106 protein-coding genes and 3 pseudogenes (1 of these 109 cut by a window edge) are annotated in these 112219 nt (G+C 59.6%); 41 read left to right on the plus strand and 68 right to left on the minus strand.

Going from position 1 to position 112219, the window contains the following annotated elements:
• Positions 1 to 98: 98 nt before the first annotated feature.
• Together D8U71_RS04530 and paoC are read right to left on the minus strand one after the other, a co-directional pair.
• Complete coding sequence (locus tag D8U71_RS04530; protein ID WP_125927081.1) at positions 99 to 431, minus strand: hypothetical protein; 333 nt, start codon at positions 429 to 431, stop codon at positions 99 to 101.
• Positions 432 to 456: 25 nt separating this feature from the next.
• On the minus strand, positions 457 to 2667 hold the full coding sequence (gene paoC, locus D8U71_RS04535; RefSeq protein WP_130887236.1) for an aldehyde oxidoreductase molybdenum-binding subunit PaoC: 2211 nt from the start codon (positions 2665 to 2667) through the stop codon (positions 457 to 459).
• A 266-nt stretch (positions 2668 to 2933) separates the two neighbouring features.
• Here paoC and D8U71_RS04540 point away from each other — a divergent pair, with 266 nt between their 5' ends.
• On the plus strand, positions 2934 to 5060 hold the full coding sequence (locus D8U71_RS04540; RefSeq protein ID WP_130887237.1) for a TonB-dependent siderophore receptor: 2127 nt from the start codon (positions 2934 to 2936) through the stop codon (positions 5058 to 5060).
• Positions 5061 to 5295: 235 nt separating this feature from the next.
• Positions 5296 to 6702, plus strand: coding sequence for a GABA permease (gene gabP / locus D8U71_RS04545; RefSeq protein ID WP_130887238.1), 1407 nt, complete (start codon positions 5296 to 5298; stop codon positions 6700 to 6702).
• Here the strand turns inward: gabP and D8U71_RS04550 are convergent.
• Entirely contained in the window at positions 6699 to 6911 is a 213-nt protein-coding gene (locus tag D8U71_RS04550) for a hypothetical protein (protein ID WP_130887239.1), read from the minus strand. The genes gabP and D8U71_RS04550 overlap by 4 nt on opposite strands.
• An 18-nt stretch (positions 6912 to 6929) precedes the next feature.
• Positions 6930 to 8981: a pyridoxamine 5'-phosphate oxidase family protein gene (locus D8U71_RS04555; RefSeq protein WP_130887240.1), complete on the minus strand. Its 2052-nt coding sequence runs from the start codon at positions 8979 to 8981 to the stop codon at positions 6930 to 6932.
• Between the two features lie 285 nt (positions 8982 to 9266).
• On the opposite strand from D8U71_RS04555, the gene D8U71_RS04560 reads away from it, so the two are divergent.
• A complete protein-coding gene (locus D8U71_RS04560; protein WP_024013009.1) occupies positions 9267 to 9896 on the plus strand; it encodes a glutathione S-transferase in 630 nt (209 codons plus the stop codon).
• 20 nt (positions 9897 to 9916) lie between these two features.
• On the opposite strand, the pseudogene D8U71_RS28790 reads toward D8U71_RS04560, so the two are convergent.
• Positions 9917 to 10006: pseudogene (locus D8U71_RS28790) on the minus strand (metal ABC transporter ATP-binding protein); the annotation flags it as partial.
• 43 nt (positions 10007 to 10049) lie between these two features.
• On the opposite strand from D8U71_RS28790, the gene D8U71_RS04570 reads away from it, so the two are divergent.
• The gene (locus D8U71_RS04570; RefSeq protein WP_016774781.1) at positions 10050 to 10970 is read left to right on the plus strand and encodes a LysR family transcriptional regulator; all 921 of its coding nucleotides are present in this window, start codon (positions 10050 to 10052) and stop codon (positions 10968 to 10970) included.
• Between the two features lie 27 nt (positions 10971 to 10997).
• On the opposite strand, the gene D8U71_RS04575 is transcribed toward D8U71_RS04570, so the two are convergent.
• Complete coding sequence (locus tag D8U71_RS04575) at positions 10998 to 11774, minus strand: alpha/beta hydrolase (protein ID WP_125927074.1); 777 nt, start codon at positions 11772 to 11774, stop codon at positions 10998 to 11000.
• 155 nt (positions 11775 to 11929) lie between these two features.
• Positions 11930 to 12835, minus strand: a complete 906-nt coding sequence (locus D8U71_RS04580; RefSeq protein WP_130887241.1) for an AraC family transcriptional regulator — start codon at positions 12833 to 12835, stop codon at positions 11930 to 11932.
• A 125-nt stretch (positions 12836 to 12960) separates the two neighbouring features.
• Here D8U71_RS04580 and rclC point away from each other — a divergent pair, with 125 nt between their 5' ends.
• Together rclC and D8U71_RS04590 are read left to right on the plus strand one after the other, a co-directional pair.
• Positions 12961 to 13536: a reactive chlorine resistance membrane protein RclC gene (gene rclC / locus D8U71_RS04585; protein ID WP_130887242.1), complete on the plus strand. Its 576-nt coding sequence runs from the start codon at positions 12961 to 12963 to the stop codon at positions 13534 to 13536.
• 30 nt (positions 13537 to 13566) lie between these two features.
• The gene (locus tag D8U71_RS04590; protein ID WP_130887243.1) at positions 13567 to 13794 is read left to right on the plus strand and encodes a DUF2790 domain-containing protein; all 228 of its coding nucleotides are present in this window, start codon (positions 13567 to 13569) and stop codon (positions 13792 to 13794) included.
• A 1-nt stretch (position 13795) separates the two neighbouring features.
• Here D8U71_RS04590 and D8U71_RS04595 read toward each other — a convergent pair whose 3' ends face one another.
• Together D8U71_RS04595 and D8U71_RS04600 are read right to left on the minus strand one after the other, a co-directional pair.
• Positions 13796 to 15037: an MFS transporter gene (locus tag D8U71_RS04595; protein ID WP_130887244.1), complete on the minus strand. Its 1242-nt coding sequence runs from the start codon at positions 15035 to 15037 to the stop codon at positions 13796 to 13798.
• 118 nt (positions 15038 to 15155) lie between these two features.
• Positions 15156 to 16289, minus strand: a complete 1134-nt coding sequence (locus D8U71_RS04600; RefSeq protein WP_130887245.1) for a lactonase family protein — start codon at positions 16287 to 16289, stop codon at positions 15156 to 15158.
• A gap of 265 nt (positions 16290 to 16554) precedes the next feature.
• On the opposite strand from D8U71_RS04600, the gene D8U71_RS04605 reads away from it, so the two are divergent.
• The gene (locus tag D8U71_RS04605; protein ID WP_024013001.1) at positions 16555 to 17856 is read left to right on the plus strand and encodes an Nramp family divalent metal transporter; all 1302 of its coding nucleotides are present in this window, start codon (positions 16555 to 16557) and stop codon (positions 17854 to 17856) included.
• Between the two features lie 42 nt (positions 17857 to 17898).
• Here D8U71_RS04605 and D8U71_RS04610 read toward each other — a convergent pair whose 3' ends face one another.
• The 5 genes from D8U71_RS04610 to folE all read right to left on the minus strand — a co-directional run bounded on the left by D8U71_RS04610 (position 17899) and on the right by folE (position 21001).
• Positions 17899 to 18702, minus strand: a complete 804-nt coding sequence (locus tag D8U71_RS04610; protein WP_016774775.1) for a DUF1206 domain-containing protein — start codon at positions 18700 to 18702, stop codon at positions 17899 to 17901.
• Between the two features lie 126 nt (positions 18703 to 18828).
• Positions 18829 to 19134 carry a DUF6482 family protein gene (locus D8U71_RS04615; RefSeq protein WP_016774774.1) on the minus strand — a complete coding sequence of 102 codons (306 nt, stop codon included), beginning with the start codon at positions 19132 to 19134 and terminating at the stop codon, positions 18829 to 18831.
• Positions 19135 to 19148: 14 nt separating this feature from the next.
• The gene (locus D8U71_RS04620; RefSeq protein WP_130887246.1) at positions 19149 to 19859 is read right to left on the minus strand and encodes an SDR family oxidoreductase; all 711 of its coding nucleotides are present in this window, start codon (positions 19857 to 19859) and stop codon (positions 19149 to 19151) included.
• On the minus strand, positions 19856 to 20398 hold the full coding sequence (locus D8U71_RS04625; RefSeq protein WP_076562880.1) for a DUF3833 domain-containing protein: 543 nt from the start codon (positions 20396 to 20398) through the stop codon (positions 19856 to 19858). The genes D8U71_RS04620 and D8U71_RS04625 overlap by 4 nt, the downstream gene beginning before the upstream one ends.
• A 45-nt stretch (positions 20399 to 20443) precedes the next feature.
• Positions 20444 to 21001 carry a GTP cyclohydrolase I FolE gene (gene folE, locus D8U71_RS04630; RefSeq protein ID WP_016774771.1) on the minus strand — a complete coding sequence of 186 codons (558 nt, stop codon included), beginning with the start codon at positions 20999 to 21001 and terminating at the stop codon, positions 20444 to 20446.
• A 354-nt stretch (positions 21002 to 21355) separates the two neighbouring features.
• Here folE and D8U71_RS04635 point away from each other — a divergent pair, with 354 nt between their 5' ends.
• Positions 21356 to 21667, plus strand: a complete 312-nt coding sequence (locus D8U71_RS04635; RefSeq protein WP_024012997.1) for a hypothetical protein — start codon at positions 21356 to 21358, stop codon at positions 21665 to 21667.
• Positions 21668 to 21872: 205 nt separating this feature from the next.
• On the opposite strand, the gene D8U71_RS04640 is transcribed toward D8U71_RS04635, so the two are convergent.
• On the minus strand, positions 21873 to 22796 hold the full coding sequence (locus D8U71_RS04640; RefSeq protein ID WP_130887247.1) for a LysR family transcriptional regulator: 924 nt from the start codon (positions 22794 to 22796) through the stop codon (positions 21873 to 21875).
• A gap of 89 nt (positions 22797 to 22885) precedes the next feature.
• Here D8U71_RS04640 and D8U71_RS04645 point away from each other — a divergent pair, with 89 nt between their 5' ends.
• The 3 genes from D8U71_RS04645 to D8U71_RS04655 all read left to right on the plus strand — a co-directional run bounded on the left by D8U71_RS04645 (position 22886) and on the right by D8U71_RS04655 (position 25730).
• The gene (locus D8U71_RS04645; protein ID WP_130887248.1) at positions 22886 to 23704 is read left to right on the plus strand and encodes an NAD(P)H-dependent oxidoreductase; all 819 of its coding nucleotides are present in this window, start codon (positions 22886 to 22888) and stop codon (positions 23702 to 23704) included.
• Positions 23701 to 23991, plus strand: coding sequence for a hypothetical protein (locus tag D8U71_RS04650; RefSeq protein WP_130887249.1), 291 nt, complete (start codon positions 23701 to 23703; stop codon positions 23989 to 23991). Before D8U71_RS04645 ends, D8U71_RS04650 begins: the two co-directional genes overlap by 4 nt.
• A 284-nt stretch (positions 23992 to 24275) precedes the next feature.
• On the plus strand, positions 24276 to 25730 hold the full coding sequence (locus tag D8U71_RS04655) for a TrkH family potassium uptake protein (RefSeq protein ID WP_130887250.1): 1455 nt from the start codon (positions 24276 to 24278) through the stop codon (positions 25728 to 25730).
• A gap of 59 nt (positions 25731 to 25789) precedes the next feature.
• Here the strand turns inward: D8U71_RS04655 and D8U71_RS04660 are convergent, their stop codons facing one another.
• The 7 genes from D8U71_RS04660 to D8U71_RS04690 all read right to left on the minus strand — a co-directional run bounded on the left by D8U71_RS04660 (position 25790) and on the right by D8U71_RS04690 (position 33530).
• On the minus strand, positions 25790 to 26275 hold the full coding sequence (locus D8U71_RS04660) for a DUF6130 family protein (RefSeq protein ID WP_125927064.1): 486 nt from the start codon (positions 26273 to 26275) through the stop codon (positions 25790 to 25792).
• Positions 26276 to 26397: 122 nt separating this feature from the next.
• A complete protein-coding gene (locus D8U71_RS04665; protein WP_125927063.1) occupies positions 26398 to 28788 on the minus strand; it encodes a TonB-dependent siderophore receptor in 2391 nt (796 codons plus the stop codon).
• 121 nt (positions 28789 to 28909) lie between these two features.
• Positions 28910 to 29890 (minus strand): FecR domain-containing protein, encoded by a 981-nt coding sequence (locus tag D8U71_RS04670; protein WP_130887251.1) that lies wholly within the window; start codon positions 29888 to 29890, stop codon positions 28910 to 28912.
• Positions 29877 to 30395, minus strand: a complete 519-nt coding sequence (locus D8U71_RS04675; RefSeq protein ID WP_051600722.1) for a sigma-70 family RNA polymerase sigma factor — start codon at positions 30393 to 30395, stop codon at positions 29877 to 29879. The genes D8U71_RS04670 and D8U71_RS04675 overlap by 14 nt, the downstream gene beginning before the upstream one ends.
• Positions 30396 to 30580: 185 nt before the next feature.
• Complete coding sequence (locus D8U71_RS04680; protein WP_122706226.1) at positions 30581 to 31474, minus strand: LysR family transcriptional regulator; 894 nt, start codon at positions 31472 to 31474, stop codon at positions 30581 to 30583.
• 95 nt (positions 31475 to 31569) lie between these two features.
• On the minus strand, positions 31570 to 32310 hold the full coding sequence (locus D8U71_RS04685; protein ID WP_125927060.1) for an SDR family oxidoreductase: 741 nt from the start codon (positions 32308 to 32310) through the stop codon (positions 31570 to 31572).
• Between the two features lie 323 nt (positions 32311 to 32633).
• Positions 32634 to 33530 carry a LysR family transcriptional regulator gene (locus D8U71_RS04690; protein WP_016774759.1) on the minus strand — a complete coding sequence of 299 codons (897 nt, stop codon included), beginning with the start codon at positions 33528 to 33530 and terminating at the stop codon, positions 32634 to 32636.
• 503 nt (positions 33531 to 34033) lie between these two features.
• On the opposite strand from D8U71_RS04690, the gene D8U71_RS04695 reads away from it, so the two are divergent.
• The 5 genes from D8U71_RS04695 to D8U71_RS04715 all read left to right on the plus strand — a co-directional run bounded on the left by D8U71_RS04695 (position 34034) and on the right by D8U71_RS04715 (position 40776).
• Positions 34034 to 34684 carry a hydrolase gene (locus D8U71_RS04695; protein ID WP_071172471.1) on the plus strand — a complete coding sequence of 217 codons (651 nt, stop codon included), beginning with the start codon at positions 34034 to 34036 and terminating at the stop codon, positions 34682 to 34684.
• 380 nt (positions 34685 to 35064) lie between these two features.
• Positions 35065 to 36777, plus strand: a complete 1713-nt coding sequence (locus D8U71_RS04700) for a sigma-54-dependent Fis family transcriptional regulator (RefSeq protein ID WP_071172470.1) — start codon at positions 35065 to 35067, stop codon at positions 36775 to 36777.
• Positions 36778 to 37075: 298 nt separating this feature from the next.
• Positions 37076 to 37654 (plus strand): nuclear transport factor 2 family protein, encoded by a 579-nt coding sequence (locus D8U71_RS04705; RefSeq protein ID WP_016774755.1) that lies wholly within the window; start codon positions 37076 to 37078, stop codon positions 37652 to 37654.
• Between the two features lie 233 nt (positions 37655 to 37887).
• Positions 37888 to 38580, plus strand: a complete 693-nt coding sequence (locus D8U71_RS04710) for a hydrolase (RefSeq protein ID WP_071172469.1) — start codon at positions 37888 to 37890, stop codon at positions 38578 to 38580.
• Positions 38581 to 38880: 300 nt separating this feature from the next.
• Positions 38881 to 40776, plus strand: coding sequence for an amidohydrolase (locus tag D8U71_RS04715; RefSeq protein ID WP_241664198.1), 1896 nt, complete (start codon positions 38881 to 38883; stop codon positions 40774 to 40776).
• Between the two features lie 46 nt (positions 40777 to 40822).
• Here D8U71_RS04715 and D8U71_RS28545 read toward each other — a convergent pair.
• Both D8U71_RS28545 and D8U71_RS04720 read right to left on the minus strand, forming a co-directional pair.
• A pseudogene (locus D8U71_RS28545) lies at positions 40823 to 40963 on the minus strand (cysteine hydrolase); the annotation flags it as partial.
• 45 nt (positions 40964 to 41008) lie between these two features.
• Positions 41009 to 42010, minus strand: a complete 1002-nt coding sequence (locus D8U71_RS04720) for a zinc-dependent alcohol dehydrogenase family protein (protein WP_130887253.1) — start codon at positions 42008 to 42010, stop codon at positions 41009 to 41011.
• 108 nt (positions 42011 to 42118) lie between these two features.
• Between D8U71_RS04720 and D8U71_RS04725 the strand changes: the two genes are divergently transcribed.
• A complete protein-coding gene (locus D8U71_RS04725; RefSeq protein ID WP_130887254.1) occupies positions 42119 to 43000 on the plus strand; it encodes a LysR family transcriptional regulator in 882 nt (293 codons plus the stop codon).
• A 154-nt stretch (positions 43001 to 43154) separates the two neighbouring features.
• Here the strand turns inward: D8U71_RS04725 and D8U71_RS04730 are convergent, their stop codons facing one another.
• The 5 genes from D8U71_RS04730 to D8U71_RS04750 form a co-directional block, all read right to left on the minus strand.
• Positions 43155 to 44585, minus strand: a complete 1431-nt coding sequence (locus tag D8U71_RS04730; protein ID WP_130887255.1) for an amidohydrolase family protein — start codon at positions 44583 to 44585, stop codon at positions 43155 to 43157.
• A 40-nt stretch (positions 44586 to 44625) separates the two neighbouring features.
• Positions 44626 to 45429, minus strand: coding sequence for an ABC transporter permease (locus D8U71_RS04735; protein WP_130887256.1), 804 nt, complete (start codon positions 45427 to 45429; stop codon positions 44626 to 44628).
• A gap of 22 nt (positions 45430 to 45451) precedes the next feature.
• Complete coding sequence (locus tag D8U71_RS04740; protein ID WP_125927054.1) at positions 45452 to 46294, minus strand: ABC transporter ATP-binding protein; 843 nt, start codon at positions 46292 to 46294, stop codon at positions 45452 to 45454.
• A gap of 60 nt (positions 46295 to 46354) precedes the next feature.
• Entirely contained in the window at positions 46355 to 47380 is a 1026-nt protein-coding gene (locus D8U71_RS04745; RefSeq protein ID WP_016774747.1) for an aromatic ring-hydroxylating dioxygenase subunit alpha, read from the minus strand.
• Positions 47381 to 47455: 75 nt separating this feature from the next.
• On the minus strand, positions 47456 to 48478 hold the full coding sequence (locus tag D8U71_RS04750) for an ABC transporter substrate-binding protein (protein ID WP_024012978.1): 1023 nt from the start codon (positions 48476 to 48478) through the stop codon (positions 47456 to 47458).
• Positions 48479 to 49144: 666 nt separating this feature from the next.
• Between D8U71_RS04750 and D8U71_RS04755 the strand changes: the two genes are divergently transcribed.
• On the plus strand, positions 49145 to 49966 hold the full coding sequence (locus tag D8U71_RS04755; RefSeq protein ID WP_130887257.1) for an outer membrane protein OmpK: 822 nt from the start codon (positions 49145 to 49147) through the stop codon (positions 49964 to 49966).
• A 78-nt stretch (positions 49967 to 50044) separates the two neighbouring features.
• Here D8U71_RS04755 and D8U71_RS04760 read toward each other — a convergent pair whose 3' ends face one another.
• The 10 genes from D8U71_RS04760 to D8U71_RS04805 form a co-directional block, all read right to left on the minus strand.
• Positions 50045 to 50674, minus strand: a complete 630-nt coding sequence (locus tag D8U71_RS04760) for an isochorismatase family cysteine hydrolase (RefSeq protein ID WP_130887258.1) — start codon at positions 50672 to 50674, stop codon at positions 50045 to 50047.
• A gap of 84 nt (positions 50675 to 50758) precedes the next feature.
• Positions 50759 to 51787, minus strand: coding sequence for a D-cysteine desulfhydrase family protein (locus tag D8U71_RS04765; RefSeq protein WP_130887259.1), 1029 nt, complete (start codon positions 51785 to 51787; stop codon positions 50759 to 50761).
• A 98-nt stretch (positions 51788 to 51885) separates the two neighbouring features.
• On the minus strand, positions 51886 to 52542 hold the full coding sequence (locus D8U71_RS04770; protein ID WP_130887260.1) for a DsbA family oxidoreductase: 657 nt from the start codon (positions 52540 to 52542) through the stop codon (positions 51886 to 51888).
• The gene (locus tag D8U71_RS04775) at positions 52539 to 52754 is read right to left on the minus strand and encodes a 4-oxalocrotonate tautomerase family protein (RefSeq protein WP_016774741.1); all 216 of its coding nucleotides are present in this window, start codon (positions 52752 to 52754) and stop codon (positions 52539 to 52541) included. Before D8U71_RS04775 ends, D8U71_RS04770 begins: the two co-directional genes overlap by 4 nt.
• Before the next feature lie 204 nt (positions 52755 to 52958).
• On the minus strand, positions 52959 to 53441 hold the full coding sequence (locus D8U71_RS04780; protein WP_130887261.1) for a hypothetical protein: 483 nt from the start codon (positions 53439 to 53441) through the stop codon (positions 52959 to 52961).
• 252 nt (positions 53442 to 53693) lie between these two features.
• The gene (locus tag D8U71_RS04785) at positions 53694 to 54485 is read right to left on the minus strand and encodes a putative DNA-binding domain-containing protein (RefSeq protein ID WP_130887262.1); all 792 of its coding nucleotides are present in this window, start codon (positions 54483 to 54485) and stop codon (positions 53694 to 53696) included.
• Positions 54478 to 55362, minus strand: a complete 885-nt coding sequence (locus D8U71_RS04790) for a DUF692 domain-containing protein (protein WP_130887263.1) — start codon at positions 55360 to 55362, stop codon at positions 54478 to 54480. Before D8U71_RS04790 ends, D8U71_RS04785 begins: the two co-directional genes overlap by 8 nt.
• 113 nt (positions 55363 to 55475) lie before the next feature.
• Entirely contained in the window at positions 55476 to 55895 is a 420-nt protein-coding gene (locus tag D8U71_RS04795) for an organic hydroperoxide resistance protein (RefSeq protein ID WP_130887264.1), read from the minus strand.
• 59 nt (positions 55896 to 55954) lie between these two features.
• Positions 55955 to 56470 (minus strand): DoxX family protein, encoded by a 516-nt coding sequence (locus D8U71_RS04800; protein ID WP_125927045.1) that lies wholly within the window; start codon positions 56468 to 56470, stop codon positions 55955 to 55957.
• Between the two features lie 374 nt (positions 56471 to 56844).
• The gene (locus D8U71_RS04805; RefSeq protein ID WP_125927044.1) at positions 56845 to 57906 is read right to left on the minus strand and encodes an SDR family oxidoreductase; all 1062 of its coding nucleotides are present in this window, start codon (positions 57904 to 57906) and stop codon (positions 56845 to 56847) included.
• Between the two features lie 104 nt (positions 57907 to 58010).
• On the opposite strand from D8U71_RS04805, the gene D8U71_RS04810 reads away from it, so the two are divergent.
• Complete coding sequence (locus tag D8U71_RS04810) at positions 58011 to 58655, plus strand: dTMP kinase (RefSeq protein WP_130887265.1); 645 nt, start codon at positions 58011 to 58013, stop codon at positions 58653 to 58655.
• A gap of 142 nt (positions 58656 to 58797) precedes the next feature.
• Here the strand turns inward: D8U71_RS04810 and D8U71_RS04815 are convergent, their stop codons facing one another.
• The 9 genes and pseudogenes from D8U71_RS04815 to D8U71_RS04855 form a co-directional block, all read right to left on the minus strand.
• A complete protein-coding gene (locus tag D8U71_RS04815) occupies positions 58798 to 59265 on the minus strand; it encodes a metallophosphoesterase family protein (RefSeq protein WP_122507357.1) in 468 nt (155 codons plus the stop codon).
• A gap of 78 nt (positions 59266 to 59343) precedes the next feature.
• A complete protein-coding gene (locus tag D8U71_RS04820) occupies positions 59344 to 59643 on the minus strand; it encodes a MafI family immunity protein (RefSeq protein ID WP_125927042.1) in 300 nt (99 codons plus the stop codon).
• A 118-nt stretch (positions 59644 to 59761) separates the two neighbouring features.
• Positions 59762 to 60241, minus strand: coding sequence for a hypothetical protein (locus D8U71_RS04825; protein ID WP_125927041.1), 480 nt, complete (start codon positions 60239 to 60241; stop codon positions 59762 to 59764).
• A gap of 19 nt (positions 60242 to 60260) precedes the next feature.
• Positions 60261 to 60547 (minus strand): annotated as a pseudogene (locus D8U71_RS04830) (DNA polymerase V subunit UmuC); the annotation flags it as partial.
• A 284-nt stretch (positions 60548 to 60831) separates the two neighbouring features.
• The gene (locus D8U71_RS04835; protein WP_130887266.1) at positions 60832 to 61011 is read right to left on the minus strand and encodes a hypothetical protein; all 180 of its coding nucleotides are present in this window, start codon (positions 61009 to 61011) and stop codon (positions 60832 to 60834) included.
• A gap of 254 nt (positions 61012 to 61265) precedes the next feature.
• Positions 61266 to 63668 (minus strand): TonB-dependent receptor, encoded by a 2403-nt coding sequence (locus D8U71_RS04840; RefSeq protein WP_130887267.1) that lies wholly within the window; start codon positions 63666 to 63668, stop codon positions 61266 to 61268.
• Between the two features lie 67 nt (positions 63669 to 63735).
• A complete protein-coding gene (locus D8U71_RS04845) occupies positions 63736 to 64686 on the minus strand; it encodes a FecR domain-containing protein (protein WP_123442483.1) in 951 nt (316 codons plus the stop codon).
• The gene (locus D8U71_RS04850) at positions 64686 to 65195 is read right to left on the minus strand and encodes a sigma-70 family RNA polymerase sigma factor (protein WP_123442484.1); all 510 of its coding nucleotides are present in this window, start codon (positions 65193 to 65195) and stop codon (positions 64686 to 64688) included. The genes D8U71_RS04845 and D8U71_RS04850 overlap by 1 nt, the downstream gene beginning before the upstream one ends.
• A gap of 81 nt (positions 65196 to 65276) precedes the next feature.
• On the minus strand, positions 65277 to 66173 hold the full coding sequence (locus tag D8U71_RS04855; RefSeq protein WP_130887268.1) for a helix-turn-helix domain-containing protein: 897 nt from the start codon (positions 66171 to 66173) through the stop codon (positions 65277 to 65279).
• Positions 66174 to 66335: 162 nt separating this feature from the next.
• Between D8U71_RS04855 and D8U71_RS04860 the strand changes: the two genes are divergently transcribed.
• The 5 genes from D8U71_RS04860 (at position 66336) to D8U71_RS04880 (ending at position 72738) form a co-directional block, all read left to right on the plus strand.
• Complete coding sequence (locus tag D8U71_RS04860; protein ID WP_016774729.1) at positions 66336 to 67694, plus strand: glutamine synthetase family protein; 1359 nt, start codon at positions 66336 to 66338, stop codon at positions 67692 to 67694.
• A gap of 187 nt (positions 67695 to 67881) precedes the next feature.
• On the plus strand, positions 67882 to 68970 hold the full coding sequence (locus tag D8U71_RS04865; RefSeq protein ID WP_130887269.1) for a polyamine ABC transporter substrate-binding protein: 1089 nt from the start codon (positions 67882 to 67884) through the stop codon (positions 68968 to 68970).
• Positions 68967 to 70268: an FAD-binding oxidoreductase gene (locus D8U71_RS04870; protein WP_130887270.1), complete on the plus strand. Its 1302-nt coding sequence runs from the start codon at positions 68967 to 68969 to the stop codon at positions 70266 to 70268. The genes D8U71_RS04865 and D8U71_RS04870 overlap by 4 nt, the downstream gene beginning before the upstream one ends.
• A 245-nt stretch (positions 70269 to 70513) precedes the next feature.
• Positions 70514 to 72169 carry an MlaD family protein gene (locus D8U71_RS04875; protein ID WP_123442487.1) on the plus strand — a complete coding sequence of 552 codons (1656 nt, stop codon included), beginning with the start codon at positions 70514 to 70516 and terminating at the stop codon, positions 72167 to 72169.
• 17 nt (positions 72170 to 72186) lie between these two features.
• Positions 72187 to 72738 carry a PqiC family protein gene (locus D8U71_RS04880; RefSeq protein WP_024012957.1) on the plus strand — a complete coding sequence of 184 codons (552 nt, stop codon included), beginning with the start codon at positions 72187 to 72189 and terminating at the stop codon, positions 72736 to 72738.
• A gap of 5 nt (positions 72739 to 72743) precedes the next feature.
• Here D8U71_RS04880 and D8U71_RS04885 read toward each other — a convergent pair whose 3' ends face one another.
• Positions 72744 to 73682: a tyrosine-type recombinase/integrase gene (locus D8U71_RS04885; protein WP_186569674.1), complete on the minus strand. Its 939-nt coding sequence runs from the start codon at positions 73680 to 73682 to the stop codon at positions 72744 to 72746.
• A 243-nt stretch (positions 73683 to 73925) separates the two neighbouring features.
• Between D8U71_RS04885 and D8U71_RS04890 the strand changes: the two genes are divergently transcribed.
• From D8U71_RS04890 to D8U71_RS04910, 5 genes are all read left to right on the plus strand, one after another.
• Entirely contained in the window at positions 73926 to 75305 is a 1380-nt protein-coding gene (locus tag D8U71_RS04890; RefSeq protein WP_130887271.1) for a UDP-glucose/GDP-mannose dehydrogenase family protein, read from the plus strand.
• A 242-nt stretch (positions 75306 to 75547) separates the two neighbouring features.
• A complete protein-coding gene (locus tag D8U71_RS04895) occupies positions 75548 to 76726 on the plus strand; it encodes an MFS transporter (RefSeq protein ID WP_130887272.1) in 1179 nt (392 codons plus the stop codon).
• Positions 76727 to 76882: 156 nt separating this feature from the next.
• Positions 76883 to 77569 carry an HPP family protein gene (locus tag D8U71_RS04900; RefSeq protein ID WP_024012953.1) on the plus strand — a complete coding sequence of 229 codons (687 nt, stop codon included), beginning with the start codon at positions 76883 to 76885 and terminating at the stop codon, positions 77567 to 77569.
• 141 nt (positions 77570 to 77710) lie between these two features.
• The gene (locus D8U71_RS04905; RefSeq protein WP_130887273.1) at positions 77711 to 78817 is read left to right on the plus strand and encodes an enoyl-CoA hydratase/isomerase family protein; all 1107 of its coding nucleotides are present in this window, start codon (positions 77711 to 77713) and stop codon (positions 78815 to 78817) included.
• Positions 78818 to 78820: 3 nt separating this feature from the next.
• Entirely contained in the window at positions 78821 to 79972 is a 1152-nt protein-coding gene (locus D8U71_RS04910) for an acyl-CoA dehydrogenase family protein (RefSeq protein WP_123442493.1), read from the plus strand.
• Between the two features lie 172 nt (positions 79973 to 80144).
• On the opposite strand, the gene D8U71_RS04915 is transcribed toward D8U71_RS04910, so the two are convergent.
• The 6 genes from D8U71_RS04915 to D8U71_RS04940 form a co-directional block, all read right to left on the minus strand.
• Positions 80145 to 80918: an enoyl-CoA hydratase gene (locus D8U71_RS04915; RefSeq protein WP_130887274.1), complete on the minus strand. Its 774-nt coding sequence runs from the start codon at positions 80916 to 80918 to the stop codon at positions 80145 to 80147.
• Positions 80919 to 80933: 15 nt separating this feature from the next.
• Positions 80934 to 82061, minus strand: coding sequence for an acyl-CoA dehydrogenase (locus D8U71_RS04920; protein ID WP_130887275.1), 1128 nt, complete (start codon positions 82059 to 82061; stop codon positions 80934 to 80936).
• 142 nt (positions 82062 to 82203) lie between these two features.
• Entirely contained in the window at positions 82204 to 83397 is a 1194-nt protein-coding gene (locus D8U71_RS04925) for an acetyl-CoA C-acyltransferase (protein ID WP_130887276.1), read from the minus strand.
• A gap of 11 nt (positions 83398 to 83408) precedes the next feature.
• The gene (locus D8U71_RS04930) at positions 83409 to 84170 is read right to left on the minus strand and encodes an SDR family NAD(P)-dependent oxidoreductase (protein WP_041480381.1); all 762 of its coding nucleotides are present in this window, start codon (positions 84168 to 84170) and stop codon (positions 83409 to 83411) included.
• A gap of 18 nt (positions 84171 to 84188) precedes the next feature.
• Positions 84189 to 85853, minus strand: a complete 1665-nt coding sequence (locus D8U71_RS04935; RefSeq protein WP_130887277.1) for an AMP-binding protein — start codon at positions 85851 to 85853, stop codon at positions 84189 to 84191.
• 183 nt (positions 85854 to 86036) lie between these two features.
• Positions 86037 to 87053 carry an AraC family transcriptional regulator gene (locus tag D8U71_RS04940; RefSeq protein WP_024012945.1) on the minus strand — a complete coding sequence of 339 codons (1017 nt, stop codon included), beginning with the start codon at positions 87051 to 87053 and terminating at the stop codon, positions 86037 to 86039.
• A 259-nt stretch (positions 87054 to 87312) separates the two neighbouring features.
• On the opposite strand from D8U71_RS04940, the gene efeU reads away from it, so the two are divergent.
• The 4 genes from efeU to efeO (D8U71_RS04960) are packed head-to-tail and all read left to right on the plus strand — an operon-like array spanning position 87313 to position 91512.
• Entirely contained in the window at positions 87313 to 88152 is an 840-nt protein-coding gene (gene efeU / locus D8U71_RS04945; RefSeq protein WP_130887278.1) for an iron uptake transporter permease EfeU, read from the plus strand.
• Between the two features lie 8 nt (positions 88153 to 88160).
• Positions 88161 to 89345 (plus strand): iron uptake system protein EfeO, encoded by a 1185-nt coding sequence (gene efeO, locus D8U71_RS04950; RefSeq protein ID WP_130887279.1) that lies wholly within the window; start codon positions 88161 to 88163, stop codon positions 89343 to 89345.
• A 17-nt stretch (positions 89346 to 89362) separates the two neighbouring features.
• Positions 89363 to 90661, plus strand: a complete 1299-nt coding sequence (gene efeB / locus D8U71_RS04955; RefSeq protein ID WP_130887280.1) for an iron uptake transporter deferrochelatase/peroxidase subunit — start codon at positions 89363 to 89365, stop codon at positions 90659 to 90661.
• Positions 90662 to 90687: 26 nt separating this feature from the next.
• The gene (gene efeO / locus D8U71_RS04960) at positions 90688 to 91512 is read left to right on the plus strand and encodes an iron uptake system protein EfeO (RefSeq protein ID WP_110600624.1); all 825 of its coding nucleotides are present in this window, start codon (positions 90688 to 90690) and stop codon (positions 91510 to 91512) included.
• Between the two features lie 120 nt (positions 91513 to 91632).
• Here efeO (D8U71_RS04960) and pssA read toward each other — a convergent pair whose 3' ends face one another.
• Positions 91633 to 92976: a CDP-diacylglycerol--serine O-phosphatidyltransferase gene (gene pssA / locus D8U71_RS04965; protein WP_130887281.1), complete on the minus strand. Its 1344-nt coding sequence runs from the start codon at positions 92974 to 92976 to the stop codon at positions 91633 to 91635.
• Between the two features lie 215 nt (positions 92977 to 93191).
• On the opposite strand from pssA, the gene D8U71_RS04975 reads away from it, so the two are divergent.
• Positions 93192 to 93755 carry a TetR family transcriptional regulator gene (locus tag D8U71_RS04975; protein WP_130887283.1) on the plus strand — a complete coding sequence of 188 codons (564 nt, stop codon included), beginning with the start codon at positions 93192 to 93194 and terminating at the stop codon, positions 93753 to 93755.
• Positions 93756 to 93809: 54 nt separating this feature from the next.
• Entirely contained in the window at positions 93810 to 94289 is a 480-nt protein-coding gene (locus D8U71_RS04980) for a nuclear transport factor 2 family protein (protein WP_016774707.1), read from the plus strand.
• 151 nt (positions 94290 to 94440) lie between these two features.
• Here the strand turns inward: D8U71_RS04980 and D8U71_RS04985 are convergent, their stop codons facing one another.
• Positions 94441 to 94644, minus strand: a complete 204-nt coding sequence (locus D8U71_RS04985) for a hypothetical protein (protein ID WP_125926840.1) — start codon at positions 94642 to 94644, stop codon at positions 94441 to 94443.
• Positions 94645 to 94897: 253 nt separating this feature from the next.
• Here D8U71_RS04985 and D8U71_RS04990 point away from each other — a divergent pair, with 253 nt between their 5' ends.
• Positions 94898 to 95677 carry a TSUP family transporter gene (locus D8U71_RS04990; RefSeq protein WP_130887284.1) on the plus strand — a complete coding sequence of 260 codons (780 nt, stop codon included), beginning with the start codon at positions 94898 to 94900 and terminating at the stop codon, positions 95675 to 95677.
• Here the strand turns inward: D8U71_RS04990 and nudC are convergent.
• From nudC to D8U71_RS05010, 4 genes are all read right to left on the minus strand, one after another.
• Positions 95645 to 96475 (minus strand): NAD(+) diphosphatase, encoded by an 831-nt coding sequence (nudC, locus tag D8U71_RS04995; RefSeq protein ID WP_130887285.1) that lies wholly within the window; start codon positions 96473 to 96475, stop codon positions 95645 to 95647. The two genes, D8U71_RS04990 and nudC, sit on opposite strands and share 33 nt — an antisense overlap.
• A 7-nt stretch (positions 96476 to 96482) precedes the next feature.
• Positions 96483 to 97295: a crotonase/enoyl-CoA hydratase family protein gene (locus D8U71_RS05000; RefSeq protein ID WP_130887286.1), complete on the minus strand. Its 813-nt coding sequence runs from the start codon at positions 97293 to 97295 to the stop codon at positions 96483 to 96485.
• 186 nt (positions 97296 to 97481) lie between these two features.
• Positions 97482 to 98627: a PQQ-dependent sugar dehydrogenase gene (locus D8U71_RS05005; protein ID WP_130887287.1), complete on the minus strand. Its 1146-nt coding sequence runs from the start codon at positions 98625 to 98627 to the stop codon at positions 97482 to 97484.
• A gap of 52 nt (positions 98628 to 98679) precedes the next feature.
• The gene (locus tag D8U71_RS05010) at positions 98680 to 99000 is read right to left on the minus strand and encodes a hypothetical protein (protein ID WP_016774702.1); all 321 of its coding nucleotides are present in this window, start codon (positions 98998 to 99000) and stop codon (positions 98680 to 98682) included.
• Between the two features lie 189 nt (positions 99001 to 99189).
• On the opposite strand from D8U71_RS05010, the gene D8U71_RS05015 reads away from it, so the two are divergent.
• The gene (locus tag D8U71_RS05015) at positions 99190 to 100056 is read left to right on the plus strand and encodes a Ku protein (RefSeq protein WP_122612738.1); all 867 of its coding nucleotides are present in this window, start codon (positions 99190 to 99192) and stop codon (positions 100054 to 100056) included.
• A 132-nt stretch (positions 100057 to 100188) separates the two neighbouring features.
• Here D8U71_RS05015 and lpxO read toward each other — a convergent pair whose 3' ends face one another.
• Entirely contained in the window at positions 100189 to 101088 is a 900-nt protein-coding gene (gene lpxO, locus D8U71_RS05020) for a lipid A hydroxylase LpxO (protein ID WP_130887288.1), read from the minus strand.
• A 309-nt stretch (positions 101089 to 101397) separates the two neighbouring features.
• Here lpxO and D8U71_RS05025 point away from each other — a divergent pair, with 309 nt between their 5' ends.
• The gene (locus D8U71_RS05025; RefSeq protein WP_024012933.1) at positions 101398 to 101832 is read left to right on the plus strand and encodes a hypothetical protein; all 435 of its coding nucleotides are present in this window, start codon (positions 101398 to 101400) and stop codon (positions 101830 to 101832) included.
• Positions 101833 to 101865: 33 nt separating this feature from the next.
• On the opposite strand, the gene D8U71_RS05030 is transcribed toward D8U71_RS05025, so the two are convergent.
• From D8U71_RS05030 to D8U71_RS05045, 4 genes are all read right to left on the minus strand, one after another.
• Positions 101866 to 102810: a class I SAM-dependent methyltransferase gene (locus D8U71_RS05030; protein WP_125926845.1), complete on the minus strand. Its 945-nt coding sequence runs from the start codon at positions 102808 to 102810 to the stop codon at positions 101866 to 101868.
• Positions 102811 to 102824: 14 nt separating this feature from the next.
• Positions 102825 to 104192, minus strand: coding sequence for an iron-containing redox enzyme family protein (locus tag D8U71_RS05035; RefSeq protein ID WP_130887289.1), 1368 nt, complete (start codon positions 104190 to 104192; stop codon positions 102825 to 102827).
• Positions 104193 to 104302: 110 nt separating this feature from the next.
• Positions 104303 to 105232 (minus strand): ZIP family metal transporter, encoded by a 930-nt coding sequence (locus D8U71_RS05040; RefSeq protein WP_110600651.1) that lies wholly within the window; start codon positions 105230 to 105232, stop codon positions 104303 to 104305.
• 15 nt (positions 105233 to 105247) lie between these two features.
• Complete coding sequence (locus D8U71_RS05045; RefSeq protein WP_130887290.1) at positions 105248 to 106474, minus strand: zinc-dependent alcohol dehydrogenase; 1227 nt, start codon at positions 106472 to 106474, stop codon at positions 105248 to 105250.
• A gap of 376 nt (positions 106475 to 106850) precedes the next feature.
• Here D8U71_RS05045 and D8U71_RS05050 point away from each other — a divergent pair, with 376 nt between their 5' ends.
• Positions 106851 to 108437 carry an ABC-F family ATPase gene (locus D8U71_RS05050; protein ID WP_016774693.1) on the plus strand — a complete coding sequence of 529 codons (1587 nt, stop codon included), beginning with the start codon at positions 106851 to 106853 and terminating at the stop codon, positions 108435 to 108437.
• 333 nt (positions 108438 to 108770) lie between these two features.
• Positions 108771 to 109958 carry an MFS transporter gene (locus D8U71_RS05060; RefSeq protein ID WP_130887292.1) on the plus strand — a complete coding sequence of 396 codons (1188 nt, stop codon included), beginning with the start codon at positions 108771 to 108773 and terminating at the stop codon, positions 109956 to 109958.
• Positions 109959 to 109997: 39 nt separating this feature from the next.
• On the opposite strand, the gene D8U71_RS05065 is transcribed toward D8U71_RS05060, so the two are convergent.
• Both D8U71_RS05065 and D8U71_RS05070 read right to left on the minus strand, forming a co-directional pair.
• Complete coding sequence (locus D8U71_RS05065) at positions 109998 to 111035, minus strand: dienelactone hydrolase (RefSeq protein ID WP_130887293.1); 1038 nt, start codon at positions 111033 to 111035, stop codon at positions 109998 to 110000.
• Positions 111036 to 111202: 167 nt separating this feature from the next.
• The gene (locus D8U71_RS05070; RefSeq protein ID WP_016774691.1) at positions 111203 to 111814 is read right to left on the minus strand and encodes an FMN-dependent NADH-azoreductase; all 612 of its coding nucleotides are present in this window, start codon (positions 111812 to 111814) and stop codon (positions 111203 to 111205) included.
• 126 nt (positions 111815 to 111940) lie between these two features.
• Here D8U71_RS05070 and D8U71_RS05075 point away from each other — a divergent pair, with 126 nt between their 5' ends.
• On the plus strand, positions 111941 to 112219 hold the 5' portion of the coding sequence (locus D8U71_RS05075; RefSeq protein WP_130887294.1) for a LysR substrate-binding domain-containing protein. It continues 630 nt past the right edge of the window; the window shows 279 of its 909 coding nt (coding positions 1-279); the start codon lies at positions 111941 to 111943; its stop codon lies beyond the right edge, outside the window.

The raw sequence follows: 112219 nt of genomic DNA on the forward strand, positions 1-112219 counted from the left end.
CAATCGAAAGGGGCAGTTATCGCTTGAGGATAATCATAGAATCTCCCACAGGGGACCGGCGTTGCTTGTTTGATTGGGGTTCTACAGGCCATCAGTACTCAGGCAGGTCCGCCGTTCTTGTCTGGCAGTTGGGCAAACCACTGCGCATACGGTGTATTGCTCACTTTGAATCGGTTGTAATCCGGGCTGCCGTCATCCCACCACACCGGCCCGCGTTCACCCAGCGCGACTTTGGCCTCGTTGACGCGAGCTCTCGCTGACTTCAACGCCTGTGCATCGTCGCCACGCTTCGCCTCTTTGACCGCACGCCGCGCTGACATGAGTTCGGCTACAAATGCCTCACGCTCGGCGGCTGGCAGCGCTGGATTGCTGCAACGCCAGAGTTGCTGCTTGACCACAAAATAGCGGCCATCGGGGGTGGTGGGGTACATGGGCGATATCCTGCGTGATCCAGTCTCAGACCGGGTAGGACAACTCGCCGATGAGTTTATCCAGCGTAATCGGATAATCGCGCACCCGCACGCCGCAAGCGTTATAGATCGCATTGGCGATCGCCGCCGCGGCGCCGCTGATACCCAACTCGCCAACGCCTTTGGCCTTCAACGGGGTGGCATACGGGTCGACTTCATCGAGAAAGATGACTTCCTGATGGGGAATGTCGGCGTGCACCGGCACCTCGTATCCGGCCAGATCGTGATTGACGAAAAAGCCGATTCGATGATCCACCGCCAGCTCTTCCATCAATGCCGCGCCGGCGCCCATGGTCATGCCGCCGATGATCTGGCTGCGCGCAGTTTTCGGGTTGAGGATGCGCCCGGCGGCGCACACGGCCAGTTGCCGACGCAGGCGAATTTCGCCGGTCGCCGCATTGACCGCGACCTCGGCGAAATGCGCGCCAAAGGTCTGCTGGGCGAAGCGCTGGGCAAGGTCACCGTATTCCATGCGGTCCTCGCCCGTCAGCTCGCCATTGGCTGCGGCCTGAGCCAAGCCAACCTGCTGCGAGCCTGCGCGAATCTGTGCATCGACAAACTCGGCTTGCTGCGGGTCAATCCCGACGGCGCGAGCGGCGGCCTCACGCAGTTTCACGCACGCGGCATACACGCCGGCAGTGGAGGAGGCGGCGCCCCACTGGCCGCCGGAGCCCGACGATGCCGGAAGCCGCGAATCGCCCAAGTGCACCACGACACGGTCCAGCGGCACGCCCATCATTTCGGCGGCGGTCTGGGCGATGATGGTGTAACTGCCGGTGCCGATGTCGGTCATGTCGGTTTCCACGGTGATGACGCCTTGACGATCGAGACGCACCCGCGCCGCCGAAGCGGTCGTCGGTGCGCCGCGAATCGCCGAGGCTAGCCCGATGCCGATCAGCCAACCGCCCTCACGGCGCTGAGCGGGTTGAGGGTTGCGCTGACGCCAGCCGAAGCGTTCGGCCCCAGTGTTCAGGCATTCCACCAACTGCCGTTTGGAGAACGGCCGCGCCGGTTGCTCCGGATCGACCTGCGAATCGTTGAGGATGCGCAGTTGCAGCGGATCCATTTGCAGCTTTTCCGCCAGTTCATCCATGGCGATTTCCAGCGCCATCATCCCCGGTGCCTCGCCCGGCGCGCGCATCGCCGAACCCTCGGCCAGATCGAGCACGGCGAGATTCAAACGGGTCATGCGATTGGCACCGGCGTAAAGCAATCGGGTTGACGCGGTAGCCGCTTCGGCGCGTCCGCCGCGCAGATTGCCCGACCAGCTCTCGTGGCCGATCGCCGTGATCACGCCGTCACGGTTGGCACCGATGCGCAGGCGCTGAAGCGTCGCCGGACGATGGGTCAGGTTGTTGAACATCAGCGGCCGCGGCAGCGCGACTTTCACCGCCCGCCCGGCATGTCGAGCGGCCAGGGGTGCCAACACTGCGTCGCAAAGAATCGTGCCCTTACCGCCGAAGCCACCGCCGATATACGGCGAGATCAGGCGCACATCTTCCTTGGCGATGCCGAGGGTTTTCGCCAGATCGCGCACGCCCCAGTTGATCTGTTGGATCGATGTCCACAAGGTCAATTGCTTGCCACTCCAGCGGGCAATGGTTGCGTGCGGTTCCATCATCGCGTGGGCCTGGTCAGGCGTGCTGTAGTGCTGATCGATTTGCACGGGCGCAGCGTTGAAGGCGCCTTCGAAGTCACCGACGCGGGTCTGCGGCGGCGGGCCGAAGCCGGCCGGTGGCGGTGGGGTTGCGGAGTCTTTCGCAGCCGCCAGATCGAATGAACCTGGCTCGGCCACGTAGCGGATGTCGAGCAAGCCGGCGGCCGCGCGCGCCTGTTCAAAAGTGTCTGCGACGACAATCGCCACGGCCTGGTGATAGTGATCGACCTGCGGCCCGGCCAAGGCCCTGGCTACGTAAAACTCGCCTTTGGCCAATGCCCCGGCGTTTTCGTAAGTGACGATGGCGATTACCCCGGACGCCTCCCGCGCTTGCGTCGAATCGATCGAGGCAATGCGCCCTTTGCCGATCCCGGCGCCGACGATATAGCCATAGGCGGCGTCCGGCGCCGCTGCGTTTTGCTCGTAGGCGTAGGGGGCGGTGCCGGTGGTTTTCAGCTTGCCGTCGATGCGGTCGGCAGGTTGGCCGATGACGTTCAGCTGGTCGATCGGATTGGAGCCGGCCGGGGTGTCGAATTTCATCTGCGAACTCCTTTCAGACAGGCTGGCGGCGCCCACGTAGCGCGGCGCAGCCATCGATTGACGTCGGATCTCTACGAGCCTAGGCCATCGACGCGCTGCTGATAATGCGCGGTTTCAGGATGGAGTGATGAATCCCGCTCACCAATCCTGACCAACATGACAAATAAGAATAAGTTTCAATTACTAATGCGACCGTATACCATGCGCCGCGTTTTCATTGGCGGTTTTGCCCTTCGTTCTGGCCTATTCGTAAAGGTTTTCACCTCATGCGTCGAACTCTGCTTTCCATTTGTGTGCTGCAGGCGTTGTCTTCTTCCTCGTGGGCTGAGTCAGCCGAACCGACTTCTTCAACGCTTGAGCTGGAAGCCACCGATGTGGTCGGCACAGCGGATTACGAACGGGCAGACGGCCCGGTGCAGGGCTATCGCGCGACCCGTTCGGCCAGCGCCACGCGCACCGACACTTCGATTCATGAAACCCCGCAGTCGATCAGTGTGGTGACCAAGGATGCCGTCGAAGACCTCGGCGCGACGCGTTTGCAGGATGCGCTGGATTACGCCGGTGGCGTCGGTCGGGCGAACAATTTCGGCGGGCAGGGCATGACCACCTTCACCGTGCGCGGTTTTACCACCGGTGAGTTCTACCGCAACGGTTTCCCGATCAACCGTGGCTACCCGAACATGCCTGACGCCAATACCATCGAGCGTCTGGAAGTGCTGCGCGGCCCGGCGACCATGCTCTATGGCCGTGGCGATCCCGGCGGCACCTTCAACGTGGTGTCGAAACAGCCGTTGCCCGAGCGCACCGTTACGTTAGGCAGCCAATTGAACGACCAAGGCATAAAGCGCGGCACCCTCGACGCTTCCGGGCCGCTCGACGAAGAAGGGCGTCTGGCCTATCGCTTGAATGTGGTGGGCGAGGGCGGTGACACTTTCCGCGATCATGTCGAGACCGAGCGCTACGGCATCACGCCGGTGCTGACCTGGCAGGCCACCGACGCGACCAAGCTGATTTTCGAAGGCGATTTCATGCGCAACAACGCGCCGCTCGATCGCGGCGTGACGCGCTACCCGGCGCAGATCGGCACTGCCTCGCGCGATACCTTCTTTGGCGAGAAGGACGTCGGCAAGCTGCACAACGACAACAACATGGCGCAGTTGCGTTTCGAGCACATGCTCAACGACGACTGGACCCTGGGCGGCGGTTTCCAGTGGCTTGACGGCTCGCTCAAGGGCAATGCGATCGAGGCCAACGGCATTGCCGCTGACGGCCGCACGCTGGGGCGCAACTTCAACTACCGCAAGCTGGAATGGACCGACAAGGACACCCAGCTCAACCTCACCGGGCATTTCGACACTGGCGGTCTGCAGCACACCTTGCTCACCGGCATCGAGTATGAAGATTACGATTACAAGTCGATCATCCAGCGCTCCAGCGGCGCGGTCAGTGCCTACCCGATCGACATCTTCAATCCGGTTTACGGCCAGCCACGCCCGGCGCTGACCCGCACACCGACTCACGACAAAGAGAACCTCAAGACCTACGCGGCATTCGTGCAGGATCAGGTCGCCCTGACCGACAAACTGAAAGTGCTGGCCGGCGCACGTTTCGAGCGCTTCGAGCACGATTACGAAACCTACGTGCCCGGCGGCAAGAGCTGGCAGGCCAGCGACAACGCCGTCACCCCGCGTATCGGCGTCACCTACGATTTGACCGATACCCTGGCGGTCTACGCCAACACCGCGCGCTCGTTCAAGCCCAACACCGGCGCCAGTCGCGAAGGCGGCGGTTTCGCCCCGGAGAAAGGCAAGTCCTACGAGATGGGCGTGAAGTGGGAAGCGCTGGATCAGCAGTTGAGCGTCGACGCGGCGATCTACCAGATCGAAAAACGCAACGTGCTGACCACCGACCCGGTGGATTCGACCTTCAGCGTCGCCGCCGGTGAAGTGCGCAGCCGTGGTTTCGACGTCAACGTCAGCGGCAATCTCACCCCGGAGTGGCGAGTGGTCGGCGGTTACGCTTACGTCGACGCCGAGGTGACCAAGGACAACACGCTGCGCTCCGGCACGCGCCTGCTGAACATCCCGAAGAACAGCTTCAGCCTGCTCAATATGTACGAATTCCAGGACGGCACGCTCAAAGGCCTTGGCCTTGGCACCGGCCTGAAATACGTCGACGAGCGCGCCGGGCAGACCGCCAACACCGCGTTTTCCATGGGCAGTTACACCGTGGTCGACCTGCTGAGCTTCTACAAGGTCAACGACAAGGTGCGCCTCAATCTCGATGTGAAAAACATCTTCGATCGCGACTACGAAGAAGGCGCCTTCGGCAACGTTTACGCCTACCCGGGCGCGCCGCGAACCGTGCAGGTGGGGATTTCCTACACGCTGTAAGTCACCGCAGCGGTTGCCGCCGGCCCATGCTGGCCTGAGAGTGGCATGTCGAAATCAGACATCGGCATGCCGCACTCAGGCTAGTTGCGCGGCGGTCGGGCCACGTAAGGTGAAGCATCATTTCGTCGGCAAAGCGTCTGCGTCGCAGCTTTCGCCTGATGCCGACACCGGAAATGATGATCGCCTGACGCTCAGTCAGTGGCCCAAACGTCGATCATGAGAACAATAAGAACCCATGACTAGCCTGAACCCCAAGGACTCCAACGGTCAGTTGGCGCAAGGTTTCAAACCGCGTCACGTCACCATGCTTTCCATTGCCGGCATCATCGGCGCAGGACTTTTCGTTGGCTCAGGCCACGCCATCGCCGCCGCAGGACCTGCGGTGCTGCTCGCTTATCTGTTCTCCGGTCTGCTGGTCGTGCTGGTGATGCGCATGCTCGGTGAAATGGCCGTGGCGCACCCCGACACCGGCTCGTTTTCCACCTACGCCGATCAAGCCATTGGCCGCTGGGCCGGGTTCACCATCGGCTGGCTCTACTGGTGGTTCTGGGTGCTGGTAATTCCCATCGAAGCACTGGCCGCCGGGCACGTGCTCAATCAGTGGTTTCCCCAGGTCGATGCGTGGTTGTTCGCCTTGCTGTCGATCGTGCTGCTGGTGATTACCAACCTGTTCAGCGTGTCGAAATACGGCGAGTTCGAATTCTGGTTCGCCATGGCCAAGGTCATCGCAATCATCGGTTTCATCGGCCTGGGCTTTGCGGTGCTGATGGGCTGGATTCCCGAGCGTGAAGCCAGTGGCTTGAGCACGCTGATGGCCGAGCACGGCGGCTTTGCTCCGAACGGTATGTCGGCGGTGGTCGGCGCGTTCATCACCATCATGTTCAGTTTTATCGGCACCGAAGCGGTGACCATCGCCGCTGCGGAGTCGAACAACCCGGCGCAGAACATCGCCAAGGCCACGCGCTCGGTGATCTGGCGTATCGGCATTTTTTATTTGCTGTCGATCTTCGTGGTGATTTCCGTGGTGCCTTGGAATGACCCGCAGCTCGCCTCGGTCGGTTCCTACCAGCGCGCACTGGAACTGATGAACATTCCTAACGCCAAATTCCTCGTCGACGTGGTCGTATTGATCGCGGTGGCCAGTTGCATGAACTCGTCGATCTACATTTCCTCGCGCATGCTCTATTCGCTGGGCCGACGCGGCGATGCGCCGCCGGCATTGAAGATGACTTCGGCGGCCGGCGTGCCACGCGCGGCGGTCATTGCCAGCACGGTGATCGGCGCAGGCGTGACGTTACTCAGCTATTTCATGCCGGCCGGGCTGTTCCAGTTCCTGCTCGCCAGCTCCGGCGCAATTGCCTTGCTGGTGTATCTGGTGATCGCCATTTCGCAGTTGCGCATGCGCCGCCGACTGGAACGGGAGAAAGTCGAAATGACCTTGCGCATGTGGCTGTTTCCCTGGCTCACCTGGCTGGTCATCGCCTTTATCTGCGCGGCGTTGGCAGTGATGATGATCACCCCTGAACATCGCCTTGAAGTGACTTCGACCATTGGCTTGGCGCTCCTGATTTCCTTCGTCGGATTGATCACCAGCCGCCAGCACGGGCCGGCGGCCAGAGTGGCGGCGGTGGGCAAAGCCTAAGCAAACAACGCTTTGAGCCCACGGGAAAACCAGCCGTTCGGGCTCGAAGGCAGATGCTCACGTTGATTGAATGAGCCCGTCAACGCGCAGGTTTCACTGGCGAGCGAGCCCATCAATTGCGGCAGCAAAAAGCTGCGTTCGCATTCACTGGCGGACAGTCCGGTGTTCTCTTGCGGCCAAACGACGCTGGTTTCGGCAAACGGCTTCATGGCGCACCTCCTCAACAATCAAACGTCCAGCACCAGGGTTTCGCTGCCCTGCGCCGGGGCGGCGCAGCAGATCAGCACTTCGTCGTCCGCCAGGCGCATGGCCGGCGGGGTGAGGTAATGCACCTGGCCGCTGGTAAGGCGGGTTTTGCAGGTGCCGCACGAGCCGCCGCGACAGCTGAACTCCGGGTTCAAGCCACGCGCCTCGGCCAGTTCCAGCAAGGTGCCGCTGCCCGGTTCCCAGCGTGCTTCCTTGCCGGACGTGGCGAACAACACCTTGACCGGTTCTTCCGCGACCGGCACTTGCGGCGGCGCCGGGGTGCTGATTTCGACATCGCGGATCAGCGTCGACGGGCCGAAGGTTTCGGCGTGGATGCGATCATCGGGAATGCGCATTTTGCGCAAGCCGTCGTACAGCGCCTGAGTGAAGCTGCCCGGGCCGCACAGGTAGAAATCGTAGTCATCCAGCGGCAGCAGGCTCTTCAGCAGGGCGACGTCGATGCGCCCGGCATGATCGTAACCCTGCGCTGTTGCGTCCAGCGGCGGCTGGCTGACCACGCGCAGCACCTTGACCTTGTCACCGGCGCGCGCAGCCAAGGCGTCGATTTCTTCGCGAAAGGCCAGATCCTCGACGGTGCGACTGCTTTGCACCACCCAGGTCGGGCGCATGCGGCTGATGCGTTTGCCCTGATAGACCACCTCGCGCAGCATCGACAGCAGCGGCGTTACCCCAACCCCTGCGGCCAACAGCACCAGTGGCCGGCGTTCGGTGGCGTCGACGGTGAAATCGCCTTGCGGCGCGCGGGCTTCGATCAAATCCAGTGCCTGGACCCGATCATGCAGATGCGAGGATACCGAGCCATCGCGTTTGACGCTGATGCGCAGGAACTCGTCCGACGGCGCGCTGGACACGCTGTAGGTGCGGATCGACGCGGCATCCTGACCGTCGAGCAAGACCTTGATCGGCAAGTGCTGGCCCGGTTCAAAGCGCGGCAGGCCGAAGCCATCGTTGGCTTGCAGGTAAAAGGAGCGGATCTGCGGACTCTCATCGACCACCCGCGTGACGTGCAGCGCGCGCCATTGATTGCGCAGCGCCTCGGCCTGCAGACGCTCGCGGGTCTGTTCCCAGCTGCCGGTCATTTGCGAGTTGGGCGAATCGCCTTCCGGCTGCTCGGCCCAGCGCAGTGGCAGCGCGGCCTGACGGTAAACGATGCGCTGCGGCTTGAAGCGCCACAGGCGCTCGGCGCCCTGGAACGCGGCGATTTGCGGATCGTCGAGCAGCACTTCTGCGCTGCCGGTCATCTGCAACAGATCGCCGCTTTCGAAATCGATAAAGGTCAGCCCGGCGCGCGGGTTGAGCAGGATGTTGCCCAAGGTGTTGAAGAACAGATTGCCGGAGAAATCCGGGATGGTCAGGGTGCCGTCCTCGTCCATGTGCACGAAGCCGGATTTTCCACCGCGATGGGACACGTCGACTTGGCGCTCGCCGTCGCGCACCACGTAAGTGGCCACGTAGAACGAGTCGGCGGCGGTGATCATGTCGCGCACCAAGGGTTCGCTGATCGGCAAGTCGAGCGCGTTGTCGGTGGTCTCGTCGACGAAGGCGTAATGGCGCAGGTTGATATAGCGCGGGCAGTTGCCGTAAGCCTGGGTCACGCCGATCTCAAGAATGTTGTCATCGCGGCGGCTGATATTGCCGTTCATGCGATTGCGCCGACGGGTGTGCAGCTCGATGCCGAGCATGCCGATCGCATCGCCGGGTTGCAGGCCTTGATTGGCCGGGTCATTGGGCTGCGCGTCGAGTTTGATGTTCAGAACCTGTGGTGACGGCGAATCCATGAACCCCGGTTGACCGGTGCGCAGCGTCGCCCACGGATCGCCCTGGCTGTCGACAGCGCCGAGTACGACGAAGGGCAGTTGCGCATAGAACTCGCGGTGCTGGTCCGGCATCCAGTCGCGGGCCAGTTGCCGCTGACCGACACCGACCATCATCTCCACCGCGCCGACGGCACGTTGCAGGGTCAGCTCACCTTCATGCCAGGGCGAGGGCTGCGGTTTCGACGCTGTGTCCATTTCGATTCTCCTCGGGTGCAAACGGGCCGGTGAGCCGCCAGGGGCTGAAGCTCAAGTGGGCTCATGTTCGCCCTCGGCCGGTTGCGAGGGAATGGCCAGAAACTGCAATCCACTGTTTCACTCGGTGAAATGATCCCTGCGCGTGCCTAAGGAGGCGGGTGATTATTTCACTGGCTGAAATGCTCGATTGTATTTGCTGAGGATTCCGCGATTTGCGGCAGGGGAGCAGGATGAGCTCCATCGACACGATCAGCGGGTCGACCTCAAATAATCCAGGAGCACGTCATGTCTCAGTCAGCCGTCAAACTGTACCGCCATCCGTTGTCCGGCCACTCGCATCGCGTCGAGTTGATGTTGTCCCTGCTGGATGTGCCGACCGAACTGGTGTTCGTCGACCTGATGAAGGGCGCCCACAAAACCCCTGAATTCCTCGCCCTCAACCGTTTCGGCCAGGTGCCGGTGATTGATGACAACGGCACGGTGCTCGCGGATTCCAACGGCATTCTGGTTTATCTGGCGAGCAAATACGGCAACGGCCAGTGGCTGCCGAGCGATCCGGTCGAGCAAGCCAAGGTGCAACGCTGGTTATCGGTGGCCGCCGGGCAGATCAGCTCCGGCCCGGCCACGGCACGCTTGATCACGGTGTTCGGCGCCGGTTACGACGCGGCTGATGCGATCAAGCGTTCCCACGCTTTATTGCAGGTGATGGAAGACGAGTTGGCCAACAGCGCATTCCTTGCCGGCGATAAGGCAACCGTTGCCGATGTGGCCGCCTACACTTACGTCGCCCACGCACCGGAAGGCAATGTCTCGCTGGAGGATTACCCGAATGTGCGGGCGTGGCTGGCGCGGGTCGAGGCGCTGCCGAAATTCGTCGGCATGCAGCGTACAGCGGTGGGCCTGCAAACAGCTTGATTCACAACGATGCACATATCCTGTGGGAGCGAGCCTGCTCGCGAAAGCGGTGTGTCATTCAACGGTGATGTTGACTGACAGAATGCCTTCGCGAGCAGGCTCGCTCCCACATGATTTCACTGTGTTTTCGAAGTTTTTTACAGGATCCCGTCTATGGATCGTTTTCAGGAAATGCGCATGTTCCTGGCCGTGGCCGAGGAGGGTGGCTTTGCGGCGGCGGCCCGGCGTTTGAACACCTCGCCCCCCAGCGTCACCCGCGCCATTGCCGCGCTGGAGCAACGCATCGGCACGCGCCTGTTGTCGCGCACCACGCGCAGCCTGCACCTGACCGAAGCCGGGCATCGTTATCTGGACGATTGCCGAAGAATTCTGTGCGACGTCGACGAAGCCGAAGAGGCGGCCGCCGGCAGTTATCGGGTGCCGTGCGGGCACTTGAGCGTGACCGCGTCGGTGTTGTTTGGCGAGCTGTTCATCGCGCCGTTGCTGGCGCAATACGTCGATGCGTTTCCTTCAGTGCATCTGAAGGCGTTGCTGGTCGATCGCGTGGTGAACATGGCGGAAGAGGGTATCGATGTCGCCGTACGCATCGGCCATCTGCACGAAAACAATCAGCATGCAATCAAGGTCGGCGAGGTCCGCCAAGTGATTTGCGGCACGCCGGATTACTTCGCCCGCTATGGCCGACCGCAACATCCGAACGAGCTGAGCCGCGCCAATATCGTCATGTCGTCCGCCAGTCATTTGCTCAGCGATTGGCAATTCGCCCATGCCGATGGCCCGTTGAGCTTTCGCTTCGAACCGCGTCTGGTGGTCACCGCGAATCAGGCGGCGATCAACATCGCCAGTTCCGGTTGGGGCATTACCCGGGTGCTGTCTTATCAAGTCGCCAGCCAGGTTGCGGCCGGTGAACTGGAATTGGTGTTGCAGGCCTTTGAGCCGCCGGCGTTACCGGTGCAACTGGTCTATCTGAAACATCCGCGCGTACCGGCGAAGGTGCGCACGTTTGTGGATTTTCTCAGCGAGCGGCTGCAACACCACCCAGCGTTGAAAGCCGTGAACAGGGTTCACGGCTAAGGCTTCAAGGTTCAACTCAGCGCTGGATCAGTTTGCGGCCGCAGCGGTTTCGATCAGGCTGGCAACGGCTTTCGGGTTGGACACCATCACCACGTGCGAAGCGCCTTTGACCACGACGGTCTGCTTGGAGTGCGCGCGCTCGGCCATGAACGCCAGGGCTTGCGCCGGGATGTTCTTGTCCTGGTCACCGTAGACGAAGTACGACGGCACGGTTTTCCATGCGGGCTCGGTGGCGGCTTCGTTGAGCGCGGCGACGGTCACCGGGCGCTGGGTCGCGGCCATCAACTTCGCATCTGCCGGGGAAACATCGGCTGCGAACTGCTCATGGAATTTGTCCTGCTGGATGTACAAATCCTTGCCACCATCGGCCAGCTCAACCGGGGCCGACAGGGTCGGGCCAAGAGTGCTGCCAGGGAAGCGGCCGGACAATTCGGCTGCGGTTTCACCCTTTTCCGGAGCGAACGCAGCGACGTACACCAGCGCTTTGACATTGGCATTGCCGTAAGCGGCTTCGCTGATCACCGGGCCACCGTAAGAGTGGCCGACCAGCACCACCGGGGTTTTCACGCTGGCCAGCACATCCGCCACCGATTGCGCATCACCCTTGACCGAGCGCAGCGGGTTGGCGGCGGCGATCACCGGGTAGCCATCCTTCTCGAGAATCTTGACCACGCCGTTCCAGCTGCTCGAATCGGCGAATGCGCCGTGTACCAGCACCACGGTAGGTTTGACCGGCGCGGCGAACGCAGCGGTGGCGCCGAACATGGCGGCGGTAAGGGCGAGGGTTGCGAAGACTTTGTTCATGGTGATGTCCTGTCGATTGGTTAAGGTGGGAATGGAAGCGACAGTGGTATTTAGCGCGCTAAATGTGTCAGTTGTGTGTGCGCACGGCCGAACTTCGCATGCGTATGTATCTGTGTCGGTGAAAGCTACACGCTGATACAAAGCGATCCATTCAATCAGATCGCGCGGCGGACTTTGCCCGGGGCCTCGCCGTAGATTTCCTTGAATTTCTTGCTGAAGGCAGCCTGCGACTGATAGCCGACCTGTACGGCAATGTCGTTCAGGCCCAGATGCGAATGGCTCAGCAGACTGAACGCCAGCTCCATGCGCAACTGGGTCAGCAGCACCCACGGCGACACGCCAGCGACCCGGGCGAAGGTGCGCATGAACGTTGCACGGGACATGTTCGCGGTGTCGGCCATGGCTTCGATAGTCCATTCGTGCGCCGGGTCGGCCAGTATCGCCTGACAGGTTCGGCCGAGGCGCTGGTCGCCTAGCAGCGCCAGGGTGCTCTTGTCCTGCTCCGCACGGGCCAGATGCGCACGCAGAATCAAGGTGAACAAGGCTTGGGACAGTGAATCGAGGAGAAAGCGTGCACCCGGCTGTTCGCTGTCGGCTTCGCTGCGCAACAGCGCAATCAGGGCGGTCAGCGGCGCATCCATCGGCAAGCCATCGTTGGCAATCAACAGGTTATCGGGGAGGGCGGCGAACAGCATCGACGCGCGGTTGTAGTGAAAGCCACCGCAGAGCATGTCCAGATCGGCGCTCGCGCCGCCCAGCCGATAGATCGGCAACACCCCGCCGGGAATCAGCGTTGGCGACATCGGCGCTACGTTTTTGCCGGCACTGTGCAGCACATGTGGCGTCCCCCGTGGCAACAGCAGAATATCGCCGGCGCGCATCGCCAGGCGTTGTCCGCTGGCCAGTTCCACCCGGCATTCACCTTTGAGCACGACGTGGTAGGGCGCCTTGCCCAAGGCTTCCTGTTGATGATCGCGCGCCCAATCGCCTTGAAACTGGCAACGCAGATCGAGGCTGCCGCGCACGTTGGCCAGGCTGATGAGCTTATCGAGCGAGTTCATTGGCACCCATCACGAAGGAATCCGCAAAGTTGAGACGATTGAGCAAGACGTTGAGCATGACCGACAAAAGCGCGATTCGGTAGCACCGCAGACTGACTCCACTTTCATTGATCTGGAGACGTCGCATGTTCACCTCAATCAACGCCGGACTACAACAGCTCGGCAAACTCGATCGCCTCGGTATCCCGCTGATGCGCGTGGCCATCGCCATCGTCTTCCTGTGGATCGGCGCGCTGAAATTCGTCCCGTACGAAGCCGACAGCATCACGCCCTTCGTCGCCAACAGCCCGGTGATGTCGTTCTTCTACGAACACCCGCAGGACTACAAGGCGCACCTGACCCATGAGGGCGAGCTGAACGCCGACAGGCGCGCCTGGCAGACCGCGAACAACACCTACGGCTTTTCCACCGGGCTTGGCGTGGTGGAAATCCTCATCGGTCTGCTGGTTCTGTCCAACCCGCTTTCCCGCCGCACCGGCCTGCTCGGTGGCGCGCTGGCGTTCGCTACGCCGCTGGTGACCCTGAGCTTTCTGATCACCACGCCGGAAGCCTGGGTCGCTGCGCTGGGCGATGGTCAGCATGGCTTTCCCTATCTGTCCGGCGCCGGACGCCTGGTGCTCAAGGACGTCCTGATGCTCGCCGGAGCGCTGCCGGTCATGGCCGATTCCGCGCGCCAATTGCTGACTGAACGTCAGGCCTGAATTCCTCATCATTTATAGAGAGATCACACGATGAAAACGTTTATTGCTTTGACCCTGGCCATCCTCGCCGGCAACGTCTTCGCCGCCACCGAACCTGCACAAACCAGCGTGCCACTGGACATCGCCAAAACCATCAGCATCACCGACACCAGCGCCGCCTGCGGAATTGTTCCGGTGGAGGTCGTCTATGAAGACAGCCACGGCCAGCGGCATGTCGCCACGTACAACGTGCTCGGCAATGGCTGCGGTGGCGATTAGCTCAGGTTTGGCCCATAACTGCAGCGGACTCGATTTTCTCAGTCCGCTGCAGCGGTTCCGGAACAGCGATCAACAGCAGCAGGAATGCTGCCGCTGCAACTCCGGCGAGAGTCAGGAATGCCGCGCTGTAACCGGCGGCCTCGACGACAAATCCGGCCAGCCCATTGCTCAGCGCCGCGCCCAGACCAAACGCTGTGGTCAGCGCGCCGAGGCTGACATTGAAATGCCCGGAGCCGAGGGTCAGATCCTTGACCATCACCGGGAACAGCGCGCCGAACAAACCAGCGCCGACGCCGTCGAGCAACTGCACCGCGACCAGCCAGTACGGATCATCCGAGAAGGTGTAGAGCAACCCGCGCAGCGGCAGGATCAGAAAACCCGCCAGCAATAACGGTTTGCGCCCCCAGACATCCGCTTTCGCACCGGCCAGCAGCGCCATCGGCACCATGACCAGTTGCGCGGCGACGATACACGCCGACGTCAGCGGTGTGGCCATGTGCAAATTGGCTTGGGCGAGTTTCTGGCTCACCAGCGGCAGCATCGCCGCGTTGGCCAAGTGGAACAGCGCGCAGCACAGGGCAAACATCAGCAACGGGCGATTGCTCAGCAGTACCTTGAATCCGGACGGCTGATGGCTTTGATCGCCAGGCTGCAAACCGCGCGCGACGTCGTGATCTATCGCTTCTGCCGAAACGAACAGCACGGCAATCACGCTGGCCAGCGCCATGACCGCCATCAGATAAAACACCGCCACCGGACCGAACAGATAGGCAAACAAACCGGCCAATAACGCCGCGCACGCGTTGCCGGCATGGTTGAACGTCTCGTTGCGACCGGTACGCCGGGTGAATGCTCGTGGGCCGGTGATGCCCAGGGTGATCGCGGAAATCGCCGGGGCGAAAATTGACGCTGCCGCCGCGCTCAAGGCTTGAGTCAATGCCACCAGACTGAATGACGAAATGAACGGCAGGAGCAGACAACTCACCGTGACCAACAGCGCGGCGACGATTACCAGCGCACGTTTCGCCCGGCTGCTGTCAACCAGCGCACCAGCGGGCGTCTGCGTGATCAGTGCGGCGATACCGGCAATGGTCATGACCACGCCGATACTGGCCGGGTCCCAGTGGTGCACGGCGAGCAAGTAGATGGCGAGGTACGGCCCGAGGCCGTCGCGGACATCGGCGAGGAAGAAATTCAGACTGTCCAGCGAGCGGTTGTTGCGGCGATCGAGATGGCTGATCACGTTGGGCAGTCTCTTGAAAGTGAGGTCTGCGAAAATGTATCAACCTCGGCAAACCTAATGACCGAAGCGGCGGGGGATTAGTTGCAGAACGGCGGAGCAGTTGCTGCTCCGCAGATATTCATGCGTCAGGCGTTTGCAGTACTTCGATCCATAACGCGCCTTTGCCGGAGGCCGCTTCACCGACACGCTTCAGCGCGCCATCCTTGCTCACCGCGTACGTACCGACCTTGGTGCTTTTCTCGCCCGTCACCAGCAGCCAGCGGCCATCGGGAGAGAAGGCGATGTTGCGTGGTTGTTGTTCCTGCACTGAGTAGTTATCGAGGAACTTCAGTCCTCCGGTTGCCGGATCCACGGTAAATGCCGAAACGCTGCTGCTGGTGCGCTCACTCATCAGCAGCAGTTTTCCATCCGGCGACATGCGCAGGTCAGCGGCCCAGATACGCGGGGTCGGGTCGTCTTTCAGGTCGTTGTTGCGCGCATCCCGAACTGCGCCGTGAGCCAGTTGCAAACGTTCGGGAATGCCATTGGCTTCAGCAATTCGGGTCAACGCGCCGCTGGTGTCGTCGATCGAAAACGCCGTCACGGTGCCGCTCATTTCACCGACCACGTAAAGGAATTTGCCGTTCGGCGAGAACGCCAGGTGCCGGGGGCCGGTTTTCTCCGGAACGCTGACCGAGCCGTTGCCGATCGGGCTGAGCTCGCCAGTCTTGGCGTCCAGGCGATATTGCAGCACCTTGTCGGTGCCCAGGTTGCCAGCGTAGGCAAAGCGATTGCTCGGCTCGGTGCGAATAGAATGGGCATGCAGGCCGGTCTTGTAGCGAACGATATCGGCGGAAGGTTGCTGATCCTCGCCGATCTTCTGAACGCTGAGGGTGTCGGCGCCGTAGGACGCGGCGAGCAGGTAGCGACCTTTTCGATCGGTCGACAGGTAGGCCATGCTCTCTGCCAGGGGCGCTTGGGTAAACTTTGTCAGGTGCCCGCTTTTGGAGTCGATCTGATAGCCCAGCACCTGGAAGGGCTTGACCCGCAACGCTGCAAACAGCACTTTGCCGTCCGGGGTGAGCGCCATCGGATTGACTTGGTCGCCGGCCTGGATCTGCTCAACGAGGGTCAGTGCGCCGTTGCTCTGATCAAGGCGATATTGCGAGATCAGACCGTCGCCGGGGCTTGAGATGTAAGCGTAGGTAGCGGCGTTGGCCGTCACGCTCAACGTGGAGGCGAGCGCAGCGATCAAGAGGGATCTTTTCATCATTTTCAGCCTTATTGTTGTTGTGATCAGTCATCCTATGAGTGATTGGCTGGGCCATCAATGGCTATTTCGTAGGCCTGTAACGTCGCTACGCTTATTTGACGTGCTTGTTCTAGATGATTTTGATCAGCGGAAATGATCGGAGAGGGTGGTCGTGATTGAGGTTTGACACATTTCTACATACTCTCCCGTTAGCGTTGTTGTACGACATCCTACCTAATGTGCGCAGTGCAACAACTCTCACAAAAACAATAACGGAGATACCCCTATGACGAGCATGGCTCCACTCGATCATCAGGCCGCTGCAAAACCGCAAAACCTGTTCCTGCGTACGCTGAAACTGCTCGGCCCCGGCATTATCGCCGTGCTGTCGTGGCTCGGTGCGGGCGATCTCATCACGTCTTCAGTGGCCGGTGCGAACTACGGCTACGCGATGATGTGGGTGCTGGCGGTCTCGCTGTTGCTTAGATACCTGATCGTCAACATCATTGCCCGGTTCCAGCTGTGCAATAACCAGGGCATGACCATTCTGCAGGGCTACGCCCAGCTCAACCCGGTGTTTGCCTGGTTCATGCTGGTTTATGCCCTGTTGATGGGGCACTTGATGAACGCCTACATGATCAAGGGGGCAGGGGAGTCGCTGGCGATGCTGTTCAAGATCGATCAGCCATTGCTGTGCTCGGTGGCGGTGGTGCTGGCGGTCTGGATGCTGGTCGGGCGCAACATCTACACGATGATCGAAGGCGTGATGAAGCTGCTGCTGGCGATCATGACCCTGGCGTTCATCGCATTGGCGGTGATGTCCGGCCCGGATGTCAGCGGCATCATCAAAGGCACCATCGGTTTCAGCATTCCGCCGGACGAAGGCGTGCATGGCGCGTTGCTGGTGGCGGTTTCAGTGATCGGCGCGGTTGCCGGCTCGATCGCCAACTTCGTGCACCCCTATGTCATGCGCCAGAAAGGCTGGACCGGGCCGCAGCACAAGCGCATTCAACGTAACGATCTGCTGTTTGCGGTGTTTGTCGGGATCATCATCAACCTGGCGATCTGGATCGTCGGTGCGGAAATCCTGCGGCCCAATGGCATCGAGGTGAAAACCTTGGGCGATCTGGGCAAGGCACTGGAAATCTTCTTCGGCCCGATCGGCTGGTATGTGTTCTTCATCGGCGTGTTCGCGACCTTGTTTGCCAGTATTTCAGGCAAGACCACGGCGTTTCCGATGCTGATCACCGATGCCTTCCAGCATGTTCGTCCTGAGCGTCGCGAGAAGTACGGTAAAGAGTTCCATCACGACCCGATGCACAAGTGGTTCATGCTGTTCATTCTGGTCACGCCGCTGATCTGGTCGATGCCGGGCATGCCGGATTTCGTCACCCTGACCATTGGTGTCAGCGCATTGAACATCATTGGTTTGCCGGTGATTTCCCTGGGCTTGCTGATCATGTCCAACCAGAAATCGCTGCTGGACAAGCAGTACCGCAACAACCTGTTTGAAAACATCGCGCTGATGTTTGCTACAGGTCTGGCGCTATGGGTAGCGTTCCAGTTGGGCGTTGATCTGTTTACTTGATGGGAAGCAGTCGAGGGGGCAAACGCCCCCTCGAATCGCCGCTTACAACGGCACATCCATTTCGATCCGGCGCCAGGCCGCTTCGGAAAAGCTGTACACCGAAAACGCGATCAGCCCCAACGCCATCAGCATCAACAGCACGCCGCCTGCCGGCAGATTCTGCAAAGCATCCAGCGCTTCCTTCATGCCGGGTGGATTGGTCGCTTGGTAAACCGAGCCGCTGACCGCCATCAACACTGCAATCTCGATAAACACCACGCCTCGGGCAATCAGGCCAAAGCGCGACACCGGGCGCACGTAGCGCATCACTTCGTCATCCGCTTCGAAGTATTTCTCGAACGTGGCCTTCCAGCCTTTGATGATGTGGGCGATACCGACGCCCAGCGGGATCAGCGCGATCAGGTAGATCAGCAGGTTCGAGTGTTCGAATGACAGCAGCTGCGCGAGCAGATCCTTGGTCTTGCCATCGCCGGAACCGCCCGAACTCCTGAGGCCACTCACCAACAGACCCAAGGCAAAGAAGGCCAGCGCCGCGTTGACCAGCCCGCCGGCGAGCAGACCTGCGCGAATGACCAGGCCTTTGAACTCGCTGCCGTGGTGGTCGACATCGCGGATCGCTTGCAGCGCACGCCAGGCGGCGAAGGCCAGCAGGCCGGCGACCACAACACCGATCAGCACGTAGCCGAAGGGCTGGCTGAGCAATGCTTCAAGGCTTTTGTGACTGTCTTTCGGTTTGGTGGAGTCGTGCGCCGCCAGCAGCGCGAAGATGCCGATGATCAGATACAGAACGCCGCGCGCGGCGTATCCGCCTCGGGCAAGCAGGACAAGTGTGTGTTGAGTGGACATGGGATTTACTTCCAGGGAATCGATGTGAAGCAGACCCGTGGACGGGGCAGGGGTTCGATAAATGCGTCGCCGGTGGGCGACGCGCGCTTTATCAGCCTGCCATTCAGCGCTCGCCTCGCTTCAGCGTCATAACGGCGTGGTCAGCGAAAATGGAATGCGCAGCTCTTCGACCGGCCCTGAATCCCGGCCGCACATTTCGTCGTGCACGCATTGCTGCACCAGCACGCAGGGAAACGCCGGCACGGTTTGCAGCAAGTCGCGCAGGTGGGTGATCGAACGCAGGTGCATTGGTTTGGCCGCATCATCGAGCAAGGTGAACTGGCCTTGATCCACGCGAATCCTCGCCAGATAAAAACCACCTTCGAGTGACAGCAGCTCCAGTTCGCGAACTTCACTGTTGGCCGCACGTTCGGTGAGGGTTTGCAGATTCATGCTTCACTCCTTGCCTACCAGGGCAGGCGTTCTCCATCGTAGGCGAAGAAATGGCCGCTATCGGCCGGCGTCAGCGTGTCAATCAGACTCAGTAATTGCGCAGCGGCAATGTCTGCCGGGCGGGCGCTCGAGGCTCCGCGAAAAGGTTGCGACAACGGCGAGACCACCGTGCCCGGGTGCAGACTGAGCAAGCGACTCTGCGGTCGCGTGCGCGAGAGTTCGATAGCGGCGGTCTTGATCAACATGTTCAGCGCAGCCTTGGAGGCGCGATAGGCGTACCAGCCACCCAGACGGTTGTCGCCGATGCTGCCGACTTTCGCCGACAGCATCGCCATCGCGCTTTGAGGCGCAAGCAATGGCAGAAAGTCGCGCAGCAGCAATGCCGGCCCCAGCGTGTTGACCTGGAACACGGCCTGCAGCGACTCGGCGTCGATCGCGCTGTAGCTTTTTTCCGGCTTGATCCGGTCACGATGGAGGAGGCCGGCCGCGTGAATGATCAGGTGATAGGGCGCTTCGCCTGCCAGTTCGGCGGCGGCGCTGGCGATCGTTTCGGGCTGCTCGAGGTCGAGCTTCGGCACAGTTTTGCGTCCCAGCGCACGGACGCTGGCGCAGCGTGGATCCTGGTTCAAATGTTGGCAGAACGCCGTGCCGAGGGCGCCACTGGCACCGATCACCAAGGCGCGATAACCGTCGCCGAACGAGGCGAGGGTCAACCCGCTGCTCATGGGTTCGCTCCAGCGTTCTGGCGCCGGAAGAACACCGTCACCTGACCGACTTCGAAACCCCACTTGGACATACGGGTGCGGTTGATCAACGTGTCTTCGTCGACCAGGTACATCCAGTCGTCCATGCTCATCTCGTAGGTCGAGTCGTCAACCGGCAGGTTCAGGCGATAACGCCAGTGGAAGGTGTTGCCTGCGATCTGGCCCTGCGCAACCCCGACCACATCGTGCGCGCGACCGCTCCACTGACCATTGCCGCCAGGAGTGAGGGTCCAGACTCGGCGTTCACGGGTGCCGTCGCTGTAACGGAAGCGCTCGTCGAGGATCAGGTTTTCACCTTCACGACGGCTGGCGATATCTACCTCGAAACGCTTGACCACTTCGCCGTTGCGCTTCTGGAACATGCCCCAGGCTTTGACGGGCTGGCTGAAAAACTGCTCCAGATTCAAAGCCGGTTGCTGATCCGCATAACGAGCAACATCGACACTGCCGCAGCTTGCAATGCTGAGCGCCAGTCCTAACAGCAGCAGAAATCGGGTCATCTTCCTACTCCTTGTGCTTGTACAGTTAACAGGCTGTGTATAGGCCTAGCGCCGGCCGATGAGCTGGAGAAATTCCTGCCGCGTCGTCGAGCTGTCGCGAAAGGCACCGAGCATGACCGAGGAGGTCATGATCGAATTCTGCTTCTCGACGCCGCGCATCATCATGCACATGTGCCTGGCTTCAATAACCACCGCGACACCGGCAGCATCGGTGATCTGCTGGATCGCCTGAGCAATCTGCCGAGTGAGGTTTTCCTGGATCTGCAGACGCCGCGCGAACATGTCGACCACCCGCGCGACCTTCGACAGCCCCAGCACCCGGCCCGTGGGGATGTACGCCACATGTGCCTTGCCGATAAACGGCAGCATATGGTGCTCACACAGCGAATAGAGCTCGATGTCGCTGACGATCACCATCTCATCGCTCTGCGACTCGAACAGCGCACCGTTGGTGACGTCTTCCAGGCTCATCGCGTAACCGTTGCACAGGTATTGCATCGCCTTGGCGGCGCGCTGGGGCGTATCCAGCAACCCCTCGCGTTCCGGGTTTTCACCGACGCCAACGAGGATTTCACGGTAATGGCTGGCTAATAGTGGGCTCATTCGGGTTACTCGTGGCGGTGCGGGTTAGGGACACAGTCGGGTGAAAAGGTTGTACGCATACAGGTTGGCTGTATAGGTTTTATTGAAGATAGGCTGAAAAGGATCAACTGACAACGCATCGGTGGTTTTTTTGTGCGGGTTTGGGATTGCAGGCAGGAAAAAGCTGGGGCCAGGTTTGGTGAGTAGTTTGCTTGGGCCAGATGTATGAGCGTCTCAGCTGATAGCTGCCAGTGGCGAATGGCAGCTATCGACCAAAAGCGGACGCCCAACGCACTTTTTTCAACCCAAAGCGGTCATCATCATGTTCAAGTATTATTGTGCCGATGCTCGGACTGTTCAGAGGTAGGTTGATGCATGGCCAGAAGCGTTAGGCTTCAACAGAAACTTCATTCAAAGTATCTCGTTGAGGTAGCAGGAGAGGTGGTGCTTGATGACTGCCTTGTTGAAAAGCTATGGGCGCTCAACAGAGGTGACAGGTTTGAGTTGAATTCACACTCCTTCGGTTTTGGACCTGTTCAAAAATACCGCTTGGAATACGTGATAACGAGAGGCCCCATTCCTGGGCATTGGCTCTACAAAGAATTTGACCCAAAGGAACTGACATTATTTTTTACGGCAAAAGACTTTGCCGGCATTTGCCATGGCTGGACCTTGTTTGACGAGTGACCATTCACGGTTCGCTGCGTGGGAGGCAGCTTCCGGCCAAAAACAGTCATTCAGGTATGCCGATAAAACCATAATCGGCCATACGTAGATGGATGTAGATTTATTGCCTCAACGAGCTTGCAAGAGCGAGCCAACCAGCGAGCCTTTGACCTATCGAGTACTCGACACGCTAGCTTGTCTGGACGGGTTTCGAGGTTGTCAGAGTTCATGGGTTGCCATAATCGGATGCACGAGAATCGGCCACGCGAGTGATGAACTCACGTACCCATTTGAAGCCGGCATGCCCATCCGACCGCTCATGCCAGAACAAGCCAATCGCAAAACCTTCCACCGGCAAGGGAGGGGCTACGCACAGCAGTTGCTCGCTGCGACCGTCTACAAGACGACTTGGAACCAGGGCCACACAATCCGACTGCGCGACCAACTCCGGTACGGGAAGGAATGACGACGCTGAATGAACGACGTTACGCCGCAGCCCGCGCGCTACCAAGGCGTGATCCACCGAGGTAGAGAAGCCTCCGCCGCGCAGTGACACCACGACATGTTCCAGCTGCGCGAACTCATCCACGGTCAGGTCCGCGCGCAGGCTTGGATGCCCACGACGCCCGATCAGCACGTAACTCTCATCATAGAGGTGTTGCGAGTGCAGTGCGGGCGGAACCCCGTTCATGTTTATCACGGCCAGATCCACCTCGCCGCGGGTCATCTGCAGCTCCAGCTGTGGTACGTCCAGGATGCGCAGTGCGATGCGAACACCCGGCGCTTCGCGTCGCATGGCGACAACGAGATGTTTGATCAAAACCGCCTGCACGTAATCCGTGCAGGCGATTGATACCGTCAGGCTCGCCGTCGCGGGCTCGAAATTCAGATGAGTAGTGACGGTCGCCCTTACCTGGTCAAGTGCCTGGCGAAGCGGCACGAGCAGCTCCAAGGCTTTGACGGTGGGCGTCATTCCACGCTGCGCGGGGATCAGAAGAGGGTCGTTGAAGACGTCGCGCAGACGGCTCAACTGAGCGCTGACTGCTGGCTGGCTCAAATGCAGACGGGCGGCAGCCCGGGTCACGTTCTGCTCAATGAGAAGGGCCTCCAACGTCACAAGCAGATTTAGATCAAGGCGTCTGGTATCCATCGATCTTATGTTAGCAGCAAAATTTTGCGATTTCACAGATGGCCCGAGCCCCGCGACACTCCTTCGAAATCACAGCGGAGCCGTCCTTCATGTCGAAAAAAGTACTGATCATCTATGCCCATCCCGAGCCTTCGTCGCTAACGCGGCAACTGGTGGATGTGTCTGTTGAATGCTTGACTGCGCAAGGACACGATGTCCTGCAATCCGATCTATACGCCATGGGCTGGAAAGCGATATTTGACGAGAACGACTTTCCTCAGCGGGCCAACCCTCAGCGGCTGTCGTTCGGAGCAGAGTCCGCCCACGCCTATCGTCATCGCCGCCAAAGCCCTGACGTGGCGGCGGAGCAAGACAAGGTTCTAGCGGCAGACGTTGTCATCTTCCAATTTCCGCTCTGGTGGTACGGCATGCCGGCCATCATGAAGGGATGGATAGATCGCGTCTGGGCAGCCGGACTCGCCCACGGCTACAAGGACGCTGGCAACGCCTACCGCTATGGTGACGGCGCCTTCAAGGGCAAGCGGGCCATGTTGTCAGTCGCTGTCGGCGGCCCCGCAGAAGACTACTCGCCGCGCGGCATCAACGGACCACTCGAGCAATTGCTGTTTCCGATCACGCACGGCTCGCTCTACTTTCCTGGGTTCGATGTGCTGCCGACGTTCGCCATATACGGCACTGGCAACTTGACCGCCGCAGATGCCGTCGCAGCCAAAGAGGCTTGGCGCACCCGACTCGAGGATTTGTTCACAGATGCGCCAATACCCTTCCGGCCCCAAAACGGTGGGGACTACACTCCCCGCAATGAGCTTAAACCGCATGTGGCCGTGGGCCAGAGCGGCATAATGGCGCACGTCGCTTATGGTGAAACAATCCAGCGCAAGCAGCTGAAAACGGAGGAGGTGACATGAAAACCTTCGTGATTCTGACTCGCCGTGCTGATGGAGCGGCAGAAGACTTCAAGCGGCTGGCGAAACCGGAGGTAGTGCACGTTTGGCAAGGCTTCGCTGACGGTATCGTGCGCGCAGTTCATGGGCTGGCCGCTGGTCCCGGTGCCGCGTTTGAACTGGAGTCCGCCACCTTCGAAGAGGCGCGTGATTACATCGAGGCGTTGCCTTACGTCAAAGGGAATCTGCTACACGTGCAGTACTGCGCGCTCAAGCCCTTCTCTGATTACGAGAAACTCGTTTCCTCCTGATGAGCGATCAGCGCAGATCAACTTCCGTTTGCACGGCGCTGCATGCTGCAGCCAGATTTAACGCGCAGCATGCAGCGTCAGGCCGGGACTCGTTTGATGCGAAGAGGGCCGGCACTGGCGGCTTCTGCCGTTTCCGGCCTGTTGCGAAGGCCTGTAATTGACTCATAGCCACGCTTTGACTCCCGCAGCCTGACTGATTGCAGGTCAAAATTTTACGGAGAATTTACGCAGTCTTTATTGAGGGCATCCGATACTGCGCGGCGCTAATTTGGAACGGTATCGTGATGTCCCTCGCAGCAATTCGGCTTATCGGCTTCATTTTGGGTATTTTTTTGATCACCCTGGCGGTAAGCATGGCTATACCCATGATGACGCTGGTGGTCTATGAGCATAGCGACGATCTGTCGGCCTTTCTCTGGTCGAGTCTGATTACCTTCATCTGTGGTCTGCTGTTGATCATGCGAGGGCGTCCGGAGACTGGCAATCTTCGGCCCAGGGACATGTACCTGTTGACTACCGCTAGCTGGGTTGTTGTGTGCGCCTTCGCAGCGTTACCCATGGTTTTCATCAGCGATATCAGCTACACCGATGCGTTCTTTGAAACGATGTCGGGCATCACAACCACTGGCTCGACGGTACTCACCGGTCTGGATAGCGCCTCTCCCGGCTTGTTGATCTGGCGTTCCATGCTGCACTGGCTAGGCGGCATCGGTTTTATCGGCATGGCTGTCGCGATTCTTCCGCTCTTGCGAGTCGGCGGCATGCGTCTTTTCCAGACAGAGTCCTCGGACTGGTCGGAGAAAGTGACACCACGTTCTCATGTTGCAGCCAAGTACATCCTTTTGCTCTATCTGGGCCTGACGGGTGTCGGCACTTTGGCGCTCTGGCTCGCAGGAATGACCCCATTCGAAGCGATCAACCACGCAATGTCGTTGATCTCCACCGGCGGGTTCTCGACGTCGGACTCCTCCCTCGGGCACTGGGAGCAGCCAGCAATTCACTGGGTGGCGGTAGTCATCATGATCCTGGGCAGCCTGCCATTCACCTTGTACGTCGCAACCTGTCGGGGCAATCGGCGTGCGCTGATCAGGGACCACCAGGTACGCGGGTTTATTGGATTCCTGCTCGTCACATCGTTGGCAGTAGGTACCTGGCTGTATTTTCACAGCGACTACGGATGGTGGGACGCGTTTCGTATCGTGGCGGTCAATGTGACCTCGGTCGTCACGACCACCGGAATTGCGGTTGGCGACTACACCTTGTGGGGCAGCTTCGCTGTGTTGCTGTTTTTCTATCTGACCTTCGTCGGTGGCTGCTCCGGCTCAACGGCAGGCGGGCTGAAAATCTTCCGTTTTCAGGTGGCTGCCGCGCTTCTGGTCAGCAGCTTGAAGCAGTTGATTCACCCTCGGGCCGTGATTCAGAAAAAATACAACGGCCATCCCATCAACGAGGAAATCGTCCGCTCGCTGCTGACCTTCTCGTTTTTTTTCACCATCACGATTGCCGCCATTGCTTTGGGCCTGGCGCTGATCGGGCTTGATTGGATTACCGCCCTGAGCGGTGCCGCTACGGCGGTGTGTAACGTCGGCCCCGGCCTGGGCACAATCATCGGGCCGGCAGGTAATTTCTCGTCACTGCCAGATGCGGCCAAATGGCTACTCACCGTTGGCATGCTGCTAGGCCGGTTGGAAATCCTGACGGTGTTGGTGCTCGTGACCCCGGTTTTCTGGAGATATTGAGCCAGTCAATCGCTGGCAGAGACGCCGATCATTGCCTGTTTCGGCGAATAGCACAGCAGTCATGGTTTTACCGCGTGATGATCGTCAGTACGGGGAGCGTCCATCGGTTTCTTCTCCGGTACTGTAAAACTCACTGTCGTACTGGTGATGATCTGGTGCGTCGGGTCGGCCACTTCCAAGAGAACCTTGTGAGGACCGGGCGTTAGCCCGACCAGGATAATCGGGTCTTCACTGGTGTGCGCCCACGTACCTTTCCAGTCATCGACGGTCACGTGAAGGTGACCTAAGCGTGGTGATACCTGCGCAGCCACCTTGCCAAAAACCGGCATGATCCTGGCGTGCTCTGTTCGAAACTGGATGATGACCACTCCACGGGCGAGCGGCTCGGCAAGCGGCGGGTAGGCAATGAGTCTCGGCGCACTCTCGGATGCCAAGGGCAGTATCGCCGGTGGAGAATCGCTGTCTGCTGCCCCTTGTCCAAGTACGGATGTGCAAAAGCAGACACCCAAAGCCAGGGCCAATAGACTTCCGGGAGCGAGGGACATGATCTGTTTCTCCGCGTGATTTCATTCAAGCGTAGATCAAGCTGGGTATTGCCCGTAGTTAACGGTGCTCGCGGTAACGCGGGCACCGTTTTCTTTATGGGGAAAAATGCTTACCCGTCTGCTTACCAGTTGTAGCTCAGCTTGGCGGTAATCTCGCGGCCCGGGTTGTAGAAGTTCGCGGTGCCGGAGCCGACCACGTGCTGCTCGTCCAGCAGGTTGCTGACGTTCACGGCCAGGTCGGTGCCCTTGGCGATCTTGTAGTTGAAGGCAGCGTCGAACAGGGTAGTGCCATCGCTTTTGCCGGAGTTGGCTGCATCGAAGTAATAAGCGCCGACGTAGCGCGCACCCAGGCCCACGCTGACATCGGTGGCGGGTACGTCGTAGTAACTCCACAGCGAAGCGGAGTGCTTGGGTGCCGTGGCGAACTCGTTGCCCTTCAGGGAACTGCCGTCATACAACGAACCGCGCAGTACCTCGGACTCCATATAGGAATAGCCACCGATCAGGCTCAGGTTTTGCGTCACCTGCGCCTTGGCCTCCAGGTCGAGGCCGCGTGCACGTGATTCGCCCACCGTCTGTTGCTCGATGATGCCGCTCGGCAGCACCACGGCGATGGTGACGTTTTCCTGGGTCAAGTCATACACCGCGGCGGAGAACAATGCGTCCATCCCCATCGGCGCATACTTCACGCCCACTTCGTACTGCCTGCCTGTCTGCGGTGTCACGCCAACCTGCGGCGGCGAGACGGATTCGACCATGCTCACGTAGGTGGACACCTCATCGTTGACGATATAGGTCAACGCACCTCGGTAGGAGGTTTCGGAGAAGGTGTCTTTCTCAGTGGATTGCAAGCCTTTGCTGGTCAGGTCCATCGAGTCGTTGCGCACGCCTCCGGTGACGATGAAACGCTCGTAGAACGACAGGTTCTGCTGAAGGAAGACGGCCTTGGTGGTCGCGTCTCGCTTGTTGACGGCATACGGCGCGATTGAGCGTGGAACGCCAGTAAACACAGGGTTGGCAATGTCGATCGGGGTCGTCAGGGCGTAGACCGAGCTTTCCTTGGTGGTCGAATCGAGGTACTCCACGCCCACCAGGCTGCTGCTGTCGATGTTCTCGAAGCGGGCATCGTATTGCAGCATCAGATTGCCGTTGAACTGGTCGGCTTCAGTGTCGGTGCCAAACAGGTATCGATCAACGGTGGTACCGACACGTGCGGCGCTGTCGCTGAGGTACACGTAGCCGAAATCATCGGTCAACTTGCTGTAACGCAGATTGCTGCGCAGCACGAAACCGTTGTCGAAATCATGGGTGACGTTACCGCTGAGGCTGGTGCGCTCGACATCGTGGAAGTTGTAGCTGGGCTCGCCATAGAACTTGCTGCGGTCGTATTCCCGATCCAGTGGATAGCCGCCGCTGTTGGGCGAACTCTCGGTTTTCAGGTAGTCCAGAATCATCGTGGCCGACGTGTAATCCGTCGGTGCCCAGGTGAGGCCACCCATAAACAACTGGTTGTCGTCCTGCGAATGATCGTACTCGCGATCGCTGTTCTGGCCTTTGGCAGTAAAGCGGCCGGCCAGGGTTTTTTCGTCGTTCAGCGCATCGCCGACATCGATGCCTGTCTCGACATGGTCAAACGAACCGTAGGTCACATAGCCTTGGCCAAACTTCTCGAAGCGCGGCTGTTTGGTCACGAAATTTACCGAACCGCCCGGGTCCGCAGGGCCAAACAGGGTGGAGTTGGCGCCACGCAGAATCTCGATGCGCTCATAGGCGAATGGGTCTTCGCGTACGCCGCGCATCGAGCTGAGGGTCAAGCCGTCACGGTAGGTGGTGGCCTGGAAGCCGCGGATCTGGAAATAGTCGTTGCGATCATCCGTACCATAAAAGTCACTGACCACGCCCGGCGTATATTGCAGCGCTTCTTCCGTGGTGCTGACGCTGCGTTGCTGCATTTCCTTGTTGGTCACCACCGACACCGATGCCGGTGTATTGAGAATGCTGGTGGCCACCTTGCCGCCCACCCAGAGCTCCTTGGCAACCACCGAGTTGGCGTCGTCGTCGGCACTGACCCGAACCTTGGCATTGATGATGAGCGGGGCGAGGCGGTAGTCCTCGACGGCCGTTGCGTCGAGTTCCAGCGGGCCGGCGGTTTTTGCTTGAGGGGTCAGCAGGTAAGCATTTGGGCCTTGCTGTTCGATCTGCAATTCGCTGCCCTGGAGCAGGGATGACAGCGCTGCCGACGTTTCGAGCGAGCCATTCACGCCAGCCGTGGTGCGGTTCGCCACACTCGAGGCGTCGAAGGAAAGACTGATGCCAGCCTCGCGCGCAAAGCGGTCAAGCGCCGGCGCCAGTGGCCCGGGGGCGATATTCCACTGTTTGACTTGAGTGCTGTGATCAGCGCCCGAGGTTTGCGCCAGCGATGGCAATGCGTAGCTGCTCACGATCAAACCCAAAATCGCACCGTGCATGGCACGACTTAATGGATGGCGCTGTGAAACCGGGGACGAACTCATTTTCTCGCTCCAAGAAAGGACATCGGCAGACTGGCCTGTATTCCGGCCTTCCTTACAGGTCGAACGAGAATGAGAAACCACCTCATTATTTTTCAGGTAGCGAAAAAATATTCGGGTGGAGTCAGGTGGCAGCGGTTACGGTGACCCAGTAACGGGTTCGGTAATCAATGTGCAGGCGCAGTGACTGCGCGATCAATGCCAGGACCCGATCGTTGTCGGCGAGCTGGAAGGTGCCGGAAACGCGACGATCAGCGACCTCTTCGGCGCAGCGCAGGACTCCTGGGCGATAACGCGACAACTCTGCGATGAAGTCACCAAGGCGCATATGGTTCGCACTGATCACTCCGTCACCCCAACCCCATGGATCAAGGCCGTTGTCCCTGAACGTTCGGGCGTCACTTGATGTGAACAGCAGTTGGTTTCCTGCCAGGACGTTGCGGCTCGCAGACGCTTGACTGGAACCGGGGAACACCGTGACTGATCCTTTTTGGGCCGCGACCAGAGTACCGTCGTCACGCTCGCGGACCAGAAAGCGCGAGCTGTGGGCTCGCATGATCCCGTCGCGTGATTGCACCCAGAGTGGTCGCGCTTTCGGCGAGTGTTGATCCGCGCCGACATTCACGATGATTTCACCACGGCGCAGGATGATCAGGCGCCGCTGGGGGTCGAAATCGCTGTCGACGGCGCTATCGCTATTGAGCTGAATAAGGCTGCCATCATCGAGTTCGAAACGTCGTTGCTCGCCGGTGCTGCTGCGTTGTTGTGCCAGCATGGAGGGCAGGGGGGTGTAGTCGCGGCCGAGCCAGGCTGCCGTGCCGACCGTCGCCAATACGCCCAGTAGCTTCAGGCTTTCCCGCCGGCGCATTCCATGTTGGGCGCCCTTAAGGGTTTGTCGAGCCAGTTGAGCTGGCACGCCTTCGAATTCATTTCCCAGCGTTTCCACACGCTGCCACGCCAACACATGCTCCGGGCGCTGCTGCAGCCAGTGCTCAAACGTGCGCTGTGTCTGTTCATCGGCTTGATTGAAGCGAAGGCGCACCAGCCATTGGATTGCCTGGTCGACAATGGCCGGATCCAGCGCCTCGGGCTCAGGCCTCGACATAACGCAAGCGATAGCAATGTTGCAGGGCCGTGGCCAGATCGCGCTCCACCGTCGCGCGGGAAACACCGAGCTTTTCGGCGATTTGCGCGCAGGTCAGACCGTCGAGTCGGGCAAATAAAAACGCCTGTCGAACTCTTGGTTTAAGCGAGTCGAGCAGACGGTCTATGCGCTCCAGCGCATCGAGAATCATCAGCCGGCTTTCTTCCGATGGAACCTCGTGTTGCGGCAGCAAGGTGATGCTTTCCAGGTAGGCACGTTCCAGTTCGCGACGACGATACTGATCAATCATCAGACCGCGGGCGATGCTGCTCAAATAGGCGCGGGGTTCGCGCAGGGCGCCGGACTGATGGCGGTGCTTGAGCACTCGCACAAAGGTGTCCTGCGCCAGATCTGCGGCGTTGTCGCGACAGCCGATGCGCCGAATCAGCCAGCCCTGTAACCACGAGAAGTGGGTGCGATAGAGCAGCCCTGGATCTGCAGTACCTAGTGTTTCGTCGCTACGCATCGGCATCCCGGGACATACATGATTGATAATGAATCGCATTCTACTCAGGCGATTGATCTTAGGCAAACATGCGCAGCTCAGCGCCTGCATGCAGGCGAATGGCATGGTTGTGCAGGAACTACGAGTGGAAGATGCGTCCGGCAATTGGATAGATTGAACGCTCGCCGTCCCGAGTGGCTTGCCTTCTAAAGGGAGAGGACGTTGCCCGGGCTCACATCTGCGAACCAATCGACCAGCATGTCCGTCAGCACCCGTATCTTTCGCGCAGGGTGCTGGCTTTGGGGGCGAACAATGTAAATACCCGCCGGAACAGGGGGATATCTGTGCATGACGGACACCAATGCGCCAGATTTGATGTGCTCGTCGATGACGCTGTCAGAAAGGTACCCTAGACCCAGACCTGCAACGGCTGCCGCGGCGAGCGCGACAGGATTGTCAGCCTTGAAGCGCCCTTGGGGATTAACCATGATGGACTTTTGGCCATCCATAAACCGCCAGGTTTCCGCACCTTGCATAAGAGATTCATGCGCAAGAATCTCGTGGGGAGCCTCTGGCGCTCCATGTGTACTCACATAGCCTGGGCTTGCCACGAGTTTGCCGTGAATGCTGCCCACACGCTTTGCGATGAAATTGGAGCTCTGTAAATGGCCGACCCGAATAGCACAATCGAAGCCCTCGCCAATCAGATCGACGATACGATCGCTGTAACTTGCATGAATGTGCAGGAGAGGGTGGCGTCGCCCCATTTCAGCAAGCACGGGGGCAATATGTGTCGGGCCGTACGAGATCGGTGCTGCGATCCGGAAGCGGCCTCGAAGGTCTCCATCTGGAACAATGGCGTCCCTGGCCGCGTCAAACTCAGCGACGATCCGCGCCGCATACTCTCGCAAGGCGGCTCCCGCTTCGGTGACAGCAGCACCACGGGTTGTCCTGGCCAATAGCTGCACACCCAGTTGGGTTTCCAGCTTCAGAAGCCTGCGGCTTATTATCGATTTCGCAACACCCAGTCGCCGGGCCGCCGACGAAACACCACCCGCGTCGGCTACCTCGACGAAGGTTCGAAGATCATCAATATCCAATGCTTCCTGCCTCTGCAAATGGCCATTAGTGCGTTTCAACCCCTGACCAACAGTCCATGGCAGGCGTCCACTGCGGACAGCTGCCTGAGCGTTAGTCAAGCGATCGCACCGCCGTCCACGGTCAGGATGGCGCCAGTGATCAGGCTCGCGGCAGGACTGGCCAGATAGACCACCGCACTCGCAACCTCGCGAGGCTCGCCAAAACGTCCCAAGGACGACAGGCTCCGCTGAAAGTCGCCGGCGGGGCCGTCGGCTGGATTTGCGTCGGTGTCGACCGATCCCGGCTGAACAAGATTAACGGTTATGCCGGTGGGGCCGAGTTCACGTGACAAACCCCGGGTGAATGCGAGCAACGCCGACTTGGACATTGCATAGGCTGTTACACCCGCAAAGGGCACCCGCTCTGCCAGTCCCGAGCCAATTGTGATGATTCTTCCGCCAGCGGGCAGATGCGGGATGACCGCCTTTGCGAACAGGACGGGGCCTCGCACGTTGATATCCATCAGTGCTTGATAGTCGTCTACATCAATGTCGGCGATCATTCCGTTCAAGCCGATAGCCGCGCTATTGACGAGAATATCGAGGCCGCCCAGCGTCGAGATGGCCTGCGCGACTGCGCATTCAATGGCTTGCGGGTTGGCACTGTCGGCTTGAATCGCGATAGCACGACGCCCTTTATCAGCGATGAATTTGGCCACTGCCTCAGCTTTTTCCGTCGACTGCTGGTAGGTGAACGCAACATCGGCGCCATTCTCTGCCAGTGCCACTGCGATAGCGGCGCCGATCCCGCGAGCTCCTCCCGTCACCAACGCACGTTTTCCTTCCAAATCGATCATTACTCACCTGTCTGGCATGCAGTTATTTGGCCGCGCGCATTCACCAGGGATGGTGCAAGCGTGCCGATACGGGGGCGGATATTAGGGATCCAGTTCCTTGGTTTGTAGTCTCGTGGGTTGTATTACTGTGTCGCACAAATCGGAACATCCAACCGGGTGTTGGCGTTATTCGCGAGTGAGGAATGAAACTTTGGAGAAATATTCGGGTGCGCTGATCAGGACTGGACGTATTAGCCGCGATAGCTCTGATGGATCAATAAGTAAGCCTGGTATCCATACTTTGCTTTCAGGACTCACTCTAAGGGAGCTTGCAATCGGGTCTTTCAGCTCTGTGGCGACTCAGGAATATGTGCCGCCTGGTCGCAGTATTCAAGCAGCAATTCGGTGAGCACCCTTATCTTTCGCGCAGGGTGCTGGCCTGGCGGTCGAACTACATAAGCGCCTGCTGGAGGCGGCGGATAATCCGTCATGATCGCTACAAGTGCGCCGCTCGCCAAATGCTCATGCGTGACCCAGTCAGGTAACCAGGCAATGCCGATGCCGGCCAAAGCTGCGGCCAGCAATGCGGTGCCATTGTCGGCTTTGAACGTTCCCTGCGGGCGCACCGTAACCATCGTGTCACCATCCATGAATGACCACGATTCATTGCCTTGCATCAGTGCTTGGTGGCTGACGACTTCGTCGGGTGTTTCGGGCGCTCCATGCGCCTTGATATAGACGGGGCTTGCTACCAATTGGCCAAAGATCGGTCCGATACACCGGGCGATCATGTTGGAATCGGGCAGGTAGCCCACCCGTATCGCGCAGTCATACCCCTCGGCGATGAGGTCAACGAAACGATCGGTGTAGTTCGTTTGCACATGAAGCTGTGGGTGACGCCTGGCCATTTCCGCGAGGATCGGCGCGAAATGTATTGGCCCCAAAGTCAGGGGCGCGGCGATCCGCAGGCGGCCACAAAGCTCGCCGGAAGGCAAGATCGCATCGCGTGCCGACTCGGCCTCAGCGCATATTCTGGCGGCGTAGTCGCGGAAGGTCGCCCCAGCTTCGGTAAGGGCCGCACCGCGGGTGGTACGCGCCATCAGTTGCACGCCCAGCTCTGCTTCCAGGCGGGCAAGCCGGCGACTGACGATAGATTTCGACGTGCCCAGGCGCGTTGCCGCACGGGAAATGCCGCCGGCATCGGCCACTTCTACAAAGGTTTCAAGCTCTTCTATATCCATTTCCACGTTCCTTTTTTTGTCACGCAGCTACGCACGGAATGCGACTACCAGAACGTACATCTGAACTGCACATTACGGAGTTCGCGCCTTGGCGCCAATAGCGGTTCCCGGGGACGTCCTGATCTGTGCGTACATGGGGCCACTTTTCGAGCGGCCGGCAGTGCGTGCGAGTGTCGACAAGCTGCTACAGGATGTATTGCGGGGGCGTATACGGGTTGTCATTGAACGGGCCTTTACCCTATCGCAGGCTGCTGCGCATGACTTCGCGGAGCGAAGCAAACCGCTGGGGCGCGTCGTCATGAAGCCGTGAAGCCATCGCCAGAGAATGGCAGCAAAAACCGTGGCGTTCCTCATTGCGCGACACAGTTAGTCATTCACTGCTACTACCCGAAGGTTTGAGGGCGCTGCACAGTGCATGAGGCATCGCCGCTCATAAGGCGCGCTGCACGGAAACTGATCCCGCAAATAAACGTGCCAACCCACGGCAACAAGAGGATGGATTAATGGCTTTTCGTAACGGTCTTGCTTCGCTTCTTCGTCCAGAAGACTCCGTACTTGTGTTGATCGACCACCAGCCTTTTCAACTCACCAATCTCAATAGCCACGATCCGCACGCAGCGGTCAACTGTGCGACAGCATTGGCGAAGGCTGCGAAGGCGTTTAACGTCCCGACCATTCTGACCAGTGTGATTGCCGAGCGTGGCGGTTGGATCTTTCCGCAAATCACCGACGTTTTCCCCGGTCAGGAGGTGATTGACCGAACGCTCATCAATACTTGGGAAGACAAGAAAGTAGTGGACGCGGTCAAGGCAACAGGCCGCAAGCAATTGGTCCTGGCTGGCCTGTGGACTGAGGTCTGCGTCGCCATGCCAGCGATTCAAGCACTAGGCGAGGGCTGGGACGTTACCGTGGTCACCGACGCGTGCGGTGGCGTTTCGGTCGAAGCCCATCAAGTCGCCATCCAACGCATGGTCGGCGCCGGGGCAAATGTCATGACCTGGTTGGCAGTCATGGCTGAATGGCAACGCGACTGGGCACGCCTCGATACGGCAGGCGCTGTAACCGATGTGCTTCTCCAGCATGCTGCAGGTAGCGGCATTGCTTATCTGTGGGAGCAGCAATTGCTCGACACGCCGGTACCCGCTGAAGGTTGATCAGCACGGGAGTGAGGGGCCAGTGAAGTACCGCTTTGCCAGGGAGGCGCCCCATTCCCGCGTTCATCGACGGCCGATACTGAAGGCGTGCATTCGCAATCTGCTGGGATATTGCGAATGACCAATACCTAGTCCAACACAGCACATGGCCGGCTCGGGCCAGATCACCAACATTAAGCCTGGCTGACTTTGGCGCTTGGTAACTGCCTTCATCTGCCCGCGAAGCCCGTGCACCGTCATGTCTTTGCATCGGGAGGCCCGCTGGCTCTGCGTAGCAATGCACTAAAATCCCTTCATATCGCGATCGATTGTTTCGGTGCTTTCACTCGGCGCCACAGCTTGATCAAGACCGCTCAAAACAATAATCGAGGTCTCTCTCAATGGCTGTCAGTTACAACCCTGAGCTCCACTATTCCGGCTTTCACGACCTGAGCGACCAGGTTCGTTTTCAAAGCACGGAAGGCAAGATCTGGTTTGGCGAGCAGCGCATGTTGTTGATGCAGGTATCGGCGATGGCTAATTTTCGCCGTGAACTCATCAATAGCCTCGGCGTCGACCGCGCCAAGGGGTTCTTCTTGCGCCTTGGCTACCAGTCTGGACTCAAGGATGCGGAAATGGCCCGCAAGCTCAGACCAGACAGTCCGCAGTTGCAGATGTTTCTGGTCGGCCCGCAACTGCATTCCCTCAAAGGTATGGTCAATGCGAAACCCATTCAGTTAGAGCTGGATCAGGAGAGCGGCCATTTTTATTGCGAGCTCGAATGGATTGACTCCTTTGAGGTCGAGACTTGCCTGACTGAAGTCGGCCTGATGGAGGAACCAGTCTGTTGGTCTTTGTTGGGCTACGCCTGTGCGTACAGTTCTTCATTCATGAAACGCGAAATCATCATCCAAGAAACGACCTGTCGCGGATGCGGGGATGAGCGCTGCATCATTATTGGTAAACCTGCCGAGGAATGGGAGAACGCCGCAGAATTCAGACAGTACTTTCAAGCCGACCCAATCATCGAGGAGCTGTATGAACTGCAATCACAGATCAGCTCTCTGCGTAGAAGCCTGGAGAAGCAGGAAGCTCAATTCTACGGAGTAGGGCGCTCGCCTGCCTATTTGAAGGTATGCAAGATGATCGACAAGGCTGCCAAAGGAAAAATTTCCGTCCTGCTGCTCGGAGAAACTGGCGTCGGCAAGGAGGTCATCGCACGGAGCGTGCATCTGCGCAGTGATCGCGCCGAGCAAGCGTTTGTCGCAGTGAACTGCGCTGCCATTCCTCAGGACCTGATTGAAGCCGAATTGTTTGGTGTTGAGAAAGGCGCTTTTACCGGCGCCAATCAAACCCGCCCAGGACGCTTTGAACGGGCCAACGGAGGGACGATTTTTCTAGACGAGGTGGTGGAGCTGACGCCCAGAGCGCAGGCGACATTACTTCGGGTACTGCAAGAGGGTGAACTGGAACGGGTAGGCGATTCCCGAACCCGCAAGATCAACGTGCGAGTCATCGCTGCTACCAATGAAAGCCTCGCCGACGCCGTCGAAGCGGGCCGGTTTCGCGCCGATCTTTATTACCGCTTGAATGTGTTTCCGGTGCAGATTCCCCCACTGCGCGAGCGGCTTGAAGATCTGCCACTGCTGGCCGAGCACTTTATAAGCAAATTTCACTTGCAATATCACAAGCGAACGCTGGGTTTATCAGACAAAGCTCTTGAATTGTGTCGCCGCTACGCCTGGCCGGGGAATATTCGCGAATTGGAAAATACGATTGAGCGTGGCGTCATCCTGACCGACAGCAACGAGACCATAGGCCAGGATGCACTCTTTGCAGTCTTCCCAAAAACAGACGATTCGCACGGTGATCGTCTCAACTCTGATGGCGCGTTAGTTCAGGCTGGCGGTGAAGAACCTTGTCCCGATTGGGTTACGCAGATCTTTGATAAAAACATCAGCCTGGATGCTGTGGAAGAACGGCTGATGCGCCGCGCCATGGAGCTTTCACACCAAAACGTCTCGCAAGCCGCTCGCATGCTCGGCTTGACCCGGCCGGCACTGGCCTATCGCCTGAAGAAAAGCGGCTTGTTGCATGACGAGAGTCTTGAGTGACTTTGCGTGGCCGCCTGGCGGTTCACCGTGGACCACGCTTGAGCTGGATTGATCAAATCAACAAAACCTCGCCGAGACTTCATCAAATGATCAAACAAGCCCTTCGATAAACTCCGAGCCCGATACTCGCGACATCACATTAAGTTATATGTCATTGATAAATATCGATTTATATAAGTTTTATAAAATTGGCATAGCCCTTGCTCCAGTACCAATTGTCGCTTTTCGACGCGTAGCAATTTGCAACATGGGTTGGATGACCGCGAATCGCAAAATCGTACTCATAAATGGAGAGTTCATGAATACTCGAAGCATCAAATTGATCACTGCAGCAATGGCGCTCGCCTCATGGTTAGTAACAATCACTCCAGCGTCGGCGCAGTCAGCTACTGAAGCGCAATCTGCTGCTTCACTAGCGGTTGTCGTGGAATTCCTGGCCAATACCGCACCCGACAAAGTCGAAGCCGCGGCAATGAGGTTGGCAGCTCCAGACGCCACCTATGTTTCTCTAAACTTTGACAATCCAGAACTCAGAAAAATCATGCCGTGGACCGGCACAAACAAAGGTCCCAAAGCCTTTAGCTCTTTGTTTTTGCAGGTCTCAAACTACTGGAAAATCGAAGACTTTACGATTACTACCAAAATCGCTTCCGGCGAAGATGTCGCGATTTTCGGTAAGTTCACCTACCGCTCCGTGGCGGTCGGACATCTGTTCACATCACCGTTTTCCATCCATGCGAAAGTTCAGGATGGAAAGATGACCTATTTCCAGTTCATGGAAGATACCTACGCGTCTGCCAGTTCGTTCCGGCAGTCCGGTTCATGGACCGTGAAGACATCCAAAGATGCACTTCCCTTCAAGGTGGGAGCGAATTAGCCGCAGATGATGTGCACTTGCAAAAGCAGCTTGGCAAGCGTTTTTCGGGCATTTAACTGAACCCCGCGAACGCGGCTGAACAATGCTGCATTCGTAAATTCACGGGGCTTTTCGGCACCCCTGAACTCGTCCGGAAAGTGGCTTTTAACCCTACCAGGACGGGTAGCGTTCTGCTTGCGCAGCCACGCATAACGCCGCTTTCGTATTGCTCTACTTACCAAAGGAAATGCGCCATGTCCAACAAGTACTTAGAAATACTGACCCCGCAAAACAGCCAAGTGATTTTCATCGACCACCAGCCCCAAATGGCCTTTGGTGTGCAGTCGATAGATCGGCAGGTGCTGAAAAATAATGTCGTGGGGTTGGCCAAGGCTGCCAAAGCGTTCGGCATACCTACCACCATCACGACTGTGGAAACCGAGGGTTTCTCTGGCAATACATACCCTGAGTTGCTAGCGGTATATCCGCAGAACAAAATCCTCGAACGTACTTCAATGAACTCCTGGGATGACCAAAACGTTCGTGATGCCCTGGCAGAGTCCGCCATTGCCGGCCGTAAGAAGATCGTCGTATCCGGCCTGTGGACCGAGGTCTGCAACACGACCTTCGCACTGTCCTGCCTGCGCGATACAGACTATGAAATCTATATGGTTGCCGACGCCTCGGGTGGCACCTCGATCGACGCGCACAACTACGCCATGGACCGCATGATTCAGGCCGGTATCGTACCGGTTACCTGGCAGCAGGTGCTGCTCGAATGGCAGCGGGATTGGGCGCGCAAGGAGACCTATGAAGCCGTGATGGGGATCGTGCAGGAACATTCCGGCGCCTACGGGATGGGTGTGGATTATGCCTACACCATGGTGCATAAGGCGCCTGAGCGGGTGCAACACGGCGAGCACATCGGTCCAAACCCTGCTAAATAAATCCGTTATGCAAGAGCTGTCGCGCAGGGCTGACGCGATAGCTCCACCCATCGGCGTTATTGTCCAAAACACGAGGTGGAGCATGAGGATGTATGCAGTCTAAAACGTCCAGTCAGACGTGAGTAACCGGTTCTCAAGGTTCGCTATTCCCTGAAGGCCCTGGAAACGGGCTTTATATCTGTGAGGCCTCTACCTATGACATCGCGCCGAAAACTTCTCCAGGCCGCCTCCACCTTAGCGTTAGGGGGTGTCTTTGGACGCAGCGCTTTTTCCGAAACTCTAAGTAGGGAAGGGCCGAATATGACCGATTCCATTCCGGACATCATTTTCCACAATGGCGAGATCACTACACTGGATCGCGCCAACCCAGTCGCCCACGCCGTTGCAATCAAAGACGGCAAGTTTCTGGCTGTAGGGTCAGACCAGGAAGTCCTGGCGCTGGCTGGCTCAGCCACAAAAGTTGTCGACCTCAAGCGCCGTTGTGTGCTCCCTGGCTTAGTCGATAACCATACCCACATGGTCCGCGGCGGCCTTAACTACAATCTGGAATTGCGCTGGGACGGTGTGCGTTCACTGGCTGACGCCATGGACATGCTCAAGCGCCAAGTGGCTAACACACCAGCACCGCAGTGGGTTCGCGTGGTAGGTGGCTTCACTGAACACCAGTTCGCTGAAAAGCGTTTGCCAACCATAGCCGAGATCAATGCGATCGCGCCCGATACACCTGTATTTCTTCTGCATCTCTATGACCGGGCCTTGCTCAATGGTGCGGCCTTGCGCGCGGTCGCCTACACCCGAGATACCCCCGAGCCACCAGGCGGGAAAATTTACCGCGATGCCAATGGTGCGCCTACGGGCCTGCTGTTGGCCACGCCCAACGCGACGATCCTTTACGCCACGTTGGCCAAGGGACCGAAGTTGCCCTTCGACTATCAGGTCAACTCCACTCGCCATTTCATGCGCGAGCTCAATCGCTTGGGTGTGACAGGGGTTATTGATGCGGGCGGCGGTTTCCAAAACTATCCCGACGATTACGCAGTGATCCAGAAGTTGGACAACGATGGGCAAATGACGGTCAGGTTGGCTTACAACCTGTTCACTCAGAAACCCAAGGAAGAGAAGGAGGACTTCCTCAAGTGGACCTCCAGCGTTAAGTACAAGCAAGGAAACGACTACTTCCGTCACAACGGCGCGGGCGAAATGTTGGTGTTTTCCGCTGCCGACTTCGAAGATTTTCGCCAGCCGCGACCGGACCTGCAGCCCGAGATGGAGGGAGAACTGGAGGAAGTTGTGCGCATCCTCGCAGAGAACCGATGGCCGTGGCGGTTGCATGCCACCTACGACGAAACCATTACCCGAGCGCTGGATGTATTTGAGAAGGTCAACGAGGACATCCCCCTCGCTGGCATCAATTGGTTCTTTGATCATGCCGAAACCATCTCGGACAAATCGATCGACCGTATCGCCGCGCTCGGCGGTGGCATCGCTGTACAACATCGTATGGCTTATCAGGGGGAGTACTTCGTCGAGCGCTACGGCGCCCGTGCGGCGCAAGCGACCCCGCCCGTAGCGCGCATACTGGAAAAAGGGGTGAAAGTGTCTGCAGGCACCGATGCCACCCGGGTTGCCTCCTACAACCCCTGGGTTTCGCTATCCTGGATGGTAACCGGTAAAACGGTGGGCGGTCTGAATCTGTACCCTCAACGAAACCTGCTTGATCGCGAAGCGGCGTTGCGGATGTGGACAGAGAATGTCGCCTGGTTTTCTAACGAAGAGGGCAAACGTGGTCGCATCCAGACCGGTCACTTTGCTGACCTGATTGTGCCAAGTAAGGACTACTTCTCTGTGCCTGAAGACGAGATTTCATTTCTTACCGCCGATATGACCGTGGTTGGCGGGCGCGTGGTTTACGGGGCCGGCCAATTCGCCAGGTTTGACGACAACCCGCTACCGCCCGCCATGCCTGACTGGTCGCCGACGCGTACCTTTAAAGGTTATGGCGCTTGGGGAGACCCAGACGGAGCAGGCAGAAACTCGCTGGCTCCGCTGCGCGCCCAAGTCGCGGCCTCGTGCGGCTGCGCAAGCTTTTGCGGCCTGCACGGTCACGATCATGCCGGTGCATGGGGATCCAATGCTCCAGTATCGGACCCTCGAAGTTTTTTTGGTGCCTTGGGCTGCTCCTGTTGGGCCGTGTAAAAATGGGCCGGTGATCGATCAGCTATCCTATGAGGGTCATCGGCCATTACTCCTGCACTGCCAGCGCCTCAATCAATTCTTGGGTGGTCACGATTGAATGAGCGAAGGTCGGCCCGTTCAACTCGTGGGGTGCTACGTGTTTGACGCTTTTGGCTGGGAGAATGGCGGCGAGGACGTTGCGGACCATTGCGCACGCTTTTGGCCGAGTGCGCTCTAAAGAGATTACAAGGAACTAGGCAGCCACAAACTCGATCACCGTCTTGCCCTTGCCGCGGCCTTCGGCGACTTGGCGAAATGCCTCGTTGACGTCGTGCGGCGCAAAGTGCTGTTGATCCACGCGGATCGTCAGTTGACCCGCATTGGCCAGCGCAGCGGCCTCGCGCAGGATAGCGCCGTGATGGTCGCGTCCTTTGCCGGTGAGCAGCGGAGCCAGAGTGAAAATTCCCGAGTAGGTGGCACTTTTGAACGACAACGGTGCCAGGCTGTGCTGGCCCCAGCCCAGGCAGCTCAGCACGTGCCCGGTATAGGCCTTCACGGCTTTGAATGATGCATCCAGCGTGCTGCCGCCGACGGTGTCGTAGACGATGTCGAACCCTTCGCCGGCGGTGTAGTGCTCGACATAATCCTCAACGCTCTGTGCCTGATAGTCGATCGCTGTAGCCCCCAGCGAGCGTATGAAGTCGAGACTGCCCGCCGAACCGGTGGCGTAGACATCGGCACCGCGTGCCTTGGCCAGTTGCACAGCCACTTGGCCGACCCCACCCGCGCCCCCATGAATCAGGACACGCTGACCAGAGCGAACATTGGCGTGATCGACCAGACCTTCCCACGCGGTGATGAATACCAAAGGCAATGCAGCCGCCTCACGCATGCTGAGGGTGTGTGGCTTGACCGCGATCAGGCGGGCATCCACGGCAATGTACTCGGCCATGGTGCCTTGGGCACCGCCGATCCCGCCGGGCATGCCGAAGACTTCCTGGCCCGGGATGAACCCGTCGACCGCTTCGCCCGTTTCGACCACCGTACCGGCAAGATCAAGGCCGAGCACGGCCGGCAGCGTTTGGCGGGCGTGAGCCCCTGCGCCGGCGGCAATTTTGGTATCGAGCGGATTGACCCCTGCGGCGTGAACCTTGACCAGCACTTGCCCCTTACCGGGAACAGGGCGATCGATGTGACGGATGGCGAGAGGGGATTGAGCGGACTCGGCGATGGCGGCAAGCATGGAATGTTTCATGACGGGAACCTGTGTTGGGATGGACGCTTACAGATTGCCGCGCTTTAATCATTCCGATAAGAAACCCAATTTGCATATGACTTATTCCCCAAAGAGAACCAATCGTCGATGGATCTGTTCGACAGCATGCATGTCTTTGTCCGCGTCGTGGAGCGCGGGTCCTTCTCGGCGGTCGCCCGTGAACTGAACATGGGGCAGCCAGCAGTGAGTAAGCAAGTGCGCGCGCTGGAGCAATATCTGGGTGGGCCACTGTTCGCACGCAGCACTCGGCACCTGGCCCTGACCGACCAAGGTCAACGCTTCTACGACCACTGCCAGGAAATCCTCGGCCACGTCGAAACTGCTACACGGAGCTTTACCAGTGGCCAAGAGCAGATTGCCGGCCCTTTACGAGTCGCCGCCCCGGTCAGTTATGGAAGGTTATGCATCGCACCGCTCATAGGGACTTTCCTGCAACGCCATCCTGACGTGCGGATTGACCTGCGGCTGAGTGACCACAATGAAGACCTGCTCAAGGAAAACATCGATCTGGCGATCCGCATTGGCGTAGTGAAGGGCGAGGGATTGGTGGCACTGCCACTGGGCAATAGCCCACGGCGTGTCTATGCCGCGCCCGCTTACTTGGCTCTGCACGGCGTGCCACGTGAGCCCAGCGAACTGTCCGATCACAACTGCATCGGCTTCACGTTGCTGGAGCATTACGACCGTTGGCACTTTACCCACAGCGCCGAGGAACTCGATGTAGCCATTCAGGGCAACGTCACCAGCAACAGCAGCGAGGCCATCCGCGAAATGGTGCTCTCCGGCCTGGGTATTTCCCTCTCACCGCAATGGCTGTTCACAGCTGACGTCGAGCAGGGCAGGGTGAGTACCGTACTCGACAACTATCATACCAGCGCGCTGCCTGTCAGCGCCGTACTCAGCCGCGAGCGACGACGTTCAGCGCGGACGATGGCGTTCATCGATTTTTTACGCGAGCAATTGTTGTAGAGGCGCCTTGTGATACGCCGTCCGCTGCTTTCTTCTCCGGGACCCTGAAACTGTCTGATGACAGTCCCAAGTCGATTACTGTCGTATTTTTCCAGCTACCAGACATTTGATGCGGCCGAGTATTGGCACGGCAGCACGTGCCGGGGAGATCAGCTCATGAGCGTACGCCTGCGGCCTGCTGCAACCGCCGCACCGCGTCCCGGGCCTGGGCGCCGAGTTCGGCCAGGTCGAAGTCAGGCAACCGGTCGTCGTGTACGGTCAACCGGCCACCGACCAGCAAGGCGTGCAACGTCGGGCGTCCTCCGCCCACCACCGGCCCGATCGCCGGGTCATGCAGGCCGAAGTATCGCGGCTGGTCCAGGCGATAGATCGCCAGGTCGGCCGCCATGCCCACTTGCACGCTGCCCACGGCGTCCAGCCCCAGCACCCGAGCCCCGCCAGACGTACCCCAGCGCACCACGTCTTCCACCGTGGCCGCGCTGGCACCGCCTTCCTCGTCACCGCCGGCATAACGCGGGCGGGCCCGTTCGCCAAGTCTGGCCCTTTGCATCAGCCAGGCGGCGTGGGTTTCGCTGATCATGTCGCAGGCCTCGTTGGAGGCGGCGCCATCCACGCCAATCGACACCGGCATTCCCGCAGCCTCCATGGCCACCACATCGGCAATGCCACTGCCCAGGCGGCCATTGCTTTGCGGGCAATGCGCAATGCCCGTACCGCTGGCCCCGAGCATGCGGATTTCCTCGGCGTCGAGTTTCACCAAATGCGCGAACCACACGTCCGGCCCCAGCCACTCGTGCTCGGCACAGAACGCCACTGGCGACATGCCGTGGCGTTGCCGCACCTCATTTTGATATTCGACGGTTTCGCTCAGATGGCTGTGCAGGCGAATGCCCAGTCGCCGGGCGACCCGGGCGGTTTCGCGCAGGTGTTCGGCAGGCATGGAGTAGGGCGGGCTGGTGGGCGCCATCACCACCCGCCGCCAGGCATCGGCGGCCGGGTCGTGGTAGCGCCGCACCAGACGCCCGACATCGTCCAGGTATTGCTCCAGGGTCTCCGGCCCCGCCACGGACTTGCCTTCGGCTTGCCGTGCTTGTGTGGCGCCGCCACGGCAGAGGACAAACCGCAGCCCCAGCCGTTCGGCTTCCTCGAACAGCACCTCGGCACTGTCAAAGTCCATGCCCAGCAAGTACAGGTAATGATGGTCTGCGACGGTGGCGCAGCCGGATCGTGCCAATTCGACCAGGCCAATGCGCGCGGCGAGGCGAAAGCTTTGCTCGTCAAACGCGCCGCGATAGCGATAGGGCACGGCACCCAGCCAGGCTCCCAGACTCTGGTCGATACCTGCGGGAATGCCTTTGAGCAGCGACTGAAACAGGTGATGGTGGGTATTGACCCACGCCGGGTAGACCACGCAATCGGTGGCATCCAGCACTCGCTCGCCGGGCTGGGGTTGCAGGGCGCCGATGGCGCTGATGTGGCCGTCGACGATACGGATATCAGGCCCGGCGTGGCGCGCCGCCGCGCCGGACAAACCGGTGAGGATGGCGCTGGCGTTACGTACCAGCCAGCTATTTTGAATCTTCATGTGAGGCTCCATACGCCGCATCTGCGGCGGATTCAAAGGGTCAGCCGAGTTCGCTTTCGTGCCAGTTGCGCAGGCTCAACCGGGCCAGCACGGCCATCAGGCTGAATAACGCGACACCGGTCAAGGCGATCAGCAGCAGGGCAGCGAACAGCCTTGGAATATTCAGTTGAAAGCCGGCCTGGAGGATCTGATACGCCAGCCCTGCACCGGTGCCCCCGGTGCCGGCAACGAACTCCGCCACCACCGCGCCGATCAACGCAAGCCCGCTGGCAATGCGCAGCCCGGCAAAAAAACACGGCAGGGCGCTGGGAATGCGCAGGCGCAACAGCACCTGCCAGCGGCTGGCGCGGTTCAGGCGGAACAGATTGAGCAGGCCGGGATTGACGCTGCGCAAGCCGAGTACGGTGTTGGCGATGATCGGGAAAATCGCCACCAGGGTCGCGCAAATAACCAACGCCAGCGTGGTGTTGCTGCACCAGATGATGATCAGCGGCGCCACGGCCACCACCGGCGTCACCTGCAACAGAATGGCGTAGGGAAACAGGCTGGCTTCCAGCACGCGGCTCTGCACAAACACAAACGCCGCCAGGGTGCCGATAAGCACCGCCAGGGCAAACGAGAAAAAAGTGATCTTCAAGGTCATCCACAATGCACCGAACAGCATCGGGCCATCGCTGATCAGGGTACGGCCGATATCGACCGGGGAGGGCACTAAATACACCGGCACCTTCCAGGCCACACATGCCAATTGCCACAGACCCAGCAATACCGCGCCGAGCAGCAGCGGCGAGACGATGCGCAACACCGTGGGGTGACGTAACCAGGGAGTAAAGGACGAGTTCATGATGATCGGGCTCTCAGTGAAGTCAGCAAGAATCGCCATTGGCCTCGGCCAGCAGCCGGGACAGGCGTGCGCACTGCGCGATAAAGGCCGGGGAGGTGCGGTAGGCCTCGTCTCGTTCCAACGGGCCGTCGATTTCGATGTCGGCGATTACTCGGCCCGGGCGCGCACCCATCACCACCACCCGCGATGACAGGTAGACGGCCTCGAAAATGCTGTGGGTGACGAACACAACGGTCAGGTCGCGGCTAGCCCACAGCTGACGCAGGTCGCTGTCGAGCTTGTTGCGGGTGAACTCATCCAGGGCGCCGAAGGGCTCGTCCATCAGCAGCAGATTGGGCTCGGTGGCCAAGGCCCGGGCGATGGACGCGCGCATTTGCATGCCGCCGGACAGTTCCCGCGGGTACACCTGGCTGAAGCGGTCCAAGCCGACAAGGGCAAGGGCGGCGTCGACCTTCGGCTGGCTCTGGGTTTTGGGCACATTGGCCAGGTCCAGCGGCAGGCGCACGTTGTCGCTGACCTTCGCCCAAGGCATCAGGGTCGCCTCCTGGAACACCATCGCCAGGCTTTGCCCTTGGGTCGGGCTGGCCGGGCTGTCCTTGCCCCACCAGCGCACGTGGCCGGCGGAGGGCTTTTCGAGGCCGGCGAACATTTTCAGCAGGGTGCTCTTGCCGCAGCCCGAAGGGCCGAGCAATGAAACGAACTCGCCGCGCTGAATGGCCAGCTTCACCCGGCTCAAGGCCTGGGTACCGTTGCTGTAGGTTTTTTCCACCTGATTGGCGAACAGCGGTGTTTGCACGCCGACGCTGTCGCCCCGTGGCAACGCCTGTGGCAGGGCGTTGGCCCCAGTTATGGTTTGCATCAACATAGCGCTCTCCCCTTGGGTCATGAGCGTCCGGTAAAGCCCCGGCACACCGGGGCGCTGACTTCAATGGCTGAGGAACACTTCACTTTCACCGTGAGCTTCGAGCAGGCCCAGCAATTGCCGGCGAATCACCAGGCCAGGCTTGTCCGACGGCATGTGCAGTTCCACTCGCCGGCGAGTATCGACACAGGCGTCGTAATCGGTGGCTTCGAGGATGTCGCGGTCTTCGGCGGTGATCGCTGCGTCCCAGTCGATCAGTTCCTGGGTCGAGCATTGCTCTTCGCTGTCATTGCGGTACAGCCACTGGACCAGCATCAGTCGCCCGTCTTCCATGGGTGTCGCGCAGTTGTAGATGATGTGGTGGATGCCGCTGTCCGGGTACATGCAGCCAAAGCGCCGGGAGAAGGGCAGGTAATAGCGGTTGATCAGGTGGCGCTGGGTGATCGGCTCGCGGGTGCCGGTGATGCGATAGCTCTCCTCAGGATTGCGGATCGGCACCCGGGTCTCCGCCTCGAAGCCGTAGTCGGTTTCGCGAAACTCGTAGCCGGCCGGCGCGGGCTGGTCGAAAAGGCCGAAGTTGGCTTTGTGGACGAAGGAAAAATGCGAGTTGTCAAAGGAGTTTTCCATGACCCGCAGCGGGCTGGTTTTCCACTCTTCATAAAACTGGAAGATGCGCCGGTAGCCCGGGGCGCCATCCTCGGGAAACTCAGGGATTGGTTGCAGAGGATCGTCGAGGGCAACCCAGGCGTAGCCGTATTTTTCCTGGCAGTGAAAGGCCTGGACCGAGGCGCCCGGCGGAATCATGCCAGCGGGGTTTTGCGGGATCTTCACGCAGGTGCCGGTGCAGTCGTATTCCCAGCCGTGATAGCCGCAGGCGATGTTGCCGTCCTCGCTGACAAAGCCTTTCGAGAGCTTGGCGGTGCGGTGGCAGCAACGGTCGCGCATGGCCACCGGGGTGCCGTCGGGGCGCTTCCACAGCACCAGCGCCTCACCGAGTAAAGTGAAGGGCTGCGGGCCGGCATCCAGCGCGGTCATGGGCAGCAGGGCATACCAGAAACGGCGCAATACAGGTTGTTTGGTGACCAACATAACAAGTGTCCTCACGGTATTCGTTCAGCCGGCTCTTGGGCTCGGGCTCTGGGTTCAGCAGTCTTGCAATCAGGCTCAGCGGCTGGCGGACTGTTCGGCGCCAGGCAGTACCTTCAAGTCCTCGACGAAGCGCGTGGTGTAGGCCTTCTGCCAAGGCGCATCGGCACCGAGCAGGCCGGCGTCGACCATGAAGTTTCGGGTGGCCTGCCAGCGCGCATCGCTCATCACGCCGATGCCTTGGGTGGCGGCATCACCACCGGTAACCAGGCGATATTGCTTGAGCGTCGACAAGCCCCAGGCGAGCAATTCATCGCTCATGTTCGGGTTGTCGGCCTTGATCAGGTGGTTAGCGCTCGGGTTGTCGAGGTAGCGCTTCCAGCCCTCCATCGAGGCGCGAACAAAGCGCTGGACTCGCTCAGGATGCTGATCGATCACGTCCTGGCGGGTGGCCAGGGTCGAGCCGTAGGGCGGGTAACCGGCGTCGGCAAACAGGAAGAAGTTGGCTTTCTCCCCGGCCTTCAACGCCTGGAACAACTCGGAGCTGGCATAGGCCTGCTGCGTGGTGTTGGCGTTCGCGAGGAAGGGTTGCAGGTTGAAGGTGTAGGGGCGGGCCTGGCTGTCCTTGAGCTGGTATTTTTCCTTGAGCCACGGCCACCACGTTTGCTGGCCGGAGGTGGACACCAGCACCTGTTTGTTCTGCAACGCATCCAGGCCGCTCACATCGGCGTGGGTCAGCAGACCCTGAGGATCACCTTGAAAGGGCGCGGCCACGGCCACTACCGGCAGGCCTTGCTCCACACTCTTGAGAATCTGCAAGTCGTAGTTGACGATGAAATCGGCCTGCTTGTTGAGCAGCAACTGCATGCCATTGACCTGCGGCCCACCCATGCGAATGGTCACGTCCAGGCCTTCTTTTTCATACAGTCCATCCGCCAGGGCCTGGTAGAAGCCGCCCTGTTCGGCTTGGGCATACCAGGAAGTAAGCAGCACCACCTTGTCATTGGCCAAAGCCAGTGGAGACGCGATCAGGGCGGCGGGCACAAGCGCCGTGGCCAGTAGCGAGCGAAGCGGTTGACCCAAGGCAAAGCGAATTTTCATGATGTGTTCTCCACAACGATTCGAAAACCGCCGCGCGCCAATCGGCACGCCAGCGAGGGACCGATTGGAGAGAACAAGGGGAGGAGAGAGGGCGTATATGCGTAGTTACACGGCTGACACTTCTCTCTTGCCCGGGGCGCTGGCGCCGCGTTCAAGCATCCAATCGGACGTACGCCCACAGGGAGGGGCGCAAGAGCAATGCCCGGTGCCATTGCTGGCACTGACCGCTTCTACTCGAAAGCGGTCATAGCCAAAAGTGTGCCAAGCCGTCGCAGGCCCGCCCTCACGGGATCCGGCGGGCGAGGCAATCAGCAGGAGGTGGGCAGGCGAATCGCAACGGTGCGAATTCAAATGAGCGCGCCTCAATCTGGTGCGCAACCGATAGCTGCAAAGTATTCAGTTTTACCCATCGATTGTGCTGAATGAGGGTTGAAGATTGTATTCGCTCAGTTGGCACAACCCCTGCTTAGTCCGGAATCGAGTAGAAGCGGTCAGCACAGAGGGCTCTCAACAGGACCCGAGGTGCAGGGCATTGCTCTGGCGGCATTACGCCGCGCACCCGGCAAGGGTCGCCCCTCGTTAATTTGAGGGCCAGAGCAGTTGTCTGATCGCAGCTCGGGCATGCCTTGCCGGTGATATCCGCTAATCACCTGACAAGGGCAGCCCATGAAAGCATCGCGTATTCCATTACTTGCACCTTCACAGCTGCGTCGCAGCCTGGCGCCGCTGTTAGCTCTGGTCAGCGCCGGCGCCGAAGCTGGCCCTCTGTTGTGGAACGACAACAGCTTGAGCTACCTCTACGGCGAGCATTTCAAAGTCGACGGCACTGGCGACGATACTCAGCAAACGCTGAGCTTCGAGCACGCCAGCGGTTGGACGTGGGGCGACATCTTCATGTTCGTCGACAACAAATGGTCCAGCGGACTCTCGGGTGCCGACGGCCATTCCTACTACGGTGAATTCTCCCCACGGCTGTCGCTGGGCAAAATCACTGACCGCTCCCTGAGCTATGGCATCGTCAAGGACGTCCTCATCGCTGCCACCTACGAGCGCGGTGAAAACCGCAATCGCAAATACCTGCTGGGTCCCGCTGTCGACCTCGTGCTTCCAGGCTTCGATCGCTTTTCCCTGAATACCTACTACCGCAAACCCGACGGCATCACCGGTAAGGCGTCAGGTCAATGGCAGATCAACCCGACCTGGTCCATGACCCTCCCGGTGGGTCGCTCCGACATTCTTTTCGACGGCTATCTGGAGTGGTACGTCAACGACGTCGGCAACAAAGGCACCTCCAACTATGTGGCCAGGAGCTTTCACTTCAACCCACAAGTCAAATACGACGTGGGCAAGGCGCTGGGGCAACAGCAAAAACGTTTTTATGCGGGACTTGAGTGGGATTACTGGTCGAATAAATACGGGATTGAAGACACGAGCGGATTCTCTACCGACCAGAATGCGCTGAGTCTCTTGCTCAAGGTGCATTTTTGACGGGGGCCGATCGCCAATTGCAAAAAGCGGCCTTGACGCACCACCTCGGCAAACTGGCGAAATCGGTGTTCATCGCCGCTACTCCTGCACTGCCAGCGCTTCAATCAATTCTTGGGTGGTGACGATTGAGTGAGCGAAAGTCGGCCCGTTCAACTCGTGGGCGGCGTGCATCATTTCCGCGCGGAAAGCGGCGGTCGCATCGCGCACCAGCGTGACGTGGTAGCCCAATTCCGAGGCGTAGCGGGCGGTCGCTTCGATGCAGGTGTTGGCGAGCAGGCCGACGATGATCACGTGGGTGATGCCTTTCTGCTTCAGGCGAAAATCAAGGTCGGTATTGGCAAAGCCGCTGGAGCCCCAGTGTTCCTGCACGACAATGTCGCCGTCCTTGGGCGCGAAATCGGGATGCCATTCGCCGCCCCATTCACCGCGTGCGAAGTGGTGCATGTGCATGATTTTGCACTGGGTCGGTGTTGGATGGTCCCAGCCTTCGTAGTCGCCATGTTCCCAACGGTGGTGCGGCACGATGACCACCGGAATGTTCTGCGCTCGTACGGCGCGATCGAGGGTCCGCAGGTTGTCGAGCAGCCCGACCTGTTCGGCAATCGGCTTGATCAAGGGGAAGACCTTGCCGTTTTCCGAGAGAAAATCGTTGTACGGATCGACCAGCAGATAAGCGGTGCGGTTCAGCGGATAAGAGGCGTTCGACATGACGATGTACTCCACGCAAGTTGAGTGACCGATGCCGTGGGCTCGCCCGGGCATCAGTTTTTTATGACGACGAAAAAGCTCAAGTCAGTTGAAGGCGCTGCGGTAGGCAAAGAGGCCAGGCAAGCCGCCGGTCATCACAAACAGTAGATTGCTTCCCGCCGGGTAGTCGCCTTGGCGCACGGCAGCGAGCAACCCGGCGAAGGCCTTGCCACCGTAGACCGGATCCGTCAGCAAGCCCTCAACGGAGGCCAGCAGCCGAACCGCTTCCGACATCGATTCGGTGGGGGCGCCATAGGCGTCGCCACGTTGACTGCCATCCACAGTGATTGCGCTTTCCACAAGGGATGCGGACGGGTCCAGGAGCTGCAAGGTTTCCCGAGTTTTGCCCAAGGTCGTCGCCGTGGCCTGCTCCTCTGTGGCCAACACCGAGTAGCCGATAACTTCGGTTGATGATCGAGCGAGTGCCAGACCTGCTTGCAGTCCTGAATGGGTTCCGGCGCTGCCATTGGGAATGATGATCCGCTCGAAGTGAACGCCGAGCGCGTCCGCCTGGCGGAGGATCTCTCCTGCACAAGCGGCGTAGCCCAGACTGCCCCTGGGGCTGGAGCCGCCCAATGGTATGAGGAAGGGTTTTTTGCCTTGGCTTTTGAGCGCGCTGAGCAATTCGCCAGCGTAGCTGTCCGGCGTCAGACCCCGCGGCAGTCGATGAACCTTTGCGCCAAACAAGTCATCGAGCAATACGTTGCCGTTATGACAAAAATCATCATCGCTGCGCACCGCCGACGGGGTCAGGATTAGCTCGCAGGCCAAGCCTTGGCGGGCCGCGACGGCGGCGGTCAACCGGGCGTGATTGGATTGAAAACCGCCCCAGGTAACCAGTGTGTCCGCGCCTTCGGCCAACGCTTCGCCAAGCAGGAATTCAAGTTTGCGCAGTTTGTTACCGCCGCCGCCGAGGCCCATCAGGTCATCGCGTTTGACGTACAGATTGCAGCCATGCAGCTCGGCTGCCCGGCTCAGGCGGGACAGCTTCTGAATCGGTGTCGGGCCTTCCAGCAGCGCCACTCGGGGGTAAGCAGCCAGCGCAGTTTCCAGTTGATTCAAGTCGTGAGGCATGACGGTTCACTTGACGTTGATGAAAGGAAGTGGGGCGGTCACTTCACCAAGGCCCCGGCCAAATGGTTAATAACTGGTATTGCAGTTAAGTCGCTTTGTCAGGCCGGGGCGGACTCTCGTGCCACTTGCCTGAGGATTTGTTCGTATTCTTTGACGGATAGCGATCCGGACACCAATTGACGACCATTCAGCACCATGGCCGGGACCGAGTTGATCCCGCGCTGAAGGTAAAAACTTTCAAGTTCACGGACCTCGAGAGCGAACGCCTCGCTAGTCAAAATCTCGCGGGCGCGGGTGGTAGAAAGTCCCGCTTCACCGGCTAGACGCACCAGTGTTTCGTGGTCGCTGGGGTTCTCGCCATTGGTGAAATAAGCCTCGATCAGGATTTTCTTCAGCGCGACCTGGCGGCCTTCCTGCACGGCCCAGAGCAGAAGGCGATGGGCGTCGAAGGTGTTGTAGAAATGGCTGCGCTTTTCCAGGTCGAACTGAAAACCGATGGCTTTGCCGCGCGCGACGATCATTTCATTGCGCGAGGCGACTTCTTCGGCGCTGCGCCCGTATTTGCGCATCATGTGCTTGATGGCGTGCTCGCCCTCGGCCGGCATGTCCGGGTTCAGTTCGAAGGGCTTGAAGGTCAGCTCCACGGCAACCTCGCCGGCAACATTCGCGATGGCTTGTTCCAGCGCTGTGGCGCCGAGTGCGCACCAGGGGCACACGACATCCGACACAAAGTCGATACTGACGGGGAAGGTCATTTCTTCGACTCCGTCAGTTGTTGGCGGTACTCGGTGGTGGTAATTCCGGCATAGCCCCAGTTGTCGGTGTCGACCTCTTCAATAACGATATGGGTGAGGTGCGGGTCCTTGTTGAGGACGGTTTGCATGGTCTTGGTGATCTCGGCGATGACTTGAGATTTCTGTTCTTTGGTAACGCCGTCGCGAGTGATACGAACGCTGATGAAAGGCATGGGATAAGTCTCCAGTAGGCGCCCCATCGACATGATGAGGGGAGCAGTGGGATGGACTTTAGAGTGTTGCGTTCAGGGGATAAATCAGGGGCGGAGAACATCACTTATAACGCGGTGTAATCAATACAACTGGGGGCTTTGCAGAAGGTAAATCGCCCTCCCTGGCTGCAGGCGCGGGGAGGGCGAATGCTACGGCGGGAGGAATCAGTTCTGCGCTTTGCTCATGCGGGTAAATAGCTCGGTGGGTACTTTCTTGCCGTTGGAAATGTACTGATTGGTTCTGAACTTGTAGACCTCACCTTCTGAAAGAAAACCATCATGGTTGGTGTCCATCGCTTTGAATTCTTCACCGCCCTGAGGTGCCACAGCCAGCAGCTCTTTAAGAGAGACGAGGCCATCATGGTCGCTATCTGTGCGAGCGAAAGAGTCGTCGCCACATTTGCCTTCACCGCACTTGCCTTCGGCAGTAGCGGACTTGTCGCTGGCTTCGCTGGCCCCGCATTTGCCTTCGCCACATTTGCCCTCGCCGCACTTGCCTTCGCCGGTTTTATCGGCCGATGCCAGTTGGTAGCCTTGGGACAAAGGCTCAACAGCAAAAGCCGCAGACGATGCCAGGCTCATGCCACCGGCTAAAGCAATTGCGGCCAGGCCAAGACTGGTTTTGTTCGACATTGGTTTACGGTACATAGTGCTTCTCCAGATGCTTTGCGCGGCCAGGCCGCGGTTCTTGCCACAGGGCGGATAGACCCACAAGGACGCTCAAGGCGAAGGGCGCAAGCGTCGTCCACTTCGACAGAGCGTCCTAGTTCGGGTAGGCCTATTTAGCGGGAGTCATGTATCGGCGATGTATCGGCGAGCGGAGCATTTGTAAGCCAATCCCAAGACTTCGCGTTTGGGTACATAGAGATACAAAAACCGACCTCAGCCTTTGCGCGTCACTCAGGACAACAGCTTTAAAACGGGTGTCGCGGCTACGCCGACGGCAGCTTGCGCATGCAGCTGGCGCAGCAGCACCAGTGCGTCAGCAACGAAGCCGGTCACGTCTGTTGCACCAGCCTCCGCAGCCAAAGCGTGCAACTGCGCTCGACCATCCATGTCAGGGAACTGCTCGATCCGCTGCAACAAACGGAACGCGAGAGGGCTGACCTGGGAGAATTGCACTTGGCCACTCGGCACACGGCTGATCAGCAGCAACGTTGGTTGTTCTGGCGGTTCAGAAGGCAGATGACCTGGCCCGAGACGATGTACGGCCCAGGTGTAAGCCAGCGGCCAGACGAGTGGGGAGAGCCTGAGGGGACGGTCGAGTATATGCGCCGCATCACTGGCCTTTAACGGCGCAGCGTCCAACTGTTGCAGCGCCATTTCCACCCATTCGTAATGAGCCAATTCGGGCAAGAACGGGTACCAGGAGTGTTCGTCGCCGGGCGAGTCTTCCAGGCTCGCTACGAAGTCTACAAACTCACGGGCAATTTCTCCGAAGCGTGGCGTTTGCGCGCGGTAATCACGCAAAAAACGTCGTACCAGTGCACGCCAACCGGCATCACCCAGCACGGCAACCAGCACCGGAAACGTCCCACCCAGCAACCCCAACAGATTGTTCAACACCAGGTTGAGATAGACCTGCGCTCTCTCGGGATTCATCTGCGCAGGCGGCGCATAACTGTCCGGGTCACGCAGGTACCGGGTCAGCGCGAGCTGCTGACTGTGCAAACTTGAAGGGGAGTCAGCCATCGACGGTCACCCGCACCAAAGCATTGGCGTCGCGTTGCAAGCGCCTGATGGTGTTCAGCTCAGCCACCAGTTCGTCGTAGGACGGAAAGTTGAAATCGCGCTCCAGCAGGGTTGGCTTCACGCCGAAAAGGTCATAAGCCTGGCCCAGCAATGACCAGACTACCGGTTTGACCGAGGCGCCATGGGTGTCGATGATCAGGTCATCAGCTTCGTCGTAATGGCCAGCCACATGCATGGCGACTACGCGTTCTGGTTCCAGGCCGGCGAGGAAAACCGCTGGATCGAAGCGGTGGTTCACTGAGTTGACGTACACATTGTTAACGTCGAGCAACAGGTCGCAATCGGCCTCGCGGAGCACTGCATTGGTAAAAGTGAGTTCGTCCATGTCCTGATGAGCAGCGGCGTAGTAGGAGACGTTTTCTACAGCAAGACGACGACCGAGAATGTCCTGTGCACGGCGGATGCGCGCAGCAACGTGATGAACGGCCTCCTCAGTGAATGGCAACGGTAGCAGGTCGTATAAATGGCCATCGTCACTGCAGTAACTGAGGTGTTCGCTATAGAACGGCACGTTGAAGCGATCGAGAAAACCGCGGACTTGCTCAAGAAAAGACTCGTCCAGCGGCGCACTGCCACCCAGCGAAAGTGACAAGCCATGACATGACAGCGGGTAGCGTTCAGCCAGCGACTGCAGGGCCTCTCCATGCGCGCCGCCGATGCCGATCCAATTCTCTGGAGCAACCTCAAGAAAATCGAAATCACCGTCGGGAGCGTCACGAAGCGTGTTGAGCAGCGCACGGCGCAATCCCAGCCCGACGGTCGCCTCAAGGGGGAGCTGTGGATCTAAATGCGTTGGTGATGAAGTGTTCGTTTGCATGAACTCAATACTCCGATTCGATATCTGGCCCCCCCGATCCACAGCACCTCCACGGTTACCGCTGGCAGCCGGGGGGGTGTGAATCGGGTGATTGAAACCCGCCACGGTTCTGCTCAAACGAGGTTGATCACCACGTTGATGTTGTTCCGCGTCGCTTTGGAGTACGGGCATGTCTGGTGTGCGGTGTTGATCAGGTCTTGAGCGACGTTGCGATCCAGCCCGGGAAGGTAGACGTTAAGGCGAGCCTGGAGGAAATACGCACCATCGCTTGTGCCTAGATCCACTTCGGCGTCGACGGCAAGGTCAACCGGGAGGGTGACTTTCAGCTTGCTCGCCGCAAGCCCCATCGCGCCGATGAAACAGGCCGACCAACCTGCGGCGAACAATTGCTCTGGGTTGGTACCGGCGCCAGAGGTGCCAGGCGATGACAGCTTTATATCCAGTCGGCCGTCGTCACTGAGGGCGGTGCCATTTCGTCCACCCGAGGAGGTATGGACTTTGCCGGTGTACAGCACTTTATCGATATGGGTCATGGTGAAACTCCTGATTACTAGTGGGGTTGAGAGCGATAGCCTTGGTGACGCGATAACACTCAGCGCGCATTCAAACGCTTGAGATACCGACCGATGAATGTATCCAGGCTCAGCTTGCCGGCGCCTGTGAATACCAGTGGCAGAAGTGCGACGAGATAGATCAACGGCAGCTTGAAATTGCCGTAGCCTTTGTTGCTGATGGAGTACCCCATAGCCAGTTCGCTCAACGTCGACCACTCTGCTGGCCAGTGAACTGCGGCAGTTGCCACGACGGTGACCACGATGAGGATCAGTGCCGAGAGGCGTGTTCCCAGGCCTACAAGCAAAGCAATGGAACAGAGCAGTTCTGCCCACATGGATAACTGCCAATTGAACGTAGCCGGCAACTGATTGAAGGGAAAAGGGAAGGCCCCTTGAATGCTGGGGAACCAGTTCTCACCGTTCCACTTTTCCCAGCCTGCTTCAAAAAACTCCCACGCCAGAAAAACGCGCAGGCTCAAAGGGGCGATCCAGTCCCCTGCGCGATCGAGATTAAGTTGCAGCCGATTCAAGACCGATAACGCGTTTGTTTGCATGGGTTTAATCCTCCGACTTGTCGTCAAGAAAGTGGAAGCCGTTCCGGTGCTCCCACTGACAGGTGTCAGGCACAGGAGCACTGCGCTGGCCGTGAGCGCAGTTCATCGTGCTGGTGTATCTCGCTTGTGTCTGGGCGGGCGGGAAGATCAATGTTGTGTAACGTGTTTGCGTCCGTACACACTTGGATACAGAGCGATACCTGTCGAAGGCGCTAGTTTGGAGTTGGCATATACGATCGGCTGCGTTCTGCCGGTGACTGGCGGGAGGATTCGCAGAGCGAATGAACGTCGCAGATGAGGGGAGGGCGAGGGCGTGGAAAGTCCTGTTGAAGGAGGGGGCACGCCAGGTGCCCACCTGATCTGTCTGCAACCGCCTAGGGTATCAAGCGCATCTCTCGCAGTTTGTCGAACACGTCAAAAAATGCCTGATCACTCGCTTGGTAGGCAGTGAAACCCATCAGGCGGCTTTTCGACATATCCGTGACCACTTCGATTGGGCGGCCAAGGTCGGCATCGGTATGCCATGGGGAAATCAGACGTCCAATATCGGACTCTTTCAAATCGTGTTCGGCGACTATTTGCGTCCAAACGGCTTGATCGTCCGCCATCTGCTTCTCTAGAGGCGAGGGTGACGCAGGATAGTCGGCAGCAGGCAGGTCGAAGTATTCGGCAATTCGGCTCCACATCCATTTCCAGCGGAATACATCGCCATTGGTGATATTGAATGCCTGATTTGCCGCAGCCCGCGTGGTGGCCGCCCACAGTTGCTGTTTCGCCAACTGCCGCGCATCGGTCATGTCGGTGAGGCTGTCCCACTGCACCCTGGATCCGGGAAACACAAAAGGGCGATTGGTGTGTTTGCAAATCGAGGCATAGACGGCGAGCGTGGTTGCCATGTTCATCGCGTTGCCCACGGCTACCCCAGTAACGGTATGCGGGCGATGCACGCTCCAGGTGAAACCGTCCTTTTCCGCAGCGGCGAAGAGTTCGTCTTCCTGAGCGTAATAGAAATTCTCGACATCGAGACGACCCTGTTCTTCGCGAAACGGCGTCTGCGGCAGACTGCCCTTACCATAGGCTTCGAACGGGCCGAGGTAGTGTTTCAGGCCGGTAACCAGTGCTACGTGTTTGACGCTTTTGGCTGGGCGAATGGCGGCGAGGACGTTGCGTACCATGGCCGCATTGACGCGAATGTTCTCGGCCTCCGTGGCTTGCCGCGACCATGTAGTAATGAACACATGCGTGGGTCTCACATCCCTCAGCGCCTGTTCCAGAGAAGCAGGATCCTGTAGGTCTGCCGCGACAGGAATCACGCCGTGCGCTTGCGATGGATGTCTCGATAGCGCAGCGACTTGCCACTGGTTGTCGATGAGTAACTGGGTGATGGCGCTGCCGACGATGCCGCTGGCGCCCACGACTAGAGCTGTCTGGGTCATAGGTTTCTCCTGGATTTGAGTTTGGGAGTCCTGCTGAGCAGCAGAGGTTCAACCTGAAAATCCGTTAGAGTGCGCGCTACTCCCCGTTAAAGCCTGTGAGAAAAATGACTCGTCCGCTGTTTGTCGCTCTGGATGGCCCCAAAGGCGTCGGCAAAACCTCCCTGTTGGAGGCCATCACTGAAGTCCTGAGGGCAGACAACCAGAAAGTGATCCGACTGTGCGAGAAAAAAAGCGACCCTTTCAGGGGCGAGACAATGCACTTGGTGAACCGGCTCGTCCGCCATCCTGACAGGGATCTGGAACTGGACGTTTGCAAACGCCTGGCTGATAGCCGCCGCTGGATTTCCCAGCACGTGCTGACCAAACAACCCGCCGACAGCATCATCCTGATCGATCGCTGGTACCCGTCCGATGCGGCGTTTCGCCGGATAGTCCCGTTTGCTGAAATCCTGCAATTGAACATTGACCGCAACGTACAGGTGCCAGACCTGCATGTCGGGGTGGTTACAGCGGCGGAGATTTCGTGGGCGAGGGCGGGGGCACGCCGGCGCGGCTTGAGCAGCACTGTGCTTCGCGGTCTGGAGGAGCATGTCGCTTGTACTGAGGCGTTTGAGCTGGCCGCTGCCGATCAGGGTTGGTTTTTGTGTCGGAATGAGGGGACGATCGAGGAGGCGACGGGGCGGGTGGTAGGGGAGATTAATCGGGTGATTAGACGCCTCCATGTCCGAAGTGTCAGTCCGCCATGCTGAGCGGCGCGGATCGAATCTAAACCCGCTGTCCTGTCACTTGATCGCACGCTCGGCGGCGTTGAGGATTGGTTCGCCGCGAGATAGGTCGGGCCTGGTAGGAGGTGGCGCTTCCTAGTTCTGGACCGCGGTAACCGTAGCGATTTCAGGCGGGGGGATCCAGCAGGGAAATCAGGCGCGGCTCGATGCTGTCGGGTTGTATCTCGAGAATTGCCAGCGTGACCGGCAACTTGAAACGCCGAGGGCCGGCGCTACCAGGGTTCACGTATAGACGATCGCCGCGCCATTCTATGCGCGGTTTGTGGGAATGGCCGGTGATGATGAGCTTTATGTCTGGATCTAGATCGGCGGGGACGTCGGCGATGTCGTGGATAAGGAGAGTGTGCCAGCCGTTGAGAGTGCAGGTCAGGAAGTCGGGGAGGTCTTTGGCCCATGGGCTGCTGAGATCATTGTTGCCGCGCACGGCGTGGACGGGAGCAATTTCGGACAATTGGGCGAGAATGTCCGGGTTGCCGATGTCGCCGGCGTGGATGATCAGGTCACAGCCTTGGAGCGCGCTGATGGCTTCGGCGCGGAGGAGATTGTGAGTGTCGGATATTAGGGCGGTTTTCATGGGCCAACTCTCCGTGGACGTTTCGGGTGGGAGTGACTGTTTTCGACCCAAAGCTGACCTTCAGATGGGTAAATTTTTTCATCTCGTGAATGGCATCTTCAAGGACTTTGCGATCCGAGCTAAAATTTTTATGCATTTTTCAGAAACAACGAGCGGTGGTTCGTTAATCATGTAAAGCAAGTGTTCGAACGCTACCCCAGCCTCGTTGTGATCGACATAATCCAGAACTATTTCACCACCATTCTCTAAACCTGCCTGAGCTAATGCATGGTTTTCCGGTAAAGGGCCGAGCTGGTCGTATGCAATGGACATCAGCGTTGAAATCTCCTCAAGTGCCTCAACGAAATCGGCCCTCAAGTCGTTGTTAAGGTGGCTCATAATAAACATCCCTCCGATTATGGTGACCTGCGTTCCGTTCCCGTCTGGTCGATTGTTGCCAAAGACCTGATCTTTGCGCACGCGCTTGGGAAGCTAAGGTCGACCGTCCGCTCTGGGGTCAAGCTTTACCCATTTCCTCGTACGAAGCATCGACGAATGTGATGTGCTCATCCCAAGCAGCTTCGGCTAGATCCCGGATAATTTCAGCGAGCGTCTCAACATCCGCCCCCTGAGCTTCGATGCAGGCCAAGCGTCCGGGCGACCAGTCGATGACGGAACACTGTGGATACTTCCTTAGCAGTGCGGACAGCGCTTCCTGAGGAGGCGCTTTGTGGGGATACATGAAGTCAAAGTACGGGGCACTGGCATTCTGAAGCGGGTACACCAGAGCCCATGCATTTGATTGGCCGGGAAAGCAAATTCGGACATTACGATGCGCCCATTCCGGCCCACTGTGTTGGATGTGGCGAAGTACTTCGATGATCGAATGACAATCGGCTATTCGGTTCATGCAATCAGGGTCAAACGTCCAGCTAGGCCCAGGCTGGGTTGCTGAATTAATGGTCTGAGGTGCACTCATTCTTGGTTTTCTCTTCATCGCATTACCTTAAGTCCGATCGGAAGAGGCGATTGACCACTCGGTCGCAGCCTTCGTCATCAGCCGGGCGTCGTTGGTCGGGTACGGCAATTCCACTAAGCCGCCATTCGCATATTTCGCTTCCTCGGGATTGAGCATGCCGGTGCGAATGGTGACGCGGATTTTCTTGCATAGCGAGTATGGATCGGCTTTCGCCAAGTCCATGGCGGTCTTGATGCCCATTGTTTCCAGATGAGCCTTCATGCGCTTGCCAATGCCCCAGACTTCGCCGACGTCGGCGTTGCGCAGCGTCCAGTCGTAGCGATTGCCGCATTAGGAGTGGTGGATCTGATATCTAAAGCCCGAGGCCATTCGCATACATGATTTAACATAATATACATTACACGTAACAAGATGTTACGGGCTTCGCATGGTTGTCGTGATTGCCACGCGTAATCGAAATCCACTGCCACGATAAATATTGCCAAACCTCTACCTCCGGTATTGCCGCAGATTTCCCCTTTCGATCATTCAACTGAAAAAAATCCCGCTACTTACCGTAACGGGATTTCTGAGCTGGTTGAAACGCTTTGTCTACACTTCTGGAAAATTTACTCGTCACTCACCGGGTTTATAGGCTCGGTCGTTTGCACATTAATAATCTTCGTAACAACACGCTGATCCGCCGGTTCGTTGATTAAATCCTTTCGGCGTGCCAGTTGCGCGGGTGTTAATTGTTTCAATTGCTCTGGAGTCAGGTTCAAGAGCTGGTCATCGCTGAACGTTGTCATGGCGTTTGCTCCTTGGAGAGAATGTGCTCATTACGCAGCGACTATCCTTTGCGCCTCAGAGCAATTCTAAAACTGTAAGAAATAACAGTTTTTTAGGCCCGTTTGCGTTATTGCTCATAACGAAAAGCCATGTTGAGTTGGGCTGAGTCATTACCTCGGCCGCTATCGCGACCAATTTTTGTTAGCTCAACTAAACGGTCATTTAGTGGAGTTAACGTATTTTCGAAGACAATCGACGCATTTAACCTGCTCCATTAGAAGTCTACCGTCGCCGACAGCAGATACGTTCGCGGCGTAGAAAGCGTCAACCCCGGCTCACTATCATCCGATGCACCCGCCGAACTCCAATAGCGTTTATCCAGCACGTTTTCGACATTGGCGCGCAAGGTGATCGTCTTCTCGTCCAGTTTGAAAGCATAGCGTGTGCCGACGTCGAACCGTTCCCATGAGTCGATTTCCTTGTCGTTCGACTGGTCCAGATACTGCGAACTCGAGTAAATACCACGGCTGGTCAAAGTCAGCCCCGGCACGCTCGGCACGTCCCACTCCGCACCAAGGTTGACGTTGTATTTCGGTGTCGCCGGTGCGCGGTTGCCGTCGAATGTGCCGTTGGTGGTGTGGGTCAGTTCGCTGTCGATGTACATCACACCGCCGAGCAATCGGAACCCCTTGAGCGGTTCGCCAAACATGCTCAGTTCTACGCCGCTGTTCTCACGCTTGCCGTTCGGGCCGAAGACTCGTGTGGTCGCATTGGTTTCGTACGCAGGCTGTTTGATGCGGAACATCGCTGCCGTCAGCGCGTATGAGCCCGCGTCGTATTTGGCGCCGACTTCGACCTGGCGGCTGATGAATGGCGGGAAGATTTCGTCTTCGTTGATAGACGTCGATGGCGCGATCTTGCCTTGGCTCAGACCTTCCATGTAGTTGGCGTACAGCGAAAGTTTGTCCGTCGCCTTGAGCAGAATCCCGCCCGATGGCGAGACTTTTTCCTCATCGTAAGCCGTGTCGCCCTTGATTCCGTCGCTCCAGTCATCGACTTTGACTCGCTGCCAGCGCGCCCCCAAAGTCAGCAACAGACGATCGTCGAAGAAGCCGAGCGTGTCCGACAGCGCCACGCCGCTGAAGCGGTTCTCTGTGTAGACCTTGGCGTCATTGCGGGTCGGCGTGCCGGGTCTGGCGATCTCCACCGGGTCGTAGAGATTACTGCGCCCGGCCGCGTAACGGGCGCCGCCGTTTTCGAAGTCCATATAAAAGTAATTGGCCGCCAGGTTCACTTCATGGCTGACCGGCCCGGTCTGGAACCAGCTACGAACGCCAGCGGTAGCCGTGCGGACGTTCTCGTCGCGAGTGAAGTCACGCGGCTGAACGCTGAAATCACCGGCGTCGTTGCTCACCGAAACTGCATGGCGCAAGAAGTCATGATTGCTTTTGCGTGCGCCGACGCCGCCATACAGCATGACCGAATCGCTGACATCGAACTCGCCGTTCACCGTGCCGAAAGTGTCTTTAGTGCGCGCCCGGCTCCAGGGTTGCGCATAGTTGTCGCGCACATCATTGGCGTTCGGCACTTTGGCATTGGCGGCGACTTGCACGCGTTCCTGCGGTGCGTCGGTGTCGCGTTCGGTGTGGCCGATATCAGTGGAAAGTCGCAAGCGTTCACCACGAAAGTCCAGACCGAGCACCGCCATGTCGCGATCGACGCTCTGGTGATCCCATTCCGTATCTCCGGACTGCTTGACCCCGTTGAAGCGCAGACCGAATTGGTTTTCGTCACCAAAACGCCTTCCGACATCCACCGCGCCGCCGACTTGATTGTTCGAGGCGTAGTTGGCCGTCAGCGAGGTGATCGGCTTGTCGGTCGCGCGCTTCGGCACGACGTTGATCCCCCCTCCTACGCTGCCCCGAGGCGAAATCCCGTTGATCAATTGGCTCGGGCCTTTGAGGATGTCGACGCGATCGGCCATTTCCATGTCGATGGTGTAAGTCGGCAACACACCGTACAGGCCGTTGTAGGCAACATCACTGTTGAACAGGCTGAAACCACGGATGGTGAATTGCTCGTAGCGTCCACCGGCCGGGTTGGTTGCGCGTACCGAAGGGTCGCTGCCGATCAAGTCGCCGAGGGTGCGCGCCTGTTGGTTTTTCACTGTTTCGCTGGTGTAGGTGGTCATGCTGAACGGGGTTTCCATGAAATCCCTGGAGCCCAACAGCCCTTGCGAACCACGACGGGCGACCTGACCGCCGGCGAATACATCGGCATCCGCTGAACCGCTCGCGCCGAGAATGGATGTCGGCGCAAGTTGCAAGGTGCTGCCTTGCGCTGCGGGCACCAGCGTATAAGCCTGATCACCGACCGGTTGCAGCTGCAAACCGGAGCCCAGCAACAGCCGGCTGAACCCCTCCTCCACACCGAACTCGCCGGACAATCCATTGCTGTTGCGGCCGCTGACCAGCGCCGGATCCACCGAAAGATTGACCCCAGCGAGACCGGCGAACCGCGTCAGCGCGGCACTCAGGCTACCGGCCGGCACCTGATAACTGCGGCGACTGCCGTCGTCGGCCCAGCTCGATTGAATCAACAAGGGGCTGGCGCTCAGGCTCAGCAAAAGGCTCAACTGCAACAACGGACGCAAACGACCTGGGAATACTGCGGGCATTGGAAGAAGCTCTCGATTTTGTTCACTTGCCTGGAATGACCAGCGAGGCGAAAAAAAGGGACAGGCTTCAACCGGTTTTTTCTGCGCGCGGTACCAGCGACACCCAAAATCGCGTTCGCGTGTGCACGTCGACGGGCAAACTGGCTGCCAGCAGTGCCAGCACTTGATCGGTATCGTCGAGGCGGAAACTGCCGGTGATGCGCAGCGATTCCAGCGCCGGATCCCAGCGCAGCACGCCCGAGCGGTAGCGACTCAGCTCGCGAAGGAAATCACCCAGCGGCTGGTTTTGCGCCATCAGCACACCGTCGCGCCAACCGGGCATCAACGCATCGAATGCCGTCACCGCCCCCGCGCCCGAAGCTTGCAGGCTGACTTGCTGGCCCTGCTGCAATACCAGCGCCGGGCCGTGCAGCGGCTGCAATTGCACCGAACCGCGCAGCACGCAGACCTGGCAATCGCGCGCATTGAGGCGCACCGAGATGTCGCTGTGATTGACGATCATCCGCCCATAAGGCGCGTTGACGATAAAGGCTGAATCGCCCGCCACGTTGAGCGCCATCTCGCCACGAATCAGTGTCAGCTGACGTGCAGGCAGATCGACATTCACCGCGCTGTCGGTGTTGAGTTGCAATGAAGAATCCTGGGCCAACTGCACTTTGCGCCGCTCGCCAGTGCTGGTGTGCAAATCGGCGCGCCAGGCCTCCAGCGGCAGCTCCCGACTGATCAACCACGCCGCCGGCACCAGCGCCGCCACGCCCAAGGCACGCTTGAGTACCGCGCGCCGCGCCGGATCCGGCCGATCCAGGGTGGCCATGGCCAGTGTCGGCGGCAAACCTGCGAAACGCTGGCGAAGCTGCTGGATTTTCTGCCAAGCGTTCTCGTGGCGACTGTCACTGGCGCGCCAATGCTGCAATCGGGCGTGATCTTCATCACTGGCAGCGCCTGACTCGAGCAGTGCCAGCCATTGCGCCGCCGCCCGCGCCACTTCCCGCGTTTCCTCGCTGGGGGCAACGCGCATCACAGATCCACCAGCAAGCAATGCTCGTACGCCTGGGCCATGTAGCGTTTTACCGTGCGCTCGGAAACCTGCAAGCGCTCGGCGATCTCGCGGTAGCCGAGGCCCTCGAGTTGACTCCAAAGAAATGCCCGACGCACCGCACGCGGCAAGCCATCTAGCAATTCATCCAGCGCCTGCAAGGTTTCCAGCAGCAACCAGCGCTGTTCCGGCGACGGTGCGCACGCTTCCGGCAATTGCGCCAAGGCGTCGAGGTAGGCTTTTTCCAGATGGCGCCGCGTGTAGAAATTGCTCAGCAGGCGTTTGCCGACGGTGAGCAAATACGCGCGCGGCTCGCGCAACTCGGCCAGCGGCGGCGCGTTGCACAGGACGCGCAGAAAGGTGTCCTGACTGAGGTCCGCCGCATCCCACGCATTGCCCATGCGCCGGCGCAGCCAGGTTTCCAGCCAGCCGCGGTGCTCGCGATACAACTGCTGCAGGCTCTGCTCCGACGGTGACGTAGCTTCAATCATCTCAAGAGACCCTGCGCGAAGGTAGATTCAAATGAGACTGATTCTATTTAACTTCTCGAAGGACACAAAGCCTTTTTCTGCTCAGCGCTTGAGCGTTTCGCTCGGCAGCTCCTTGAACAGCGCGCGGTAACTGCTGGAAAACCGCCCCAGATGCCAGAACGACCAACGCATCGCCACTTCGGCAACGGTGGTTTCCGTGGGCCTGCGCTTGAGCAATTCACGGTGCGCACTGTTCAGCCGCCTCAGGCGTAACCAGTGGCTCGGGGTCATCCCGGTGTAGGCCTTGAAAGCCTGTTGCAACTGGCGCAGCGGCACGCCGGCGACGTGAGAAAGTTCGAGCAGATTAACCGTGTCTTCCGGCGAATCAGCCGCCCACTCCCCCACTCTTTTGATGATCTGGCGTTCGTTGTTGCGTCGCTGCAACCCGCTGCGATCAAGGCTGGTGTGAGCGTTATCAAGGATGAACAGGCAGTCCTCAAGCAACTGTTGAGTCAGGCGATCTTTATCAACTGGATCAGCAGCTTGCGACAACTTCGTGAGAATCGAGCTTAACCAGCCGCTGAACAAAGCGTTCTGTCCGCAGTTAAGTGGCGCCATGAACAACCCTTCGAGTTTCGCCACTTGCAAACCGTGCTCGCGGACGAAGTCCGGACCGAATACCACGGCGATTTCCCGGTAGTTCTCCGGGGTGATCCAGATGTTGCGGCTCTCTTCGTTGAGCAGGTACAGCGCGTTGTCGCTGCGATCGAAACAGAACGCCAGAGCACCGGATGGCGCACTGAAATTCTGCTCGACACGGGTGTTCATCTGTTCTTCGTAGACCTCGACGCCCTGCAGATCGAGATAGCGAATCTGCCCGGCGAAATGCCCCGGCGACATCTGCTGGTAATGCTGGACCCAGCCCGGTGTAGCGCGGATTTGCTCGGCCACGTCGGCGGTGTTGAACGCTTGTACCTGAAGCGGATTGCACGTTGTCATGGGGTGACCTTGCGCACTCTTTTGGTGCGCTTTGGTGCTGCTGAAAGTGGATAGATGGAATCGCAAGCCGCGCCCAAGATAGTCGCCAACGCGCCACAGGGGAAGGGGCGGAAGATGAAACCCGCCCTCCCCGGCGTCTACAAAACCAATAACGAGGTCTTTATGAACGCCCCTTTCGATCAGCTGTTCACCTGGCTGAAAGATCACAAGATTACCGAAGTCGAATGCGTGGTCAGCGACCTGACCGGCATCGCCCGCGGCAAGATTGCACCGACCAACAAGTTCCTGCATGAGCGCGGCATGCGCCTGCCGGAGAGCGTGCTGCTGCAAACGGTAACCGGGGATTTTGTCGACGACGACATCTACTACGACTTGCTCGACCCGGCCGACATCGACATGGTCTGCAAGCCGGTTTCCGACGCCGTGTACGTCATTCCGTGGGCCATCGAGCCGACCGCCATCGTCATCCACGACACCTTCGACAAGTTTGGCAATCCGATCGAACTGTCGCCGCGCAACGTGCTGAAAAAAGTTCTGCAGCTCTACACCGATAAGGGCTGGAAGCCGATTGTCGCGCCGGAAATGGAGTTCTACCTGACCCAGCGCTGTGAAGATCCGGACCTGCCGCTCAAGGCACCACTGGGTCGTTCGGGTCGTGCGGAAAGCGGTCGCCAGTCATTCTCGATCGATGCCGCCAACGAATTCGATCCGCTGTTCGAAGACGTCTACGACTGGTGCGAACTGCAAGGTCTGGATCTCGACACGCTGATCCACGAAGACGGCCCGGCGCAGATGGAAATCAACTTCCGCCACGGCGATGCGCTGGATCTGGCTGACCAGATCACCGTGTTCAAACGCACCCTGCGCGAAGCAGCGCTCAAGCACAATGTCACTGCGACGTTCATGGCCAAACCGATCGGCGACGAGCCCGGCAGCGCCATGCACTTGCACCAGAGTGTGGTCGAGATCGCGACGGGTCAGCCGATCTTTGCCGATGCCGAGGGCAACATGAGCGAACTGTTCCGGCATCACATCGGTGGCCTGCAGAAGTACATCCCGAAAGTGCTGCCGATGTTCGCGCCGAACGTCAATTCGTTCCGCCGCTTCCTGCCGGACACCTCGGCACCGGTCAACGTCGAATGGGGCGAGGAGAACCGCACCGTCGGCCTTCGTGTGCCGACATCGGGGCCGGAATCGATGCGCGTGGAGAACCGCTTGCCCGGCGCCGACGCCAACCCGTATCTGGCGATTGCCGCAAGCCTGCTGTGCGGCTACATCGGCATGGTCGAGAAGATCGAGCCGAGCGCGGCGGTCGAAGGCCGGGCCTACGAACGGCGCAATCTGCGCCTGCCCATCACCATCGAAGAAGCCCTGACGCAGATGGAAGAGTGCCCGAAGGTCGCCGAGTACCTGGGCAGCAAGTTCGTCCGCGGTTATGTCGCGGTCAAACGCGCCGAGCATGAAAACTTCAAGCGCGTGATCAGCTCCTGGGAGCGGGAGTTCCTGCTGCTCAGCGTCTGACCCCGCGCCCGTCCCTGTGGGAGCGAGCCTGCTCGCGAAGACGGCCGCACAGTTGATCGTTCCCACGCTCCCGCGTGGGAATGCATCCCGGGACGCTCTGCGTCCCATCCAAAGCCGAACGCGGAGCGTCCGTTGCGGCATTCCCACTCAGAGCGTGGGAACGATCATTACAAGAAGAGGTGTCGATATGCGTCTATTGAAATCCGTACTCCCGGTCGCGCTGAGCGTGCTGTTCAGTGCCGTAGCCCACGCCGAGCCCCAGGTCAGTGTCTACAACTGGACCGACTACATCGGCGAAACCACCCTCGCCGACTTCCAGAGCAAGACCGGGATCAAGGTGATCTACGACGTCTTCGACTCCAACGAAACCCTTGAAGGCAAACTCCTCGCCGGTCGCACCGGATACGACGTGGTAGTGCCGTCCAACCACTTCCTCGCCCGCCAGGTGAAGGCCGGGGCGTTCATGAAGCTCGATCGTTCACAGTTACCAAACTGGAAGAACTTGGACCCAAAACTGCTTGAATTGCTTGAGAAAAATGATCCCGGCAATGCGCACTCGGTTCCCTATCTGTGGGGCACCAACGGCATCGGTTACAACGTCGACAAGGTCAAGCAAGTGCTCGGCATCGACCACATCGACTCCTGGGCCGTGCTGTTCGAACCCGAAAATCTGAAGAAGCTCAGCCAGTGCGGCGTGTCGATGATGGACTCCGCCGACGAAGTCTTCCCGGCCATCCTCAACTACATGGGCATGGACCCGCGCAGTGAAAACCCTGAAGACTACAAAAAGGCCGAAGCCAAGCTGCTGAGCATCCGCCCGTACATCACCTATTTCCATTCTTCCAAGTATGTGTCGGACCTGGCCAATGGCGACATCTGCGTTGCGTTCGGTTACTCCGGCGATGTGTTCCAGGCAGCCAACCGCGCCAAGGAAGCCAAGAACGATGTGAATATCGCTTACGCCATCCCCAAGGAAGGCGCCAACCTGTGGTTCGATCTGCTGGCGATCCCAGCCGATGCGAGCAACGCCAAAGAGGCGCACGCCTTCATCAATTACCTGCTCGATCCGCAGGTGATCGCCAAGGTCAGCGCCACCGTCGGCTACGCCAACCCGAATCCGGCGGCCAAGCCGTTCATGGATGAGGAACTGGTCAACAACCCTGAGGTTTATCCGCCGCAGTCGGTGCTCGACAAACTCTACATTTCCTCGACCCCGCCCCAGGCGATCATGCGTCTGATGACCCGGTCGTGGAGCAAAGTGAAGTCGAACAAATGAATCAGCACAGCGCACAACACACCGGCTCTTATTACGCCGCTTCTGCGCGGGCGAGCACGCCCTACCCTGCGCTGGATGGTGATTTGCTTGCCGACGTCTGCGTAATCGGTGGCGGCTTCACTGGCGTCAATACCGCGATTGAGCTGGCGCAGCGCGGTTTGTCGGTGGTGTTGCTCGAGGCGCGACGTATCGGCTGGGGCGCCAGCGGGCGCAACGGTGGTCAGCTGATTCGCGGTATCGGCCATGAAGTCGAGGGGTTCGCTCGCTACGTCGGCCAGGACGGCGTGCGCTGTCTGCAGCGCGCCGGCATCGATTCGGTGGAGCTGGTGCGCCAGCGCATCACCGACAACGCCATCGCCTGTGATCTGCGCTGGGGCTTTTGCGAACTGGCCAACACCGCCGCGCAATTCGCCGCGTTCAAGCAGGAACAGGACAGCCTCGCCGAACTCGACTATGCCCACGCAACGAGGCTGGTCGGGACGGAGCAGATCCGGCAGCAAGTGGTCGATGCCGGTGTGTACGCCGGCGGATTGATCGACATGGGTTCGGGGCACTTGCATCCGCTTGATCTGGTCCAGGGCGAAGCGCGTCTCGCGGCATCGCTGGGCGTGCGTATCTTTGAGCAGAGTCCGGTGCTGGAAATCTTCCATGGCCCGACCGTCGAGGTGCGCTGCGCCACCGGTTCAGTGCGCGCCGGCAGTCTGGTGCTTGGTTGCAACGCGCATCTGGATGACCTCGAGCCGAAACTCAGCGGCAAAGTTCTGCCCGCTGGCAGTTACATCATTGCCACCGAGCCGCTGGACGAAACTCGCGCCGCGCAGTTGATTCCACAGAACCTGGCGCTGTGCGATCAAAAAGTCGGGCTGGACTATTACCGACTCTCGTCTGATCGACGGTTGCTGTTTGGCGGCGCTTGTCATTATTCCGGGCGCGATCCGGCGGACATCGCCGCCTATATGCGCCCGAAAATGCTCAAGGTGTTCCCGCAACTGGCCGATGTGCACATCGACTACCAATGGGGCGGCAAGATCGGCATTACCGCCAATCGCTTCCCCCAGGTTGGCCGACTCAAACAGCACCCGAACGTGTTTTACGCGCAGGGTTATTCCGGCCATGGCCTCAACGTCACCCATTGGTGCGCGAAACTGTTGGGCGAAGCCATTCATGCCGGGCACAGCCAGGGCATGGACGTGTTCAGCGGCGTGCCGCACATGACCTTCCCCGGTGGCCCGGCCTTGCGTTCGCCGCTGCTGGCGCTGGGCATGTTCTGGTATCGCGTGCGCGAAATGCTCGGCTGAGCCCGCCACGACTCTGGCTCCTGTAGGAGCTGCCGAAGGCTGCGATCTTGGGACGCAGAGCGTCCCGGGCTGCATTCCCACGCAGAGCATGGGAACGATCAGGTCGCAACCTTCGGCAACTCCTTGCACCGCAATCGCGTCCCACGCCAGCTATACACATTTGCTCTATCGCCAAGCACTTCTATATTGATGAAGTGCTTTTGCGTTCCTGACGCTCAGGGCCCGATTAATTGAGGAGGACATGGATGAAGTCGTCAGCCAGCGATGAGCCGCGAGCACCCGGTCAGGCGCCGATCAAAACCCGCCGTTTCGCTATTTCACTGGTATGGATCGTGCCGATTGTGGCGGTGCTGGTCGGCATTTCGCTGGTGATTCACAACATCCTTCAGGAAGGCCCGGTCATCACCGTTACCTTCAAGACCGGCGATGGCCTGACCGCTAACAAGACCGAAGTCAGATACCGCAACGTGGTCATCGGCCATGTCTCCGACGTCGAACTGGCCAACGACCATAGACACGTCAACGCCACGATCAAACTCGCCAAGCAAGCCGAAGCCTTTACCCGCGAGGACTCGCAATTCTGGGTGGTGCGTCCGCGTATCGGCGCCGGCGGTGTATCGGGCATCGATACGCTGCTGTCGGGTGACTACATCGGTGCCGACATAGGTCAGGCCAATACCCGCTCAAAAAACTTCAAAGGTCTGGAGAACCCGCCGCCGATCACCTACGGCGAACCGGGCAAACGCTTTACGCTGCACACCGCAGACCTTGGCTCGCTGGACATCGGCTCCCCCGTTTATTACCGCAAGATTCCGGTTGGCCAGGTTGTGTCCTACGCGCTGGACCCGGACGGCAAAGGCGTCAACATCGAAGTCTTCGTGCATTCGCCGAACGACGCCTACGTCACCGAAAACACCCGCTTCTGGAACGCCAGTGGCATCGACATCAATGTCGGCGCCAACGGCTTTGCGGTGAAAACCGAATCGCTGTCGACCCTGCTGGTCGGCGGCATCGCTTTCCGCGCCCCGGATTACAGCCCCGACGATAAACCGGCCAGCGACGACAAGAGTTTCGAGTTGTTTGCCAACCAGACCGCCGCCCTCGCCCCGCCCGACGGCAAGGCGCAATACCTGGCGCTGCGGTTTGATCAGGCCTTGCGCGGACTCAAGGTGGATGCGCCTGTCGAGTTTCTCGGTATCGAAATCGGCCGGGTGGTGGCGGTCAATCTCGACTTCGACGAGGTCAAGCGCACCTTTCCGGTGAATGTCGGCATTGTCATTTATCCGCAGCGACTCGGCCGTGCCCACGCGAAGATTCTCAAGACCTACCATGGCGACGAAAACGACGAGGCCACCGGCGCGCGCCTGATCGGCACGTTCATTGAAAATGGCCTGCGCGCCCAGGCCCGCAATGGCAACCTGCTCACCGGTCAGTTGTATATTTCGCTGGATTTCTACCCCAAAGCGCCGAAAGTCGCGTTCGACCCCAAGGCACGGCCGGTCACCATTCCGACCGTTCCCGGCAGCCTCGAACAATTGCAGGAAAAACTCGAGGCGATGGTCAACAAGATCAACGCATTGCCGGTTGAACGCATCGCCAGCAACCTCGACGGCAATCTGGTCGAACTGCGCAAGGGCCTGAAGCAGTTCAACGCCAGGACTCTGCCGGGTGTACAGAGCACCCTCGCCGACGTCAGCAAGACCTTGCAGTCCGCCAATTCGACCCTCGCCGAGGATTCACCGCAACGCGAGCAACTCACCGAGACCCTCGACGAACTTGGGCGCATGTCGCGCTCGTTGCGAGAGCTGTCGGATTACCTCGGTCGCCACCCTGAGTCGCTGATTCGCGGGCGTCCCGACAACGCCGCGCCGCTGGACCTCAAAGGACCGCCACGCAATTGAGCACAGGAGCTGAATCCATGGCTTTACCGTTGAAGATCACCGTGCTCGCTGCCTTCGTGCTGCTGACTGCGTGCCGTAGCGACCCGATCAGCTTTCACACACTGACCCCGGCGCAACCGGGTGCCAGCCGCAACGGTGCCGACATCGCCATAGAAAGCATCAGCGTGCCGCCACAGGTCGATCGCGCGCAGATAGTGATTCGCCAGGGCAACAGCGGCGTGGCGATTCTGGAAACCGATTGGTGGAGCGCCACTCTCGCCGATGAGTTGCGCGGCGCGCTGATCGATCAATTGAGCAGCGGTGTCGGCCAGCAGCGCGCTTCCGTGCGTATCGACGTGCAGCGCTTCGATTCGATTCCCGGCCAGTACGCCTTGATCGACGTGAAATGGCGAGTGCGTCCGCTGGGTGCTGAAGACGCGGCGCTACTGACCTGTCGCTCGGTGTTGCAGACGCCTTCAGGGCCAAGCATCGAAGAGCTGGTGACTGCGCAGCAGAACAACGTCAAACGGCTTGCTGCACAAATCACTCAGGCTGCGACGGCCGCGCGCAATTGCCCTTCATCGGGCTAATCGCGTCACAAATCGAAGCGATCCACCGCCCGCCGCCGCTCGTTGTCATCGCGCACATCGTAGTTGGCGGTCGTCTGGATATTGCTGTGATGCGCCAGTTTCTGCGCGATCGACAGGTCGTGCTCTTCGATCACCCGGGTGATGAATGAACGCCGAAAATCGTGGGGCATGATTTTTACCCCGACCTGCGTACCGCGCTGGCGGGCGATGTAGTAAATCGCGTGTTTGGTGATGCGCTCGCGGGTGATGTGGCTGCCCCGGCGAATGCGATTGAACAGGAATGCATCGTCGCTCTCGCCTTCCTTGAGCTGTGAACGACGCAGTTCCAGCCAGGCGTCGAGCTTGGCAAAGGCCCAGGCCGGCGCGTACTTGATCAGCTGTTTGTTGCCCTTGCCGGTGACGGTCAGGCTGCGTTCGTTGAAGTCGACCTGACTCAGATCCAGATCCACCGATTCCGACTTGCGCATGCCGGTGCCGTACAGCAACGCAATCACCGCCGCATCACGCAAACCCTGCGGGCGTGGGTCGGCAGCGCAGACTTCCATCAGTTCGTGAATCAGCGTGCGCTTGAGGTTGCGCCCCTGGGACAGCCGTGTGCCGGCTATGCCCTTGACCGAACGCATCTTCAACAGGTGATCCTGGCTGATCAGGCTCATGCGCCACGCCTCGTTCATCACCCCGCGCACGGCGTTCACGTAAAGCGACGAGGTGTTCGGTGCATAACCGTCGGCACGCAAAGCGGCGACCAGCGCCACCACGTCTTCCGGTTGCAGGCCGTGCCACGGGATTTCTTCGATATCGACGTCCTCGAAACCCAGGCGGTCAGCGGCATCTTGCAGCACATAGCGCATGGTCAACTGGCTGGAAGGTGCCAGTCGCGCCAGGTAAACGGTCAGCGGATTGCTGGTGGACGGTGCAGGTTGGGTACTCGACAAATCACTCAAACGAAACGGCCTTGAAATAAAAAACGATTCAACAAAAACAATAAATGCATGAAATGAAACGCAAAAAAACGGCGTGACTCAAAGACGGGGGTTGCCGCGAAAGGCCGACAACCTGCCGTTCGAGGCGGTAAAAGTCAATCGGGCATTCCCCGAACGGTCTGTTTGCTGCTTTATCAGCACGGTAGGCGAACTGAAACATCGCGCTCTTATGTTCAATGCAGGGACTGCGAACAGGAGTGCGGCATGAAGATTACGGTGTTTGGCAGTGGTTACGTCGGTCTGGTGCAAGCGGCGGTGCTGGCTGAGGTCGGTCACGACGTGGTGTGCATGGATGTCGACGCGCAGAAGATCGAGCAGTTACGCCAGGGTCACGTCAGTATTTTCGAGCCGGGGCTGGCCAGTCTGGTGCGCGAGGGCCTGGATTCGCAGCGCCTGCAATTCACCACTGATGAGCGGCTTGCGGTGTTGCATGGGCGGGTGGCGTTCATTGCGGTGGGCACGCCGTCACGCGAGGACGGTTCGGCGGACCTGCGCTACGTGCTGTCGGTCGGCGACGCGATTGCCCGGCATCGCCAACAGCCGTTGATCGTCGTGGAAAAGTCCACGGTGCCGGTGGGCACGGGTGACGCTTTGCGCAGCCACATCGAAAAGGCCCTGATCAAGATTGGCCGCCTGCTGCAGTTTGATATCGTCTCCAACCCGGAATTTCTCAAGGAAGGTTCAGCGGTTGCTGATTGCCGGCGGCCGGATCGTATCGTCATCGGTTGCGAAGGCGCGGAAGTGCGCGATGTGATGCGCGATCTGTACGCGCCATTCAACCGCAACCATGACCGCATCCTGTTCATGGACCTGCGCAGCGCCGAGCTGACCAAATACGCCGCCAACTGCATGCTGGCGACCAAGATCAGTTTCATCAACCAGATCGCCGAACTCGCCGAGCACCTCGGCGCGGACATCGAATCAGTGCGCCAGGGCATCGGTGCCGATACGCGGATTGGCTATCACTTTATCTACCCGGGTTGCGGCTACGGCGGTTCGTGTTTTCCCAAAGACATGCGCGCCTTGATTCACAGTGCCGAACAGGCGCATTGCTCCAGTGATCTGCTGCAAGCGGTTGAGGCGATCAACCAGCGGCAGAAGCACAAGCTGTTTGAACGCATCAACGCGTTCTACCGGGGCGATTTGCGCGGCAGGACCTTTGCCCTGTGGGGCCTGGCGTTCAAACCCAACACCGACGACATGCGCGACGCACCGAGCCGGGTTCTGCTCGAAGATTTATGGGCTGCCGGGGCCAGCGTGCGCGCGTTTGATCCGGAGGCCATGGTCGAAACGCAGAATCTCTATCCAAACGAATCAAAACTGATGCTGATGGGCACGCCGGAATCGGTACTGGCCGGCGCCGATGCGCTGATCATCTGTACCGAATGGCAACAATTCAAGGCCCCGGATTTCGAGCTGATCAAACAACGGCTCAACAGCCCGGTCATCTTCGACGGCCGTAACCTTTACGACGCCGAGCGTCTGGCACGCAATGGCTTTCAGTATTTCCCGATGGGCCGTGGTGAATCGTGCAGGTTGCCGATCACCTTGCGGCAGAGGCCGGCGGCTTCGGATGTGGCTTGAACTGGCCCTGTGGGAGTCATTGCAAATTATGAGCTACACCGACCCTGTGGGAGCGAGCCTGCTCGCGAATACGGTATGTCAGCGACATCGCAGGTGACTGATCCGTCGCCTTCGCGAGCAGGCTCGCTCCCACAGGGAAATCATGTGCTCCGAGGGACGCTGGTGTATCAGCTTGACCGGTGGCAGCTGCCCAGAGAGGATGGCGTTCGCTCAGGCTTCCCGAATAAGGACATTCCCCTTCCGTGGCCATCTATTCGCCGTTCATTCGCCGGTTGATGATCAGCTCACTGACCGTGGTCATCAGCCGTGCCCTGGTCAGTCCGCTGCTGACGCTGTTCCTCAGCAACAAGCTCGGCCTCGATCCGCAGGATGTCGGCTTGCTGCTGGGCATCGCCGTGTTCAGCGCCACGCTGCTGTCGCTGTACGGTGGCTACATCATCGACAAGCTGGACAAGCGCCAGTTGCTGATTGTGGCCATGCTCTCCAGCGGTATCGGCCTGATCCTGCTGACCTTCGGGCAGAACCTGTATCTGGTCACCCTGGTGCTGATCATCAGCGAAACCGCGTCGGCGCTGTTCCTCATCGGCTCCAAGGCGATCCTCAGTGAAAACCTGCCGGTGGGCCAGCGGGTCAAGGCGTTTTCCCTCAATTACACGCTGACCAATATCGGCTACGCCGTCGGCCCGATGATTGGCGTGGTGATTGCCGGGGTGCAGCCGTCCGCGCCGTTCATCGTTGCCGGTGCGATCGCCATTGGCAGTATTTTTCTGCTGCTCGGCGCAGTCCGCGATGTGCGTCCGATAACAGCCGCCAGCGCGCCGCAGAGTTTCCTCAACACGCTGATGATCCTGAAAAACGACCGCACCATGGTGCTGTTCACCCTTGGCTGCCTGCTCAGCACGTTGGTGCACGGGCGCTTCACCCTGTACCTGTCGCAATACCTGCTGGTCACCCACACCCAGCAACAGACCCTGGACACCATGGCCGCCCTGCTCGCCTGCAACGCAATCACAGTGATCCTGCTGCAATACCAGATCGGTCGCTGGCTTAGCCGCGAACACCTGCGTCACTGGATTGCCGGCGGCACTGCGCTGTTCATCGTCGGGTTGATTGGCTTCAGTGTGGCGGACAGCCTGCTCGGCTGGTGCGTGGCGATGTTCATCTTCACCTTGGGCGAAATGATCATTTACCCGGCAGACTTCCTCTTCGTCGATACCCTCGCCCCGGAGGCACTGCGCGGCAGTTACTACGGCGCGCAGAACCTGGCGGCACTCGGCGGTGGGGCGAGCCCGGTGCTGTGCGGGTTTCTGCTGATGCACACGCCGGCGCCGAGCATGTTCTACGCCCTGAGCGGCTTGGCGGCGCTGGGTGGCTATCTATGCTTCGTCAGCGCGCGGCGCACCACTTCAATGCAAAATTAGTGCACTAAAACTGCATTTATATGAATTTGTCAGCATCGATTTTGATCGGCAAACTACGCGCGTTCCTCCCCCAATGTTGGAACGCTTCGAGGGCTTTCCGGATATGCCGGACAAGTCCTTTTTTTTGCCCCGGATTTTGTAAAGGATCAGTTCTACATGCTTGCTCGCTGGTTGCCCGCTGCCATCAACACCCGCCCCACTGAATGGAGCCGTGCCGCGATCGGCATGGCCTTGGGCACGCTGTTCAGCGTGTGGATGTGTGCGCAGGTGTTCGGCCATGACGTTGCCTTTCACTTGGTCGGCCCGCTCGGCGCTTCGGCGGTGCTGCTGTTCGCCGTGTCCTCCGGCGCCCTCGCCCAGCCCTGGTCGATTCTCGGCGGCTACCTGTGTGCTGGCGTGGTCGCCTTGCTGGTCGCCCACGTGCTTGGCCGCACGCTGGGCAGCGCCTGCCTCGCCGCCGGCATGGCGGTGATTCTGATGTGCTGGCTGCGTTGCCTGCACCCACCGGCCGGCGCATTGGCGTTGACACTGGTTCTCGCCGACCCTGCAACCATCGCCATGGACTGGAAAGCCATGGAGCCGGTGATGCTCGGCGCCCTGTGCATGCTCGTCAGTGCGCTGGCCTATAACAACCTGACCCGCATCCGCTATCCGAAACGCGCTGCCGACCCGGCACCGCCAGTGGTCCCGGTCGACCGCCAGGCGATCACCGCCGAAGACCTCAAGCTTGCGCTGGCCGACATGGAAGCTTTCATCGACGTCACCCCCGAAGACCTCGAACGCCTGATCCACGCCAGCGAACTGCACGCCAAGCGCCGCAGCATCAGCGAAACCTTCCGATAACCACGCAATTTCGAGTCATGTAAAAACGCAGATTCCCCCTGCACATATCCCCGTTGTACACGACAAATTTGCACTGTTACGATCCGCTAACGCCCGCGCGCGGGCTTTTCGAATAAAGACAATAAAAGCAGGGAGTTACAGATGACAGCTCAGGCTTCATCCCGGCGGACCCCGTCCATGGATGCCATACCAAACGACGTGCTGGCCGAGGTGCGCAATCATATCGGCCACCTGACCCTCAACCGCCCTGCGGGCCTCAATGCAATTACCCTGGACATGGTGCGTCTGCTGCAACAGCAGCTCGATGCCTGGGCGTCTGACGCCGATGTGTACGCCGTGGTATTGCGCGGTGCCGGCGAAAAGGCTTTTTGCGCCGGCGGTGATATTCGTTCGCTGTACGACAGCTACAAGAGCGGCGACACGCTGCACGAAGATTTCTTCGTCGAGGAATACGCCCTCGACCTGACGATTCATCACTACCGCAAACCGGTGCTGGCCCTGATGGACGGTTTCGTCCTCGGCGGCGGCATGGGCCTGGTGCAAGGCGCCGATCTGCGCGTGGTCACCGAAAAGAGCCGTCTGGCGATGCCGGAAGTGGCCATCGGTTATTTCCCCGACGTCGGCGGCAGCTATTTCCTGCCACGCATTCCCGGTGAACTGGGGATTTATCTGGGCGTCAGCGGCGTGCAGATTCGCGCTGCCGATGCGCTGTACTGCGGCCTCGCCGACTGGTATCTGGACAGCAGCAAACTGGCCCTGCTCGACGAGAAACTCGACCAGATGGAGTGGCAGGACACGCCGCTCAAGTCGCTGCAGAACCTGCTGGCCAAGCACGCTGTACAAACCCTGCCGGATGCCCCACTTGAGGCGCTGCGCCCGGCCATCGACCACTTCTTCGCCCTGCCCGACGTGCCGAGCATGATCGAGCAATTGCGCGCCGTCACTGTCGCCGACAGCCACGAATGGGCGGTCACCACGGCGGATCTGCTGGAAACCCGCTCGCCGCTGGCCATGGCCGTGACCCTGGAAATGCTCCGTCGCGGCAGGCACCTGAGTCTGGAGAATTGCTTTGCGCTGGAGCTGCATCTGGACCGCCAGTGGTTTGCCCGTGGCGACCTGATCGAAGGCGTGCGCGCCCTGCTGATCGACAAGGACAAGTCACCGCGCTGGAACCCGCCAACCGTCGCTGAGCTGGACGCTGCGCAGGTGGCGAGCTTCTTCCATGGTTTTGATGAGAGCGGGAGCTGAGTCATGCACGATCTCGAACTGACTGAAGAACAAGTGATGATCCGCGACATGGCCCGGGATTTTGCCCGTGGCGAAATCGCGCCCCACGCCCAGGCCTGGGAAAAGGCCGGCTGGATCGACGACGCGCTGGTGGCGAAGATGGGCGAGCTGGGCCTGCTCGGCATGGTTGTACCGGAGGAATGGGGCGGCACCTACGTCGATTACGTTGCCTATGCGCTGGCGGTTGAGGAAATCTCTGCCGGCGATGGCGCGACCGGCGCGTTCATGAGCATTCACAACTCGGTAGGCTGCGGGCCGGTGCTCAACTACGGCAGCGCCGAACAGAAACAGACCTGGCTGGCCGATCTGGCCAGTGGGCAGACCATCGGTTGCTTCTGCCTGACCGAACCCCAGGCCGGTTCCGAAGCGCACAACCTGCGCACCCGCGCCGAACTGCGCGACGGCCAATGGGTGATCAACGGTGCCAAGCAATTTGTCAGCAATGGCAAGCGGGCGAAACTGGCGATCGTCTTCGCTGTGACCGATCCGGATCTCGGCAAAAAAGGCCTGTCAGCGTTTCTGGTGCCGACCGACACACCGGGTTTCATCGTCGATCGCACCGAACACAAAATGGGCATCCGCGCCTCCGACACCTGCGCGGTGACGCTGAACAACTGCAGCATCCCCGAGGCCAATCTGCTCGGCGAACGCGGCAAGGGCCTGGCGATTGCCCTGTCCAACCTTGAAGGCGGACGCATCGGCATCGCCGCGCAGGCATTGGGTATCGCCCGGGCAGCGTTTGAAGCGGCGTTGGCCTACTCGAAAGACCGGGTGCAATTCGACAAGCCGATCATTGAGCACCAGAGCATCGCCAATCTGCTGGCTGACATGCACATGCAGATCAACGCCGCACGGTTGCTGATCCTCCATGCAGCGCGGCTGCGCACGGCGGGTAAACCATGCTTGTCCGAGGCCTCACAGGCCAAGCTGTTCGCGTCGGAAATGGCCGAGAAAGTGTGTTCGTCGGCGATCCAGATCCATGGCGGCTATGGCTATCTGGAGGATTACCCAGTCGAGAAGTACTACCGCGATGCGCGGATTACCCAGATCTATGAAGGGTCGAGCGAGATACAGCGGATGGTGATTGCGCGGGATTTGAAGAACTACCAGTTGTAATGGCGTTGGCCCTTCCCCTCACCCCAGCCCTCTCCCCAGGGAGAGGGAGCCGACCGAGTCGGTTACGGATTCAGCGGCAACCTTTCAGGTCGGCGTAATTCGCCCATATCACGCGGTCAGTCCCCTCTCCTTGGGGAGAGGGCTAGGGTGAGGGGCTTTTGAAGCTCATACACTATTTGCCTTGGAATGCAGCCTCACGCTTTGCAATAAACGCCGCCATCCCTTCCTTCTGATCCTGCGTAGCAAACGCGGCATGGAACACCCGTCGCTCAAAGCGCACGCCTTCGCTCAGGTTGACCTCGAACGCGCGGTTGACGCTCTCCTTGATCATCATCGCAATCGGCAATGACTTGCCGGCGATCACCGCTGCGACTTTCAGCGCCTCATCAAGCAGCTCATCGCTCGGCACGATCCGCGCGACGATGCCGCAACGCTCGGCTTCCACCGCGTCGATCATGCGCCCGCTCAGGCATATTTCCATGGCTTTGGCTTTGCCCACGGCGCGGGTCAGGCGCTGGGTGCCGCCCATGCCCGGCAGCACGCCGAGGTTGATTTCCGGCTGGCCGAATCTGGCGTTGTCGCCAGCCAGGATGAAGTCGCACATCAGCGCCAGTTCACAGCCGCCGCCGAGGGCAAAGCCGTTGACCGCTGCGATGATTGGCTTGCGTCGGTTGGCCACTCGATCGCTGTCGCTGAACAGATCGTCCATGTAGATCTGCGGATAGGTCAGCTCAGCCATTTCCTTGATGTCGGCGCCGGCGGCGAAAGCTTTTTTCGAACCGGTGAGGACGATGCAGCCAATGTGCGCATCGGCTTCCAGCGTATCGAGGGCGTGGTTCACTTCGCTGACCAGTTGCGCGTTCAGCGCGTTCAGCGCCTGCGGCCGGTTGAGGGTGATCAGGCCGACGCGGTCGCGGGTTTCCAGCAGAATCGTTTCGTAAGTCATGAATAAAATTCCTTGTCAGAGATTGCGCGAAATGACCATGCGCTGAATGTCGCTGGTGCCTTCGTAGATCTGGCAGACGCGCACGTCGCGGTAGATGCGTTCCAGCGGGAAGTCGTTGAGGTAACCGTAACCGCCGAGGGTTTGCAAGGCCATGGAACAGACCTTCTCGGCCATTTCCGAGGCGAACAACTTGGCCATCGACGCCTCGACCAGCGCCGGTTGGCCGCTGTCACGCAAGGCTGCGGCGTAAAGCACCATCTGCCGGGCGACGGCAATTTGCGTGGCCATGTCCGCCAGGCGGAACGCCACGGCCTGATGCTCGATGATCGGCTTGCCGAAGGTGTCACGCTCGCGGGCGTAATCACGGGCGGCTTCGAACGCGGCGCGGGCCATGCCGACGGCTTGCGAGGCGATACCGACGCGGCCGCCTTCAAGGTTGGCCAAGGCAATCTTGTAGCCCTCGCCCTCCTCGCCCAGCCGATTGGCCACCGGCACTTTCACATCTTCGAAGAGAATCTGGCAGGTGTCGGACGCGTGCTGGCCGAGTTTGTCTTCGACCCGCGCGACTTTGTAGCCGGGCGAGTCGGTCGGCACGATAAACGCGCTGATCCCGCGCTTGCCGGCGCTCGGGTCAGTCACGGCAAACACGATCACGATGCCGGCGTTCTGCCCGGAGGTGATGAACTGTTTGCAGCCGTTCAAAACGTAGTGATCGCCTTCCAGCCGCGCGCGGGTTTTCAGGCTGCTGGCATCGGAACCGGCCTGCGGTTCGGTCAGCGCGAAGGCGCCGAGCATGGCGCCGCTGGCCAATGGTTTGAGGAAGCGCTCGCGTTGGTCGTCATTGCCGAACTTGAGAATCGGCACACAGCCGACCGAGTTGTGCACGCTCATGATCGTCGAGCAGGCACCGTCGCCGGCGGCGATTTCTTCCAGGGCCATGGCGTACGCGAGGTAGCCAGTTTCACAGCCGCCCCACTGCTCCGGCACGAGCATGCCGAAAAAGCCCAGTTCGGCCATCTCGGCGATGGCTTCCCTGGGGAAACGGTGCTCGCGATCCCACTCGGCGGCGAACGGCTTGAGCCGTTCCTCGGCAAACTGCCGGGCCATGTCGCGGATCTGGGTTTGGTCTTCGTTGGGGATCATGGTGATTCCTTCAAATCTGAGTACGACATAGAACCCTGTGGGAGCGAGCCTGCTCGCGAAAGCGGTGTCTCAGTCACGCATGTGCCGGCTGAAACGACGTCTTCGCGAGCAGGCTCGCTCCCACAGTTGATCGGCGATGCCTTCAGTAAACGCATTCCACAGCCATGGCCGTGGCTTCGCCGCCGCCAATGCAGATCGCTGCAATGCCGCGCTTGAGCTGTTTCTGCCGCAGCGCCGCGAGCAACGTCACCAGAATCCGCGCCCCCGACGCACCGATCGGATGGCCCAGCGCGCAGGCGCCGCCGTGCACGTTGAGCTTGTCGTGGGGAATCTCCAGGTGCGTCATCGCCGCCATGCCGACCACGGCAAACGCTTCGTTCACTTCAAACAGATCCACTTGATCCAGCGTCCAACCGGTCTTCTTCACCAGTTTCTTGATCGCGCCAATCGGTGCGGTGGGAAACAGCCCAGGGGTATCAGCGAACGCAGCGTGACCATGAATCACCGCCAGTGGCTTGAGGCCCAGTTGCTGCGCGTGGGACTGACGCATCAGCACCAACGCCGCCGCGCCGTCGGAAATCGAGCTGGAGTTGGCTGCGGTGACCGTGCCGCCTTCGCGGAACGCCGGTTTCAGCGAGGCGACCTTGTCGAGTTTGGCTTTTGGCGGCTGTTCATCGTTGCTGATCACCACCTGCTCTTTGCCGACGGTCACCGTCAGCGGGACGATTTCGTCCTTGAAGCTGCCGTCCTTGATCGCCTGTTGCGCGCGGGTGGTCGAGGTAATGGCGAAAGCGTCCTGCGCCTCGCGGCTGAAGCTGTTGGCCTCGGCGCAATCCTCGGCGAAGGTGCCCATCAGGCGGCCCTTGTCGTAGGCGTCTTCGAGGCCGTCGAGGAACATCGAATCGAGCACGCGGCCATGGCCCATGCGATAGCCGGCGCGGGCGCGATCGAGCAGGTACGGCGAGTTGGACATGCTTTCCATGCCGCCGGCGATCACCACGTCGGCACTGCCGGCAAGCAGCATGTCGTGGGCCATGATGGTGGTCTGCATGCCCGAGCCGCACATCTTGTTGACCGTGGTGCAGCGCGTCGATTTGTCCAGCCCGGCGCCCAGCGCAGCCTGTCGTGCCGGCGCCTGGCCGAGGCCGGCAGGCAGTACGCAACCGAACAGCACTTCATCAACCGCATCACTGGCGACACCGGCGCGTTCGACCGCAGCCTTGATCGCCGCCGCGCCGAGTTGCGGTGCGCTGAGGCTTTTCAGCTCGCCCTGAAAACCGCCCATCGGTGTGCGGACGGCGCTGACGATAACAATCGGATCATTGGACATAGTCATGACTATCCTCCTTACTTGGCGGCCATGCGCAAGGCGCCGTCGAGACGGATCACCTCGCCGTTGAGCATGCTGTTTTCGATGATATGGCGCACGAGCGCGGCGTATTCGGCGGGCTTGCCCAGACGCGGCGGGAATGGCACGCCGGCGGCCAGCGAGTCGCGCACTTCCGGGGTCATGCCGGCCATCATCGGCGTTTCGAAAATGCCCGGTGCGATGGTCATCACGCGGATGCCGAAGCGCGCCAGTTCGCGGGCGGCCGGCAGGGTCAGGCTGGCGATCGCGCCTTTCGAAGCCGAGTACGCAGCCTGGCCAATCTGACCGTCGAACGCTGCGACCGAGGCGGTGTTGATGATCACGCCACGCTCGCCGTCAGCATTGGCTTCGCTCTCAGCAATCGCCGCAGCGGCCAGGCGCAGCATGTTGAAACTGCCGATCAGGTTGACGTTGATCACTTGCGCGAAGCTGCTCAGGGCGTGCGGGCCGTTTTTGCCGAGGATCTTCTCGCCACGCACGATGCCGGCGCAGTTGATCAGGCCGTTGAGGCTGCCAAATGCGGCAACGGTCGCCTGCACAGCGGCTTCGGCGGCAGCTTCATTGCTGATGTCGGCAACCACACTTTGCGCACCGAGGCGCTGGGCCTGCGCGGCGACGGCTTCGGCGTTCATGTCGACCAGCATGACTTTGGCGCCGGCACTGACCAGCAATTCAGCGCTGGCGGCACCGAGGCCTGAAGCGCCGCCGGTGACGATAAAAACCTTGTTCTCGATCTGCATGACGGTGTTTCCTTGGATTCAAGCTGAAACGTTGTGCGCCGCGGCCTCTTGAGCCTTGTCGATTTCCTGGTTGCGCAAGATAAAGCGCTGCAATTTGCCACTCGGGGTTTTGGGCAATTCGCTGACAAATTCGATTTCACGCGGGTACGAATGCGCGGCCAGACGCTTGCGTACGTGTTGGCGCAGTTCTTCGGCCAGCTCCGGCGCGGCGCGGTACTGCGCGCTCAGCACGACGAAGGCTTTGACCAGTTCGGTGCGTTCCGGGTCGGGCTTGCCGACGACCGCCGCTTCGACCACGGCAGGGTGTTCGATCAGGGCACTTTCCACGTCGAACGGGCCGACGCGGTAGCCCGAAGTAGTGATCACATCATCACTGCGGCCGACGAAGCTGATGCTACCGTCCGGGTTCCACTCCACGGTGTCGCCGCTTAGATAGTAGTTGCCGACGAAAGCCTTGGTCGGCGCGCCTTCGTAGCCGCCGAACCAGCACATCGGCGACTGCGGGCGGTCGATGGCAAGAATGCCCGGCTGACCAACGCCGAGTTCGTTGTATTGCTCATCGAGCACGACGATGCGATGGCCCGGCGAAGCGAAACCGGCGGCGCCGACATGCACCGGGTGCTCGAGGCCGTGGTGGTTGCACAGCACCATGCCCAGTTCGGTCTGGCCGTAATGATCGTGAATGACCACCTCGAGGTTGTCTGCGAACCAGCGGATCACTTCCGGGTTCAGCGGCTCGCCGGCGCTGCTGACGATGCGCAGTTTGCCCTTGATCGATTTGGCGAACTCCTCTCCCCCGGCTATCAGCAGGCGATAGGCAGTGGGCGAGCCGGTGAGATTGGTAATGCCGTATTTGTTGATCACCCGGCAGGTGCTTTCGAGGGTGAACGGGCCATCGTAGAAGGTAATCGGGTGGCCCAGCGCCAACGGCCCGGTCACGCCGAAATAAATGCCGTAGGCCCAGCCCGGATCGGCGACGTTCCAGAATGCGTCTTCAGGACGCAGGTCCACCGCATCGCGGGTGTAGCTCTGGAAAGCGACGATGGCTTTGAGCGGTACTGACAGCGCTTTCGCCGGCCCCGTGGTGCCCGAGGTGAACATCAGCAGGAACGGGTCTTCGCCGGTCAGCAATACCGGCTCGCAGACATTGGAATAGTTGGCCAGCTCAGCCCAGAAACTGAAATCACCACGTACGATGCCCTGGCCTTTGGCTCCACCAACGGTGACGATGGTCGGGCATGCGCTGACTTCACTGAGCTTGGGCCGATTGACCGCGTCGGTGACGACGACTTTCGCCCCGGAACTGTTCAGGCGATGTTCAAGAGCTTTCGGCCCGAATGCGGTAAACAGCGGCTGATACACCGCGCCGATGCGCCAGGTGGCGAGCACGGTGATGAGTAATTCGACGTTGCGCGGCAGCAGGCCGGCGACCTTGTCGCCCTTCTGCACGCCCTGGGCGAGGAGGAAATTGGCGAAACGCGCGGCTTTGTCTTGCAGATCAGTGAAGGTGTAAGTCGCACTTGAGCCGTCGCGACCTTCCCAGAACAACGCAATACGCCCGGGCAAGGCATGGCGGTCGCAACATTCGACGCAGGCGTTGAGCGCAGCGAGCGTGCCGCTGAGCGATGCATCGACGGTGTGCTGATAGTTGAACTGTTCGGTGGCAGACAAGTAATCGCGCATTGCCAGAATCCCTCGGTGTTTTTATTAGGCTGGGAACCGTAAACAACACAGGGATAGTCGCGCCGCGCGGGGCTCGGGGCAATGGTCAAAGTTATCAAAGTGGCTGACTGGTTTGGCCAAGCCTTTTAAGGGAATGGTCACGCGGCCCTGGGTGGGAGCGAGCCTGCTCGCGAAGGCGTCGGGTCAGACCACCTCATTGAGGATCAGCGTGCGGTAATGCCCCGGGTTCGACCCGGACCATTTGCGAAACGCCTTGTAGAACGAACTGGCATCCGCAAAGCCCAGCCGTGCAGCAATCTCGACGAAACTGATCGAGGGCTCTGCCAGCCAGGTGATTGCCAATTCCTTTCGCACGCTGTCCTTGAGACCCTGATAAGTCTGCCCTTCCTCGGCCAGACGCCGGCGTAATGTCGACGCGGACATGCACAGTTGCTGGGCCAGCGCCTCGGTTTCCGGCCAGTGCTCGGCGGGCACTTGCCGCAGATCCTGCTTGATTCGGCTGGCGAGGCTGTCGGGGTCGCGGTACTTGACCAGAATGTTCGCCGGCGCCTGGGCCAGGAAGCGCTTGAGTTCTTCGGCACTGCGCTTGATCGGCAGATCGAGACAATCGGCGGAAAAGATCATTCGTGTTCGCGGACGTTCGAAACGCAGGTTTTCCGAAAACATCACCCGATAGTCATCAGTGAAATCCGGTTCGGCGCAGCGCAGTTCAATGGCGAGAATCGGAATCCGCCGCCCGGCCAGCCAGCACGCGACGCCGTGCACGATCATCCAGTAAGTGAAATAGGTGAAGGCGCGGCGCGGTTCGGCGTCGTCTTCGAGCAGGACGATTTCCGCCAGGCTCTGCTGATGCACCAGTTGCGCCGGCAGTTTTTCCAGCATCAGCGACAGGAACGTCAGACCGGTATCCAGCGCCGCCGCCAGCGTCGGTTGCGCCATTGCGCTGCGACACAGAAACGCCAGGCTGCCGGACTTGAGCGGGCGTGGGTCCATGCCGAAGAACTCGTCATCACCGCGTCGTGCCAGCAGGCGCCAGAGTCTGGCGTATTGCGAGGCCGGCACCCTGCCCTCATCGGCCGCTAACAAAGCCGGATCGATGCCGACCTTGCTCAACGCCTCATCCGTCGCCGCGCCCGGGGCACAACTTTGCAGCAGCGCTTCGCGCACCAGTTGAATGGCAATGGTGTCTTTTTCTGCCATGGAGCGAGGTGAGCCTTGTTGTTTTTTGGGTGGTGGGCATCTTAACCCAGCTGCTGAAGTCACCGCAGGGCCAATGTGGGAGCGAGCCTGCTCGCGAACGCGGTGTGTCAGATAAACAAATGTCACAGGCATACCGCATTCGCGAGCAGGAATGACAGTTGTTCAGCTAAGGTTCAGCTAAATGTCAATGAATGCCATTTGGGAATGAGTGTCATTATGTTACAACTTAGCCTCCTATCTAAATCGCTGTGGCTCGCCAATGCTCGTTCCCTTTTTGATCATGTTGCGCGAAGGCATCGAGGCCGCGCTTATCGTCAGCATCATTGCCAGTTATTTGCAGCAGACCGGCCGTGGTCAATGGATGCCAGCGGTATGGATCGGCGTCTTCCTCGCCGCTGCCCTTGCCCTGCTGGTCGGCGGTGGCCTGGAGCTGGTCAGTGCTGAATTCCCGCAAAAGCAGCAGGAGTTGTTCGAAGGCGTGGTCGGTCTGGTCGCCGTGGGCATTCTCAGTTCGATGGTGTTCTGGATGCGCAAGGTCGCGCGGTCGATCAAGCACTCGCTTCAAGCCTCGCTGGATCAGGCGCTGACGCAATCCAGGCATCAGGTGATTGCATTGATCGCCATGGTCTTCTTCGCCGTCGCTCGCGAAGGCCTGGAAACGGTGTTCTTCCTGCTCGCCGTGTTCCAGCAAAGCGAAGGCCCGGGCGCACCGATTGGCGCCCTGCTCGGCCTGATTCTGGCGGTGATCGTCGGTTTCCTGATCTACAGCGGCAGCATGCGCCTCAACCTCTCGGCGTTCTTCAAGTGGACCGGATTGTTCATCCTCGTGGTCGCCGCCGGGATTCTCGCCAACTCGGTGCAGGCGCTGCATGAAGCCGGGCTGTGGAATCACCTGCAAACGGTGCTGTTCGACTTCAGCGCGACGCTGCCGATGGACGGCCCGCTGGGCTCGGTGCTGGCCGGCATGTTCGGTTATCAGGATGCACCGACCGTCAGCACCTTGGGCGCGTACCTGATTTATCTGCTGCTGGCACTGGTGATGTTCTTCATGCCCGCGCCTCGCCAGGCGACGCCAACCACTTCCGTTTCCAGCCAATAAGGCCCTTCATGTCTACTACCCAAACCCCTCCGGCCCTGCGTTGGGCGCTGGCCGGCTCGGTGCTGCTGATGATCGCCGCCGGCGGGCTGTTCTGGTACGCCTCGAACATGGCCGCCGCCAAGCGTCAGCACAACCATGACGAAATCGTCGTCAACATCCACCCGCACAGTTGCGAGCCGAATGCCCTGACGGTGCCGGCCGGCCGCGCCAGTTTCCGCATCGTCAACCGCTCCGAGCGTGCGGTCGAGTGGGAAATTCTCGACGGCGTGCTGGTGGTCGAAGAGCGGGAAAACATCGCGCCGGGCCTGAGCCAAGTGATCAACGCCAACCTGCAACCGGGCGACTATGCGATCACCTGCGGCTTGCTCAGCAACCCGCGCGGCACCTTGCACGTCACACCGACGGCCGCTTCCGATGCCGCCGCCAAGGCCAAGCCCTCGATGGTGGCGTTCGTCGGGCCGCTGTCGGAATTTCGCGTGTATCTGGCCGTTCAGGGCAGCGCGTTGATCAAAGCGGCGACGGCGCTGAACCAGGCGATCGCCAGTGGTGATCTGGCGCAGGCGCAAGCGTTGTACCTGCCGGCGCGTGCCGCTTATCAGCGTCTGGCGCCGGCGGCGCAGCGCCTGGCCGAGCTGGACAATCAGATCAATGCCCGCGCCGATTACTTCGAAAAGCGCGAGCAGGATCCGGCCTTTGTCGGTTTCCATCGCCTCGAATACGCGCTGTTCCAGCAACGCAAACTCGACGATGTCGCGCCGATTGCCCAGCGCTTGCTCGCTGACGTCACCGTCCTCAAGCAACAGTTGCTCGCGCAGTCGCTGCCGCCGGAGCAATTGGTCAGCATCCTCGTGCGCAACCTCAACAGCCTCGCCGATGTGCGCGCCGGCAGCGGTGAAGAGGAACGCTACAGCCACAGCGATCTCAACGGTTTCGCCGCCAACACGCAGACTGCGCGCAAGGTCGTCGACCTGCTGCGGCCGATGCTGAGCAAATCCGCCGCTGACGTGTTGGCGAATGTCGACCAGGCCATGAGTGACTTCGACAACCAGCTCAACGCGTTCAAATCCGCCGATGGCTACGTCAGTTACGACGCCGTGACCGCCGCGCAACGCCAGCAGATCGCCGCCAAAGCCAAGGCTCTGGCCGCGGCAATGGATGGCATCGACCCCGCCCTCGGCCTTTCCGGCCTGTAAGCAGAAGACCACGACAGATGAACGATTCAGAACCTCTCAACCTGCAACGACGTCGCGTGCTGATGGGCATGGGCGCCGCCGGTGTCGCCCTTGCCGGATCGGCGCTGAGCTGCCCGGCCATGGCCGCGCAGCCTGCGCAAGTCACCGAAGCGCCGAGCAGCGACAAGACCGAAGACCGTCACGACTTTCACGGCGTACACCAGGCCGGCATCGTCACCCCGCGCCCGGCCTCCGGAATGCTGGTGGCGTTCGATGTGCTGGCCAGCGATCGCGAAGACCTCGAGCGGCTGTTCCGCACCTTGAACGAACGCATCGCGTTTTTGATGAAGGGCGGCCCGGTCGCGCAGGTCGACCCGAAACTGCCGCCGCTGGACTCCGGCATCCTCGGCCCGGTGGTCACCCCGGACAACCTGACCATCACCGTTTCCGTCGGCGATTCGCTGTTCGACGAGCGCTTCGGTCTGGCGGCGGCAAAGCCCAAGCGTCTGCAACGCATGGTCGGCTTTCCCAACGATGCGCTGGACGCCGATTGCTGCCATGGCGACATCAGTCTGCAGTTCTGCGCCAACACCGCCGACACCAACATTCACGCCCTACGCGACATCGTCAAAAACCTGCCTGACCTGCTGCTGGTGCGCTGGAAACAGGAAGGCAGCGTCCCGCCGCAAGCGCCGGCCAAACCCGGCGTACCGGCGCAGTCGGCGCGCAACTTTCTCGGTTTTCGCGATGGCTCGGCCAACCCCGATTCCAACGACGCCAAGGCGATGGAGCGGATTGTCTGGGTACAACCGGACAGTGACGAACCGGCCTGGGCTGCCCACGGCAGTTACCAAGCGGTGCGCATCATCCGCAACTTCGTCGAGCGCTGGGATCGCACGCCGTTGCAGGAACAGGAAAGCATTCTCGGCCGGGTCAAGAGCAGCGGCGCGCCCATCGGCGGCCACAAGGAAAGCGAAGTGCCGGATTACAGCAAAGACCCGGCCGGCAAGCTGACCAGGCTCGACGCGCACATTCGTCTGGCCAACCCGCGCACCGCCGCGACCCAGGCCAATCTGATCCTGCGCCGGCCGTTCAACTACTCCAACGGCGTCAACAAGAACGGCCAGCTCGACATGGGCCTGCTGTTCATCTGCTATCAGGCCGATCTGGAAAAAGGCTTTATCACCGTGCAAACCCGCCTCAATGGCGAGCCGCTTGAGGAATATCTCAAACCGGTCGGCGGCGGTTACTTCTTCACCCTGCCCGGCGTGACCGGCGATGACGATTTCATCGGTCGCTCGTTACTCGCTGCGACCTCTCAAAACAAAACCGCATGACACCCAACCGACACTGGAGCCGCCCCATGAAAAAGACGCCACTCGCGTTATTGCTGACCCTTGGTTTGCTCAACACTCCGCTGGCGGCGTTTGCCGCGACTGCACCGCTGGATCTGGTGGGACCGGTGTCGGACTACAAGATTTACGTCACCGAAAAGCTCGATGAACTGGCCAGCCACACCCAGCAGTTCACTGACGCGGTGAAGAAAGGCGACTTGGCGACCGCGCAGAAGCTCTACGCGCCGACGCGGGTGTATTACGAGTCGATCGAGCCGATTGCCGAGCTGTTCAGCGATCTCGATGCATCCATTGACTCGCGTGTCGACGACCACGAAAAAGGCGTAAAGGCTGAAGATTTCACTGGCTTTCACCGCATTGAATATTCGTTGTTCGCGGAGAAATCCACCCAAGGCCTGGATGCACTGGCCGACGGTTTGAACAAAGACGTGCAGGATCTGCAAACCCGCGTGGCCGGTCTGACCTTCCCGCCCGAGAAAGTCGTCGGCGGCGCTGCTGCTCTTTTGGAAGAAGTGGCGGCGACGAAGATTTCCGGCGAGGAAGACCGCTACAGCCACACCGATCTGTATGACTTCCAGGGCAATATCGACGGCGCCAAGAAGATCGTCGACTTGTTCCGCCCGCAGATCGAACAGCAGGACAAGGCGTTCGTAGCGAAAGTCGACAAGAACTTCGCCACGGTTGACAGGATTCTGGCCAAGTACAAGACGGCGGATGGCGGGTTTGAGACCTATGACAAGGTCAAGGACAACGACCGCAAGGCGCTGGTCGGGCCGGTGAATACGCTGGCGGAGGATCTTTCGATGATGCGCGGGAAGTTGGGTCTGAATTAAATCTTCAGCGCCTCATCGCGGGCAAGCCCGCTCCCACAGGTATCTAGGTGTGCACAGGCTTTGTGAACGACATCGAACACTGTGGGAGCGGGCTTGCCCGCGATAGCGATTTCAGCAGCGCTAGAGAATCCGGTAGAGCAACCGCTCAATCCTCACCCGACTCACCCGCTTGAGAAACTTCGCCACCCCTGCCGGGTAATCTGGCAGTGTCTCCAGGGTCTGGAAACTGTCGATCCGCGTGGTATGGCGGAAGATGTTTTCCAGCTCTTTCGCCCGTGGCTCCAGCCATTCGCCTTTCGGATCGTCGATCAGCAGCGCGTTTTCCAGATCCAGGCGGAACGCGCGCGGATTGAGGTTGTTGCCGGTCAGCAAGGTGTAGCGCTGATCGATCCACATGCCTTTGAGGTGATAGGTGTTGTCACCGTCGCGCCACAAGTGCAGGTTCAATTGGCCGCTGTCGATGCTGTGCTGATGGCGTTTGGCGAAGCGGCGCAGGCTGATCTCGTACAGATACGGCAGCGCGGCGATCACCTTGAACGGCTCGCTCGGCGGAATGTAGAAATCGTTGGCAGTCTTGTCGCCGACCACGATATCGATCTTCACGCCACGGGCCAGCGCGCGGTTGATCTCACGGATCACGCCCAGTGGCAGGTTGAAGTATGGCGTACAGATGGTCAGCTGCTTTTGCGCGCTGGCGATCAGTTCGAGAATCGCCCGGTTCAGCGGGTTGTTCTTGCCGACGCCGAGCAGTGGCGTGACCGACAGACCTTCTCGGCTGGTGCTGCCGGCGCCGGTGTCGTAAGTCGCGTATTTGAGACGGCTGCGCAGGTCGCCGATGTCGTTGCGCAGGCTGCGGGTAGTCGGCAGGTTGGGCAGGTCGAGACGGTGCACGGCTTTCGATTCGATCAGGCCATGCTTGACCAGGTGATGCATCGAATCCGCCAGCTCGCGACTGTGCAGCACGTGGTAACGGTCGAAACGGTACTTGTCAAGTTTGTGCAGATAGACGTTGTTGAGGCTGGCGCCGCTGTAGACCACCTTGTCGTCAATCACGAAGCCTTTGAGGTGCAGCACGCCGAACAGCTCGCGGGTCTGCACCGGCACGCCGTAGATCGGTACTTCGCTCTGGTGCGTGCGGGTCATGTCCTGATACCAGGCGGCGTTGCCCGGCTGCTTACCGGCGCCAATCAAACCGCGCTGGGCGCGCAACCAGTCGACCACCACGGCGATTTCCAGCTCGGGACGCTTGAGCTTGGCCGCGTGCAGGGCATCGAGGATTTCCTGACCGGCTTCGTCCTGCTGCAAATACAGCGCGACGATGTAGATGCGCTGGGTCGCTGCGGCGATTTGCTCGAGCAGGCAGCGTCGGAATTCGGCAGCACTGGACAGAATGCTCACCGCCTCGGCGGTCAGCGCGAAGCTGCGCAGTTTAGGCAGCAGAGAACGTTTGAAAAGCAACGGCATAAGGCTCGCAAGGTTCGATTCCGAAGAGTTTGAGAGCTTACACCATCGTCTGCGCCGGGTCTTGTCAGTGTCCGTAATGGCCCCTTCGCGAGCAGGCTCGCTCCCACCGTTGAAATGCATTTCCCTGTGGGAGCGAGCCTGCTCGCGAAAGCGTTTTCACACACGCCGAAGAAAATCGCTTGACCAAGGAGAACACTCGTTCTACTGTTAGCCACATGAACGAATCAATCAGCAATGACACACGCGACATCATTCTGGATGTCACCGAAAAGTTGATCTACAAAAGTGGCATCGCTGCCACCAGCATGGATCTTCTGGTGAAGACCGCCGGCGTCTCCAGAAAAAGCATTTACCGTTACTTTGCCGACAAGGACGCACTGGTTGTCGCAGCGCTTCAGCGACGCGATGTTCGCTGGATGCACTGGTTCACACATGCTGTCGATCAGGCCGAAACCCCGGTTGATCGCCTGCTCAACCTGTTTACCGTGCTCAAGGGCTGGTTCGACTCGGAAGGCTTTCGCGGCTGTGCTTTTATCAACACCAGCGGCGAAACCGGTGATCCGCAGGATCCAGTGCGGCTGGTGGCCAAAGAACATAAACAGAAGCTGCTCGACTACGTGAGCAAGCTGTGTACCGAATTTGGTGCCGAGGATCCGCAACTATTGGCCAGGCAGTTGCTGATCCTGATTGAAGGCGCCATTACCGTAGCGCTTGTGATGGGTGATCACAGTGCCGCCGATAATGCGCAATGCATGGCGCGAAAGTTATTGGGCCTGTAACTCTTAATAAGCCGGACTTGTTGTTCATACATCAAATGAATCAGGAGATTGAACATGTCGACTGCAGCCCAGGTACGTCCGCCATTGCCGCCATTCAACCATGCGTCAGCGATCGAGAAGGTGCGTCTGGCCGAGGATGGCTGGAACAGCCGCGATCCGGAGAAGGTGTCGCTCGCTTACACCCTCGATACCAAGTGGCGCAATCGCGCCGAGTTCGCCAACAACCGCGAAGAGGCCAAGGCGTTTCTGACGCGCAAATGGGCGAAGGAACTCGATTATCGCTTGATCAAAGAACTCTGGGCTTACTCCGATACGCGTATCGCGGTGCGTTACGCCTATGAATGGCACGACGATTCGGGCAACTGGTTCCGCTCGTACGGTAACGAGAACTGGGAGTTCGATGACAACGGCCTGATGTTCCAGCGCTATGCCTGCATCAACGACATGCCGATCAAGGAAAGCGAGCGCAAATTCCACTGGCCGCTGGGCCGCCGGCCGGATGATCATCCGGGGCTGAGTGAACTTGGCCTGTAAATTCACATAAATCCCCTGGGAGAGCAGTTAGCCTGCTAGCGACAGCGGATCGTCATTCAATGAATGTGTTGAATAACCGATCGGCATCGCCAGCAGGCATGTTCCTATCATTTCTCCTGACCGGTTACCGGTACAGTTCCCTGTTCTCGCCTTAATATTCCGCAGTTTTTTCCTCCCAATCAAAATCCGGATCCGTCTCATACTCGTAGGTAACCGTTGCCGAGTGTGATGCCGGGTGCATCTGAACCTTCGTAATCACCAGGATTTTTCCAGCTACAGTTCGGTTTTTGATGGTTTTATCCCGAGCGTCTTGTTCGGTTTCTTTAGTTCCGTGCAGGTCAACAATGAACTCCATCACCCATTCTCCTTTAAGTACCTTTTCACTAGCACAACAGCGAGAAGGGTCAATGCTGGCCTTCTATACACAATCTGGCACCTGTGAAACCTGACAGGTTTTTATATTGATTCGAACTAGCCACCGCTGCTAAACAGGTATTTCAATGACGCGATCCGGGTAAAGCGATAGCTCGCCGCAACACCTGGAAATGAGTAACATAACCGCCCTCCCCGCAGCCCACGTTCTGCGCCTTGCCGAATAAGCCGACTCCATGCCTTTCGAACTCAGCGTTGACCTCACCACCTTGGCCATTCTGGCTGCTGTTGCTTTCCTTGCCGGTTTCATCGATGCCATCGCTGGCGGTGGCGGTCTGTTGACCACGCCGGCGCTGCTGACTGCGGGTTTACCGCCGCATCTGGTATTAGGCACCAACAAGCTGAGCTCGACCTTCGGTTCGGCGACCGCCAGCTTCACCTTCTACAAACGCAAACTGTTTCACCCACGTCAGTGGACCCAGGCCATTGTCGGCACCTTGGTCGGCGCGCTGACTGGCGCGGTGGTTGCGCATTACCTGCCGGCCGAATGGCTGAACAAGATGCTGCCGGTGATCGTTTTCGCCTGTGGCCTGTATTTGCTGTTTGGCGGCACGCCGAAAGCGCCGCTGGACAGCGACGCGCCGATCAAAAAGAAATGGCAATCGACCCAAGGCTTCAGCCTCGGCTTCTACGATGGCGTGGCCGGCCCCGGTACGGGGGCGTTCTGGACAGTCAGCAGTCTGCTGCTGTACCCGATCGATCTGGTCAAGGCCAGCGGCGTGGCCCGCAGCATGAACTTTGTCAGCAACATCGCGGCGCTGTCGGTGTTCATCTTCTCCGGACAAGTCGACTGGATCATTGGCTTGTGCATGGGCCTGTCGGTGATGGTCGGGGCTTTCTTTGGCGCGCGTACCGCGATCAGCGGCGGCGCCAAATTCATTCGTCCGGTGTTCATCACCGTCGTGCTCGGCTTGACTGTGCGCTTAGCCTGGCAGCACTGGTTCAGCGTGGCCTAAGCGCCGCGCCACATAGACGTCGATCAGATAACGGGCAATCGAGCGCGATGCCGGCAACGGCGGCAGGTCATGCACGTTGAACCACTGAGCGTCCTCGATCTCGTCTTCCTGACAGACAATCTCGCCACCGGCATATTCGGCATGGAAGCCGAGCATCATCGAGTGCGGGAACGGCCAGCACTGGCTGCCGATGTACTGGATGTTCTTCACTTCAATCTGCACTTCCTCGCGAACTTCGCGAATCAGGCAATCCTCGGCTGATTCCCCCGGCTCGGCGAAACCGGCCAGCGTGCTGTAAACCCCGGAGACGAAACGCGGCGAGCGTGCCAGAAGGATTTCGTCGCCACGGGTAATCAGCACGATCATGCTCGGTGAAATGCGCGGATAACTGCGCAGCTCGCACGGCTGGCAATACATCGCTCGTTCGCGCGGTACTTGTGTCATCGGCTGGCCACAGTTGCCGCAGAAGCGATGCTCGCGTGCCCAAGTGCCGATCTGTGCGGCATAACCGAGCACTTTGTACAGCGTGTGATCGCCTTCGAGCATGAACGCCCGCAAGCCTTTCCAGCCGCATCCGGGCACTTCGCTGACACTGCGCAACTCGAGCAGATAGACCGGCTCGCCATCCAGATGACCAATCCCATGCTCGGCGAGGACTGAAAGGTCTTGGCGCTTGAGCCATTCGCGCGGGAACAGCGCGCCGTTGTCATCGAACAGAAAGCCTTCCGGGCTGCGCGCTACGGCCCAGCCGCCGGGTTGATCGGTGTCGAGTACTGCAGTGGTCCAGCGAGAGGTCATGGTTAACTCAATCCAGAAATTCGGGTTTCTGTTTGCTCATGTGGGCGGCCATGGCCACGCGCAGATCGGTGGATTGCAGCATGGCGGCGTTCCAGGTGGCAACGTATTCGAGACCATCGTCGATGCGATGATCGCGCATGTAGCTGATCATTTCCTTGGTGCCGGTCACGGCAATCGGCGACTTCGCCGCGATGTCACGGGCAATGCCGAACACGCCTTCGAGCAGTGTGTCTTTGTCACTGTAGACGCGATTGACCAGGCCCATGCTGCGTGCTTCCTCGGCGCCAAAGGTGCGACCGGTGTATGCCAGTTCACGCAGCATGCCGTCTCCGATGATTCGCGGCAACCGTTGCAGCGTACCGACGTCAGCGGCCATGCCGATGTCAATTTCCTTGATGGAAAATTGCGCGTCCTCGGCGGCATAACGCATATCACAAGCCGAGATCAGATCGATCGCCCCGCCCAGGCAATAGCCCTGAATCGCAGCAAGCACCGGTTTGCGGCAGTTGTCGACGGCGTTGAACGAGGCTTGCAGATTAAGGATCTTGCGCCGCAGCAGGCGCGCATTGCGGCCCACGTCCTTGCCCAGTTCATTGGCGACACCGGCAAGCATCATCAGGTCAATGCCGGAGGAAAAATGCTTGCCGTTACCGCTGAGGACTGCCACGCGGACTTCGTCGGTATCGTCGATCCATTGGAATATCTCGACAATCTCGCTCCAGAACGCCGCGTTCATTGCGTTGATCTTTTCCGGGCGATTGATCTGCACATGCGCGATGTTGTCGGCCAGTTCGACACTGAAGGCGGAGTATTGAGTCATGGCAGTGATCCTTTACCGGGCTGGGAAATAAGGCCCGAACTATAACAAGGCAACGGGGCGGCGGTTCGGCCAAATGCGGGACTGACTGGCGCGGCTCATTGGGGAGCAGCCGAAGGCTGCGATCTTTTGGGACGCAGAGCGTCCCGGGCTGCGTTCCCACGCAGAGCGTGGGAACGATCGATTGGCTTATTTCAGCCCCAGCCTGTACAGCGAGCCATTTTCTTCATCCGTCAGCACATACAGATAGCCATCCGGCCCTTGGCGCACATCGCGGATCCGCTTGTTCAACTCACCCAGCAGACGCTCTTCATGCACGACCTTGTCGCCATCGAACTGCAGTCGAATCAGCTCCTGGGACACCAGTGCGCCGATAAACGCGTTGTGCTGCCACGGCGTGAAGCGATCGGCGTCGTAGAACGCCATGCCGGTAACCCCGGGGGATTTTTCCCAGACATGGTGCGGCGCCACGGTGCCTTCAGCAGTTTTGCCCTTGGCCTCTGGAATCGGCTGCATCGAGTAATTGATGCCATGGGTCGCCAACGGCCAGCCGTAGTTTTTGCCGCGCTCGATGATGTTCACTTCATCACCGCCACGCGGCCCGTGCTCGTTTTCCCACAACGTGCCGGTCCACGGGTTGAGCGCCGCGCCCTGCGGGTTGCGCAGGCCATAGGACCAGATTTCAGGCCGGACACCGGATTGGCCAACGAAAGGGTTATCGTCCGGCACTTTGCCGTCCGGGAAGATCCGTACGACTTTGCCTTGCAGCTTGTCGAGGTCCTGCGCCGTCGGCCGATCGTTGTTTTCGCCGAGGGTGATGAACAGATACCCGTCGCGATCGAACACCAGGCGCGAACCGAAGTGGTTGCTCACTGAGAGTTTCGGTTCCTGACGGAAGATCACGTTGAAGTCCTTCAACGTCTTCAGGTCATCGGAAAGCCGTCCGCGCCCTACCGCCGTACCAGCCTTGCCGCCCTCACCACCGCCTTCGGCATACGACAGGTAGACCATGCGGTCCTGCTTGAAGTCTGGCGACAGCGCCACATCGAGCAAACCGCCCTGCCCTTTGGCCCAGACCTGCGGCACGCCACTGATCGGGTCCGACAGTTTGCCGTCCTTGCTGACGACGCGCAGATGACCCGGGCGTTCGGTCACCAGCATGCCCTTCTGATCAGGCAGAAACGCCAGCGCCCAAGGATGTTCGAGGCCTTGGGCAATGGTGGTGACTTCAAGAATGCCCTGTTCGCTTTTCAGCTCCTTGGGCGCGGCGGCGAAGGCCGGGGCGCTGATCAGCGCGGCGGCGCAGCAGGTAGCTAATAGGGTTTTACGCAACATGCACGATTCCTTTTGTTCGTGTGAAAGGCTGACAGAACATCAGTCCTGCCGTTCAACGGTTGCTGCCGGTGCCCCGTGGGGGCGGGTTGGGAATGAAGGTTGGCGGATTGCTCGGCACCGAGCGAATTGGCTGGCCATTGCCGATACCGCGATTTTCAACGGTTGGCTGACGTGGCACGGGAACGGTGTTCGGCCCGCGAAGGGGCGGAGCGCTGGGCTGGGTGCCCTGCATGCTGTTGGGATTGGCCCGGCGGATCGGGCTGTTGTAGGGATTGTTGCTGTTGCCCGTAGGGCTTTGCGCCAGCACGACATCGGCATGAACCAGACCGCCACTGAGGGCAAGGACGGCGATGCCAAGCAGAAACCGGTTCATGGGAAATACCTCTCGATGTGCGTGGACTAGAGCCTTGGAGCCCACGCTACGCCGTGGGTTCGGATTTGTTAACCCTCGCGCCTTAAACAACATGTAACACGGCTTGACCGTACCGCTGGAAGCCGCGCAATCACCGGAAACTTTCTCACCGCGCCGCGGGTCACCTGATCATCACTCGGAGGACAGGTCATGGCTCGGGCAATCTGGAAAGGCGCAATCAGTTTTGGACTGGTACACATCCCCGTGGCGCTGGTTTCAGCGACGTCGTCCCAAGGCGTGGACTTCGACTGGCTCGACAGCCGCAGCATGGACCCGGTGGGCTACAAACGCATCAACAAGGTCACCGGCAAGGAAGTCACCAAAGAGAACATCGTCAAAGGCGTGGCCTACGAAAAGGGCCGATATGTGGTGCTCAGCGAGGAAGAAATCCGCTCCGCGCACCCCGTTTCCACGCAGACCATCGACATTTTCTCGTTCGTCGATGCCGAGCAGATTCCGCTGCAGAACATCGATACGCCCTACTACCTGGCGCCAGACAAGCGCGGCGGCAAGGTCTACGCGTTGCTGCGTGAAACCCTGAGCAAAACCAACAAGGTCGCCCTCGCCCGCGTTGTCCTGCATACCCGTCAATACCTGGCCGCGTTGATGCCGCTGGAGTCGGCGCTGGTTCTGGTGAAACTGCGCTGGCCCCAGGAAGTGCGCAGCCTTGATGAACTGGCGCTGGGCAGCGAAGTGACCAAGCCGCAACTGGCCAAGGGCGAGCTGGACATGGCCAAACGTCTGGTTGAAGACATGACCTCGGAGTGGTCGCCTGAGGACTACAAGGACGAGTTCGAAGACAAGATCATGGCGCTGGTCGAGAAGAAAGCCCACGAAGGCAAGATCGAGGACGTCGAGACCGCCACTGGCGAGGAAGAGCGCAAGACTGCCGACGTTATCGATTTGACCGAGCTGCTTAAACGCAGCCTCGGCGGCAAGGCACCGGCCAAGTCCAAGGCCAAATCAACCAGTAAGGCGGCGCCGGCGAAGAAGACTCGGAAGGCGTCTGGGGAGTAAGCGTTGGGCCAGATAGAGGTATGTTGGAAGTGAAACCGCCTTCGCGAGCAGGCTCGCTCCCACAGGGGAACGCATTCCAGATTGTGGGCGCGAGCCTGCTCGCGAAGAGGCCGGTACTGACGCCGCAAGCCTTCAGATCAGAATAAAGATCGCCAGCAGCGCCGCAAAAATCGTCCATTTTTCCAAGTAGTAACGCGTACGGTTGCGCTTCTTCAGCTCTTTGCCGCGCAAACGAATCTTGTAGATCTTGGTAAACAAGCGGTTGATGCCACCAGTCTTGTCCCCCGCATCATTCGGCGCGCCTGCCGCTGACATCACGGTGCGGCTGAACCAGCGGTTGAACGCGGCGGCCCAGCGGTATTTCAGCGGCCGCTCAATGTCACAGAACAGAATGATGCGATTCTGATCCGTGGTGTTTTCGGCGTAATGAATAAACGTCTCGTCGAACATCACCGCTTCGCCGTCGCGCCAGTGATAGTTCTCACCGTCGACGTTGATGTAGCAGCCAGGATCGTTCGGCGTATCCAGGCCCAGGTGATAACGGTAGGAACCCGCATACGGATCGCGATGGCGCACCAGTTTCGAGCCCGGTGGCAGCTCGGCAAACATCGCCGCTTTGATCGAGCCGATGCTTTGCACCAGTTCGGTGGTGCGTGGGCACAGCTTCATCGCCGATGGATGGCTGTCGCCGTACCACTTGAGGTAGAAGCGCTTCCAGCCAGTCTTGAAGAAGGAGTTGAAGCCGACATCGTCGTACTGATTCGAGCGCTTGATCTCGCCGGCACGCAACAGATTCTGGCCTTCCTCGCGAATCTCTGCCCAGTGCGCCTGCAACGGGCTCAGATCGGGAAAGTCTGCAGGGTTCAGATACGGCTTGTTGGGCATCCTGGAAAACAGATAGAGGAAGCAGTTGATCGGCGCGAGGAACGTCGAGTGGTCACTCAGTTGCCGCCCCAGTTTGTGGCGCACGCGCCCACGCAAGTGAACGTAAGCAATGGAGATGACATAAACAGCGGCAATGATGAGTTTCACGGAAAAGGGTCACACGTCAAAAGTGAACAAACTGCGCGCGTGGCGACCTGAGGCCCAGCGTCTTATGCAGCGGTCTTGATGCACAGGGCGCGTCCTTGGCCCGCGCCGTTTCCGGGCGCTCGGTGAAAGGGTGGCATTTTAGCCACAGTTCGTAACCGATAGTGAACCCTCAACTGTGAAAAACTGTCTTGCGCGTTTGCGTGTAAAGCTCCAGCACACTTCAATCCATACAAACGCCCGTTGCTCATTTCGATGGAACCACGCTTGGCACGCGCTCCTCTATCGCTTACCAATAACGGAGGAACCCCCATGATCGCCCCAGAAACCGGTATGAAACCAGGTCAGCGCTATCGAATTGAAAGCGTCGAGCGCGCGCCGCAATTCTCTGGCTTTTTTCTCGATGGAAAGTATTACCTGGGACCTGAGTTGCAGACGGCCATCGGCTGGCTTGAAGGGCAAATATTCTTCTACGACCAGCTCGACCCGACCGGTGAGCCGGTTTATCCGGGCAGAATTGCCGGCACGATCGAAGGGCTGACGCTGGTGATGCCGGACGGCTTACGCCTGGAGATCGAAGAAGCGCCTTATCTGGCGGAACCTGCTGCGCCAGTGCGCGCTTCCGTCGCCGGGCGCATCGAGCGTATCTCGCGGCAGCCGATACGCCCTTCGCCGCTATTGGTAGCCGGGGCTGCGATGTTGGTAGGGGTTTGCCTGTTGACGATCTCGCGCATCAGAAATCGCTGAAGGCCACCGCGCGAGCAGTGGCCCAACTATCGGTCACTGCTCGCGGGTTACCGTCAGTGCGACCACGGCGATTCGCTCGGCGCGCTCGTATTCAGGCTTGAGCAGTTCCTCGCTGAACACATCCGGATCGAGTTCGCGATAAGTCCAGCCGAAACGCTCGCCCTTGAGCAGAGGTGCCACGGCCTCGCGGAACGGGTCCTGCCCGGCGACGATCGCCACGCCGGTGTACACCAGCAACGTGCCGCCGACTTCCAGACGCGGTAACGCCTCACGCACGATCCGCACCGACAAACCCTCACCCAGCGCCCCGCCGCCGTGGCGATAGGCGCGCTGTTGTTCGTCGTTCATGTACGGCGGATTGGCTATGATCAGATCGAACTGCCCTTCGACACTGGCGAGCAGGTCGCTGTGATACACCGACACATTGTTTGCGCCCGCCAGCTCGGCGTTAACCGCACTCATGCGCAGCGCGCGCGGATTGATGTCGACCGCCAGCACGTCGGCATCAGGACGAGCCTTGGCCATGACCACCGCACCGGCGCCACTGCCACAGCCGATGTCCACTGCGCGTCTGATCGGCGAAAAGCGTTGCTGCAATTGCGCTTCGATGGCCTGGGCGAAGCGATAAGTGTCGGGGCCGAAGAACACCGCGTCACTCGCCGTCGTCGGGAACGCCGAGTGGGCGAACAGCCGGTCATTCAAGGTCGACCAGCGCACATGGCTGCGCCACACCGCGCCATCGCGTTCGACTACGCCGGCCTGCTCCAGCGTGGCCAGTTCCTCTGCGCGAAATAGCTCTGAAGGAAACGGCATCGACCAACCAAACACATCGCGCAGATCCTTGGCCAAAGGCGTGGCAAAGCGCTGCAGAAATCGTTCGTGAGTCAATGGCGTTGGGGTAATGAAGTGATAACCGCTGTCGAGCAGACGATTGCCCAGCTCGAGCAGCGCTCTGTCCGATGTTTCTTGTGCCGACATGAAGCCTCCTTGTTTCAACGCAAGCGGGCGCGCAGTTGGATGAAGCGACGCGTCGCGAAAAGTCCGGCCGGGCGCCAATGCCGCTGCGGTTGCAGCCACGGCATCAACATCGCCATTTGCTCGGCGGCAGGTTTGTCAGCCAGGGCCGCTTCCAGATTGAGCAGATCGGCGTCATCGTCAAAGTTTTCTTCGACGGCAGCTTCCCGGCGCACATAAGGCCGAGGCCGGGATGCCGGGCAATCCTGAGTGATCCAGTCGCGCAGCAGCTGTTTTTCATAGCCGTTGAACACACCGAACATCGCCGCATCGCTGCCGTCGATCAAACGCCAGAAACGACTTTCTTCCACCGCCTCGCCGCGCTTGATCCAGCTCTTGCGCTCCAGAGCTGCGAGGAATTCGCCCATTTGCCCCGGCGTGGCCAGCCATTGGTTGATGGTGCGGTTTTCGATACGGCAGTAATCGGAATGCATGTGCCGGCCAAAAACAGCTTTGCGCTCAAGCATGGCGATGACTTCATGGTCCAGATCGAACTCTGTGATCACGGCGGTGGTGCCCTTGCCGACATCATTGAGGCGATAACCAACAGCCATGCGCCGGTAGAACTCATCGCGCTCTTCTCCCAACGGCATCAGCTCGAGCATCGATTGCACAGCCTTGCGCGCGTGCCCGGTACTGGCGTTGTCGATGGTCACATGCAGGCGGAAATAGTGCGGATCGATGCCCAGCTCTGCCAATTCATAAGCACTGATCAGCAGATGCAGAGGCAGTTGTTCGTAGCCGAGATTGAAACCGATAACTTCAGGCAAAAACTGCCCGCCGAAACGTCCCAGTGCCAACTGCACCGCGCCTTGCAGAAAATACTCGTCGGCAAGACCGCTCAGATCGGAGCAGTCATGCTCGGCGAGCAGCTTGCGATAGATCACCACATGATTCTGCCGTGGCACGCCCTCTCCCAGCTCTTCAAGATAGGTATCGAGTAAATCGTCGAAACGCGGGTCCTGCCACTGCGGCAACAGCCCGGCCAACCAGGCGCCATCGACCTCTTTGGTCGGTGCCACATGCAGAATGAAATACAGCGCGTGGGATTTGTTGCGGAAATAGCGGCGCGGCGCGCCCTGCTGACGTTGCTCAAGGTAATCGGCGTACTCGGCCGCCACGCTGGCGCAGCGGGTTTCCGACCATTGCAGCAGGTCTTCGGCGCTGGCCGGCAAATCGTCAGACAGCGCAGCCGCCTTGCTCATTTGCCGGCGCAGAAAGTCCAGTGCCGCGCGATCAACCGTGGAGTCTTCCGCCAGCAATCGGTCATAGAGCCGGCGCTCGGTATCCGCCAGCGTGGATGTTTTACCCGAAGACTTCCTGGTCGGGATTTCGATCAGCGACATGACTCATTCCCCTGCGTTATTGGCATTGCCTATAAACGAAAGAGTGATTGGCGCTGAAAAAAATTCCTTTTTTGTGCGGGGCGATGCGCTCAGTGGTGTGCGCCGGTTGGCTAACCCAAAGCCGTGTCGAGAAACATCATCACGCCGAAGCCGAGCATCAGTCCGAGCGTGGCCGGTGTTTCGTGGCCGTTGCGGTGAGTTTCCGGAATCACTTCGTGGGATACCACGAAGATCATCGCACCGGCAGCCAGGCCCATTGCCACCGGGAAGCCCAACGCGAAGCTGTTGGTGATGCCCAAACCGATGATCGCGCCCAACGGTTCCATCAATCCTGAAGCGGCGGCAATCAACGCTGCACGCACTGCGGAAATGCCCGTCACGCGCAGCGCCAACGCCACAGCGAGGCCTTCGGGGATGTCCTGAATGGCGATCGCAGTGGTCAGCGGCAAGCCGATTTTCATGTCGCCGGTGGCGAAGCTGACGCCGATCGCCATGCCTTCCGGCAGGTTGTGCAACGTGATCGCCAGCACGAACAGCCAGACCCGATTGAAGCGCTTGGCTTCTGGGCCGCGCCGGCCGCTCTTTTCATGTTCGTGGGGAACGAAACGGTCGAGGCCGACCATCAACGCTACGCCCAAGGCCATGCCGGCCACAACGACGGCAGCGGCGAGCATGGGACTGCTCACCGCCTCCTTCGCCGCCGCAATGCCCGGCAGGATCAGTGAAAAGGAACTGGCGGCCAGCATCATCCCTGCCGCAAACCCGAGCATGGTGTCTTGAGTTCGCGAAGTAATCGCGCGCAACGCCAGGGCCAGCAACGCACCGATTGCCGTCGCGGCAAAACCCGACAGCCCGCCGAGAGTTGCGAGGCGTAGCGTGTCGCGGCCGGTACTGACCAAACCGGTGTAGCCGCTGATCAGCAACAACACGGTTACACCGACCAGGGTCAGCCAGAAAATGCGCCCTCCCCAGCCCGTGCGCGAAAGGTTCACGAACCATGCGCGTACGGGAGCTGCGAATGAAGATGACGGTAGCGCCATGAAAACTCCTCGGTTTCAGGTGGCCGGTGCGAACGGCGTGGTTTCATCCAGTTGCGCCAGCGGAACATCGCTGCCACCCGGGGTCAGAATCACCTTGCGGCATTCTTCCTGCTTCTTATTGAAGATCTTGTAGCCCTCCGCCGCCTGCTCGAGCGACAGCCTGTGAGTGATGATCGCTTCGGGCTGCAACTTGCCGGTTTCAATGTAGCCAAGCAGCTCCGGCAGAAAACGCTGTACGTGAGTCTGGCCCATTTTGAAGGTCAGGCCCTTGTCAAAAGCGTCGCCGAACATAAAGCCATGGATAAACCCGGCATACACCCCCGGAACGCTGACCACGCCGCCACGGCGTACAGCGGCGATGCACTGGCGCAAGGCCTTGCCGCTGCTGCCTTCAAGCTTGAGTGTAGCCATGACCGTTTCGGTGGTGCTGCCCTTGGCTTCAAGGCCGACGGCATCGACCACGGCATCGACGCCGCGATGGCCGGGAGTCTGGCTGGTAATGGTGTCGGCCGGGTCATCGTCTTCATCGAAGTTGATCGGAATCACGCCGTAGGTGCGCTGGGCATAATCGAGGCGGTACTGATGGTGATCAACCATGAAGATCAGCTCAGCACCGAGCATTCTGGCGCAGGCTGCGGTGAGCAAACCGACCGGCCCGGCGCCATAGATGGCCAGACTCGAGCCCTGTTTGACGCCGGCGTTGATCACGGCTTGCCAGGCAGTCGGCATGATGTCAGAGAGAAACAGTACTTTCTCGTCCGACAGCGTGCCCGGCACCTTGAACGGCCCGGTATTGGCTTTCGGTACCCGCACCAGTTCCGCCTGGCCACCGGGAATTCCGCCATACAGACGGCTGTAGCCGAACAGCGCTGCTGGCGGCGGAATCATTTTCTTGTTCAGCGCCGCGCCGGGACCTTCATTGGTGGTCTCGCAGGCGGCGTAAAGCTCTTGCTGGCAGAAGAAGCAATCGCCACAGGCGATCACGAACGGAATTACCACGCGGTCGCCGCGCTGCACGGCCGTGACGGCTGGGCCGGTTTCTTCGACGATGCCCATGAACTCATGGCCAAAGATATCGCCGTGCTCGACGGTGGGTATTTTGCCTCGGTACAGGTGCAGGTCCGATCCGCAGATGGCGGTAGCGGTGACGCGCAGGATGATGTCGTCGGCGGCTTCAAGTTTCGGGTCCGGTACGGTTTCGACGCGCACGTCATGGGCGCCGTGATAGGTCATTGCTCGCATGGCTTGGTCCTCACTCGTTTGAACGAAAATGGCTACTGCTCCACTTTCCGAAGTGAAAATGGCCGAGTGAGTTCATTCGGGTTTTCGAGATTTTGATCAGCGGATATCGGTGACTTCTCGGACGAGCCGATGCGTACGCCCGTTTGCCTGCCATATAACTGCCGTCTGAGTTATGCGACAATGCGCGCCAATGTCCAACAAGAACCCCGTACTCGTCGCTCAGCAGCTTGCCTTCAACGGCCCCAGTTGCGGACGGCTTATGCGCGTTGGCTCAACTCAAGCACAGACTGGGGGGAGCTGGAAAAGCTCCAGATTGGTATTCAAGTCCGGTACCAGGCACCACAGACCAGCTCTAACCCATTGATAGGTAAGGTAATTGATTTCCACAGCTAACATCACGATGCAGTTTGGCGCCAAGCCGCTGTTCGAAAACGTTTCGGTCAAATTCGGCGCAGGCAATCGCTACGGCCTGATCGGTGCCAACGGTTGCGGCAAGTCGACCTTCATGAAAATCCTCGGCGGCGATCTCGATCCGTCCGGTGGCCAGGTCATGCTCGAGCCGAACGTGCGTCTGGGTAAGCTGCGCCAGGATCAGTTCGCCTACGAAGAATTTACCGTGATCGACACCGTGATCATGGGTCACGAAGAGCTGTGGAAGGTCAAGGCCGAGCGCGATCGCATTTATTCGCTGGCGGAAATGTCCGAAGAAGACGGCATGGCCGTTGCCGAGCTGGAAACCGAGTTCGCCGAGATGGACGGCTACACCGCCGAATCCCGCGCCGGCGAATTGTTGCTGGGTCTGGGCATTCCGCTGGAACAGCATTTCGGCCCGATGAGCGAAGTTTCGCCAGGCTGGAAACTGCGCGTGTTGCTGGCGCAGGCACTGTTCTCCGATCCGGAAGTGCTGTTGCTCGACGAACCGACCAACCACCTGGACATCAACACCATTCGCTGGCTGGAAAACATCCTCACCCAGCGCAACAGCCTGATGATCATCATCTCCCACGACCGTCACTTCCTGAACAGCGTGTGCACGCACATGGCTGACCTGGATTACGGCGAGCTGCGTCTGTTCCCGGGCAACTACGACGAGTACATGACCGTGGCGACCCAGTCCCGCGAGCAACTGCTGTCGGACAACGCCAAGAAGAAAGCGCAGATTTCCGAGCTGCAATCGTTCGTCAGCCGCTTCTCGGCCAACGCCTCGAAAGCCAAGCAGGCCACCTCCCGCGCCAAGGCGATCGACAAGATCCAGCTGGCCGAGGTCAAGCCTTCCAGCCGCGTCAGCCCGTTCATTCGTTTCGAGCAGAACAAGAAGCTGCACCGTCAGGCGGTCATGGTCGAGAAAATGGCCAAGGGTTTCGATGGCAAGCCACTGTTCAAGGACTTCAGCTTCCAGGTTGAAGCCGGCGAGCGCGTTGCGATCATCGGCCCGAACGGTATCGGCAAGACCACCCTGCTGCGCACCCTGGTCAACGAACTGACCCCGGACGCCGGTAGCGTGAAATGGACCGACGCCGCCGAGCTGGGCTACTACGCTCAGGACCACGCTCACGACTTCGAAGACGACGTCACCCTGTTCGACTGGATGGGTCAGTGGACCCAGGGCGAGCAGATGATTCGCGGTACTTTGGGCCGGATGCTGTTCTCCAACGACGAGATCCTCAAGTCGGTCAAGGTCATCTCCGGTGGTGAGCAAGGCCGCATGCTGTTCGGCAAGCTGATCCTGCAAAAGCCGAACGTGCTGATCATGGACGAACCGACCAACCACTTGGACATGGAATCGATCGAGGCGCTGAACCTGGCGCTGGAAAACTACCCGGGCACGCTGATTTTCGTCAGCCACGACCGTGAGTTCGTATCGTCCCTGGCCACACGCATCATCGAGCTGAGCCCGAACGGCGTGACCGACTTCAGCGGCACTTATGACGACTACCTGCGTAGCCAGGGCGTCGTTTTCTAAGAGCAGCTTTTAGTTTCAAGCTGCAAGCTGCAAGCTGCAAGTTAAAAGCCCTGTCCGTGTGACGGGGCTTTTTGCATTCGGCGTTTGGGAATGGTGGGTGCGCAGATATTCGCGAGCAGGCTCGCTCCCACATTGATCGTTCCCACGCTCCGCGTGGGAATGCAGCCCGGGACGCTCCGCGTCCCAACAGCGGACGCAGAGCGTCCATGGCGGCGTTACCACGCGGAGCGTGGGAACGATCAATAAGGCGAAGTAGTTAGCCTGCTTTCTTTTATCCCGGCCCCGCGCCATGATGTCGGCAACTCTTCCACCGCCGCCCGCGAACGAGTGCTCATGTCTGCGCAGCCACTGCCACCGCAAAGCTCCCTGGCGATCACCCTGCAGATCGTCTCCATCGTTTTCTACACTTTCATTGCCTTCCTCTGCATCGGGTTACCGATTGCGGTGTTACCCGGTTACGTCCATGAGCAACTGGGTTTCAGCGCGATCATTGCCGGCCTGGTGATCGGCTCGCAGTACCTCGCCACCCTGCTCAGTCGGCCAATGGCCGGGCGCATGTCGGACACGCTCGGCACCAAACGGGCGATCATTTATGGCTTGTGGGGGATTGTCCTCAGTGGCGCGCTGACGTTGCTGTCGACCTTGCTGCAAAGCTTTCCGCTGACCAGCCTGTTGATCCTGATTGCCGGGCGCTTGTTGCTCGGTATCGCCCAAGGCCTGATCGGCGTCGGCACCATCAGTTGGTGCATGGGCCAGGTCGGTGTCGAGCACACCGCGAAATCCATTGGCTGGAACGGCATCGCCTCTTACGGCGCAATTGCCATTGGCGCGCCGTTAGGCGTGGTGATGGTTGCCGAATATGGTTTTGTCAGCCTTGGCCTCGCGCTGTCGGCGTTGGCGGCCGGTGCGCTGTGGTTGATCCGCAACAAGCCTTCGGTGCCGGTGATTCGTGGCGAGCGCCTGTCGTTCTGGGCGGTGTTCGGCAAGATTGCGCCGTACGGCACCAGCCTGACGCTGGCCTCGATCGGCTACGGCACGCTGACCACGTTCATCACCCTTTATTACCTCAACCGAGGCTGGACCGGCGCGGCGTACTGCCTGACCGTGTTTGGCGCGTGTTTCATTCTGTCGCGATTGCTGTTTATTTCGGCCATCGCCCGCTTTGGCGGGTTTGCCTCCGCCATCGTTTGCATGTCGGTTGAAACCGTCGGCCTGGTGATGTTGTGGCTGGCGCCCTCCACTGCGTATGCGTTGATTGGCGCAGGGCTGGCCGGGTTCGGGCTGTCACTGGTGTATCCGTCTCTGGGGGTGGAAGCGATCAAACAGGTGCCGAGTTCCAGCCGTGGTTCAGGGTTGGGGGCTTATGCGGTGTTCTTCGATCTGGCACTGGCGATTGCCGGGCCATTGATGGGCGCGGTGGCGTTGAATCTGGGCTATTCGTGGATTTTCTTCAGCGCGGCATTGTTATCGGTGACCGGGTTGGGCCTGACCTTGTTGCTCAAGCGCCGCGCACTTTCCTGAAAGCAGACAATTCAATTTCCCGTGGGAGCGGTGTTTGAGTTATTGATCCGCCGTCTGCATCCCGGCCCGTGTCGATCTGCCTAGTGCATGAGCAAAAAAACGTCCGGCCTCGGAGATCAGGTTGCGGTGTATATCCTCGCGATCTACCCCGTCGGCATCGGTGCACAACGCAGGCATGGCGCGGATCTGCTCTTCGGTGCACGGCGCCATGAACACGAAGTGCCCTGCTCCGGCCAGCAGTTTGAAGTCCGGCGCGGTGGGCAGTTTGCGCGCCAGGGCCGCAGCGTTTTTATCGAAGGCCACCAGTTTGTCGCCGTCGCCGCTATAGAGCAGCACCGGTACGTGCACATCGGCGAGGGTGTGGCGGCCGAACTTGAGGCTCAGCGGGGCCATCAGCAATAACGCGTGAACCCGTGGATCGGCCACCGGCTGCAAGTCATCGCGATCGACAATCAGCTCGCCCTGGGTGTTACAGGCGTCGTGATCGTCCGGGCGTTCCTGACAATAGCGGCGCAGACGATCCAGATCCGGTTGCGCCCCGGAAAGAATCAACGCGGTCTCGCCACCGGCCGAATAACCGATCACACCGACCTGTTCAGCGTTGACGAACGGCGCCAGCATGTTGTCGGCGAGGGTGGCGGTGATCGCTTGGGAAATCTGGATTGGCCGGCCGTAGAGATTGCTCAAAGTGCCAAGTCGGCTATGGTCGCGCCAGTTGTCGCCGGGATGAATCACCGCAACCACGACAAAGCCTTTGCGCGCCAGTGAAGTGGCCAGATCATGCAGAGCCAGCGGCGTACCGGTGTTGCTGTGGGACAGCATCAACATCGGAAAGCGGCCGATCGCGACTTTGGTGTCTTCCCCAGCCTCGACCGAATAGCCCTCAAGCAAGCTCATGTGCTCGCGGTCACTGGACGGGTAAAAAGCGATGGCGCGCATCGGTTGCAGATCGAGCGGGTCGAGAAAGGTCATCTCGTGATAACCGACGCTCCAGACAGGGTGGCGCCCCGGTGCGGCCTGCACTGAATTCAGGCTGGCCAGCAGGCAAATCAGCAACAGTGCACAAAGATGCCTCATGAATGCCCTACCCTGTTGGACCACATCGTCGGATGTGCTAAAACTGCATAACCCGGGCCAGATTATGTAACAGCCAGAAACAAAAAACTCCGTATTCGGCCCTTGCGGAACCAGAATACAGAGTTTTTCGGGGATTACCTGAACATCAGCTGTTCTTTACGCAGGCCTTATGCGGCGGCGAACAGTTGCTCGCTGATCTTCGCTTGCGCAGCGCTCATGGCGTTGTTGCGCACTTCTTCGCCATAGGCCAGACCTTCAGCGCGGACGATTTCGATATCGGTGATGCCGAGGAAGCCCAGTACCAGCTTCAGATACTCTTCGTGAGCGATGCCGCTGGCCTGACCGGCGTGGATGCCACCGGAAGTCGACACGATCACCACTTTCTTGCCGCCGCACAGACCTTCAGGGCCGGCTTCGGTGTAGCGGAACGTCTGACCGGCGACGGCAACGCGGTCGATCCACGCTTTAAGCTGGGTTGGAACGGTGAAGTTGTACATCGGCGCGGCAATGACCACGGCGTCAGCAGCGATGAACTCGGCCAGGGTCGAAGCGCTCAGCTCGGCTTCGTGCTGTTGCGCAGCGTCGCGCAGTTCGGCGGTGGTGCCGGCGGCAACCAGCGTGGTCGACGAGAAGTGGCTGATCGCATCGGCGGCCAGGTCGCGGTAGGTGACCACGGCGCTCGGCTCGGCGGCTTGCCAGGCGTCGACGACTTGACGGCTCAGCTGACGGGAAGCCGAGTTGTCGCCGAGAATGCTCGAATCGATATGCAAAAGTTTCATGTGGGTTCTCCTGAAAAAATCGCCGGCGGCGACGGAATGGAGACAATCCTACGCAACAAACCAATAGCTGATTAGTCACCGACAATGCGATAGTTCGTCCCATTGATAGAACGACTGGAAGCTCGCATGCAGGACCTCAACGATCTCTGCTATTTCGCCAAAGTGGTCGAAGCCGGCGGATTTGCCGCCGCCGGGCGCCTGCTCGGTATTCCCAAGTCACGGCTTTCAAGAAGAATTGCCGAACTGGAAGAGCGCCTTGGCGCACGTCTGCTGCAACGCACCACCCGCCAACTCAATCTCACTGCCGTCGGTGAACGCTATTTGCGCCACTGTCAGGCGATGTTGCTGGAAGCGGAGATGGCTGACGAAGCGGTTGCGAGCATGTCCAGCGAACCGCGCGGGCGC

Source organism: Pseudomonas sp. Sample_21 (assembly GCF_004307525.1).
In the GTDB taxonomy this organism is placed as follows: Bacteria; Pseudomonadota; Gammaproteobacteria; order Pseudomonadales; family Pseudomonadaceae; genus Aquipseudomonas; species Aquipseudomonas atacamensis.

What these genes read in the sequence shown, in the direction of transcription:
- D8U71_RS04530 (WP_125927081.1), bottom strand. Translation starts at nt 431, where the DNA reads ATGTACCCCACCACCCCCGATGGCCGCTATTTTGTGGTCAAGCAGCAA.
- paoC (WP_130887236.1), bottom strand. Translation starts at nt 2,667, where the DNA reads ATGAAATTCGACACCCCGGCCGGCTCCAATCCGATCGACCAGCTGAAC.
- D8U71_RS04540 (WP_130887237.1), top strand. Translation starts at nt 2,934, where the DNA reads ATGCGTCGAACTCTGCTTTCCATTTGTGTGCTGCAGGCGTTGTCTTCT.
- gabP (WP_130887238.1), top strand. Translation starts at nt 5,296, where the DNA reads ATGACTAGCCTGAACCCCAAGGACTCCAACGGTCAGTTGGCGCAAGGT.
- D8U71_RS04550 (WP_130887239.1), bottom strand. Translation starts at nt 6,911, where the DNA reads ATGAAGCCGTTTGCCGAAACCAGCGTCGTTTGGCCGCAAGAGAACACC.
- D8U71_RS04555 (WP_130887240.1), bottom strand. Translation starts at nt 8,981, where the DNA reads ATGGACACAGCGTCGAAACCGCAGCCCTCGCCCTGGCATGAAGGTGAG.
- D8U71_RS04560 (WP_024013009.1), top strand. Translation starts at nt 9,267, where the DNA reads ATGTCTCAGTCAGCCGTCAAACTGTACCGCCATCCGTTGTCCGGCCAC.
- D8U71_RS04570 (WP_016774781.1), top strand. Translation starts at nt 10,050, where the DNA reads ATGGATCGTTTTCAGGAAATGCGCATGTTCCTGGCCGTGGCCGAGGAG.
- D8U71_RS04575 (WP_125927074.1), bottom strand. Translation starts at nt 11,774, where the DNA reads ATGAACAAAGTCTTCGCAACCCTCGCCCTTACCGCCGCCATGTTCGGC.
- D8U71_RS04580 (WP_130887241.1), bottom strand. Translation starts at nt 12,835, where the DNA reads ATGAACTCGCTCGATAAGCTCATCAGCCTGGCCAACGTGCGCGGCAGC.
- rclC (WP_130887242.1), top strand. Translation starts at nt 12,961, where the DNA reads ATGTTCACCTCAATCAACGCCGGACTACAACAGCTCGGCAAACTCGAT.
- D8U71_RS04590 (WP_130887243.1), top strand. Translation starts at nt 13,567, where the DNA reads ATGAAAACGTTTATTGCTTTGACCCTGGCCATCCTCGCCGGCAACGTC.
- D8U71_RS04600 (WP_130887245.1), bottom strand. Translation starts at nt 16,289, where the DNA reads ATGATGAAAAGATCCCTCTTGATCGCTGCGCTCGCCTCCACGTTGAGC.
- D8U71_RS04605 (WP_024013001.1), top strand. Translation starts at nt 16,555, where the DNA reads ATGACGAGCATGGCTCCACTCGATCATCAGGCCGCTGCAAAACCGCAA.
- D8U71_RS04610 (WP_016774775.1), bottom strand. Translation starts at nt 18,702, where the DNA reads ATGTCCACTCAACACACACTTGTCCTGCTTGCCCGAGGCGGATACGCC.
- D8U71_RS04615 (WP_016774774.1), bottom strand. Translation starts at nt 19,134, where the DNA reads ATGAATCTGCAAACCCTCACCGAACGTGCGGCCAACAGTGAAGTTCGC.
- D8U71_RS04620 (WP_130887246.1), bottom strand. Translation starts at nt 19,859, where the DNA reads ATGAGCAGCGGGTTGACCCTCGCCTCGTTCGGCGACGGTTATCGCGCC.
- D8U71_RS04625 (WP_076562880.1), bottom strand. Translation starts at nt 20,398, where the DNA reads ATGACCCGATTTCTGCTGCTGTTAGGACTGGCGCTCAGCATTGCAAGC.
- folE (WP_016774771.1), bottom strand. Translation starts at nt 21,001, where the DNA reads ATGAGCCCACTATTAGCCAGCCATTACCGTGAAATCCTCGTTGGCGTC.
- D8U71_RS04635 (WP_024012997.1), top strand. Translation starts at nt 21,356, where the DNA reads ATGGCCAGAAGCGTTAGGCTTCAACAGAAACTTCATTCAAAGTATCTC.
- D8U71_RS04640 (WP_130887247.1), bottom strand. Translation starts at nt 22,796, where the DNA reads ATGGATACCAGACGCCTTGATCTAAATCTGCTTGTGACGTTGGAGGCC.
- D8U71_RS04645 (WP_130887248.1), top strand. Translation starts at nt 22,886, where the DNA reads ATGTCGAAAAAAGTACTGATCATCTATGCCCATCCCGAGCCTTCGTCG.
- D8U71_RS04650 (WP_130887249.1), top strand. Translation starts at nt 23,701, where the DNA reads ATGAAAACCTTCGTGATTCTGACTCGCCGTGCTGATGGAGCGGCAGAA.
- D8U71_RS04655 (WP_130887250.1), top strand. Translation starts at nt 24,276, where the DNA reads ATGTCCCTCGCAGCAATTCGGCTTATCGGCTTCATTTTGGGTATTTTT.
- D8U71_RS04660 (WP_125927064.1), bottom strand. Translation starts at nt 26,275, where the DNA reads ATGTCCCTCGCTCCCGGAAGTCTATTGGCCCTGGCTTTGGGTGTCTGC.
- D8U71_RS04665 (WP_125927063.1), bottom strand. Translation starts at nt 28,788, where the DNA reads ATGAGTTCGTCCCCGGTTTCACAGCGCCATCCATTAAGTCGTGCCATG.
- D8U71_RS04670 (WP_130887251.1), bottom strand. Translation starts at nt 29,890, where the DNA reads ATGTCGAGGCCTGAGCCCGAGGCGCTGGATCCGGCCATTGTCGACCAG.
- D8U71_RS04675 (WP_051600722.1), bottom strand. Translation starts at nt 30,395, where the DNA reads ATGCGTAGCGACGAAACACTAGGTACTGCAGATCCAGGGCTGCTCTAT.
- D8U71_RS04685 (WP_125927060.1), bottom strand. Translation starts at nt 32,310, where the DNA reads ATGATCGATTTGGAAGGAAAACGTGCGTTGGTGACGGGAGGAGCTCGC.
- D8U71_RS04690 (WP_016774759.1), bottom strand. Translation starts at nt 33,530, where the DNA reads ATGGATATAGAAGAGCTTGAAACCTTTGTAGAAGTGGCCGATGCCGGC.
- D8U71_RS04695 (WP_071172471.1), top strand. Translation starts at nt 34,034, where the DNA reads ATGGCTTTTCGTAACGGTCTTGCTTCGCTTCTTCGTCCAGAAGACTCC.
- D8U71_RS04700 (WP_071172470.1), top strand. Translation starts at nt 35,065, where the DNA reads ATGGCTGTCAGTTACAACCCTGAGCTCCACTATTCCGGCTTTCACGAC.
- D8U71_RS04705 (WP_016774755.1), top strand. Translation starts at nt 37,076, where the DNA reads ATGAATACTCGAAGCATCAAATTGATCACTGCAGCAATGGCGCTCGCC.
- D8U71_RS04710 (WP_071172469.1), top strand. Translation starts at nt 37,888, where the DNA reads ATGTCCAACAAGTACTTAGAAATACTGACCCCGCAAAACAGCCAAGTG.
- D8U71_RS04715 (WP_241664198.1), top strand. Translation starts at nt 38,881, where the DNA reads ATGACCGATTCCATTCCGGACATCATTTTCCACAATGGCGAGATCACT.
- D8U71_RS04720 (WP_130887253.1), bottom strand. Translation starts at nt 42,010, where the DNA reads ATGAAACATTCCATGCTTGCCGCCATCGCCGAGTCCGCTCAATCCCCT.
- D8U71_RS04725 (WP_130887254.1), top strand. Translation starts at nt 42,119, where the DNA reads ATGGATCTGTTCGACAGCATGCATGTCTTTGTCCGCGTCGTGGAGCGC.
- D8U71_RS04730 (WP_130887255.1), bottom strand. Translation starts at nt 44,585, where the DNA reads ATGAAGATTCAAAATAGCTGGCTGGTACGTAACGCCAGCGCCATCCTC.
- D8U71_RS04735 (WP_130887256.1), bottom strand. Translation starts at nt 45,429, where the DNA reads ATGAACTCGTCCTTTACTCCCTGGTTACGTCACCCCACGGTGTTGCGC.
- D8U71_RS04740 (WP_125927054.1), bottom strand. Translation starts at nt 46,294, where the DNA reads ATGTTGATGCAAACCATAACTGGGGCCAACGCCCTGCCACAGGCGTTG.
- D8U71_RS04745 (WP_016774747.1), bottom strand. Translation starts at nt 47,380, where the DNA reads ATGTTGGTCACCAAACAACCTGTATTGCGCCGTTTCTGGTATGCCCTG.
- D8U71_RS04750 (WP_024012978.1), bottom strand. Translation starts at nt 48,478, where the DNA reads ATGAAAATTCGCTTTGCCTTGGGTCAACCGCTTCGCTCGCTACTGGCC.
- D8U71_RS04755 (WP_130887257.1), top strand. Translation starts at nt 49,145, where the DNA reads ATGAAAGCATCGCGTATTCCATTACTTGCACCTTCACAGCTGCGTCGC.
- D8U71_RS04760 (WP_130887258.1), bottom strand. Translation starts at nt 50,674, where the DNA reads ATGTCGAACGCCTCTTATCCGCTGAACCGCACCGCTTATCTGCTGGTC.
- D8U71_RS04765 (WP_130887259.1), bottom strand. Translation starts at nt 51,787, where the DNA reads ATGCCTCACGACTTGAATCAACTGGAAACTGCGCTGGCTGCTTACCCC.
- D8U71_RS04770 (WP_130887260.1), bottom strand. Translation starts at nt 52,542, where the DNA reads ATGACCTTCCCCGTCAGTATCGACTTTGTGTCGGATGTCGTGTGCCCC.
- D8U71_RS04775 (WP_016774741.1), bottom strand. Translation starts at nt 52,754, where the DNA reads ATGCCTTTCATCAGCGTTCGTATCACTCGCGACGGCGTTACCAAAGAA.
- D8U71_RS04780 (WP_130887261.1), bottom strand. Translation starts at nt 53,441, where the DNA reads ATGTACCGTAAACCAATGTCGAACAAAACCAGTCTTGGCCTGGCCGCA.
- D8U71_RS04785 (WP_130887262.1), bottom strand. Translation starts at nt 54,485, where the DNA reads ATGGCTGACTCCCCTTCAAGTTTGCACAGTCAGCAGCTCGCGCTGACC.
- D8U71_RS04790 (WP_130887263.1), bottom strand. Translation starts at nt 55,362, where the DNA reads ATGCAAACGAACACTTCATCACCAACGCATTTAGATCCACAGCTCCCC.
- D8U71_RS04795 (WP_130887264.1), bottom strand. Translation starts at nt 55,895, where the DNA reads ATGACCCATATCGATAAAGTGCTGTACACCGGCAAAGTCCATACCTCC.
- D8U71_RS04800 (WP_125927045.1), bottom strand. Translation starts at nt 56,470, where the DNA reads ATGCAAACAAACGCGTTATCGGTCTTGAATCGGCTGCAACTTAATCTC.
- D8U71_RS04805 (WP_125927044.1), bottom strand. Translation starts at nt 57,906, where the DNA reads ATGACCCAGACAGCTCTAGTCGTGGGCGCCAGCGGCATCGTCGGCAGC.
- D8U71_RS04810 (WP_130887265.1), top strand. Translation starts at nt 58,011, where the DNA reads ATGACTCGTCCGCTGTTTGTCGCTCTGGATGGCCCCAAAGGCGTCGGC.
- D8U71_RS04815 (WP_122507357.1), bottom strand. Translation starts at nt 59,265, where the DNA reads ATGAAAACCGCCCTAATATCCGACACTCACAATCTCCTCCGCGCCGAA.
- D8U71_RS04820 (WP_125927042.1), bottom strand. Translation starts at nt 59,643, where the DNA reads ATGAGCCACCTTAACAACGACTTGAGGGCCGATTTCGTTGAGGCACTT.
- D8U71_RS04825 (WP_125927041.1), bottom strand. Translation starts at nt 60,241, where the DNA reads ATGAAGAGAAAACCAAGAATGAGTGCACCTCAGACCATTAATTCAGCA.
- D8U71_RS04835 (WP_130887266.1), bottom strand. Translation starts at nt 61,011, where the DNA reads ATGACAACGTTCAGCGATGACCAGCTCTTGAACCTGACTCCAGAGCAA.
- D8U71_RS04840 (WP_130887267.1), bottom strand. Translation starts at nt 63,668, where the DNA reads ATGCCCGCAGTATTCCCAGGTCGTTTGCGTCCGTTGTTGCAGTTGAGC.
- D8U71_RS04845 (WP_123442483.1), bottom strand. Translation starts at nt 64,686, where the DNA reads ATGCGCGTTGCCCCCAGCGAGGAAACGCGGGAAGTGGCGCGGGCGGCG.
- D8U71_RS04850 (WP_123442484.1), bottom strand. Translation starts at nt 65,195, where the DNA reads ATGATTGAAGCTACGTCACCGTCGGAGCAGAGCCTGCAGCAGTTGTAT.
- D8U71_RS04855 (WP_130887268.1), bottom strand. Translation starts at nt 66,173, where the DNA reads ATGACAACGTGCAATCCGCTTCAGGTACAAGCGTTCAACACCGCCGAC.
- D8U71_RS04860 (WP_016774729.1), top strand. Translation starts at nt 66,336, where the DNA reads ATGAACGCCCCTTTCGATCAGCTGTTCACCTGGCTGAAAGATCACAAG.
- D8U71_RS04865 (WP_130887269.1), top strand. Translation starts at nt 67,882, where the DNA reads ATGCGTCTATTGAAATCCGTACTCCCGGTCGCGCTGAGCGTGCTGTTC.
- D8U71_RS04870 (WP_130887270.1), top strand. Translation starts at nt 68,967, where the DNA reads ATGAATCAGCACAGCGCACAACACACCGGCTCTTATTACGCCGCTTCT.
- D8U71_RS04875 (WP_123442487.1), top strand. Translation starts at nt 70,514, where the DNA reads ATGAAGTCGTCAGCCAGCGATGAGCCGCGAGCACCCGGTCAGGCGCCG.
- D8U71_RS04880 (WP_024012957.1), top strand. Translation starts at nt 72,187, where the DNA reads ATGGCTTTACCGTTGAAGATCACCGTGCTCGCTGCCTTCGTGCTGCTG.
- D8U71_RS04890 (WP_130887271.1), top strand. Translation starts at nt 73,926, where the DNA reads ATGAAGATTACGGTGTTTGGCAGTGGTTACGTCGGTCTGGTGCAAGCG.
- D8U71_RS04900 (WP_024012953.1), top strand. Translation starts at nt 76,883, where the DNA reads ATGCTTGCTCGCTGGTTGCCCGCTGCCATCAACACCCGCCCCACTGAA.
- D8U71_RS04905 (WP_130887273.1), top strand. Translation starts at nt 77,711, where the DNA reads ATGACAGCTCAGGCTTCATCCCGGCGGACCCCGTCCATGGATGCCATA.
- D8U71_RS04910 (WP_123442493.1), top strand. Translation starts at nt 78,821, where the DNA reads ATGCACGATCTCGAACTGACTGAAGAACAAGTGATGATCCGCGACATG.
- D8U71_RS04915 (WP_130887274.1), bottom strand. Translation starts at nt 80,918, where the DNA reads ATGACTTACGAAACGATTCTGCTGGAAACCCGCGACCGCGTCGGCCTG.
- D8U71_RS04920 (WP_130887275.1), bottom strand. Translation starts at nt 82,061, where the DNA reads ATGATCCCCAACGAAGACCAAACCCAGATCCGCGACATGGCCCGGCAG.
- D8U71_RS04925 (WP_130887276.1), bottom strand. Translation starts at nt 83,397, where the DNA reads ATGACTATGTCCAATGATCCGATTGTTATCGTCAGCGCCGTCCGCACA.
- D8U71_RS04930 (WP_041480381.1), bottom strand. Translation starts at nt 84,170, where the DNA reads ATGCAGATCGAGAACAAGGTTTTTATCGTCACCGGCGGCGCTTCAGGC.
- D8U71_RS04935 (WP_130887277.1), bottom strand. Translation starts at nt 85,853, where the DNA reads ATGCGCGATTACTTGTCTGCCACCGAACAGTTCAACTATCAGCACACC.
- D8U71_RS04940 (WP_024012945.1), bottom strand. Translation starts at nt 87,053, where the DNA reads ATGGCAGAAAAAGACACCATTGCCATTCAACTGGTGCGCGAAGCGCTG.
- efeU (WP_130887278.1), top strand. Translation starts at nt 87,313, where the DNA reads ATGCTCGTTCCCTTTTTGATCATGTTGCGCGAAGGCATCGAGGCCGCG.
- efeO (WP_130887279.1), top strand. Translation starts at nt 88,161, where the DNA reads ATGTCTACTACCCAAACCCCTCCGGCCCTGCGTTGGGCGCTGGCCGGC.
- efeB (WP_130887280.1), top strand. Translation starts at nt 89,363, where the DNA reads ATGAACGATTCAGAACCTCTCAACCTGCAACGACGTCGCGTGCTGATG.
- efeO (WP_110600624.1), top strand. Translation starts at nt 90,688, where the DNA reads ATGAAAAAGACGCCACTCGCGTTATTGCTGACCCTTGGTTTGCTCAAC.
- pssA (WP_130887281.1), bottom strand. Translation starts at nt 92,976, where the DNA reads ATGCCGTTGCTTTTCAAACGTTCTCTGCTGCCTAAACTGCGCAGCTTC.
- D8U71_RS04975 (WP_130887283.1), top strand. Translation starts at nt 93,192, where the DNA reads ATGAACGAATCAATCAGCAATGACACACGCGACATCATTCTGGATGTC.
- D8U71_RS04980 (WP_016774707.1), top strand. Translation starts at nt 93,810, where the DNA reads ATGTCGACTGCAGCCCAGGTACGTCCGCCATTGCCGCCATTCAACCAT.
- D8U71_RS04985 (WP_125926840.1), bottom strand. Translation starts at nt 94,644, where the DNA reads ATGGAGTTCATTGTTGACCTGCACGGAACTAAAGAAACCGAACAAGAC.
- D8U71_RS04990 (WP_130887284.1), top strand. Translation starts at nt 94,898, where the DNA reads ATGCCTTTCGAACTCAGCGTTGACCTCACCACCTTGGCCATTCTGGCT.
- nudC (WP_130887285.1), bottom strand. Translation starts at nt 96,475, where the DNA reads ATGACCTCTCGCTGGACCACTGCAGTACTCGACACCGATCAACCCGGC.
- D8U71_RS05000 (WP_130887286.1), bottom strand. Translation starts at nt 97,295, where the DNA reads ATGACTCAATACTCCGCCTTCAGTGTCGAACTGGCCGACAACATCGCG.
- D8U71_RS05005 (WP_130887287.1), bottom strand. Translation starts at nt 98,627, where the DNA reads ATGTTGCGTAAAACCCTATTAGCTACCTGCTGCGCCGCCGCGCTGATC.
- D8U71_RS05010 (WP_016774702.1), bottom strand. Translation starts at nt 99,000, where the DNA reads ATGAACCGGTTTCTGCTTGGCATCGCCGTCCTTGCCCTCAGTGGCGGT.
- D8U71_RS05015 (WP_122612738.1), top strand. Translation starts at nt 99,190, where the DNA reads ATGGCTCGGGCAATCTGGAAAGGCGCAATCAGTTTTGGACTGGTACAC.
- D8U71_RS05025 (WP_024012933.1), top strand. Translation starts at nt 101,398, where the DNA reads ATGATCGCCCCAGAAACCGGTATGAAACCAGGTCAGCGCTATCGAATT.
- D8U71_RS05030 (WP_125926845.1), bottom strand. Translation starts at nt 102,810, where the DNA reads ATGTCGGCACAAGAAACATCGGACAGAGCGCTGCTCGAGCTGGGCAAT.
- D8U71_RS05035 (WP_130887289.1), bottom strand. Translation starts at nt 104,192, where the DNA reads ATGTCGCTGATCGAAATCCCGACCAGGAAGTCTTCGGGTAAAACATCC.
- D8U71_RS05040 (WP_110600651.1), bottom strand. Translation starts at nt 105,232, where the DNA reads ATGGCGCTACCGTCATCTTCATTCGCAGCTCCCGTACGCGCATGGTTC.
- D8U71_RS05045 (WP_130887290.1), bottom strand. Translation starts at nt 106,474, where the DNA reads ATGCGAGCAATGACCTATCACGGCGCCCATGACGTGCGCGTCGAAACC.
- D8U71_RS05060 (WP_130887292.1), top strand. Translation starts at nt 108,771, where the DNA reads ATGTCTGCGCAGCCACTGCCACCGCAAAGCTCCCTGGCGATCACCCTG.
- D8U71_RS05065 (WP_130887293.1), bottom strand. Translation starts at nt 111,035, where the DNA reads ATGAGGCATCTTTGTGCACTGTTGCTGATTTGCCTGCTGGCCAGCCTG.
- D8U71_RS05070 (WP_016774691.1), bottom strand. Translation starts at nt 111,814, where the DNA reads ATGAAACTTTTGCATATCGATTCGAGCATTCTCGGCGACAACTCGGCT.